99 protein-coding genes and 1 pseudogene (2 of these 100 cut by a window edge) are annotated in these 115,343 nt (G+C 62.4%); 47 read left to right on the top strand and 53 right to left on the bottom strand.

The genetic code is table 11. The features are described 5' to 3' along the window. The 8 genes in view from tssF to tagF (LB545_RS17750) are tightly spaced (at most 38 nt apart) and all read left to right on the top strand, a layout consistent with a single transcriptional unit that may run on beyond the window. On the top strand, nt 1-1,625 hold the 3' portion of the coding sequence (gene tssF, locus LB545_RS17785; RefSeq protein ID WP_224705556.1) for a type VI secretion system baseplate subunit TssF. Its footprint begins 250 nt before the window's first position; 1,625 of the gene's 1,875 nt are visible here — the last part of the coding sequence; the start codon falls outside the window, past its left edge; it ends in the stop codon at nt 1,623-1,625. After that, on the top strand, nt 1,589-2,656 hold the full coding sequence (tssG, locus tag LB545_RS17780; RefSeq protein WP_140515107.1) for a type VI secretion system baseplate subunit TssG: 1,068 nt from the start codon (nt 1,589-1,591) through the stop codon (nt 2,654-2,656). The genes tssF and tssG overlap by 37 nt, the downstream gene beginning before the upstream one ends. Next, nucleotides 2,653-4,125, top strand: coding sequence for a type VI secretion system-associated FHA domain protein TagH (gene tagH, locus LB545_RS17775; RefSeq protein ID WP_140515106.1), 1,473 nt, complete (start codon nt 2,653-2,655; stop codon nt 4,123-4,125). Before tssG ends, tagH (LB545_RS17775) begins: the two co-directional genes overlap by 4 nt. Nucleotides 4,126-4,128: 3 nt before the next feature. Next, nucleotides 4,129-4,581, top strand: coding sequence for a type VI secretion system lipoprotein TssJ (gene tssJ, locus LB545_RS17770; RefSeq protein ID WP_140498291.1), 453 nt, complete (start codon nt 4,129-4,131; stop codon nt 4,579-4,581). Between the two features lie 38 nt (nt 4,582-4,619). After that, nucleotides 4,620-5,954 (top strand): type VI secretion system baseplate subunit TssK, encoded by a 1,335-nt coding sequence (gene tssK, locus LB545_RS17765; protein ID WP_140524745.1) that lies wholly within the window; start codon nt 4,620-4,622, stop codon nt 5,952-5,954. Nucleotides 5,955-5,958: 4 nt separating this feature from the next. Next, nucleotides 5,959-7,281 (top strand): type IVB secretion system protein IcmH/DotU, encoded by a 1,323-nt coding sequence (gene icmH, locus LB545_RS17760; RefSeq protein ID WP_140623892.1) that lies wholly within the window; start codon nt 5,959-5,961, stop codon nt 7,279-7,281. 1 nt (nt 7,282) lies between these two features. Next, nucleotides 7,283-10,819, top strand: coding sequence for a type VI secretion system membrane subunit TssM (tssM, locus tag LB545_RS17755; protein WP_140632228.1), 3,537 nt, complete (start codon nt 7,283-7,285; stop codon nt 10,817-10,819). Then, on the top strand, nt 10,816-11,340 hold the full coding sequence (tagF, locus tag LB545_RS17750) for a type VI secretion system-associated protein TagF (protein WP_181165312.1): 525 nt from the start codon (nt 10,816-10,818) through the stop codon (nt 11,338-11,340). The genes tssM (LB545_RS17755) and tagF (LB545_RS17750) overlap by 4 nt, the downstream gene beginning before the upstream one ends. A 136-nt stretch (nt 11,341-11,476) precedes the next feature. Here tagF (LB545_RS17750) and LB545_RS17745 read toward each other — a convergent pair whose 3' ends face one another. The 10 genes from LB545_RS17745 to tssI all read right to left on the bottom strand — a co-directional run bounded on the left by LB545_RS17745 (nt 11,477) and on the right by tssI (nt 20,825). Beyond that, nucleotides 11,477-12,526: a hypothetical protein gene (locus tag LB545_RS17745; RefSeq protein ID WP_224705555.1), complete on the bottom strand. Its 1,050-nt coding sequence runs from the start codon at nt 12,524-12,526 to the stop codon at nt 11,477-11,479. After that, nucleotides 12,514-13,599: a DUF2169 domain-containing protein gene (locus LB545_RS17740; RefSeq protein WP_140557364.1), complete on the bottom strand. Its 1,086-nt coding sequence runs from the start codon at nt 13,597-13,599 to the stop codon at nt 12,514-12,516. Before LB545_RS17740 ends, LB545_RS17745 begins: the two co-directional genes overlap by 13 nt. A 3-nt stretch (nt 13,600-13,602) precedes the next feature. After that, nucleotides 13,603-14,094 (bottom strand): hypothetical protein, encoded by a 492-nt coding sequence (locus LB545_RS17735; protein WP_140557363.1) that lies wholly within the window; start codon nt 14,092-14,094, stop codon nt 13,603-13,605. 1 nt (nt 14,095) lies between these two features. Then, nucleotides 14,096-14,530 (bottom strand): hypothetical protein, encoded by a 435-nt coding sequence (locus LB545_RS17730; RefSeq protein WP_140557361.1) that lies wholly within the window; start codon nt 14,528-14,530, stop codon nt 14,096-14,098. Nucleotides 14,531-14,542: 12 nt separating this feature from the next. Then, the gene (locus tag LB545_RS17725) at nt 14,543-15,382 is read right to left on the bottom strand and encodes a DUF4150 domain-containing protein (RefSeq protein ID WP_210241328.1); all 840 of its coding nucleotides are present in this window, start codon (nt 15,380-15,382) and stop codon (nt 14,543-14,545) included. 15 nt (nt 15,383-15,397) lie between these two features. Next, nucleotides 15,398-15,919, bottom strand: coding sequence for a type VI secretion system-associated protein TagF (gene tagF, locus LB545_RS17720; protein ID WP_140557358.1), 522 nt, complete (start codon nt 15,917-15,919; stop codon nt 15,398-15,400). Further along, entirely contained in the window at nt 15,916-16,470 is a 555-nt protein-coding gene (locus LB545_RS17715) for an ImcF-related family protein (RefSeq protein WP_140557356.1), read from the bottom strand. The genes tagF (LB545_RS17720) and LB545_RS17715 overlap by 4 nt, the downstream gene beginning before the upstream one ends. A gap of 420 nt (nt 16,471-16,890) precedes the next feature. Continuing rightward, the gene (locus tag LB545_RS17705; RefSeq protein ID WP_140623904.1) at nt 16,891-18,054 is read right to left on the bottom strand and encodes a hypothetical protein; all 1,164 of its coding nucleotides are present in this window, start codon (nt 18,052-18,054) and stop codon (nt 16,891-16,893) included. A 10-nt stretch (nt 18,055-18,064) separates the two neighbouring features. Beyond that, nucleotides 18,065-18,490 (bottom strand): DUF6484 domain-containing protein, encoded by a 426-nt coding sequence (locus LB545_RS17700; protein ID WP_140557457.1) that lies wholly within the window; start codon nt 18,488-18,490, stop codon nt 18,065-18,067. Between the two features lie 7 nt (nt 18,491-18,497). Further along, a complete protein-coding gene (gene tssI, locus LB545_RS17695; protein WP_140818516.1) occupies nt 18,498-20,825 on the bottom strand; it encodes a type VI secretion system tip protein TssI/VgrG in 2,328 nt (775 codons plus the stop codon). 275 nt (nt 20,826-21,100) lie between these two features. On the opposite strand from tssI, the gene tagH (LB545_RS17690) reads away from it, so the two are divergent. The 7 genes from tagH (LB545_RS17690) (at nt 21,101) to LB545_RS17660 (ending at nt 33,769) form a co-directional block, all read left to right on the top strand. Further along, nucleotides 21,101-22,150, top strand: a complete 1,050-nt coding sequence (gene tagH, locus LB545_RS17690; protein ID WP_140685149.1) for a type VI secretion system-associated FHA domain protein TagH — start codon at nt 21,101-21,103, stop codon at nt 22,148-22,150. A 333-nt stretch (nt 22,151-22,483) separates the two neighbouring features. Beyond that, complete coding sequence (gene tssL, locus LB545_RS17685) at nt 22,484-23,989, top strand: type VI secretion system protein TssL, long form (RefSeq protein ID WP_140818512.1); 1,506 nt, start codon at nt 22,484-22,486, stop codon at nt 23,987-23,989. A gap of 22 nt (nt 23,990-24,011) precedes the next feature. Beyond that, nucleotides 24,012-27,566, top strand: coding sequence for a type VI secretion system membrane subunit TssM (gene tssM / locus LB545_RS17680; protein ID WP_224705554.1), 3,555 nt, complete (start codon nt 24,012-24,014; stop codon nt 27,564-27,566). 158 nt (nt 27,567-27,724) lie between these two features. Beyond that, nucleotides 27,725-28,504 (top strand): PP2C family protein-serine/threonine phosphatase, encoded by a 780-nt coding sequence (locus tag LB545_RS17675; protein ID WP_140498305.1) that lies wholly within the window; start codon nt 27,725-27,727, stop codon nt 28,502-28,504. Continuing rightward, the gene (locus tag LB545_RS17670) at nt 28,504-30,930 is read left to right on the top strand and encodes a serine/threonine-protein kinase (RefSeq protein WP_140498306.1); all 2,427 of its coding nucleotides are present in this window, start codon (nt 28,504-28,506) and stop codon (nt 30,928-30,930) included. Before LB545_RS17675 ends, LB545_RS17670 begins: the two co-directional genes overlap by 1 nt. A 104-nt stretch (nt 30,931-31,034) precedes the next feature. Continuing rightward, nucleotides 31,035-31,442, top strand: a complete 408-nt coding sequence (locus tag LB545_RS17665; RefSeq protein WP_181165311.1) for a DUF1036 domain-containing protein — start codon at nt 31,035-31,037, stop codon at nt 31,440-31,442. Further along, on the top strand, nt 31,439-33,769 hold the full coding sequence (locus LB545_RS17660; RefSeq protein ID WP_224705553.1) for a M23 family metallopeptidase: 2,331 nt from the start codon (nt 31,439-31,441) through the stop codon (nt 33,767-33,769). Before LB545_RS17665 ends, LB545_RS17660 begins: the two co-directional genes overlap by 4 nt. A 68-nt stretch (nt 33,770-33,837) precedes the next feature. On the opposite strand, the gene LB545_RS17655 is transcribed toward LB545_RS17660, so the two are convergent. Beyond that, nucleotides 33,838-34,371, bottom strand: a complete 534-nt coding sequence (locus LB545_RS17655; protein ID WP_140498307.1) for an OmpA family protein — start codon at nt 34,369-34,371, stop codon at nt 33,838-33,840. A 259-nt stretch (nt 34,372-34,630) separates the two neighbouring features. Here LB545_RS17655 and LB545_RS17650 point away from each other — a divergent pair, with 259 nt between their 5' ends. After that, the gene (locus tag LB545_RS17650) at nt 34,631-35,140 is read left to right on the top strand and encodes a DUF6931 family protein (RefSeq protein WP_224519101.1); all 510 of its coding nucleotides are present in this window, start codon (nt 34,631-34,633) and stop codon (nt 35,138-35,140) included. A 56-nt stretch (nt 35,141-35,196) separates the two neighbouring features. On the opposite strand, the gene LB545_RS17645 is transcribed toward LB545_RS17650, so the two are convergent. The 4 genes from LB545_RS17645 to LB545_RS17630 form a co-directional block, all read right to left on the bottom strand. After that, nucleotides 35,197-36,441, bottom strand: a complete 1,245-nt coding sequence (locus tag LB545_RS17645) for a caspase domain-containing protein (protein ID WP_140515089.1) — start codon at nt 36,439-36,441, stop codon at nt 35,197-35,199. Nucleotides 36,442-36,460: 19 nt separating this feature from the next. Then, the gene (locus LB545_RS17640) at nt 36,461-37,567 is read right to left on the bottom strand and encodes an OmpA family protein (protein ID WP_140515088.1); all 1,107 of its coding nucleotides are present in this window, start codon (nt 37,565-37,567) and stop codon (nt 36,461-36,463) included. Between the two features lie 246 nt (nt 37,568-37,813). Then, entirely contained in the window at nt 37,814-40,489 is a 2,676-nt protein-coding gene (locus LB545_RS17635; RefSeq protein WP_140623914.1) for an autotransporter, read from the bottom strand. Between the two features lie 235 nt (nt 40,490-40,724). Continuing rightward, complete coding sequence (locus LB545_RS17630) at nt 40,725-41,450, bottom strand: hypothetical protein (protein ID WP_140498312.1); 726 nt, start codon at nt 41,448-41,450, stop codon at nt 40,725-40,727. A gap of 190 nt (nt 41,451-41,640) precedes the next feature. Between LB545_RS17630 and LB545_RS17625 the strand changes: the two genes are divergently transcribed. Together LB545_RS17625 and LB545_RS17620 are read left to right on the top strand one after the other, a co-directional pair. Continuing rightward, nucleotides 41,641-43,095 (top strand): caspase domain-containing protein, encoded by a 1,455-nt coding sequence (locus LB545_RS17625; RefSeq protein WP_224705552.1) that lies wholly within the window; start codon nt 41,641-41,643, stop codon nt 43,093-43,095. An 823-nt stretch (nt 43,096-43,918) separates the two neighbouring features. Next, entirely contained in the window at nt 43,919-44,218 is a 300-nt protein-coding gene (locus tag LB545_RS17620; protein WP_140515085.1) for a DUF1236 domain-containing protein, read from the top strand. A gap of 167 nt (nt 44,219-44,385) precedes the next feature. Here LB545_RS17620 and LB545_RS17615 read toward each other — a convergent pair whose 3' ends face one another. The 8 genes from LB545_RS17615 to LB545_RS17580 form a co-directional block, all read right to left on the bottom strand. Further along, nucleotides 44,386-44,751, bottom strand: coding sequence for a hypothetical protein (locus tag LB545_RS17615; RefSeq protein ID WP_140524764.1), 366 nt, complete (start codon nt 44,749-44,751; stop codon nt 44,386-44,388). A gap of 416 nt (nt 44,752-45,167) precedes the next feature. Next, nucleotides 45,168-45,611 (bottom strand): transposase, encoded by a 444-nt coding sequence (locus LB545_RS17610; RefSeq protein WP_224681797.1) that lies wholly within the window; start codon nt 45,609-45,611, stop codon nt 45,168-45,170. An 88-nt stretch (nt 45,612-45,699) separates the two neighbouring features. Then, the gene (speB, locus tag LB545_RS17605) at nt 45,700-46,644 is read right to left on the bottom strand and encodes an agmatinase (RefSeq protein ID WP_140524765.1); all 945 of its coding nucleotides are present in this window, start codon (nt 46,642-46,644) and stop codon (nt 45,700-45,702) included. A 61-nt stretch (nt 46,645-46,705) separates the two neighbouring features. Then, on the bottom strand, nt 46,706-47,716 hold the full coding sequence (locus tag LB545_RS17600) for an agmatinase family protein (protein WP_140498318.1): 1,011 nt from the start codon (nt 47,714-47,716) through the stop codon (nt 46,706-46,708). A 41-nt stretch (nt 47,717-47,757) separates the two neighbouring features. Next, a complete protein-coding gene (locus LB545_RS17595) occupies nt 47,758-48,576 on the bottom strand; it encodes an amino acid ABC transporter ATP-binding protein (RefSeq protein ID WP_140498319.1) in 819 nt (272 codons plus the stop codon). A 30-nt stretch (nt 48,577-48,606) separates the two neighbouring features. Further along, entirely contained in the window at nt 48,607-49,257 is a 651-nt protein-coding gene (locus LB545_RS17590; RefSeq protein ID WP_140498320.1) for an amino acid ABC transporter permease, read from the bottom strand. A gap of 3 nt (nt 49,258-49,260) precedes the next feature. After that, nucleotides 49,261-49,908: an amino acid ABC transporter permease gene (locus tag LB545_RS17585; protein ID WP_140557324.1), complete on the bottom strand. Its 648-nt coding sequence runs from the start codon at nt 49,906-49,908 to the stop codon at nt 49,261-49,263. A gap of 110 nt (nt 49,909-50,018) precedes the next feature. Further along, nucleotides 50,019-50,873 carry a transporter substrate-binding domain-containing protein gene (locus LB545_RS17580; RefSeq protein WP_140581142.1) on the bottom strand — a complete coding sequence of 285 codons (855 nt, stop codon included), beginning with the start codon at nt 50,871-50,873 and terminating at the stop codon, nt 50,019-50,021. Between the two features lie 298 nt (nt 50,874-51,171). Here LB545_RS17580 and LB545_RS17575 point away from each other — a divergent pair, with 298 nt between their 5' ends. Further along, nucleotides 51,172-52,131 (top strand): LysR family transcriptional regulator, encoded by a 960-nt coding sequence (locus tag LB545_RS17575; RefSeq protein WP_224705551.1) that lies wholly within the window; start codon nt 51,172-51,174, stop codon nt 52,129-52,131. Between the two features lie 76 nt (nt 52,132-52,207). Here LB545_RS17575 and LB545_RS17570 read toward each other — a convergent pair whose 3' ends face one another. From LB545_RS17570 to LB545_RS17560, 3 genes and pseudogenes are all read right to left on the bottom strand, one after another. Further along, nucleotides 52,208-52,840, bottom strand: coding sequence for a DUF1989 domain-containing protein (locus LB545_RS17570; RefSeq protein WP_140498324.1), 633 nt, complete (start codon nt 52,838-52,840; stop codon nt 52,208-52,210). A 17-nt stretch (nt 52,841-52,857) separates the two neighbouring features. After that, nucleotides 52,858-53,826, bottom strand: coding sequence for an agmatinase (gene speB / locus LB545_RS17565; protein WP_140623922.1), 969 nt, complete (start codon nt 53,824-53,826; stop codon nt 52,858-52,860). Between the two features lie 258 nt (nt 53,827-54,084). Next, nucleotides 54,085-54,216, bottom strand: a pseudogene (locus LB545_RS17560) (tyrosine-type recombinase/integrase); the annotation flags it as partial. A 106-nt stretch (nt 54,217-54,322) separates the two neighbouring features. Here LB545_RS17560 and LB545_RS17555 point away from each other — a divergent pair. From LB545_RS17555 to LB545_RS17515, 9 genes are all read left to right on the top strand, one after another. Then, nucleotides 54,323-55,069, top strand: coding sequence for a FadR/GntR family transcriptional regulator (locus LB545_RS17555; protein WP_140498326.1), 747 nt, complete (start codon nt 54,323-54,325; stop codon nt 55,067-55,069). A 51-nt stretch (nt 55,070-55,120) separates the two neighbouring features. After that, nucleotides 55,121-56,104 carry a substrate-binding domain-containing protein gene (locus LB545_RS17550; RefSeq protein ID WP_140498327.1) on the top strand — a complete coding sequence of 328 codons (984 nt, stop codon included), beginning with the start codon at nt 55,121-55,123 and terminating at the stop codon, nt 56,102-56,104. Nucleotides 56,105-56,184: 80 nt separating this feature from the next. Next, the gene (locus tag LB545_RS17545) at nt 56,185-58,092 is read left to right on the top strand and encodes a sugar ABC transporter ATP-binding protein (RefSeq protein WP_140515078.1); all 1,908 of its coding nucleotides are present in this window, start codon (nt 56,185-56,187) and stop codon (nt 58,090-58,092) included. A 23-nt stretch (nt 58,093-58,115) separates the two neighbouring features. Further along, complete coding sequence (locus LB545_RS17540) at nt 58,116-59,054, top strand: ABC transporter permease (protein ID WP_224619126.1); 939 nt, start codon at nt 58,116-58,118, stop codon at nt 59,052-59,054. 15 nt (nt 59,055-59,069) lie between these two features. Further along, a complete protein-coding gene (locus LB545_RS17535) occupies nt 59,070-61,025 on the top strand; it encodes a hypothetical protein (RefSeq protein WP_224705550.1) in 1,956 nt (651 codons plus the stop codon). Between the two features lie 41 nt (nt 61,026-61,066). Then, complete coding sequence (denD, locus tag LB545_RS17530) at nt 61,067-62,053, top strand: D-erythronate dehydrogenase (protein WP_224705549.1); 987 nt, start codon at nt 61,067-61,069, stop codon at nt 62,051-62,053. Nucleotides 62,054-62,104: 51 nt separating this feature from the next. Next, on the top strand, nt 62,105-63,370 hold the full coding sequence (otnK, locus tag LB545_RS17525; RefSeq protein ID WP_140560425.1) for a 3-oxo-tetronate kinase: 1,266 nt from the start codon (nt 62,105-62,107) through the stop codon (nt 63,368-63,370). After that, nucleotides 63,367-64,020 carry a 3-oxo-tetronate 4-phosphate decarboxylase gene (otnC, locus tag LB545_RS17520; RefSeq protein WP_224705547.1) on the top strand — a complete coding sequence of 218 codons (654 nt, stop codon included), beginning with the start codon at nt 63,367-63,369 and terminating at the stop codon, nt 64,018-64,020. Before otnK ends, otnC begins: the two co-directional genes overlap by 4 nt. Further along, nucleotides 64,020-64,772: a hydroxypyruvate isomerase family protein gene (locus tag LB545_RS17515; RefSeq protein WP_318012546.1), complete on the top strand. Its 753-nt coding sequence runs from the start codon at nt 64,020-64,022 to the stop codon at nt 64,770-64,772. The genes otnC and LB545_RS17515 overlap by 1 nt, the downstream gene beginning before the upstream one ends. A gap of 401 nt (nt 64,773-65,173) precedes the next feature. Here LB545_RS17515 and guaA read toward each other — a convergent pair whose 3' ends face one another. The 4 genes from guaA to LB545_RS17495 all read right to left on the bottom strand — a co-directional run bounded on the left by guaA (nt 65,174) and on the right by LB545_RS17495 (nt 69,470). Then, entirely contained in the window at nt 65,174-66,736 is a 1,563-nt protein-coding gene (gene guaA, locus LB545_RS17510; protein ID WP_140498335.1) for a glutamine-hydrolyzing GMP synthase, read from the bottom strand. A 54-nt stretch (nt 66,737-66,790) separates the two neighbouring features. After that, nucleotides 66,791-67,459 (bottom strand): 5'-methylthioadenosine/S-adenosylhomocysteine nucleosidase, encoded by a 669-nt coding sequence (locus tag LB545_RS17505; RefSeq protein WP_224705545.1) that lies wholly within the window; start codon nt 67,457-67,459, stop codon nt 66,791-66,793. Between the two features lie 134 nt (nt 67,460-67,593). Continuing rightward, nucleotides 67,594-68,052: a PaaI family thioesterase gene (locus tag LB545_RS17500; RefSeq protein ID WP_027146613.1), complete on the bottom strand. Its 459-nt coding sequence runs from the start codon at nt 68,050-68,052 to the stop codon at nt 67,594-67,596. 128 nt (nt 68,053-68,180) lie between these two features. Further along, nucleotides 68,181-69,470, bottom strand: a complete 1,290-nt coding sequence (locus LB545_RS17495; protein WP_224705543.1) for an RsmB/NOP family class I SAM-dependent RNA methyltransferase — start codon at nt 69,468-69,470, stop codon at nt 68,181-68,183. Between the two features lie 318 nt (nt 69,471-69,788). On the opposite strand from LB545_RS17495, the gene LB545_RS17490 reads away from it, so the two are divergent. After that, nucleotides 69,789-70,466, top strand: a complete 678-nt coding sequence (locus tag LB545_RS17490) for an MIP family channel protein (protein ID WP_140498338.1) — start codon at nt 69,789-69,791, stop codon at nt 70,464-70,466. A gap of 78 nt (nt 70,467-70,544) precedes the next feature. Here the strand turns inward: LB545_RS17490 and katG are convergent, their stop codons facing one another. Continuing rightward, on the bottom strand, nt 70,545-72,743 hold the full coding sequence (katG, locus tag LB545_RS17485; RefSeq protein WP_140524776.1) for a catalase/peroxidase HPI: 2,199 nt from the start codon (nt 72,741-72,743) through the stop codon (nt 70,545-70,547). Nucleotides 72,744-72,868: 125 nt separating this feature from the next. Here katG and LB545_RS17480 point away from each other — a divergent pair, with 125 nt between their 5' ends. Continuing rightward, the gene (locus LB545_RS17480) at nt 72,869-73,777 is read left to right on the top strand and encodes a hydrogen peroxide-inducible genes activator (protein ID WP_140515065.1); all 909 of its coding nucleotides are present in this window, start codon (nt 72,869-72,871) and stop codon (nt 73,775-73,777) included. A 227-nt stretch (nt 73,778-74,004) separates the two neighbouring features. Here the strand turns inward: LB545_RS17480 and LB545_RS17475 are convergent, their stop codons facing one another. The 5 genes from LB545_RS17475 to LB545_RS17455 all read right to left on the bottom strand — a co-directional run bounded on the left by LB545_RS17475 (nt 74,005) and on the right by LB545_RS17455 (nt 79,332). Beyond that, the gene (locus LB545_RS17475; protein WP_140498341.1) at nt 74,005-74,688 is read right to left on the bottom strand and encodes an SGNH/GDSL hydrolase family protein; all 684 of its coding nucleotides are present in this window, start codon (nt 74,686-74,688) and stop codon (nt 74,005-74,007) included. An 88-nt stretch (nt 74,689-74,776) separates the two neighbouring features. Next, complete coding sequence (locus tag LB545_RS17470) at nt 74,777-75,730, bottom strand: ABC transporter permease (protein WP_140498342.1); 954 nt, start codon at nt 75,728-75,730, stop codon at nt 74,777-74,779. A 3-nt stretch (nt 75,731-75,733) separates the two neighbouring features. Then, complete coding sequence (locus tag LB545_RS17465) at nt 75,734-76,696, bottom strand: ABC transporter permease (protein WP_140498343.1); 963 nt, start codon at nt 76,694-76,696, stop codon at nt 75,734-75,736. Between the two features lie 9 nt (nt 76,697-76,705). After that, on the bottom strand, nt 76,706-78,217 hold the full coding sequence (locus LB545_RS17460; RefSeq protein WP_140498344.1) for a sugar ABC transporter ATP-binding protein: 1,512 nt from the start codon (nt 78,215-78,217) through the stop codon (nt 76,706-76,708). A 68-nt stretch (nt 78,218-78,285) separates the two neighbouring features. Then, a complete protein-coding gene (locus LB545_RS17455) occupies nt 78,286-79,332 on the bottom strand; it encodes a substrate-binding domain-containing protein (protein WP_411961462.1) in 1,047 nt (348 codons plus the stop codon). Between the two features lie 354 nt (nt 79,333-79,686). Here LB545_RS17455 and LB545_RS17450 point away from each other — a divergent pair, with 354 nt between their 5' ends. Both LB545_RS17450 and LB545_RS17445 read left to right on the top strand, forming a co-directional pair. Beyond that, a complete protein-coding gene (locus LB545_RS17450; protein ID WP_140498346.1) occupies nt 79,687-80,337 on the top strand; it encodes an SGNH/GDSL hydrolase family protein in 651 nt (216 codons plus the stop codon). Nucleotides 80,338-80,394: 57 nt separating this feature from the next. Then, the gene (locus tag LB545_RS17445; protein WP_140566492.1) at nt 80,395-81,489 is read left to right on the top strand and encodes an ROK family transcriptional regulator; all 1,095 of its coding nucleotides are present in this window, start codon (nt 80,395-80,397) and stop codon (nt 81,487-81,489) included. Here LB545_RS17445 and LB545_RS17440 read toward each other — a convergent pair. Continuing rightward, a complete protein-coding gene (locus tag LB545_RS17440; protein ID WP_224705541.1) occupies nt 81,483-82,352 on the bottom strand; it encodes a class I SAM-dependent methyltransferase in 870 nt (289 codons plus the stop codon). The two genes, LB545_RS17445 and LB545_RS17440, sit on opposite strands and share 7 nt — an antisense overlap. 208 nt (nt 82,353-82,560) lie before the next feature. On the opposite strand from LB545_RS17440, the gene LB545_RS17435 reads away from it, so the two are divergent. Continuing rightward, a complete protein-coding gene (locus tag LB545_RS17435; protein WP_224705540.1) occupies nt 82,561-84,105 on the top strand; it encodes an alpha/beta hydrolase in 1,545 nt (514 codons plus the stop codon). A gap of 160 nt (nt 84,106-84,265) precedes the next feature. Here LB545_RS17435 and LB545_RS17430 read toward each other — a convergent pair whose 3' ends face one another. Both LB545_RS17430 and LB545_RS17425 read right to left on the bottom strand, forming a co-directional pair. Next, nucleotides 84,266-84,793 (bottom strand): c-type cytochrome, encoded by a 528-nt coding sequence (locus tag LB545_RS17430; RefSeq protein WP_140498540.1) that lies wholly within the window; start codon nt 84,791-84,793, stop codon nt 84,266-84,268. 121 nt (nt 84,794-84,914) lie between these two features. After that, on the bottom strand, nt 84,915-86,039 hold the full coding sequence (locus LB545_RS17425) for an acetylserotonin O-methyltransferase (protein ID WP_224705539.1): 1,125 nt from the start codon (nt 86,037-86,039) through the stop codon (nt 84,915-84,917). Between the two features lie 599 nt (nt 86,040-86,638). On the opposite strand from LB545_RS17425, the gene LB545_RS17420 reads away from it, so the two are divergent. Next, complete coding sequence (locus LB545_RS17420; protein ID WP_140665599.1) at nt 86,639-88,075, top strand: PLP-dependent aminotransferase family protein; 1,437 nt, start codon at nt 86,639-86,641, stop codon at nt 88,073-88,075. A 12-nt stretch (nt 88,076-88,087) separates the two neighbouring features. On the opposite strand, the gene LB545_RS17415 is transcribed toward LB545_RS17420, so the two are convergent. Further along, entirely contained in the window at nt 88,088-89,041 is a 954-nt protein-coding gene (locus tag LB545_RS17415; RefSeq protein ID WP_224705538.1) for a DMT family transporter, read from the bottom strand. Nucleotides 89,042-89,301: 260 nt separating this feature from the next. Here LB545_RS17415 and LB545_RS17410 point away from each other — a divergent pair, with 260 nt between their 5' ends. The 3 genes from LB545_RS17410 to LB545_RS17400 all read left to right on the top strand — a co-directional run bounded on the left by LB545_RS17410 (nt 89,302) and on the right by LB545_RS17400 (nt 92,162). After that, nucleotides 89,302-90,258, top strand: coding sequence for an AraC family transcriptional regulator (locus LB545_RS17410; protein ID WP_140896265.1), 957 nt, complete (start codon nt 89,302-89,304; stop codon nt 90,256-90,258). A gap of 130 nt (nt 90,259-90,388) precedes the next feature. Beyond that, a complete protein-coding gene (locus LB545_RS17405) occupies nt 90,389-91,090 on the top strand; it encodes a nitroreductase family protein (protein WP_224619148.1) in 702 nt (233 codons plus the stop codon). Nucleotides 91,091-91,244: 154 nt separating this feature from the next. Next, the gene (locus tag LB545_RS17400; RefSeq protein ID WP_140498352.1) at nt 91,245-92,162 is read left to right on the top strand and encodes an NADP-dependent oxidoreductase; all 918 of its coding nucleotides are present in this window, start codon (nt 91,245-91,247) and stop codon (nt 92,160-92,162) included. A gap of 195 nt (nt 92,163-92,357) precedes the next feature. On the opposite strand, the gene LB545_RS17395 is transcribed toward LB545_RS17400, so the two are convergent. Beyond that, nucleotides 92,358-93,263 (bottom strand): LysR family transcriptional regulator, encoded by a 906-nt coding sequence (locus LB545_RS17395; protein WP_140498353.1) that lies wholly within the window; start codon nt 93,261-93,263, stop codon nt 92,358-92,360. A gap of 117 nt (nt 93,264-93,380) precedes the next feature. On the opposite strand from LB545_RS17395, the gene LB545_RS17390 reads away from it, so the two are divergent. The 5 genes from LB545_RS17390 (at nt 93,381) to LB545_RS17370 (ending at nt 95,830) form a co-directional block, all read left to right on the top strand. Continuing rightward, nucleotides 93,381-93,803, top strand: a complete 423-nt coding sequence (locus LB545_RS17390; protein WP_140524788.1) for a DoxX family protein — start codon at nt 93,381-93,383, stop codon at nt 93,801-93,803. Nucleotides 93,804-93,848: 45 nt separating this feature from the next. Next, on the top strand, nt 93,849-94,721 hold the full coding sequence (locus LB545_RS17385; RefSeq protein WP_224705537.1) for an NmrA family NAD(P)-binding protein: 873 nt from the start codon (nt 93,849-93,851) through the stop codon (nt 94,719-94,721). A gap of 136 nt (nt 94,722-94,857) precedes the next feature. Continuing rightward, on the top strand, nt 94,858-95,097 hold the full coding sequence (locus LB545_RS17380) for a hypothetical protein (protein WP_140672381.1): 240 nt from the start codon (nt 94,858-94,860) through the stop codon (nt 95,095-95,097). Nucleotides 95,098-95,273: 176 nt separating this feature from the next. Further along, complete coding sequence (locus tag LB545_RS17375; protein ID WP_224705536.1) at nt 95,274-95,543, top strand: TMEM175 family protein; 270 nt, start codon at nt 95,274-95,276, stop codon at nt 95,541-95,543. Further along, a complete protein-coding gene (locus tag LB545_RS17370; RefSeq protein WP_224705535.1) occupies nt 95,540-95,830 on the top strand; it encodes a hypothetical protein in 291 nt (96 codons plus the stop codon). The genes LB545_RS17375 and LB545_RS17370 overlap by 4 nt, the downstream gene beginning before the upstream one ends. A 55-nt stretch (nt 95,831-95,885) precedes the next feature. Here LB545_RS17370 and LB545_RS17365 read toward each other — a convergent pair whose 3' ends face one another. The 7 genes from LB545_RS17365 to hisS form a co-directional block, all read right to left on the bottom strand. Beyond that, nucleotides 95,886-96,341: a VOC family protein gene (locus LB545_RS17365; protein ID WP_140566480.1), complete on the bottom strand. Its 456-nt coding sequence runs from the start codon at nt 96,339-96,341 to the stop codon at nt 95,886-95,888. A gap of 21 nt (nt 96,342-96,362) precedes the next feature. Then, nucleotides 96,363-98,126, bottom strand: a complete 1,764-nt coding sequence (locus tag LB545_RS17360; RefSeq protein ID WP_140566477.1) for an MOSC and FAD-binding oxidoreductase domain-containing protein — start codon at nt 98,124-98,126, stop codon at nt 96,363-96,365. Nucleotides 98,127-98,155: 29 nt separating this feature from the next. Next, complete coding sequence (locus LB545_RS17355; RefSeq protein ID WP_224681817.1) at nt 98,156-98,971, bottom strand: DUF427 domain-containing protein; 816 nt, start codon at nt 98,969-98,971, stop codon at nt 98,156-98,158. A 432-nt stretch (nt 98,972-99,403) separates the two neighbouring features. Further along, entirely contained in the window at nt 99,404-101,176 is a 1,773-nt protein-coding gene (locus LB545_RS17350; RefSeq protein WP_140566471.1) for an AMP-binding protein, read from the bottom strand. Between the two features lie 246 nt (nt 101,177-101,422). Continuing rightward, nucleotides 101,423-102,121, bottom strand: a complete 699-nt coding sequence (gene hisG, locus LB545_RS17345; RefSeq protein ID WP_140566468.1) for an ATP phosphoribosyltransferase — start codon at nt 102,119-102,121, stop codon at nt 101,423-101,425. After that, nucleotides 102,118-103,239 carry an ATP phosphoribosyltransferase regulatory subunit gene (locus LB545_RS17340; RefSeq protein WP_140566465.1) on the bottom strand — a complete coding sequence of 374 codons (1,122 nt, stop codon included), beginning with the start codon at nt 103,237-103,239 and terminating at the stop codon, nt 102,118-102,120. Before LB545_RS17340 ends, hisG begins: the two co-directional genes overlap by 4 nt. A gap of 255 nt (nt 103,240-103,494) precedes the next feature. Then, nucleotides 103,495-104,997: a histidine--tRNA ligase gene (gene hisS, locus LB545_RS17335; RefSeq protein ID WP_140498362.1), complete on the bottom strand. Its 1,503-nt coding sequence runs from the start codon at nt 104,995-104,997 to the stop codon at nt 103,495-103,497. Between the two features lie 249 nt (nt 104,998-105,246). On the opposite strand from hisS, the gene LB545_RS17330 reads away from it, so the two are divergent. Next, entirely contained in the window at nt 105,247-105,492 is a 246-nt protein-coding gene (locus LB545_RS17330) for a hypothetical protein (protein WP_140498363.1), read from the top strand. A 2-nt stretch (nt 105,493-105,494) separates the two neighbouring features. Here the strand turns inward: LB545_RS17330 and LB545_RS17325 are convergent, their stop codons facing one another. Continuing rightward, nucleotides 105,495-106,133 carry a DNA-3-methyladenine glycosylase I gene (locus LB545_RS17325; protein ID WP_140498364.1) on the bottom strand — a complete coding sequence of 213 codons (639 nt, stop codon included), beginning with the start codon at nt 106,131-106,133 and terminating at the stop codon, nt 105,495-105,497. Nucleotides 106,134-106,347: 214 nt separating this feature from the next. On the opposite strand from LB545_RS17325, the gene LB545_RS17320 reads away from it, so the two are divergent. Continuing rightward, the gene (locus LB545_RS17320; protein WP_140498365.1) at nt 106,348-107,082 is read left to right on the top strand and encodes a L,D-transpeptidase; all 735 of its coding nucleotides are present in this window, start codon (nt 106,348-106,350) and stop codon (nt 107,080-107,082) included. 252 nt (nt 107,083-107,334) lie between these two features. Then, nucleotides 107,335-108,255 carry a bifunctional 5,10-methylenetetrahydrofolate dehydrogenase/5,10-methenyltetrahydrofolate cyclohydrolase gene (locus tag LB545_RS17315; RefSeq protein WP_140524795.1) on the top strand — a complete coding sequence of 307 codons (921 nt, stop codon included), beginning with the start codon at nt 107,335-107,337 and terminating at the stop codon, nt 108,253-108,255. Between the two features lie 14 nt (nt 108,256-108,269). On the opposite strand, the gene glcF is transcribed toward LB545_RS17315, so the two are convergent. The 4 genes from glcF to LB545_RS17295 all read right to left on the bottom strand — a co-directional run bounded on the left by glcF (nt 108,270) and on the right by LB545_RS17295 (nt 114,009). Beyond that, nucleotides 108,270-109,595 (bottom strand): glycolate oxidase subunit GlcF, encoded by a 1,326-nt coding sequence (glcF, locus tag LB545_RS17310; protein WP_140566456.1) that lies wholly within the window; start codon nt 109,593-109,595, stop codon nt 108,270-108,272. 11 nt (nt 109,596-109,606) lie between these two features. Further along, nucleotides 109,607-110,812 (bottom strand): glycolate oxidase subunit GlcE, encoded by a 1,206-nt coding sequence (gene glcE, locus LB545_RS17305; RefSeq protein ID WP_140524797.1) that lies wholly within the window; start codon nt 110,810-110,812, stop codon nt 109,607-109,609. Nucleotides 110,813-111,029: 217 nt separating this feature from the next. Beyond that, complete coding sequence (locus tag LB545_RS17300; RefSeq protein WP_224705534.1) at nt 111,030-112,526, bottom strand: FAD-linked oxidase C-terminal domain-containing protein; 1,497 nt, start codon at nt 112,524-112,526, stop codon at nt 111,030-111,032. A gap of 160 nt (nt 112,527-112,686) precedes the next feature. Continuing rightward, nucleotides 112,687-114,009 carry a DUF3422 family protein gene (locus tag LB545_RS17295; protein ID WP_224705533.1) on the bottom strand — a complete coding sequence of 441 codons (1,323 nt, stop codon included), beginning with the start codon at nt 114,007-114,009 and terminating at the stop codon, nt 112,687-112,689. A gap of 210 nt (nt 114,010-114,219) precedes the next feature. Between LB545_RS17295 and LB545_RS17290 the strand changes: the two genes are divergently transcribed. Together LB545_RS17290 and LB545_RS17285 are read left to right on the top strand one after the other, a co-directional pair. Continuing rightward, nucleotides 114,220-115,023 (top strand): FadR/GntR family transcriptional regulator, encoded by an 804-nt coding sequence (locus LB545_RS17290; RefSeq protein ID WP_140560401.1) that lies wholly within the window; start codon nt 114,220-114,222, stop codon nt 115,021-115,023. A gap of 25 nt (nt 115,024-115,048) precedes the next feature. Then, nucleotides 115,049-115,343 carry the beginning of an alpha-hydroxy acid oxidase gene (locus LB545_RS17285; protein WP_140498372.1) on the top strand. It continues 842 nt past the right edge of the window, so only the first 295 of its 1,137 coding nucleotides appear in the window; it begins with the start codon at nt 115,049-115,051; its stop codon lies beyond the right edge, outside the window.

Below are 115,343 nucleotides of genomic sequence, written 5' to 3'. Positions count from 1 at the left end.
TCACCCCGGCGCCGGCAACGGCGATGGTGGTGCTCAAACCAGGCCAGCAGGTCCAGACCATGCTCGACGGCCACGTCGTCAGGCGCAACACCCGGCTGGTTTCCAGCCTGCGGCCCGGCCTTTCGACGCGCTGCACTTTCTCGACCGCGCAAGAGACGACCCTGTGGCCGATAGCAATCACTTCGGTCAGCTATTTTCAGGACCGCAGCGCGTTGGCGGCGGCCGGGATGGCCACGGTCGGCGGTGTGCGCGGCGAGGCGGCGCTCCGCATCACGCTGGCCCCGACCGGAAAAGGCAAGCTCCACGAATTGACGCTCGACCGGCTCGATATTTATTTTGCCGGGCGAACCAAGGCGCCGCTGCTATTCGACGCGATCTTCGGCACTTGCTCAACCGTTGGCGCACGCGCTGAGGGCAAGACCAACCCGTTGTCGCCCTTGCCAGCGCCCGAAATGGTTGGCATCAGCGACGACGAAGCCTTGATGCCGCGTACCCGCCCGACATTCGAAGGATATCGCCTGCTGCGAGAATACTTCATAATGCCCGAGCGCTTCCACTATGTGCGGGTTTCGGGGCTACAGCCTGTGGTGCGTCGATGCGACGGTGGGCTTGAGATCGTCTTCCAATTCAGGCGTCCGGTGCCAGAGTTGGCCGATCTGACATCGGCCGACTTCGAACTTTTCGCAACGCCGATCATCAATCTTTTCGAACGTGAGTGCAACGTCGTCGAGATCGATGCGCGTAAGACACGCCAGGTTTTGCATGCAGACCGCACGCGGGCGCGCGACTTTGAAATCTATCGGATCATTCGTGTCGAGGACGCCGACACCGAAGGCAACGACGCCGAAATTCCGGAACTGTTCAGCCTGGGGCAGAACAGCGGCAGTGGGTGGGTCTACTCAACCGAGCGGCGCCCTCGGCGCGCGACCGAAGACGAACGGCGCGACGGTCTAACGCGCACGTCATACACCGGCGACGACGTTTTCCTGGCCGTGTCGCGACCGCTCGCAAGCCCGGCGTACCGACCTCTGAAGCGTCTCGACGTCGTAGCACTGTGCACCAATCGTGACCTGCCGATCCTCGATGACAATCCCACATTGACGCTTGAGGCCGGCGACCCGGTCGAAATCGTCAGGGTCCTTGGAGCCCTGCGTCCACCGCAGCCGGCGATCCCCGCAGCACTGCCCACAGGGGCCGAGGGTGAATCGCGCGCCGACGATCTCGCCTGGCGGCTGGTGGCACAGCTCATGCTCAACTTCCTCAGCCTTGCCAAGGAGGGCCGCGGCGTCGATCCGTTGCATGCGCTTCTCGATATCTATGCCGACCGAGGCGATCCCAGCCTTGCTCGCAATGTACATTCGATCATCCGCATCGACTCGCGGCCGGTCGTGGAGCGGCTTCAGATCGATGGGCCGATGTGCTTCGGACGCGGCACCGAGGTGACGTTGCATGTCGATGAATCCATCCTGGCTGGCCAAAGCACTTTGCTGCTTTCGGCCTTGCTGGCGCGGCTGTTCGCCCGATATGCCGGAATAAACGGTTTCGTGCGGACCCGCACGCGGCTGCTGCAGAAGCAGGAGGATGTGCCATGGCCGATGACGCCCGGCAATCGCTCCCTGATCTAGACAAGCCCAGCCCAAACCCCGCTGAAGGTCTGTCCGAAGGGTTCGACTTTTTCGAATTGCTGCGCCGTCTCGAACAGCAAAATGCCGTGTTCGGCCATTCCGGCCGTCCCGACCGTGAGCCGGCAAGGCTTGGCCAGCATGTGCGCCTCGCCTTCTCGGCCAGGGACCTGGTCCATTTCCGCGAAGCCGACAACGGCAAGCCGGCCCGGGTCACGATTGCAAATCTGGGTCTCTTGGGCCCCGAGGGTCCAATGCCGCTGCATCTGACGCGCTGGGTGCTCGACCGGCTGTCGCAGCGGTGGTTCGCCGGGGCCAACGCACAGCTGACCAGCGACACTACTTTCGTCGATTTCGTCAACATTCTGCAGCACCGCATGATCGCCCTTTACTATCGGGCGTGGGCGGATGCGAATCCGGCCGTTCAGGTTGAACGCGCGGTCGGTGGCCGGGTTCGCGCCATGCTTGCGGCCGTGGCCGGTATCGGACTTCCCGGCACCCGAAACATCGATCTCGACATGGTGAAGCTTCGCCAGGCGGCTTCGCTCGCCAGCCAGGTCGAGGGCCCGGAACGACTGACACTGTTCCTGGCGGAAGCCTTCAAGGTGCCGATAAAGATCAAGGAATTCGTCGCCGCCTGGACAATGATACCAGCAGGCCTCCAGACCCGCCTCGCAAAATCCTTTGCTGTGCTCGGTCGGGGGGCGACGATCGGCCCACGCGTTTTCACCCGCCAAAGCAGGATCGAACTGCGGGTCGGCCCTTTAAAGTATGATGATTTCAAGACATTCCTGCCGGGCAGCCAACGGCTCAAACTGTTCCAGCACGCGGTTCGCGACATGGTCGGAGAATCTCTCGATGTCGATCTGCGTATCGTGCTTGCGCGTGAAGCAGTGCCGCCGCCCCGTATTGGAGCGGTGCAGCTCGGCCGAACCGCCTGGCTTGCGCGACCCGCTGAAAGGGGGGATGCTGATGATATGCGGCTGCGCACTATCGTCGGATGGCGGCCGGAAATGGCGGGGGGCGCGGCATGAGTCTGCTGCTAACGCTAGAGCAAGGGCCACGCACCCAGGCGGTGCGGCAAACTCGCCTGGACGAAGGTGAGCTGGTGATCGGCCGCAGCGCCGATGCAGGCTGGCAGATCGATGATCCCGACATGTTCGTTTCACGCGCTCACTGCAAAATCTCTGGCGGGCGAGATGGATATTTCGTCACCGACACATCGAGCAGCGGTTTGTTCATAAACGATTCCGATAGCCCGCTTGGTCCAGGCAAGTCCGCACGCCTTCAAAGCGGCATGCGGCTCAGGCTGGGCGATTACGTCGTCTGTGTCGACCTGCAGATCGCGGCCGCTCAAGCGCCCGCAGTCATCCAGCCGGTACCAGAACGTCTGCCAGCGGCATCGCGGGCGCCGGTAAGCATCGGCCGCGATGACTTCTTTTCCGCCAAGGTCGAAGAAGCGCCGCAACGGCCTCGACCTGCTGATCTGCCGAACCCATTCGAGCAGCCGATCCCAGGGGCGTTCGAGCGCGCGTCCTCCGGCCAGCGCAACTCGCCTGCTTTCGACGACCCGTTCAGCCTCGATCCGGTTTCAACGCCGGTGTCGAAAAACGCCGCCGTTTATGTCGAGCAGGGCGGGGTGGGCAGCCGGGCGGATCCATTCAGCCTCGACCGGCCCCCCCCTCCCAGCCACGGAGCTGAATCCGCAGCGGGAAAGCTGTCCGACTTCAACGATGATTTTGGTTTCGGACCGGTCTCCTCGCCCAGTTCGACAAATAACTCGGCCTCGACCGGCCAGCGCGAGCGCATTGCCCAACGGCCACCATCCGCCAATCCCTGGGATATTCCCGCGCAACCGGCCGATGTCCTGCCTCCAGCGCGCATGGGTGCTGCTTCCAAACCTGCCCGCCCGCCGGCAAGCGCGCAGCCCGCCGAGATGGCGCTCCGCGCCGCCTTCTTGCGCGGCATGGGCGTCGAGGAAGCCGATTTCCCCGGGCGCGACAGCATCGTGGAAATGGAGAAGTTCGGCCGCGAATACCGGCTGATGATGGAAGGGCTGATGCAGCTTCTGCGCAAGCGGGCCGAGGAGAAAGGAAATGCTCGCGTCGCCCAGACAATGGTCGGTGCCTCCGAAGTCAATCCGCTCAAATTTCTGCCGTCGGTCGACGACGCCATCGTGACGCTGATCGCCGAGCGCAGCCCCGGATTTCTCGCCGGGGAGGCGGCCATCGCCGATGCAGTTCGCGATCTCGCGCAACATCACGTGCGCGCTTGGCGAGGCATACAGGCCGCTTTGCGACGGATGATCGATCGTTTCGATCCCGCAGCGATCGAGGACGAGCTGAAATCGAATTCGGCGATCGGCACCCTGCTTTCGGGCGGGCGCGGCGCCAAGCTGTGGGAGCTCTATCAAAAACGCCATCGCGAAATCGCCGAAAGCGCGGAAAAAAGCTTCCTTGGCGAAATCGGCACTGATTTTCGAGATGCATATGAGGAGGAGTAAGCCATGATCGACCGACGTGAATTGATGATTGCCCTGGGCGCGACCGGGCTGGTTGCAGCGTGCCAGAGCGGTCCGCCAAAGCCGTCGGTGATCACCGTCAACGTGACCGGCGGGGCCGGCATGAATCCGGGGCCAGGTGGCGGCGACCGGCCGGTGACGGTTCTCGTGATGCGGTTAAAAAGCACCGGCAAATTCAATTCCGCCGACTATTTTGCGCTGCAGGGGGATGCCGGCAGCGCACTCGCAGGAGATCTTATCGGTTCCGACCAGATCGCCGTCGGGCCCGGAAAATCCGCATCCAAGACCATCACTGTCGAGCCGGACGCGACGGCTCTGGGCTTCGTTGCACTGATCCGCGAACCTGGCGGCAGGAACTGGCGGACAACCAAGTCGGTGTCGCCGGGATCAAAGTTCACCATCAATGTCACGTTGGGCAGCGGCGGCATCTCCGCCTAGCAGCCAAGGTAAGGGAGCTCAATGCAGAGAGTAGCGGCATGAGCGATGCAAACAGGGTGCTATGGTCCGAAGGACTTTTCCTGCGAACCCAGCATTTCCAGCAGCAGGATCGTTTCTTCGAGGCGACGGTGCGCGGCGCGTTGCAGGCCGGACAACTGCATACGTTCGGCTTTCGACAGCTGACGCTGGACCAGGCATTGCTGGAATCCGGCCAGGTCGCGATCCTGTCGGCCCGGGGCATCTTCCCGGATGGGACACCTTTTTCCATTCCGGATTGGATGGACGCGCCGCGACCGCTGCCGGTCACCCCCGAGACGGGCGCAGGGCCGGTGCTGGTCGCCTTGCCGCTGGAGCCTCCCGGTGGTGTCGGCTTCGATCCGGCACACGCCGCCGCCTCTGGAGCGCGATATCACGGGCGGATCGTTTCGGTGCGCGACGCTGTCCAGGGCGGTTCGGATCCTGAAGAAATAGAAATCGCCCGTCCGCAGGCGCTGCTGCTTGCACCTGGCAAGTCGGTTGGTGGCTACACCGCCTTGCCGATAGCCGACCTCAACGGAGTTCGAGCCGATGGCGGCGTCTCTCTGGACGAGACCTTCCTGCCACCGGCACTGGTTACCGGCGCGGTGGCCTGGTATCGGCAATTGCTTCTGGAAGTTGTCACCGGCCTCGACCAGATCGCCGAGGCGCATGGCAAGATGGTCATGGGCGGGCCTGGGCGCAGCGTCGAAGATCTGTTGACGCTCAATCTCGCCAATGCGGCGCGTCCGCGTCTGGCTCACATGCTGGCGCAGGATGTCTTCCATCCGGCCGAGCTTTACCTGGAACTCGCCGGGCTCGCCGGTTCGATGGCAACTTACGGATCGAGCGCGCGGCGGCTGGGCGAGTTGCCCGCTTACGATCACATGGCGCCCGGCCCTGCCTATTCGGCGCTGGCGGACGCGCTGCGCTCGCTCATTCTCAGCCTTCGTTACATCGAGCCGAAATCGCGTGCGCTGCCTGTCATGCGGCACTCGACCAATGTCTGGAAAATTCGCATCGACAACCCAAAGCTGCTGGTGGCCAGCCGCATCGTCATCCGGGTCGGCTCGGAGCTGTCGGAGGATGCCCTGCGCAAGATCTTCGTCAATCAGGCGACCGTCGGCTCGGCCGACGAGTTCGAGGGCCTGTGGAAATCGCGCTTGCCGGGCATTCCGCTAAAGCCGCTTCATTCCCAGCCACGCGAAATCCCCTACGACGGCGATCGACTGTGCCTCGAATTGGATCAGAAAAGCGAACACTGGGCCTCGCTGCTCGACGCACCAGGCTTCGTCATCGGTGTTTCGGGCGTGTTGCCAAGCGAGCCGCAGGTGGACTGCTATTCGGTGAACAGGTGAGATCATGAGCCGCGATGATCCTTTCGGACTGTCGGAGGATCGCGAACGCACTCGCATACGATTGAGCGGCGCGCCGATGCCAAGGCCCATGGCGCCACTTTCGCCGGGCGCACTGGTAAAACGCTCTCGCACCCACCCGAACGCGCTTGTCAACGCCTTTGCGCCCTTGCTCGAGTTCGCTCCCGAGCTCGAAAGCGCAATGCCGCCAGACAATCCGGAAGTCTTGCGCACCCGTTTGCTCGAAGAACTGGTTCGGGCACGCGACACGGCTATGTCGACGGGGTCCTCGATGGAGCGAGCCGACCAGGCAGCTTGGGTGGTGGCTGCGTTGCTCGACGATCTGGCCCTGAACACGCCTTGGGGCGGGGCCAGTGCCTGGCCGCGGCAGCCGCTCGTCGTCATGCTGCGCGGCGATGTCGATGCCGGCACGCAATTCTTCACGCGACTCGACGAACTGGAACGACATCCTAACCGGGACCGAGAATTGCTCGAACTGCAGTACCATTGCCTGGCGCTCGGCTTCCGTGGCAAATATCGCGTGCCCGGCCGCTCAGGCGACCGCTCGCTCAATGCGGTTCGCGTGGCGGCGGCCCGCTTCCTGCGCAATGCCGACGCCGAAGGCGCGCCTTTAGCGCCAAACTGGAAAGGTGTCATCGCCTCCGACCAGCCGCAGCGCTTCATCGTGCCGATCTGGGTCATGGCGCTCGGTGCTGCGGTTGCAGCCGCGGCGATCCATATCGGGCTGTCGATGGGACTGAGCAGCCAGGCGGTCGAGCTTTCCGCACTTGTTCGTGCCCTGCCACCGCCTGCCCGCGGCGACATCACCCGCGCGTCGCCCAAAGTCGACGCCCCGCCACCGGAAAAAGTGGATTTTGCGCTGTTGCCGGAATTCCAGGCGGGGGCGCCGGCCGAGCTCAAATCTGCTCTCAGCGGCACGGAGAGCGTTTCACTGGCCAAGCTGATCATCCAGGCCTCCAACCCCGAACTATTCCAGTCATCGCGGCCACAATTGACCGATGGTTTCGAACCCTTGATCGGTTCGATCGCCAAGGTGATCCTCGCCAATCAGGAGCTGATCGGAAACATCACGGTGGTCGGCCATACTGACAGCGTTCCTTTGCAAAAGACCAACCCGCTGTCGACCAACCAGCGACTATCCGAGGCTCGCGCCCGGACGATTGCCGACATGCTGGTTCAAAACGGAGTGCCGCAGGATCGCGTCCATTCGGAGGGCCGGGCTGCCACCGATCCTGTGGCCAGCGACAGCACGCGCGAGGGGCGAGCCTTGAATCGCCGCGTCGAGGTGCTCGTCGAAAAGAGGCTGTGAGATGTTCATCCTGCGCTTCCTCTGGGCGGTCCTGACATCGCGCTGGCTGTGGACGCTGATCGGCCTGACGCTGCTATCCCTGGTTATCTGGATCTTCGGTCCGATCGTCAGGGTTGGTCCCTACGACCCCTTCGCCTCCGAAAATGTGCGCATCGTCATCATCGCGCTGCTGGTCATCTTCTGGCTGGTCTGGCTGATCGTTGCCCAGCGCCGGGCGATCCGCGCCAACCGCATGTTCGTCGCCGAGATTGCCGCGCCAGCGGTGGAAAAGCCGCTCAGCCCAGGCGAAGAGAACGTCGCCGCCGTGGGCGCCAAGTTCGCCGAGGTGATGACCGAACTGAGGCGCCGCAAGCTGGGCGGGCGCAAGTTCCTGCGCGAGATGCCTTGGTATGTGATCGTCGGGCCGCCGGCCACCGGCAAGACCACCGCCTTGCGGCAGTCCGGACTGAATTTTCCGATCGACCTCACAGACGACTTGCAGGGGGTCGGTGGCACGCGCAACTGCGACTGGTTCTTTTCCGAAAACGCGGTTCTAATCGACACCGCCGGCCGCTATGTCCAGCAGGAGAGCCAGCCGGATGTCGACGCGGCCGAATGGCTCGGTTTCCTCGACCTCTTGAAGAAACATCGCGGCCGCCGTGCGCTGAACGGCGTAATCGTCGCGCTTTCGATCGACGTCCTTTCGGAGGGCGACGAGGCCATCAAGGCGCACGGGCGCAAGATCCGCCGCCGGTTGGCCGAGCTCAACGACCGGCTTGAAATCCGCCTGCCGGTCTATCTGATGCTGACCAAGGCCGACCTGATCAAGGGCTTCGAGCCCTTCTTCGGCGGCCTGTCGACCGCCTCGCGCGAACAGGTGTGGGGGACGACGTTCGCGCTGGATGCGCGCGTGGATGGCAAGACCATCGAACGAGAAATCGCGACGCTGGCGACCGAACTCGAGCGGCGCCTGGTGACGCGCCTGGAGGACGAGGACAAACTCGCCGCCCGTGCCGAAATCTTCAGGTTTCCCGCCCAACTGACAAGCTTGTCCGAACCGATTCAGGTGCTGGTCGAAGCCATGTTCGGCGAAAGCCGGTATGAGGAGGCTGCCTGGCTGCGCGGCCTCTACCTGACATCGGCGACGCAGGAAGGGGCGCCTATCGACCGGCTGACCGCCGCGCTGTCTTCCTCCTTCGGTCTTCCACCGCGGCGCGCCCTGCCCGCATCTCGGGTCGAGAAACGCAGCTTCTTCCTGAAGAACCTCCTCACTGAAGTCATCTTCAAGGAAGCAGGCCTCGGTACATTTGACCCACTGGCGCAACGCCGCCGAGCCTGGATCTGGCGCGGCGCCGCTGCCGCATGCGCTGCGGCGGCGTTGCTGGCAGGCGGCCTGTTCACCTGGTCCTATTTTGACAACCGCCATGCGATCTCGGCGCAGGCAGGCCAGTTCGAAGCGCTGCAAACGCCGCTGACCTCCGCTGCCGCAACCCCGGCATCGGTGGAGCGGCCTGCCATGGACGGCGCGCTCGAGGCGATGGACGCGGTCGCAAATGCCCGGACAGCACCGCCGGGCGCTGCCCACGATCTGCTTGGCCCATCGGCCTCGGCGGAACTGGTCAGGGCACAGGCCGACACTTATGACCACGCCCTCCGCAACGTGCTCGAGCCCCGGATGGTGGCCCTGCTCGAGGCGACGATGTGGCGCCAGATCCGCGATCCCGACTTCATGCTCGGTGCGCTCAAGACCTATCGCATGATGACGGGCCTGTCGCAGATGGATCCAGACTACGCCCAGAACTGGTGGGTGAACAGTCTGCCCGAATTCGCGGCCGCGGCGCCATTTCCGACAGCCGACGCCGAAGAGCATCAGCTTGCCGCGATCCGCCGGATGACGGTCGACGAAAGCTATGTCGCGCCGGACCAGGCCCTGGTTGCCGAAGCTCTGAAAACGGTCTGCACGATTTCGTTGCCGGCGCGTGGCTACAAGCAGTTGTTGGCCGATCCGGCAGTGGCCGGGCTGAAGGAGTGGATACCGGCCAATTTCGCCGGCCCAAACGGCGGCAAGGTGTTTGCACGGCGTTCGGGCAAGACACTACGCGTCGGCATTTCGGGCGCTTTCACCTATTCCGGCTTTCACGACGTCATTCTCGACCGCATCGACGATGTCGCCGCCCAGGCGGCGCTCGATCGTGCGGTTTTCGCCGGCGGTTGCTCGGAAAATGCCGAGACATCCGTCTCGGCGCTGTCCGAGGATATTCTGAAGCTCTACTACGACGACTACATCGCGCAATGGGATAGCTTCCTGCGCGACATGAGGCTTGCACCATTGACCGATCTCAATGTCGCCGGCGAAAACCTGAAAGACCTCTCAAGTGCGGATTCAGCGCTGAAGCGGCTGCTTACGGCGGTCGTTCAGGAGACAGAACTGACCCGTTCCGACGAAGCGCCTGCCGACGACAAGGCGGCAGCCAAGGGCGCTTCGAAACTGCTCGGCAAGCTGGGCAAGCTGGGCAAACTGGCGACGTCGGGTGCGAAACTACTTCCCCGCGCCGGATCCGCCAGTGAGGTGGACCTGACCGGCAATCTGGTGGCCGAACATTTCAAACCGCTGAAGAGCACCATCGCAGAGGTCGACGGCCAGCCACCGGCGCTGGATGCTGCCGTTGTCGCACTGACCGCGCTTTCGAACGTCCTGCAAACGGTCACCGCGAACCCCAATCCACAGGACGCCATCAAGAAACAGGGGGGCCTTGCCGAACTGACGGGCGCGGTGGCAAGGCAGGCCCAGATCCTGCCCGATCCCATCAACAGCTGGTTGGGCGGGATAGCCGGCGACACCAGCAATTTGACTCAAAAGGCGGTCACTTCGGAACTCAACGCCATCTGGCGGGCCGACATACTGCCTTTCTGCCAAGCGGCGCTGAACAATCGCTATCCCTTCAGCGAAGCCAGTGCGGTCGACGTCAACGTGCACGATTTCGCCCGCCTGTTCGGGCCGGCCGGGCTGATCGACGGTTTCATCAACGACCACCTGATCAATTATGTCGACACGACCGGCGAGCCTTGGAAGTGGCGCGCCGATTTCGGCCTCGACCCTTCGGCGCTGGCGGCGTTCGAGCAGGCCAGGCACATCCGCGACGATCTTTTCCCCGGGGGTGCCGGACCGGTGATGAGCTTCACGCTCGAACCGAAGGATCTGTCTCCCAACCTCACGCGCGTCACGCTCAATCTCGATGGCCAGAGCCTCGTCTACTACAACAACGCAACGCGGCCGCAACCGATGACCTGGCCCGGCAAGGACGGCACCGGGGTCATTTCGCTCGCCTTCCAGCCGATCGACGGATCGCCCGAAATCATGCTCAACGAGACCGGCAGCTGGGCATGGCTGAGGATGTTGCGCAGCGGCCGATTCACCGGAACCTCGCTTTCGGATGTCTACAGTCTGCGCCTGGGCACGAAAGGCATGTACGCCGATTTCGAGCTCAAGGCCGCCAGCGTCGAAAACCCCTACAACCTCGAAATGTTCAAGAAGTTCACATGTCCCGCGCAGATATGAACGCGCCCGGCTTCTACGGCAAGATCCCGGCGACGGGGGATTTCGTCGCTTGGAACCTGCCGCGGACTTTTATCGACCGCTGGGACCGCTGGATGTCGATGGAATTGCTGGCGCGGCCGGATGAAGGTGAGTTGGACTCGCGTGTCTGGCGCTTTACCATGCAGCCCGGTATTTTTGGTGACCTGCCCTGCGCCGGCGCATGGCGCATGAGCGAGGACCGTGTCGGGCGCCGATACCCCTTTGCCATTGTGCGGCTTGGACCGCCACCGGAGCCTACCGCCAGATGGTTTGACGAAATCGCCGCCTGCCTTAACGGCGCTGTGGAAGGAAACTGGTCAACCACCAAGCTAGCAGAGACGCTGGCCTTGCTGAGAGAGACGAGCACGGGCGACGCTTCCGCCATAACGTTCTGGTGCGATGACTTCGACGTCATCGAGTTTAGCTTCGCTGATATCCACGACCTCGCCGACAACGCCTTGCCGAAGCTGCGCGCCACCAAGCCCGCAATCGAGGATGTCTGACGATGGGCTTTACTGCCTTCGCTGAGAGCATGGGCTTCTTTCATAGGGGAAGTGGTGGCAAGGGCATTGCGCCAGGCGACGTGACATCTGTCTCAGCCCTCTTCCGCCAACGGCGGCGCTCACGCCCCTTCCGGCCTCAACGCCGGCGCATTCCCGCGACCACGGCTGCCGTCCTCAGGCCTGTTTCGGACGCTATCTCGAGCATCGCTGCAGACCCCGGCGCATAGTTTTGTCGCATGCCGTCCGCCGCCAGCATCAACGCCAGCGCACCTGCCGCAGCACCAACCTCGCCGACGGTCATCGCCGGATACGCCGTCGGGGTCAATTCTCGCAGCGTGCGATAGAAGCGCGGGTGCACAACCAGTTGCTCGAGTGCGCGATGACGCTCGCCGTTGGAATTGCTGACGACAAAGGAAATGTCGGATTCCTTCGGCCCGTTGCTCGCAACCGCCGCGCGCAACGCGCTCAGCATGGCACGGCCCTGACTGAAACGGTCGGAGAGGACACTGTCTTCCTCGCGCGCGACGCCGATATTGACGACAGCGGGAGCAACTGCGCCATTACCCTCCGGCGCGCTAGTCAGCCTGACGAAGGCCGCCGCTTCGCCGGGGACCAGACCCTGAGCGCCGTCCGACGACTTCAGGCGCCTGCTTTGCCGCAGTCGGTCCAGGTCGACGTCGTTGAGGAAACTGTCGACCCCGCCCAGGATGATCTGTTCGACACCCGGCCTGCTGAACAAGTCTGACGCGCGTTCAAGCAGGCTGACACTGGCCGCCGCGCCGCCATCCACCGCGATCGACGCCGGATGGAAGCTGCCGCCGCAACCTAGCATCACGGCAGGCAGAAAATCGACAAACGGTACGGTCGCAAAAGCCGGATGGCTGCGAAAGCTCTCAGGCGGCGAAATGACGAGCGCCGTCGCCGCCGCCGCGAACGGCCCCGAACGGAGTGCTTCCATGATGGCCCGAACGGCCATGTTCACCAGCCACTCACCATCGGTTTTGCGCAGTTTCCAGGTCGTCGGTACGCGTGCGGCGATCTGGGTAGCGGGGAATGGCTCGACCACGATTTCATTGAATGCCGACAGGCCAGCGCGAATGGCCGCCAGTGTCTGGCGCGCGTTCAACCCGGCGGCCGTGACCGCGCCCGCGCCCGCGAGGTAGACCGGCGCCTTCACGGTTGCCATAACGGCCGGTCACGCAATGTCCCGTTGCCGCCATAGTGGCTGAAATACTGCTTGCGCTTGCGCTTCGCCGCGAGCAGCGCGGGCGTGACTTGGCCGAAAACGATTGCACGCAGCGCTGGCGCGTTGCGGCGGGTGAGGAGCGCGATGCGCGATTTCAGGGTGATGCGCCAGAGGTCCGGCTCGATGATGGCCGTGTCGGCCACAAACTCGCGCTCCTCGACCCGGTCGGCGAAGAGCAGGCGGATCGGCGCGATGACACGCGGCATCCGGAAATCCCAGCAGCCGGACGGCGTCAGACCGATGAGCCGCACGTCTTCGCCGCCGACGATGCGCGGCAGGTGCTGGTCGGGGGGCGTGCTCATGTGGTGCCGCAGATCGAAATCCTTGGGCGGTAAGGGCCACTGGTTGTCGATCCAGGCCTGGTCGTAGGTGCCCGCATATTGGAGGCGCTGCCGCCAATTCCTGCCAATCGGCCCGAAGCCTGCGGCCCTCGGCCGATCCTGCGGGCCGCGGAACATCTGGTCCGGATAGGTGATGTTGGGCGCATGTGTCCTGACGGACGGGTCGGCCGAGACAGCATGGCGAAAGCCGATGCCGACTGGGTTTTCGGCATCGGCTGCGGCGGTAGTCATGCCGCCAAAGGCGCGTTCATAAATGACCGGCATGGTTCGGAAAGGGTGCGGCTCACTGTAAGCGCCCGCGTCGTAGATGCGGTCCCCGATCACATGTAGCACCTTCTGCAGGCCGTTGACGCGAAAGCCGACCTGCATCTCATGCGCCGGCTTGCCCTTCGGCGAATAGGCGGTGCCGTTGACGACGATCTCGGAAGCCGGCTTTCGCGGGGCGATGTCGGCGTCATAACGGTTTGACGATAGGCCCGGCACGCCACGCGGCACATCTCCGAGGATCACGGGCAACTGAGCCGCCGCAATGTCCAGCCTGGCGTCCCGTTCTGGCGCCTCGAAGCTCGCCGAAAACATTGCGACGAGCACCTCCTGGCCGTCCGCGTCATGCTGGACATGGGTCATGGCGCTGAATGGTGTTCGGTTCTCGACCTCGACATCGAACGACATGGGTCACGTCCAGTTGCCGTTCTCGTCAAGACCGATCGGCCAGTACGGCATACACGTTATCAATTGCACATAATCCTCGTGCTTTTCCTCGACCAGCCATTGCAGCATCGCGACCTGCGGGGGTACGCGATCGGCCGCGGGCAACGAGCGGTTGACCTCGTCGAATTCGAGCCAGTAGTTGCGAAAGAACCAGACGACTTCGGGCGCCGATGCTGGACCGGCCAGACGCTTGTCGAATGCCAGGTCAACCGCCTCGTCGTGGTCATAACCCTCCTCAACCAAAGCCTGTACGTTGCCCTGCCACCAGTTGTCCGCAACCTTGTACGCAACCTCGAAGTTGGCGATGTACTCTGCGTACATTTCCCTGTGCTGCTCGGTCGCTTCGGCAATCGGCTTGGCTTTGCCCTGGTCCGGCACCTGGCCCGCGAGATCGTTGGGCGCGTTCAAAAGCTGCCTTACGCCTTTTTCGATGTTGTGGACGACCTTGAACGCCATGTCAGCAATACTCCCCGCCTGGAGACAGGCCGACCGGAACGAAGACGAGAAAGCTCATGATCTCAAAGAGATCAGGAGCCGCGGTCTTGAGGTCGTTGACCAGCAAATCGACCGGGAGCGCAAAGTCGACGTCATCTGAGTCGTCATCGGACCCCCAATCGCCCTCCTCCGGCGCAGCGTCCGGCTGCTTGTTTGTTTCGTTCTCGCGGTTCAGTTCGAGGATGCGCAGGTAATAGATCCGGACGACCTCAAGCACTCTGGGATGAGCAACGGGACCCATCGGCCATCGTTGTTCGAACGCGTTGAGGGATTTTGCGTCCTGCATTTTTTCAGGACCGCGCCCAGCGCGTTCCCTCCACCAGGTCATCACGGGCGGCACAATCTTGCGGAGATCGGCGACATATTCAGCCTGGAGATCGTCGTATCGCGCGTTCATCGATTGTGCCTCTCATCTCCTGCTCCTGGCTACCTTCGCCTTAACCTTCGAGCCCTGGCTCATGTAGTGCTCTTCACAATGCGGTCGGGCGAACTTCGCCTTGCGCATCATCTCCTTGAATTTTTCCACTCCGAGATGGCAGCCGCCCTTGTCCCATGCCTCGTTCAGCGGGGGCTGGTGGTCGTGGGTGCGATACTCCTTCTTTTCCCATGAGCCGTCCTCATTCTTGGTCCATTGCTTCTTGCTCTTCCTCCTCCCCCTCTTTTCCCGATGGAATGGGGCGGTGCCGGTTGCCCTCTTGCCCTTGCATTCCCAGCAAGGCTTGCCATTGACCGCGTCGCGCTGCTCGGCCGAGCGGCCCGGCCGGCAGGCCTGACTATAGGGTTTGTTCTTCGGGCAAGGCGTGTTGTACAGGTCACCCAACTCGGCCCTGAGCGTCGTTAATGCGCCAAGGGTCGTGCAATTCGGCGGAGTGCACATGGTGTTCTGCAGCACAGGATCGCCGTGCCGGCAAACGCCCTTGCCTTCTACCTTCACCGTGAACGACCACAATGTGAAACTGGCCTTGCCCTTGATCTTGTGCGTCACCACGCCCGCGCCGAGACCTGGCGTCGCCGGTTCATTGCCGGTGGACATCGAGCACTCGGAAACGTTTTCCAGTGCCGTCGGATTGCCGCCATCCGCTTTGACGCTCTTGCTTCCCTTGATCAGGTCCTTGGCGAACGCCATGTTGACATAAGGCACCGGAACCGGCCCCGCGGGTGGCGGGGGCGGCGTCAAGCAGACGTCACCCGGCGCGATCGCCTGGCCGTTGCTGCCCTTGTGGAACCACCCCATGTTTTCCGCGAACACCGTGCAGGGCATGCCTTAGGCCTCGGCTGGCGTGGACGCCTGACGCATGGCAATCAGACCATTGTCGGCGAGGTCGTAGATGTCGGCAAAAGCCAGTTCCCTCACTTCCCAGTCGTCCGTCCAGAAGGCTATGCGTTCCGGCGACGCGCCATAGCCCGGCGGCGGCAGTTCCACGATGCGCTGCTGTAGCCGCGACGGCGGCCAGAAATCGTCGACGCATCCCGCGATCAGCCGCGCCATTTCATCAAACCATCGGTCGGTAGCCTCCGGCGGTGGGCCGAGTCGAACGATCGCAAACGGATAGCGCCGGCCGGCCCTGTCTTCGCTCATGCGCCAGACGCCCGCATTTGGCTGGTCGCCAAAGATGCCCGCACGGACCGAGAAGCGCCATATGCGCGGATTGAGCTCGCCCGTATCGGGCCTGTCACGCAGTTCAATCGACATCCAGCGGTCCCAGCGGTCGGTGAGGACGCGCGGCAAATTCCAGGTGATAAAGTCACCTGTCGAGGGGATCTTGCCGAAAAAACCTGTCGTCATATCTGCGCCGGACAGGAGAACTTCTTGAACATTTGCAAATTGTAGGGGTAGTCGATACTTGACGCCTTGAGCGTCAAGTCCCCGTAATAGCCTACTGCCCCTACCCGCAGGCTGTAGACATCCGCGAGTGATGTCGCGGTGAACCGCGCCGTCCGCAGCATTCGCAGCCACGCCCAACTGCCCGTGTCGCTCACCATCATAACCGGCGAGCCGTCGACGGCCTTGTTGTCGCAAGCGGGCGCTGGTTCGTCATTGCAGCGCATCAGTTCGGTTTTGCACACGATTGCCGTCACCAACCACGTGAGGGCGGAGTCTGCGCTCAACAGATCCTTGAGGTTTTCCCTATGAGCCGAAAGGGCGGTCAACCGGGCCAGCTTGACGTCGGGCAGGAAACTGTCCCACTGCGCGTAATAGAGCTTCAGTATATCTTTCGACAACGCGGCGGCCGAGGTCTTGGCGTTGTCGAAACAGCCGCCGGCAAAGACCGCGTGATCCAGCGCCGCCAAATCCTCGGCTTCCGCAGCGCGCACCAATGGAAAAGAGTCGGTCATGTCCCCCAACACCGCCCAGAGGGCCTATATCATAACAATAATAACAAATTTTTGGCGCGAAAGGTGAATTATTGTTCCAGGAGGTGCCATCACTTGCTCCCCTGCATACCCGAGGAGGACCATCCTCTATGCGCCTGAACGAACAGCTATATTTTTGATCCCAGGCTTTGATGGTGCATCCTTAGTCAAAGGAAGCGCTATGGGCCACATTCTGCCTGGGAGCGCCTCGACGACAGAGGCGGCCTGTCGAGCGATACAGCACGGTCAAGAGAGGCTGAGGGCGCTGCCAAGCGCCACGGGATCAAGCAGAAGACCACCGGCAACGGCGCTACCGAAGGGGCGATGGCGCTGATGGTGGCGGCTGACGTTTTGTGAACGACTATGCCCTGGGGCCGACCGCTGAACTCGCGCGTTGTTCGTTCACATCCAGGCCGGGAACCGGCGCGTCCGGCGCCAATCGATTAGGGGTGTATCCGGATTGGCGAGTGCGGCGCGTATTGCGTCCAGCCGAAGCCTGCGCATCGAATGGAAGGTCTCGTGATTGCTCCCGCCGCGTCCCCCGTCCCACCACGCGGACACGCGATCGGCGACCGGAAGCGGGCTGGCGGTCAGGGATTCAAATTCCTTGCCGAGCGCGGCCGCGTCTGTCGTGAACAGGTCGGTATCATTGAGATCTACCTCGAACAGATCGCGCAACGCCAGCCCGGCGGCGAAGACAAGCTCTGGCTCACGCATCTTGGCGATCAGCCACGGCATGACCGACCGGTCGCCAAAGAGGCCGATTGCCGCTGTCGCAGTGGCGCGCAAGGCAGGCTGCTTCAGACGGTCCTGCAGCCAGCCCTTGCCGGCCTTCAGGGGCGTCGTCAAAAGGCGCATCTCGATCGCTGCAGGCGCGAGGGCCGGCTCTGCCAGTACGATCTGGTCAAGCACCGGGTGAGCCAAGCGCGCTTGACCAAGAAGGCAAGCCGCAAGTGCGGCGATCAGGCGTTCCTTCGACGTGTGGCCGTCGAGTCCGTCCAGCACCGTCAGAAGGACGTCGCGCCGCTTGAGCCCGCCGGCAAGCCGAAATGCACGCCTGCGAATATTCGAGTCCGGATCGCCCAGCAAATCGCCAAGGCGGGTACCGGGATCGACGCGATGATGCCAGAGTGCCGCGAGGCCGAGGCCGCGCAGCCGCGCATCGCGCGCGTCCAGCCATTCCGCCACGAACGAACTCAGATTTTCGCGCGGCGTACGCGCTATCGCGCCGGACAGGCCCGACGCGCCATCCTCGCCCAGCGTTCCCGCGGCGTCGACCACCGAGGTAACTGTTTCGGCCTCGCCCCAATGCAACGCCAGCACGCAGAGCACGAAAAGCTCGCCGGGCTCGGCGTAGTCGGCGAAATGCGCCTGAGCCGCCTCCCAGCCGGCCTTTCCGGAAGCCATTAGCCCTTCGAGATTTGCATTCAGGCGCTGGTCGATACGGCCGATATCGGTTTCGCCCAGGATCGGACCATCGATTTCACGTCGTCGACGGGACCAGAGGAAAGCCGCGTCGCTGGCGTGCTGGTCCACCATGGCAGCGATAGACGCGATCCGCTGCATCGTGAACGCCTCAGTTGAGATGGATGGCTCCGCCACGGATGCGGTTGGTGCCGCTTGCGTGGCTCGTCAGTTGGTTGCCGCGAATTGTGATGCGCCCATCCTTCTCTAGGATAATCGATGCCAGGCCGCAGCGCAGTTCTATCCGTTCTTCTCCGCTGATGACGACACGGTCGCCTTCGCGGACAACTGACAGTTTCCTCTCCTTGTGAGCTGGATCGACGATACGTCCGACGACCAGCGGCCGCATCGGGTCGCCACCTTCAAAAAGCAACGCCAGTTCCGACCCGATCGACGAAGTGTCCAGCTCGGTCAGACTGCGCGCCGCAATTGCTGTCTCACGTGGATTGCCAACGAAGACAACTAGCGGCGCCCCGTCTGCGAAACCAATCAGCAGGCCGATCACGACGCCGTCGATACGATCCAGCACTTGCATGATGATGCCCTCAATTGTTGTGGATGTTGCTTCCTTTGACGACCACGTCGCCACCGGCCTTAATGTTGATCTTGCCACTGCCCTTGATCGTAATGTCCTTGCCGTCGGCAACAATAGTACCGTCCTTTTTCATCGTGATCGACGCGTCGCCGCATTTGAGCGTGATGGAGTCGCCGGCTTCGATCACCAAATTCTTGCCCACCTTGATCAAACTGTCTTCGGCAATCTCGATACCGCTGCCCTTGCCGACCTTGAGGGCATGCGCTCCACCGATGTCAGTGGCATCATCTGCGCCGATCTTGGCTGCTCGTGCCTTGCCTATCTGGGAAGACTGTGCGCCGCCAACAGCGAAACTCTGGTCGGCGCCAACATTGACGCTCTGCGCCGCCGCGATGTCCCAGCTATCCGACGCGCCGATATCGTGGCTCTGCGCCGCGCCGACAGTGACCGACCGTGTAACACCGATGGTGTTCATCTGTGCCCCGCCGACAGAGCGGGTCTCCGCGGCGCCGACGGTGTCGAAACGCGCCGCCTTCACGGTAACGGTCTGGACAATCCCCACGGTCTGAGAATGATTGGCGTCGATGTTCTCCGTCGAGTTCGACACGATATGGATGGCCTCGTTGGCCATGACCGTCAGCGAACGGTTGGCGCCCACCGTTTCGGTATCGTTCGAGCCGATGTTGGTGGTCTGGTCGACGCCGATCTTGACCGTCTTGTTGTTGCCGACGTCCTCGTCGAGGTTGTGGCCGACGGAGTGTTTGGCGTCGTGGTCAATGCGGTCGGACTGATCGTGCTGGACCAGCTTTGTGCGGTCATGCTTGATCAGAAGGTTGTGATCCTTCTGCGCCTGGAAATTGACCAGTTCGGAGCCGGCCTTATCCTCGAACATCAGTTCGTTGTAGCCGCCACCGCCTTTGGAAGAATCCGACTTCCAGCCCGATTGTGTGGCGTTGCCAGGCAGGCCGTAGGGCGGCATCTGCGAGGCATTGTAGACCCGGCCGGTGATGATCGGCAGGTCCGGGTCGCCTTCGATGAAGTCGACGATGACCTCCTGGCCGATGCGCGGTATCTGGATGAACCCCCAGCCACTGCCGGCCCAACTCTGCGACACCCGTACGAAACAGGAACTGTTCTGGTCCTTCTTGCCGACGCGGTCCCAATGAAACTGGACCTTCACCCGCGCATATTTGTCGGTGAATATCTCCTCGCCGGATGGACCGACCACCGTCGCCGTCTGCGGGCCGCGCATGATCGGTCGTGGCGTGGTCCGCGGCGGGCGATAGGGCAAGGCTGTCGGCGCCACACCGAGGACCACTTTGAAACTCTCGCTTTCGACGTCGGCCTGGGCTCTATAGCCGGGGTCAAACAGCCTGTATTCGGCGCTGACCACCAGATATTCCTGGTTCTGGTCTTCGCGCGGAAAACCGTCCAGCTTGAACGTGCAGCCGGAATACAAGCCGCGCACGGTGCCGGCCGCGGCGATGCGCTGGTGCAAGGCCTGGATCTCCTCGCGCCGGATCGAAGCCAAGCTGTCGCCCCGGCTTACTTCGAGATGCGCGCCCGGCTGGCGGTAGTTCTCACCCGCGGACAATTTGTGACTGAACGGCTGGGCCGACTTGGCCATAAGGTCGGCGCCCGGCTTCTTGAAATCATAATCGGTGTGGGCATAGGCGCCTGGGCGCACCGAGCTGCCCGGTATCCATTCGGTGATGTATTCGACGTCGCGCCGGGAGCCCTGACCTTCAAAGTTATAGAGCACTTTCTCGTAGCCCGGCGCAGGCTTCAGCTTGCTCATCGCGTCAGCCAGGACAAGCGTATGCTTGCCGTCATCGTGCTCGAAGAAATAGAAGATACCTTCGTGCTCCAGCAGCCGCTGCACAAAGTCCAGATCGGTCTCGTCGTATTGCACGCAATATTCACGCGCCGGATAGGACCCTTGCAGGCGTAGATCGAATTCGGAGATGCCGTATTTCTTGAAGACATCCTTGACGATGTCGACGACGCTCTTGTTCTGGAAAATATAGCAATCTGTGGTGTTGCCGAGAAACCAGAGCCACGGCCTCATGACGGCCTCGTAGTAGGCTAGCCGGTCCTCCATGCGGGTGAGCCGAAACTCCGACACGATTCCACTGAGCCAGCGCTTTGGATCGGATTCACCTTCGATCGAGACAGGCCCGCCCAGCATCTTCAACGGGTCGATATCGGAGTCTGTGCTCACGAACCCGACCGTGTAGGCAAAGCAACGGCTGATCTCATCGCGTCCGACAAGATGCGTGAAGGTCAGCAAGTCGGAGCCAACCGGTGTGCGGACAACGGTGGCACGTTCATTCGGCATGGGTCGAGCCCCCTCCTGGACGCGGCCGCCAATGTGATGGATTTGAAGTTCCCGCTATATCAACGGTGTCATTAGCGGTGTTACGTTCAGGAACTTTCCAAATCCGCCACGCCAGGCCATGTTTAGCCTACCACATGTTTTCCCGCTGACCAAAGAGGACAGGCGGGCGACAGAATCTTATCCGTCGACTCGTCGGCTTGAAACGCCGCTGTCCTGTTTTGCCTGCAAGCTGCTAGAATGTTGGAGTATCGATCAACGATCGACGGCGATCTTGGATGTACATCAGTCTGCGGATCAACAATGTCGACGCCCTGCTCGCTGGCACCTCGACCAGCTACGTGGCGCGTGATAGCGGCTTCGAAATCGGGCGCGATGCTTGTGACTGGACCTTGCCCGACCCCGACAAGTTCATCTCGGGTCGGCACTGCGAGGTTCGATACGAGGCGGGCGCGTTCTGGCTGCACGACATCTCGCGCAACGGGACCTTCATCAATGGATCGAGCCAGCGCATGAGCGGCCCGCATCGGTTGGTCGATGGCGACCGGATGCTGATCGGCCGCTATGTCGTCTTGGTATCGGTCGAAGAAGAGCGCGCCACGGCAGACCACCCCAGCCGCGATTCGACACAGCGGGAAACGCCGGTCGCGACAGGCCGGCCGCTGGAATTCGGAGATGGGCCTTTCTTCGAGCCCGCGCAGCAACGGTCCGCACAGCGCATTTCCGCGCCGACATTCTCGTCGCCTGCCCTGCCCTCAACCAGGGATGAGGTGCTGCGGGAGATCGCGATCGCAGCCGGCATTTCGCCGGAATTGCTTCAATCGCGCGACCCCCATGAGGTTGCCGCCGAAATCGGCGCGGTCTTGCGGGACGTGGTCGAGGAGCTGACCCTGCTGCTGAAAGCACGCGCGGCCGCGAAAATGTTGGCCAAAAGCACACAGCGAACGATGATCAGCGCCGCCGACAACAATCCGATGAAGTTCGTTCCAGGAACCGACGACATCCTGGAAATCATGTTCGCCCGGCGCAGGACCGGCTATCTTGATGCCAGGCGCAGCATCGAAGATGCATTCCGCGATCTCAAGACTCACGAGTTTGCCACTTATACCGCGATGCAAACCGCGCTCTCCCGGCTGCTTGACGACCTGTCGCCCGAGGCGATCGGCAGGAAACTCCCGCCTACCTCGTTTACGAAGAAGAAGAGCCAAGCCTGGGACGTCTATGTCGCGACATGGCGGACCATGGAGGAGGCACATGAAAACGGCATGCTTGATATATTCCTGGCCTATTTCAGCGAGGCCTACGCCAAGGCCGGCAAGCAGAAATAGGAGGTCCCAGGAAGGCACGGCCCCGGGAAACGTATGGCCAAAAAGCATATGGCCAAAAATGCATGGCACGGCAGTCGGCGAAGAAAAGTCTCGCTGACGCCCGGCGTCCGGTTCCAATCGACGATTTCTGAGATTACGATCGCATAAGACAGTTCGCCAAGCGGGTAAGACTCATTGAGCTGAGGGTCTGCGGCAAATGTCATGTCACTGCGTGATAGCATCTTCTAGCCATTGCCACGGCCGGCAGCGGCTGCCTTTCCTTTACCTGGCCGGAAACCGTTCTGCGCCCATCTCACCCCATCGCCGGCGCCCCGCCTGCACGGACGATCTGCGATGAGTTCGAAGGACGACCCCTTCGGCCCGGCGGGCAAGACGGTCATTCGCGCAAATCCGCGGAGCAAGCAAAAATCGACGCTAATTCCCGAGCTGCCCGTCGCGGACAGAGGCCAGTCCTCTCCAATCAAGGATTCGACGGTGTTCGATCCAGGCGGCGGGCGGTCGCCAGGCTGGGCATCCGGAACCATGATTTATCAAGGTGGCCCCGGCGATGTTGGTGCGCCGACAGGCTCTGCTGGGACTGCGCCGAGGACAGGCATCGAGCAGGAAAGCCTATTCAACGCCGGGAGCGGCATCAAATACGCCGCGGCAAACCCCATTCTCGCCGCGGCGGCACCTTTGCTGATGCTGCTCGGACAGCTCAGGCTCTTGCCCGTTGAAAGACAGGCGGCGCCATTGGCGCAACATATCACCGAGGCGATTGAGAAATTCGACCGGATAGTTGAGAAGTCAGGCGTTGCCGAAGAGGATGCCCGGATTGCGAAATTCGCCCTCTGCGAAACCGCCGACGATCTCATCGGTAACCTGCCCTGGCCCAGGAATGACGCCTGGGCGCCACACGGGATGCTGCGGCAATTCTTTCACCTCGAGCCCACCGGCACCGGCTTCTACGAAGCGCTGAACAAGATCCTGGCCAGTCCCGAAAAACACTACGATCTGCTCGAACTGATGCATGCCTGCCTGTCGCTGGGTTTCGAAGGCCAGTATCGAGGCGTGACGCGACAAGACAACAATCTCGAACGCGTTCGTCGCGACGTTTACGAGACGCTTCGCTATTTCAGGCCGCGTTCCGGTGGAGACATCTCGCCGCATTGGCAGGGCCTAGCGGCGGCGATGGCGCAGTCCTCCGCCCCCCTGCCGCTTTGGGTCGTCGCGGCAGCGGCGACCGCGTTGCTGACAGCGACGTTCTTCGCGTTGCGGGTCTTCATCACCAATGAAGGTGAGGCGGTCGCGGGTGAATTGCTGGCGCTCGACCCATTAACACCAGTCGTCATAGAACGCGCCGGCGTGGCGCCGTTGGCTGAGCCGGCGAAAGTCACCCCACCAGCGGCCACCGCGCAGATTGATCGTATTCGTGCGGCATTGGCCAAGGATCTCGAAGGCGGCGGGCTGACCATCGGCACCAAGGGCGACTTCATCGTCGTGGAGATCAACAATCTCCTGCTGTTCCAGTCCGGCAGGGCCGAGGCGAGGCCGGAATTCCAGCCCATTGCCACCGACATCGCCGCGGCTCTGGAACACGAGCCTGGACCAATCCGGATCGTCGGCCACACGGACAATGTGAAACCACGAAAGTCGAGCGCGTTCAAATCCAACTTCGACCTTTCCGTCGCCCGGGCGAAGGCAGTCGAAGTGTTGATGGCAGTGAAATTCAGCGATCCCTCGCGACTGACGGTCGAGGGCAAGGGCGAGGACGAGCCAATCGCCGACAATGCGACACCGGATGGCCGCGCCAAGAACCGCCGTGTCGATGTGATGATCCCCAGGGAGGAAACACTGTGAGCACGGCCCGCTGGAACCACCCATGACGCGTTGGCTGTTGCGGATATTCAGCGTGATCGCGCTGGCCGGCTTCGCCGCGGCAGTGTGGTTTGGCGGGCCATTGATCCGCTTCGCCGACATCCGGCCGCTCGGACCTGGGTGGCTGCGCGCGACGATCATTGGTGTGATCCTCGCGCTGCTGGCGCTTTTTTACGCGCTGCGTTTCTGGAAAGCGAGGAAGGCGCAAAAAGCGCTCGAAGCCGTCGTTGCGCACAATGACGACTGCGATGACGATTCTCGGGTGCTCGAAGCGCGGATGAATGAGGCCGTGGCGGCGCTCAAACGGTCGAGCGGCAAGCGCAACTTTCTCTATGAGATCCCCTGGTACGTTGTCATCGGCCCGCCGGGTGCCGGCAAGACAACGGCTCTGGTCAATTCAGGCCTGAATTTTCCGCTTGCCGGTTCGGGGGACGCCCAACCGGTGGCCGGTGTTGGCGGAACACGTGCCTGCGACTGGTGGTTTACCGATCAGGCCGTGCTGATCGACACCGCAGGTCGTTATACGACGCAGGACTCCAATCCCGAGATTGACAAGAAGAGCTGGCTCGCATTCCTGTCACTGCTCAAGAGGTACCGCACCAGACAACCGATAAACGGCGTCATCCTGGCCATCAGCCTTGCCGATGTAATGAGCTTCGATGATCAGCAGCTTGATGCCCACATCGTCGAGATACGCAGCCGCCTGAGAGAAATTCACGAGACGCTGAAGATCCAGTTTCCCGTCTATCTGCTTTTCACCAAGGCCGATCTGGTTTCAGGGTTCACGGATTATTTCGGCGGTTTCGACGAGGCGCGCAGACGCAAGGTATGGGGCACGACATTCCAGACGGCGGAGCGCGATAGGAACATGGCCGCCGCGGCTCCTGCCGAACTCGATGGGCTGGCGGAACGACTCGCGGACGAGATGGCCGACCGCCTCCAGGAAGAGGCTGATCCGGTCACGCGCATCTCCATCTTCGGCTTTCCGGCTCAGTTCGGCGCGCTGAGGGGGCGCATAACCAGTTTTGTCGCCGGTCTATTCGACCCGTCCCGCAGCCAGGTGAACGCCAGCCTGCGTGGACTCTATTTTTCGTCAGGCACGCAAGAGGGAACGCCCATCGATCAGGTGCTGGGCGCAATCGGCCGCAATTTCGGGGGCAATTCCCGCCCGCATCTTTCCGGAACCGGCAAAAGCTTCTTTTTGCATGATCTGCTGACGGACGTCATTTTTGCCGAATCGGGATGGGTTTCGTATGACAAATCAGCTGCGAGGCGGGCGGCGGTGGCCAGATTTGGCGGCCTCGGTACGATAGCGCTGATCGCTGCTGCCGCACTCGGTACGCTCGCTCTGAGCTTCGCGGCCAACCGCTCGCTGATCGCGTCCGCAACTGTTGCCATGGGCCAATATCGCGCGACGGCGGAAACGCTGCTCAAGGCGGCCACGGTTACCGATGTCGACCTTGAAAACGTCATCGGCCCGCTCGACCAGTTGCGCGACCTGCCGGCCGGGTTCGAAGCCGCTGAGTTAGCGACACCGATCGGGGAGACGTTCGGCCTCAGTCAGCGGGAAAGACTTCTTTCCGCGTCCCGGACCGCTTATCGGAAAGGCCTGGAACGCATGTTGCGCTCGCGCCTGCTGATCCAGGCCGAGCGAACGATCCAAGCCAAGATGGGCGATCCCGCCGCACTCTACGAGCCGTTGAAAATCTACCTCATGCTTGGTGGCAAGGCGCCGAAGGTCGATGACGCGCTGATCGTTTCCTGGATGAAGCAGGATTGGGAACAGAACCGATACCCGGGCGAAAACAACCGCGAGGGACGAGCGCACCTCGAAAAGCACCTGCGCGCCATGCTCGCCTTGGACGACGCCTATGACCCCGTTTTCGAACTGAACCAGCCCCTTGTTGAAGCCGCACAACGCTCTCTCGAGCGCATGAGCCTTGCCGATCGAGCGACCGCTTTGATCAAGTCGGCGATCTACGCGGCGGCGCTGGATGACTTCTCCGTTTCCCAGCAAGGTGGTCCCGAAGCCCAACTGCTGTTCGAACGTATCGATGGCAGCGAGCTGGCGGACCTTCGTGTTCCCGGTCTCTACACCAGTTCCGGCTTCAACAGGTTCTACCTTGCCCAACTCTCGCGCATTGCGCAGATGCTCGTCGACGAGCAGTGGGTTCTCGGTGGTGGCGGAGAGCAAGGCGACATCGATCAGCAATTGCTCAGGCTCGGCCCCGAACTTCTCGATCGCTACGGTAAGGCGTTCGCCGTCGCGTGGAACAGCGTTCTCGACCAGTTGAAATTCAAGGCGATGCTGATAGACAAGCCGCACTATACCGCGCTTTCAGCCGCTGCCTCCCCCAATTCGCCGATAAAGCGGCTGTTTTCGGCGATCGCCAACGAGACGGCGCTGACACGGGACCCAGGTGACGGTCCTGGCGCCGAGACAGAATCCGCGGCTCAAAACCAGCAACGCAGCGCCGCAGAATTAGCCAAGGGCTTAGCCCGTATCGGCATACACATAGCCAACGGCAAATCGCAAATCCGCGCCGGCGCACAGCCCGCTGACGTACAGAACTTGAATCCGGGCGCGAACATTGAAGCGCGATTCAAATCATTCCAGGTCCTGGTGAACGGGCCCACCGGACATCGCCCGATCGACGCACTAACCCAGAACTTCAGCGACATCTATCAAAGCCTGCGACTGGCCACCGAAGTTCCTTCGCAGGTGGAGCGGCTCAACGGTAATCTGCAGCTACAGATTGCCACCCTTCGCGCCAATGTCTCGCGTCTGCCCAAGCAACTCGGCCGGATGGTCAACACGACGGCAGATGAGTTCGAAGGTAACGTCGCCGAAACCTCGGTGACAAACTTGAACCAGATACTCGACCAGACGGTCACAGCCCCCTGCGAGGCAGCGATCAACGGCCGTTACCCCTTCGACGGGAGCAGCACCGAGGATGTCGCCATGGCCGATTTCGCGAAGCTGTTCGCCCCAGGCGGACTGATGGACCGGTTCTTTGCACAAAATCTGGCCTCGCTGATCAACATGACCGGCCAGGACTGGCGTTGGAAACAGGATACGCGCTTTGGACGCAACTTGTCGAAATCGACCTTGAAGGACTTCCAGTTGGCTGCGGAAATCCGCATTGCCTTTTTTCCATCGGGCGCTTCAGTACCCTCCGTCAGCGTCACCTTTACACCCTTCTCGCTGCATGGCGATGCCGACATGGCCGTACTTGATGTCGATGGCCAGACCGTTCAGAGCAACCAGACCGGAAATGGGCCGAGCACGGTGACTTGGCCGACCGGTACGGCTACCCCATCCGCGAGCCTCAGCCTGACACCAGAAATGCCAGGGCGCCAGTCCGCCATCACGTTCGAAGGGCCGTGGGCTTTGACGCGGCTTCTGAGCAAGGCGGCTATCACGGGCAACGAGGGCAGCATGCAGGCCCGCTTCGTGATCGGCGGGCGCGACGTCACCTACACGATCCAGACAGGGTCCGGCACCAACCCCTTCCTGCTCCCTGCCCTTTCCGGGTTCACCTGTCCCAAGGCGTTCTGAGATTGAGATGATCCTGGGCAGTAAGCCGCAGAAGCGCAAAACCAGGCACACACATATTTTAGTTTTCGATACTCTAATGTTTGAGCCTGTGGCAAAGTGGCACGAACGCGCCCGAAGGTGCGCCGCGGAGGACGCTGGGTGAAGCGTTTGGTGGCAAATTGAACAATGTCGCCCTTCCCATTGAAAGCTTCGGCGTGAGCCACAGAGGCTGTGTGCGGGAGCTCAATGAAGACAACTACCTGGTCGAGCCCCAGGCTGGCCTGTGGTTGGTCGCCGACGGGATGGGTGGTCACGACGCCGGAGAAGTCGCTTCAGCCAGTATCGTCAATCATCTGGCAACGATCGGGATTGCCAGCTCCGCACCGGATCTTCGGGCGCGCTTCGAAGACAGGCTGAGCAGGGCTAATGCCGAGATCCGCCGCATATCCCAGTCTCGCGGGATAACAATCGGCTCAACTTTTGCCGCCCTGCTTGCCATAGACGGGCGGTTCGCCTGCCTCTGGGCTGGTGACAGCCGCGTGTATCTGATCCGCGAGGCCTCGATCTCGCAAATATCGAAGGACCATACTGAGGTTCAGGAACTCATCGATAAAGGCATGCTCACCGAAGCCGAAGCGCTCACCTGGCCGCGCCGCAATGTCATTACGCAGGCAGTCGGCGTCAGCGACGAGATTGTCATCGATTTCCAGCAAGGTGAAATCCTGCCGGGGGACATCTTTGTGCTGAGCACCGATGGCCTGACGGCGCATGTCACTGATGCTGAGATCAAGGCTGCGACAGTGTCCGCGACACCTCAGTCGGCGTGTGAAAACCTGCTGGAAACGGTTCTGGCGCGTGGCGGAACAGACAATGTGACCATCGTGCTTGTCAGGGTCGCGGGCGGATACGATAGCCAGTCGCCCCGTCCAGCTGCGTACAAAGCGCGGGGGCGGGGCTGATGAGCGCCGACGACAAGACGCGGATATCGCCAGGCGCGGCCAACACTGCCGTGGGCACGCAACTGAGCGGTATCTACGAACTTGACGAGCGGATCGCATTCGGGGGCATGGGCGAAGTCTACCGGGGCCACAACATCCAGACCGGCGACCACGTTGCGATCAAGATCGTTTTGCCGGAATTCGCGCGCGACCAAACGATCTTGTCCCTGTTTCGCAAAGAGGCAACTATCCTGAACCACCTGTCGCATGACGCGGTGGTGCGTTATCACGTCTTCACGATCGATCCGGGGATCGGTCGTCCCTACCTCGCCATGGAATTCGTCGATGGAGCGTCGTTGTTCGACATCATGCGACGTGGGGCAATGCCGACGGGAGAGGTACGAAAGCTGTGCCATCGCCTCGCTTCCGGTCTAAGCGCCGTGCACCAGGCCGGAGCAATACACCGCGACCTCTCGCCGGATAACATTATTCTGCCGGGGGACCGGGTTGACCGTGCGAAGATCATCGATTTCGGCATCGCACGCTCGGCGACGGTGGGCGGAGAGACCCTGATAGGCGGAAGGTTCGCGGGAAAGTACAACTATGTTTCGCCCGAACAACTCGGGCTCTACAGCGGCGACGTCAGAGAGCAGTCCGACATCTACAGCCTTGGGCTGGTATTGGTTGCCGCCTTGCGCGGCAAGCCGGTCGATATGAGCGGCTCGCAGTTCGAAGTCATCGAAAAGCGCCGGACCGTGCCTAATCTCTCCGATATCGATGACGATTTTCGCGGCATTGTCGAAGCCATGCTTCAACCGGATCCGCGAGACCGGCCCGTCAGCATGGCCGAAATCGCCAGGATGACACGTGACGACAACGAGGAGACAATCCCGCCGACTTCCCTCACACCCCGCGTTAGGCCGGGTTTGCCGCCGATAGGGCAAGCCGCTGCTCCAGCCAGCAAGAATGAGGTCGAGCGGCACGACGACGCAGACGCGACGGGTTCAGGTAGGCCGCGCTTCGTCCAGCATGTGCGGCCCGCGCATTTGTCTGGACCGCCGCGCCCGCCCCCCCTCGGCGCTGCACGTACGGCCATGGCCGAGGTGCCTGGCAAATCCACAAGGACCCGAACGATCGCGCTCTGTGCCTTGGCGGCGCTAGCCGTGGCCTCTGGAGGCGGCCTTTATCTGGGCGGCGTCATGACGCCCGCGACGCCGACTGTCGGCAAGACGTCGCTTTCCGCGGCAGAGCCAGCAAAGCCCACGCCCCAAACGTCACAGCCCGCCGCTACGCAGGATGTAGCGAACGCGCCCGAGCCGCCAAAGGTTGTTCCGCCGGCGCAGCCGGAAACGCAGGCCGGCACACCGCCCGCCGAGGATAAGCCACATGCTGTGGCAGCTCAAAGACTGCCGTCGGCCAAGCCCGTCGACATACCTCTACGAACCGAGGCGCCGCCGAAGCCAATCGCGACGAACGCGCCGCCGCCCGAAAGGGCATCGCCGGCAATCCAGCCCGACACGACGGCCAGCGATAGGCAAAAGCCGACTTCGCCCGCTACGACCGCTCCAACCCCGCCAGAAGCCGAAACGGTCCAAACTCCGCCGCCGGCTGAGACGGAGGTTGTCGAGACCAAAAAGCCCGAACCACGGGCCAGCCCGCCGGCCGCCCCAATCCCGGAACTGAAATCGAATGCAGGTCCAGCGGTGGATGCCAACGGCAACAGCCAGATTTCTGCATTGCCGACAGGCAAGCAGCCGAACCAACGCGTTGTAGCGTTGAACGTGCCCAAACCAGCGATCCCCCCGGCGGTCGACGATATCGCTCAACGCGTCGCCTGGGTTCGCGCCTTCGGCGGCGGCGACTGTTTCTATGCCGCCGTCACATCTGCTACCGACAAGGCCGCCGCAATCGAAGGATTTGGCACGGCCGTCCAGCCATTCGAACGCATGCTCGGCGATTTCCAGGCAAAATTCCATGTCGAGCCAGACATCAGCGTCCGCCTCATTGAGCCAAGCCAATGCGAGGTAACCAATTTTCTGCGCTTTCTGGGACAGACCGCGGCCGACCAGCCGCAGCTTGTTCTCGACCGAACATCCGTGCCGAACGGTACGCCGATTAGCGGTACATTGGTAACGCGCAGAGGACTCATCTCCAGCGTTCTGCTGATCGACCACAAAGGAATGGTGTTCAATCTCGACGACCGCATCGTCACCGGGTCGGACAAGGCGACCTTCAGGATCCCGATTGGTCTCGGCGCGGCCGATAAGGCTGCTGGAAAGTCCGTGCCGCAGATAATACTGGTGATCACGGGCCCTCGCGACATTCAGTCGGCTGCCTTCTCCGATCCCACGCCGGCTTCGGCGCTGTTGCCCAAAATCATCGAGGAAGTCGAGACCGACGGATCTCGGTTCTCAGCCACTGCCAAGTATTTCCGGCTCGGCGGATAGCGTGGGCCTAGCATGGAACGCCGCCGCTGGTGTTTGACCGCTTGGTCTGCCCTGCCCGAAAAGCAGCAGGTCCGGTTCCAGCCCTATCTGCCCCGAGGGCGCGCATGAAACTCGCGATTATTTTGGGCGCTCCCCTCGCCCTGCTGTTGTCCAGCCAAGCGCGAGCCGAGTTCACGGTCTGCAATCAGACACTCGATGTCGTCAATCTCGCCGTCGGCCAGAAGGTCGACAATGCGGACCAGACCGATGGATGGTGGACCATCGGCGCAAACCAATGCGTGAACGTTATCCGGGAGGAACTGACCAACCGCTACGTCTACATCTATGCAACTGACGTGTTTGGTCATGCCATCCTCGCCGGATTGACCGAAATGTGCATCGAACGGCGACGTTTCTCGATCCGCGGCAGTGACGAATGCTGGCAGCGCGGCCACATCACCGCCCGGTTTCTGGAAGTCGACACCCTCGAACAGGTGCGGTGGACCTTCTTCCTGACCGCAAGCAATCCGTGACACACCATATCGACACGAGCTTCAGACAGAAGAAGCAGGCGCGCGCCGCCCTTCGCAGGCGCACGCTATGGCGTAGATTGATGGTGGGTTTGACCTCGGCTGTGCTGCTTTGCGTGGCCGCCGGTTTTTACCTGACCGCGGACTATTGGTCATTCGGCGACGAAGACGAGGAGTTGCATGCGGTCGAGGGGGCGGACGATGTGCCGGCCGACGCATCCGTCTACGTGCCAGCGCTGATCGATCTGGCGGGGGACCCGATGTGGATCACCCTTGCGCCAGATGCCGGCGCCGCAACCAAAGGCCGAGTGGTCCCGCGTCCGGCAGAACTCGATCAGGCCGACGTTTCTCCCCAGCTCGAAGTCCTGTCAGACGTCATGCTGAGCGCCAGCGAAAAATTCATGACGACGATACCGTCGACGCAGGAGGATTTCGCATTCTTCCAAGCGCAACGAAAAACCGCTGCCGCGCCATCGGGCGATCTGGAGAACGATCTTCAACCCTCGCCTCCCGCCAGGGAACTTGAAGCGGCTTCCGGTCAGAAAGCCGACAGCGACGATCCCGAAGCCGGATGGGGTGAGACGATCGATGCAGGCGATGCAGCCCTGCCGGCATTCCAGAAGACCGAGATCGAGAACAACACGAGCGTCGTAGCCGTCACCAATGAGTACCAGCGATTCGCGGCGACCGAAGACACGTTCGTAAAGGTTCTCAATGATCGCAGTCTGGACAGCGTAGCGTTGGATGCGCACTTCTCCGCGCAGGATGCCAAGCTGGCAGGCGAGGCCCTGAGCGCGCTTTTCCACCGGGACGGCCTGGCAGCGGGTTACGTCGTTGCGATGCGAGGGTTCAGGCCGACGCGCGACACGAGCGCAATGTCCCTGATGCAGGTTTCGATCTACGCCAAGAACCTGTTCGTCGGCACGCTGACGCGCAACGGCGCGGGCGCCTTCGTGTCGGGTGTTGATCCCTGGGTTCGCGAAGATCTGTTCAACTATTCGGGCGCACAGGAAGAAGGTACGCATAAACGACAGTATCGTCTGCTCGACGCCGTCTATTCGACGGCAGCCCGCAACAATGTTCCAACCGGCGTGATCGGCGAGGCGATCATGTATCTTTCGAGAGGACAGGATCTGGACGCCTTTGCAAGCGAGGACCAGCGTCTGGTGATGATCTATTCACAGACGCCCAGGGGCAAGGACGAGGGCGCGGGACGGGTTCTGTATGTGGGCGTGCAGGGGAGCGAGAAAAGCCTCGACTGTTTTGTCTTCCAGCAAAGCGACGGCCAGTTTGCGTGTGTTACAGGTGACGATCAGGTACGCTCGCTGACAGTCACCAACGGCATGGTCACGCCGGTGAATGGCGTCATGACCTCCACCTTCGGACCACGAAAGCACCCCATTCTGGGGACCGTGCGCATCCATAAGGGCGTCGATTGGGCGGCACCCGTCGGCACGCCGATCGCAGCCGCCTTCGATGGCGAGATCACCTTCCAGGGCGATGGGGGAAGCTACGGCAATCTGGTCAAGATCTTGCACAAAAACGGCCGCGAGACGCGTTATGCGCACATGCAGAAATTTGCAATCGAAGCCGGCGTCGGCACCAAGGTCAAGGCAGGCGACGTCATCGGCTATATCGGCACCACCGGATTATCGACCGGCCCTCACCTGCATTTCGAGCTTTACCAAAACGGCGAGGCGATCGACCCCTTGGGCACGGTTACCGCGGTCGCATCGAACGATTCCGCGGTCGAAACGCTCACCGAGCGCATCGTTCACGTCGAAAGTGGCGGTAGTGCTCGCGCCAAGAATCCTAATTCTTCCGCGACGGGCGCCGGCCAGTTCATAACCAAGACCTGGATCAGGATGATGAATACCTACCGCCCGGAGCTTGCACGCACGCTGTCGACCGACGACCTACTCGCCCTGCGCTACGACGCCACGATCTCGCGAGAGATGGTGCGCAACCTGGCGCGCGAAGGCGAGGCCTACCTGCGCCAGCGCGGCCACCAAATCACGGCCGGCCGGCTCTATCTCTGTCATTTCCTTGGAATGGAAGGCGCGCATCAGGTTCTGTCGGCATCAGGTTCGGCGCAGCTGAGCGCTGTCCTGGGGTCGGCCGTCATCCAGGCCAACCCGTTCCTCACCGGCAAGACAGCCAGCTACGTGGTGGACTGGGCCGAAAGAAAAATGGGCCAGAAGCTGACTCATCTGGCAACCGACGCCGGGTCACAGACAACGACCACCGAAATCCGTCAGACGTCGCCGGAGTTCGAAAAATACAAACAGGCCATCACTGCTCTCATGGGCTCGATCCCAAATACGCTCTGAGCGTCAGGTCTGGCATGAGTTTCTTGCGCAGAAGGGTTCCCCCTCGGTTTGCCGCGCAGTTTCGACGGTTATTGCGTTTTTATCCGCATTTCCACGCGGCGGTTGGCAGGATCGTACGGGTTGGCGTTGCGAGGGTTCTTCTCGCCCATGCCGACGGCGTTGATGCGCGCGGCCTCGACACCGCTGGCCGTCAGGAAAGCTGCCACCGATTTCGCTCTTCGTTGTGACAGACCTTCGTTGTAGCGCAGCGTGCCCGTCGCATCGGTGTAGCCTTCGACGACGAAGTTGAACGTGCTCAGCCGGTTGTCTTTCAAAGCCTTGGCGAACTCTTCGAGCTCAGCGCGCGCGGTTGCGTCGAGTTGGGCCGAATCCAGCCCGAAATTGATCAGCATGTCGAGGTTGGATCTGCCTTCCTGCTGCCCATTGGTGTTGCTCTTGTTGCACTCCTCTTCGGAACCGACACAAATTCCTCGAGATTTGCCAAGATCGGCTGCGCCGGCAAAAAACTTCACGATGTCTTCTGATTTCCGAGCCGGATCGGCGGAAGCATGGTTCGAGAAAAACACGACCGCCAACACAAAGGCTGAACGACTCCACTGCATAGCGCTCCTCCTGTTTGAGTATCCGATTTTGATCGACCGCGAACATATCAAATTCCAGCGCAATTGTCTGTGGCCAAACGTTGGAGGTGCGATCATCGCGACTGTTTTGGCCGTGGCACGGCTTGAGACTTGACCCGCGCCGTGCCTGAGGCTTGAGTGGCCAAAGTTCCTCGATGAAAGCGCGGCGTTCATGGCCCATGGGCTCCGATTCAAAACGGCACGGGATCTTTTCGCAGCTTGTCCCGCTATCACCAGGGACATGCGCACTCCTCCGACCGAACAGCACTCGATCGCGTTTTGCCGCGACCTCCTCGCCGGGCGCATTCCTGAGGAAGCGATTACATTTTGCGCCTACCTGCTTCCCGAGCGGGCCGCAGTCTGGTGGGCCCACGAATGCCTAAGCCATCTGAGCGACCTCTTCGATGAGACCGATCACCGGTTGCTCGGTCTTGTCCGCGACTGGGTGAGCGAACCCGACAGCCCCCGCCATCGAACAGACGTCAGAGCCGCCGCGGCAAAATCGCCAACAACCCCGGTCGGCTGGATTATCCTAGCTGCGGGATCGCGTGAAGATCGGTCAGCCGTGGCCGCGATGCCGGCACTGGATTTGCAGCATTCTCCTGCTGCCTATGCAATCAATGCCGGAATTCTGGCCGGTCTGGCACGCGTGGCGCTCGTGGACCGTTTCTCGGTGCTGTCGGCGTTCGTCGAAATCGGTATCCAGATGGCCGAGATCGAGGCCCTCCACCAGTCAACGGATGCATCTTAGGGGCACTCGCCCACACGACCGGCACCCACAGAACTGGAGGACGCCCTCCGTCCCGCCTACTTGCAACCCCCTTGAGCCCATTTGGCGAGCGCCACCTTGAAGCGTGTCCCAAGCGGATGCTGCAAGCGCAGAACGGAGACATCGTTGGCGGCGAAATTCTTCGCCTGATCACACAGTCGGGTCTCGTTCCACTCATGGCAGCCGTCGCAGTGCTTGCCCTGCCATACCGAATTGTCGAGGCCCTCCACCGGACTGAAGCGTGGCTCGCCTTTTATGAGCTCCGCAATACTCTTCCCATCGATTTCGGGGTCGCCGAAATCGATCGGAACGTCGAAAAAGATCGGGTCGTCAGAGGCGAGTTTTGGGATTTTCTGACGGAGCACATTGAGTGCGAGTTGGGCGTCATTGGCGGAGCTCGACGGATTAGCAGTGGCATTGCGCGTATCCGAGTCGCCTTGCGGTCCGGGAACGCCCGCCTCACCGACGATCAGCGGTGCGTTGAGATCAACCTTGTGCAGGACGACCTCGGTGGTCAGCGAGACGTTGCTCCAGGGGCGCTGCTTGCTAGCGGTTGCCTTGAACACATCGGCGGTAACACGGTTCATCGCCTCAGTGATGGACACATTTGTCTCGCCAATGTGCGCAAGCAACGCCGAGGTGAACGGCGAATGTTTGCCGGATCCGTCGTAGGCGACCTGATTTGGACTGGTGGCGAACGCGACAAGCGTACCGGCACCGCCATTCTCGATCGAGATTTCCGCAAGGCCGCTTTTTGCTCCCCTGACGCCGGCGGTCTTTGCCAGCACCTCGGCTAGAGGATTGTCGCGACAGGCGTCGAGGAAAATAAGCCTTATGCTGGTCTCGCGAGACATCTGTCGCAGAACGAAATCGACAGGCACCGCCTCGAAGTCGAGCGAAGTCTCGTCCTCCAGGGCGGCATCGATCGGAAGAAGATAGTTGCTGCCTGAAACCTGCAAGCCATGGCCCGCATAGAAGAAAAGCGCGATGTCCGCCCCGCGCACCTGCTTTGCGAACTGCGCTATTGTCGTCTGGGTCTGCAACTTGGTCAGATCGAAGCCGGAAACGACTTCAAAACCAAGATCTTTCAGGCTTTCGGCGATGGCTTTGGCGTCGCGCACCGGATTGGCGAGTGCCGGGGCGTGCAGATATTGGGAGTTGCCAAGTACCAGCGCTGTACGGCGCTCGGCATCGGCTGCCGTCAAAGTGAAAAGCAGCGCAACTGCCGCGAGCCCGATTGCGCGCAGAAGGCTACTGCGACGGGCGATCAGATCGAAACCCACCGGGACAACAGATCCTTCCTCAGTTGACGAGCTTGGTGGCGGAAAACTCGATCCGCCGATTGAGCGCCTTGTTCTTCGGCGTGTCGTTGCCGGCGACTGGGCGTTCCTCGCCGTAGCCGGTCGCCGTAATCTGCGTGCGCGGAATGCCCGCTCCAACAATGGCGTCGGCCACTGCCTGGGCCCTGCGCTCCGATAAGCGCTTGTTCTCTGCAACCGGTCCATCGGCATCGGTGTGTCCGGAAACTTCGACCTTTAGGCCTGGGCATTTGCTGACGACACCGACGACCTCAGCGAGGAGCGGGCGGCTTTGGGCATCGAGCCGCGCGCTCGCGGGGCGAAAATAGATCGCCCCGGTACGGGACAGCACCGCAAACCTGTTGAGGCATTCCTCATCGTTGAAGTTGGTCTTCGTCGCATCGGTGGCGACGGGCCCGACCTCGGTGCTTGCCGCAACGGTCTGGGCGGGGGGCGGCTTGCTTCCGTCGGCCGTGAACACGAAATCGAACGACACCGATGCGGTAGGAACAATGTTGGTCACACTGGCCGCCTGTTGGAGTTTGTCGACATTGGGCAATAGACCGAAGTCTTCCACATGCACCGCGACAGGGGCCTCCGAGGCGACCGAGACCATGGTGTCGCTGACCATGGTCACCACGACATTGGCCTCAAGATCCTTGTCGACCCCATGCAGGTTGAGACGGAATGGAAGAACCGCCTTCATACGTCGCTTGGTGGCGAGGTCGGCAAATGCCGCCGGATCCACTTTCGCTGTCAGTTCGGCGGTTGGAAACTTGTAGGTCTCAAAGAAGAGGAACCGCATCCGGACATTGCGCAGGTCGACCCCGGTATCGACTGAGTTGAGGTCAAAGGAGACCTTGGCGTCGCCGGTCGAAGTGAGGCTGCCGGAAATATTCCTGATCTTGTTGGTTTCGACGATCGTGTTCTTCTTGACCGACTGATAGGTGAGGACCGAAGCGGTCGGATCGAGCGTCCAGTTTGTCTGCGCGTTCGCCGTTCCCAGTCCGGGCAAAAACAACACGAACAACGAAACGATCAAGCCAAGCGTCTTCGCGGCGACTCTGCTTCTTGACCGTGCTTTGCGCCAGACTCCGAGAACTTCGAACATGGCTCCCCCTGCCTACGACAACAGAACCCCGTATCGACATCACGACCATGCGGTGTCTCCAGAGAGCATAGAGCACTTGCTGCCAATTGGCGAGCATCCCGGTTGGTGTGTTTGGCCAGCCCGCGATCCCGGCATCACGATACCGCACCTTGCCTGAGTGCGGGGGATTCGAAGGTCCTGCTATTCCCATCCCAAAGACGTCAGGAACTCAGCGCGGGCGCGGATGATCCGCGGATCGAGGAACCGCTAGAAAGCTATCTTAAGTCCGAGCTTGGCGCCAATAGTGGAGCTATCCGAGGAGGCCTTACCACGGACTTCGCCGTTGACGGTCGTCAACTCCGAAACTTTCAGGTTGAACCCCGTCGATAGCGCCACGGAAAAATCCGCATCGTCGAAGGCGATCGTCCTGGTACCGATCTCGGTCGTGTTCTTGTAACCGAAACGCTGCTGCAATTCGCCACGCGCATAGGGGCTGAACACCATACCGTTGCTCAGCGTGTAATCGCCATAAATGCCAGGCTCGAACTTGATGGCGCCAAATGAAAGCCGGCTCTTGCCGAACTGATTGCCACCGCTGTCAGTGTAGGGATCGCCGCGGAATGAAACACCAAGCAGGCCGCCACGCAGATCGAAACGGGTGCGTTCGCCCAGCGCGAAGATGTGGCCGACAGATCCCGTGACCGCGTAGCCCTCGGTGTCATAGCTGCCGGTGGTGTCAAGCACCCCGTTCATCACGTCGCTTCGGCCGAAGAAACCGGAGGCCGAGACCAGCGCGTAATTGTAGTCCTTGCGCAACAGTGCGTAGCCGCCGAACAGTCCGGCCTTGTTGTTACCTTCCCCTATGGCATCAAATCCCTGGAAGGCTCCGAGATTGACGTCAGTCGAGGCGTAGCCGGCGAATACACCGATGTTCAGGCCATACTCATTGTCGAACTGGAAATGCTTGGCGGCATTGAAGTCCAGGCTGATGGCGGCCGAAAAATCATTGGCATCGAAGCTCGGGCCCGGGCCATTCAGGCCGCCGCCACTGATGTTATAGCCGTCATGCTCGGTATGAGCGAACTGGCCGGAAGCAAAGACCCCGAAGCTCGAAGAAACCGGTACCATTCCAGATCCGGATGCAGGCGAAAGGTGGAGGTCAGCATCGATCGCGTCGCGGTTTATGCCGTAGAGAGCGTCGAGTGCCACCTCGACCGCGCCCGCGTTGGTCGCGCTGGTCGGCGCCGCCGCAATGCCGAAACTGGCCGGCGTGGCACGCAGGAACAAGCCGCCATTCGGGCCGTTCACGATCTCATAGCTGAAAAGCGAACCCGGCGTGCCGGAAATACTTCCGAGACGGAAGGTGCCGGCAACCGGTCCGCTGGCCGAGACGATGATCGGGATATTGGTCACTTGGGCGAATTGGGGGGTGCCCAGCAGATTGACAATAATGGTGCTGGTGCCGGCAGCCGAAAACGCATTGGCAACGAGTTGATCCGACCGTAGCGTCTGTTGGTTGATGTCGAGGCTGATGGTGGCGCTGTTGAGGGCGAGGCCGCCGAGCATCAACACGTCGTCGGCGACACCGTCCATCATGTTGATCAGGGAATTTGTCGCGATGATCGAACCCGGCATAGTGACGTTGCCGTTGATGAACAGCGTTGAACCGTTACCGAGGTTGAGTTGGTTTATGCCCTGCGTGCCACCGCTGAAGCGAAGGGTCGAATGGTCGGCCGAAAAATTGTCGAAGCCGGCAAAGTTCTGGCTCTTGCCGCCGGCGGCAAGGTCGGTGTCGACGACTGTGCCGTTGGCGCCTGTACCGCTGAATAGCACCCCGTCGCTAAGGATGAGCGGCTCGACGGCGCCGATATGATCGATGGTTAGCGTGTTGGGTCCAAGGCCGGTAATGTCACCCTCGATCGTGCCACCCGACAAATGGACATGTTCGGCGTCGATGCCGCCCTTTATGTCGCCGCCGACGACCGAGACGCTGTCGAAGCCTAGGCCGCCGGTGATGTTGCCACCTGTCGTGGCGCCTATGGTTCCGCCGTTTATGTTGACGGTGTCGTCGCCGTCATTGCCGAATATGCTGCCGCCAATGGTGGCGTTGCCAGCGACCATTATCGTGTCGTTTCCGCCCGCTCCGTCGAGGTCGAGGTCGACCGCGGCACTGCCGCTGACGCTGACCCGGTCATTGCCAGCCCCGGCATCCAGGGCATCAACTGTGCCTCCCGCAATGATGATGGTGTCATTGCCATCGCCCCCGGAGAGAACGCCGGCGGTCGGCGCGCTGAAAAAAATTCCCTCCTCGGTAGTGAGCATGCCGATCGATAACAGGTCGTCACCTCTGCCGCCGGTCACATTGCCAACCTGTGTACCGTCGCCGAATATCACAGCGCTGTCGGCACCATCTCCAAGGTCAATGTCCTGAATACTGCCGGCCTGGATGACGACCAGGTCATCCCCGGCCCCGGTATTGAGATTGGCCGCGACGGTTGGGGCGTACGGAACCCCCAAGAAATCCCCATAGAACATCTCAAACCGGTCGTTGCCGCCGAGGAGTTCGATTGTACCGTCCGCCGGCTGCAAGGAGGTCGACCCTCCCGCAGGCAGGCCGCCTACACCGGGTGTTGTCGCCGCTTTATCGGTCAGGAGGCCGCCAAAAATTCTCACGACGTCGTCGCCATTGCCGTCGTAGTCGTTGACGATGACTTCCGACGAGTTCTCGAACCCGCTAAATCGGGTGGTGAATACGCCATCGACGTCCTGAAAATCCCCGGTCGTCGTGCAGTTCACGGTAACCGATGTCGCCTGGAAGGGAGTGCCGCCGCCGTTTGCAGTAGCGGAGCAGGCCGCCGCGCCAGAGACTTGGAACGTGGACGCCGCCGCTAAGGCGAGCAACGAGACTCCCGTCCATTGATAGGCCTCGCGCGACACTCTCATTCGACCCCACCTTACGAGAAATCGATACCGTCACAAATCAAGGCAATTAAATAGATCAACGATCCATCTCATGGGATCGTTGACTGCTTAACCGGCACTGTACGCGTCGCGTTGCTGGGCGGCAATGGTTTGGCGTTCGTTCTCAGGAGACTATAAGGCTATCTGTGGCGACAAGGACACTATCGTAAACTTAAATGAGCCTGTCAAAAGCAGTGGCCAAACTTCAAAGGCATCTTTAAAGATCAGAATAGGCCGCCGAAACAGTCAGATCTCCCGCATGTGCAATCTTGCGATGGTAGCTTGCCCATATTTCGCCACCACACTGCTCAACCCAGCGGTGACAGAACGAGAAATCGGTAGGGAGGTCCAGTTCCGGCGTCACAATCTTCGCAAATGGCGTCAGGAAATTCTCGAACTGAGCGGTGTACTTGCTCTTTCTGTAACGAGACCGGTCCACCGTCTCGGGTAACTTCTCGATTATGGCCGTCACGCAGTCGCGGGAGACCAGAAAGATGCCCGTGCCGCATGACGTTACCCGGACAAAGCCTTCTTGCTCTTGCCGAGGTTCGACGACGGTTCCGATGAACTCCAGGCTTTGCGCAAAGGCTTTGTCGAAGGGCAGTGTCGAGAGGGAATGGAGTTTGCGCAGATCGATCCGGCGCCGCGGATACAGGGTGCCGACGACTTGCTTGTCCAGCGCCAGCATCGCCGCGATAAGATCAGGTGAAAAGCCCATGTCACTGTCGATCATCAGAATGTGGCTGCAATCCGGTTTATTGTAGTAGAAATTCGTGAGCAGATAGTTCCGCGAAAATGGAATATCCGTGTACTCGATTTCCGACAACGTGAAGGCGTAGTTGGACAGGCTCTTATGAGTTAAGGCCGCGAACAGGCTGCGAACGAACACGCTTTTGTAGGCGGCTCCATAAACCGGCAGCGCAAGATTGATCTTGGTCGGCATCTTGTCCTCCACAGTCCAATGACTGATCGCATACAAATCCCTTTTCCCTATCTTTGACAGGATTCTTGGTATAAATTTTGGTGACCTTCGCCGGTATGAGGGCAGGCGCTTAGGCTGATTGTGGTTGCGTCGTGGTGCGTTGGGAAGTTGCTGGACCAAGATTGAGGCAGGCCGGAGCGAGCATGCTGATATGACCCACTGCAACAGACTTCTGTTTCGTGTCCCACTGTTTCTCATTTTTCTGCTTCTTGGCTCAGCTGGTGCTCGCGCCGCGGTCGAGCCGACCGCGGCGCCGCAGCCACGCAACCGGCTAGCGATCGTCATCGGGAATTCGAACTATCAAAGCAGCCGACTTGAGCATCTCCCCAATGCCGCAAATGATGCCGCAAAGCTCTCAGAGAGCTTGAAGCGGCTAAATTTTGAGGTCCTGACGGGCACCGATCTTTCGACCCAAGATTTTTCCAGAATCTTTCGAGAAGCTGATGCAAGGCTGCCTACCGTCAGCGCAGTTTTGATTATCTACGCCGGTCATGGCGTGCAGTTGACCGGCGAAAACTACCTGCTCCCGGTCGATACGCCCGATCCTGAAAGCCTGGAAAAACTCACCGCCACGGCCATCAAGCTGAATGATGTGATCGCGCGGTTCGCGCGCCGCGACCGCCAGACGTTCATATTCCTGGACGCGTGCCGCAACAATCCGCTCGGTGCCGGTGCCGGCAATGGTCTGGCGCAAGTTGAAGTCGGTGAAAACACGTTCGTTGCCTTTGCCACCCAGCCAGGCAATGTCACGGCCGATGGCGGCGGCGAAAACAGCCCGTTCACCATTGCGCTGCTGAAGAATCTCGAGATCCCCGGGCTCAGCATTTCGGATATGATGATCCGCGTCCGCAACGAAACCGAAGCGTTGACGGTTGGCCGTCAAGTGCCGTGGGATCAATCGAACCTGCGTGAGCAGTTCTATTTCACGGAGCAACAGGTACTCGATCCGGGACAGTTGAGCGCAAGCCTTTCACGCATCCTTGCGGACCCCGCGGCAAAGAAGAGATTGCAAGTCGAGCTTGCCTCCAATGACCTGCAGACCGCCGTGCTAATCGTCGGACAGACGTTGCGGTCGGTCGAGATTCCGGCACCGTCCGCCAGTTCACCGGAGCCGGTTGGCACACAGGTCGCCAATCTGTCTCCGACCGAAAGGGTTGAGGACGCTCGCCAAAGCGTCGTCTCCGGTCTCGAAACGCTCATTGTCGGCGCATCCATGGGCGAGGCGGACAAAGACAAGACAGCCGATCTTGCGCGCAACGTTCAGACCGAACTTCGTCGCTTGGGTTGCTACCGGATGCAGATTGATGGAGATTGGGGCACGGGTTCAATCCGTGCTCTCACCGACTACTACAAGAATACCAAGCAAGTCGCGGCGACGACGGAGCCGAGCGTCGGACTGCTGGGCGATCTCTTTTTGCGCTCAGGCAGAATCTGCAAGCAGCCGGTCATCGTGAAGGCCAAGCCGGCTAAGATAGCGTCGGACGCCGCCCCTTCACGAAACGGCTCCGTACGGACGACTGCGAAACGCTCGCAGGCCGCCCCGAGACGTCCCGCGCCTCCCCCACCGGACATCAGTGGCGGCATAGGCATTGGTGGTGTGTTTTAGCGAGCCGGTCAGCAATGGGCCGCGCTCGAGTTCCAGATCAGGTGCTGCAGCCCAACAAGATGATCAAGCGTCACGGTAACGAGCGCCACGCTGGAATTCGAGGCGAAAAGCTGCGCGGATGATGAAACTGTCCGACCCCGGCCCCCGAGACGGGCGATCATATGCTGGCGTAATTGTTCATTCATATTCGGTGGCTCAGTACAAGGTAGATAGCGGGGACTAACATCAACCAGCCCCCCATTCCCAACACTACCAAAATCGCCACGCGCTCGGTTCGCCTGACAAGGTCGGCAATGTTTTCCTCGTTCGTCAAAGAAACAGCGTCCAGTAGCGCAGGCGCATGATCATCGTTGTCATTTGCCGGTTGGTTTGCGTTGCCACTCTCATTGGTTCTCTGGATCGATGTCATTGTCTTTTGCTCACCAAACATACTGGAAATAGAGGGCCCGCCAGCCACCGAAGCGGCTTGCGGGCCCTATCAGCACAGGAAGGGACGTAGCTGTGCCGATCCACAACATGTCAGCCAAGGAATATGCCGATCACCAAAAATGTGACGGCTGCGGCGAAAGTTGGCGCGAGCAACCAACGCGCTTGGCCAATGCTTTTATCCATCTGCTTTCTCCTGATTTGGAGAAGCAACTAGCCTAGCCCTAAGCCGTTCCGCCTAGTCTCAAGAGATAAGACCATTGCGTTTTGTGATCGGCCTTTGGTCTGGTCAGGATTCCGACTGAAGCCTGATCGAGGAACGTTCGGCCTGCCGACGTGTTCAGTTGCCTGGCGCACAGAAGACTTGTGCTGTCGCCGGAACAACAGGAGAAAAACCATGAGGATCCCCCTTACCAGCACCGCTGCCGCGCTATTGCTTTTGGCCGGCGTCGGCGCAGTTGCGGCACAGGATGTTGTCATCACACCGGAACAGGACACCGTCGTGCGCAAATACGTGAAGAAGCAACCGCTGGCTTCCGTGAACCTTCTCGGACTTGAGCTGAATGTCGGCACGGCTCTGCCGGACACGGTCGAGCTCCATGAGGTCCCCAATGTCAAATACCGGTATGTGGTGATCGACAACCGCACGGTTTTGGTGGACCCGGGCACCCGCAAGATCGTCAAAGTCTACGACTGAGACCTAGAACGAACCCGACCTCCGCCATAGCTGGCGGCGGGTTGGGTATGTCAAATCGCCATTCGGACAGTTGAGATAAACTCCTGAAGTCGAGACGTCGCAACCCCCTCGTGGCGCGCCTGGTGGATCTCTAGAACACGCGCTCAACTCGACTTGGCACAAGGTACTTACTTCCTGGTGATCCAATCCAGCAAGCCAACTTCGACCTGATCGCACCCGGCGTATTCGAGTACCAGGGTCTTAGCCAGATCGCGCCATCGACATTTGGGCGCGTATGTTCCCAACACCAAATCTTTGAACACTGCCCGGAGAACATCGGCATCGAACGCTGAGATAGCGAAGGGAACCGGGTCTGCATCCTCCCAAGCTCGGGAGGTGTCATCGCCATGGCTTTGGCGCAGGCGTTTCAGAAGCTCGCGTGATGTCGCGAGCACGCGTCGGGAGTGATCAATATCGCGCGGAAATGCGGCGCGACGTGGCAGGAAGGTGGCTTCAATAGCCGCCCGCGCAATGTCTGTATGGGTATCGAGCATCGCTGCCTCCCTTAAGCAGTTATCGGGGCTGCACCTTCTTAGGTGCTGAGCTGCGAATCTCAGTCATCAGCCCTTGCTCTCGGAGCCGAGCTGTCTTCGCATCCCGTGCCGCCCGCTCGACCTCGATCGACTCGCGCGCAACATCCGAGGTGCGCTCTTTTCTCTCGTGCCTTTTTTGTCGGTGAACCGTTGCCTTCTCCGCATCGTCGCCCCGATCTGACGGTCCCGCGGTGTTGTCGCACAGAACGATTGTGGCCAGATGCGGGCGACCTGGGAGGTGTTTCACCTGCCGAGCCAGCAGCCGCTGCCGCTCGGGCTGCGACTGTTTTGCGAACCGTCTAAAAGGTTGGACATCATGGCCAAGCCAATCATCCACTTTGAAATAATAGGGCGTGATCCTGCGAACCTGCGCCGCTTTACGCGGAACTCTTCGGATGGGAATTCGAGATCGGCGGATCGGTCTCGCCGCTTGTTCCCGACGCAACTATGGCTTCCTTGCCCCGCCTCCGGGGCTCAATCGGTAGCAGGGGCGTTGGAGGCGGGAGAAATTTTGATCCGGATGTAGTCCCGCTTCTCGGACGTGGTGCGCTTTTCAGAGCCCCCTTTAGAAACTCAATTTCCAAGGCTTGCCGGCCTACCAGCCGCTCCAGCGCTGCGATCCGCGCCTCATAGGTCTGCATCGTGTCGGCCGCCGCCACGTCTTCGTCGAAGGAGCCGGCCTCGTATTTCTGAACCCAGATGCGGATCAGGTTACGCGGCAGTTCGTGCCGCTTGGCGAGACCATGCAGCGTCTCGCCGGACAGGAACTCCTGCACTACCTGACGTTTGAACTCGATGCTGTGCGTGCGATAAGCCACCATGGGCTTCCATCCTTCGAAAGCCCGGCTTCCAAGTCAATTCTGCTTGTTCATCCTGTCCGGTCCGAGGGGCGCACTCCACACATGGGTCTCATTTAGCCGGTATTTGCATCGTCATGACGCAGAGAAGCTCGAACAGGAGGGTGGCACCGGTTAGCGCGGTGACGCCCGAAGGATCGAGCGGCGGCGAGACTTCGACCAGATCGGCGCCGATGATGTCGACGCCGGCCAGCGCTCGGATCATCTTCTGGGCCTCGCGCGTCGTTATGCCGCCGATCTCCGGGGTGCCGGTGCCGGGGGCAAAAGACGGATCGAGCGCGTCGATGTCGAACGAGACGTAGGTCGGCGCGTCGCCGACGATCGAGCGCGCCTCGGCCATCACCGTGCCCACGCCGCGCTCCATGAATTCCTCGATGAAGATGATCCGGATGCCGGCCTCGCGGGCGAAATCGTAGTTTTCCACATCGGAGATCGCTCCTCGGATGCCGATCTGGACCATGCGCTTGGGATCGAGCAGGCCTTCCTCGACGGCACGGCGGAACGGGGTGCCGTGATTATAGCGGTTGCCGAAGAACTCGTCATAGGTATCGGAATGGGCATCGAAGTGAATGAGGCCGGCCGGTTCCTTGGCGATGCCGCGCAGGATGGGCAGCGTGATCAGATGATCGCCGCCGACGACCAGAGACCGGGCGCCGGAGTGGTGGACGTTTTCGAAGAAGGCGCTGATCGTGTCCAGCGAGCCGGGCAGGTCGAGCGGGTTTACAATCACGTCGCCGCAGTCGCCGGCACGCACCTGTTCGAAAGGCGAGACGCCCGTCACATGGTGGACGCGCCGCACCAGGCTGGATTGGTTGCGGATTTCGCGCGGTCCATGGCGCGCGCCCGGCCGGTTGGTGGTGCCGCCGTCGAAGGGGACGCCGATCAGCGCGATGTCGACCTGCTCGGGGGTAGCCATGGGCAGGCGCATGAAGGTTGAAGGGCCGGCAAAACGCGGAACGCTGCCGGAATCGAGTGGCTGGAAATTTGTAATGCTCATGGTCTTGTGTCCTGTTGGCGCATCGGGTCGCTTGACCGCGAGGCGCACTCCGAAGGTGGTGCTATTTCTGTTGGAAGTCGGACCTGTGGGCGTCGCGCCAGGCGTTCTGCTTGCCGGCGCGCTTGGCCGCGAGGCAGAACAGGGCCTCGGCCAGCAGCCGGCCGGCCAGGATGCTGGTGGTGCCGCTGGAAGCATCGAAATCCGGCGATACCTCCACGAGGTCGAACCCAGCAAAGCCGTCGCGGGCCACTATCCTTACGCCGCGAATGATCTCGCGCGAGGTAAGGCCGCCTGGTTCGGGGCTGTTGGTTGCCGGGGCAAAGGCTGGATCGACGCCGTCGATGTCGAGGCTGATATAGAGGCGCGCGCCGTCGGCACTGGCGATGGCGCGTGCGCGTTCGGCAACCGTTTCGATGCCGAGGCGCTCGACTTCCTCCATGGAAAACACAGTGATGCCGAGCTTGCGGTAAAGCGGGGTCCATTCGAGCAGGTTGCGGGGGCCGCGCGCGCCGATGACAACGATGCGGCGAGGGGCCACCTTGTCGAGTTCGGCAATGCGCAGCAGGGGCGAGGCGCGGGTGAGGCGGTCGCCGCCGAAGGATTCGCTGAGATCGAGATGGGTGTCAAAAACGATGAGCCCGACCGGGGTGTCGCCGGCATCGGAGACCGCGCGTACCGCCGGATAGCTGATGCCGTGATCGCCGCCGATGGTCAGCGGCACCGCCCCGTTGACCAACACCGCGGCAAGCCGCGCTTCGAGGCGGGCGTAGCTGGCGGCATTGTCGCCCGGCACTACATCGATGTCGCCGGCATCGGCGACGGTGATATGGGCCAGCATGTCGAGGTCCCAGTCGAAGCTGTAGCTGCCATAAAGAAGCGAGTATTTGCGGATTTCCTGCGGGGCGCGGCGGGTCGCGCCGCCGCGAAAGGTGGCGATGCCGTCATAGGGCATGCCCACCACCACAGCGTCGGCGGAAAGACCTGCCAGATCGCGCACATAGGGAAATGCCATGAAGGGTGGCACGTCGCCATACATGCGGGGAACACCTGCCGGGCTCAAACCTTCGCTCATGGTACGGTCCTCCGTCTTGTCGTGTCGATTGTGCCGCTGCCCTACTGGCCGGCGGTGGGCTCGCTCTGGAACAGCATGTTGCGCTGTCTCCAAGTGTCGAGGAATTCACGCAAGCGCGGGCTTTGCGGATCGTTGAAGAGTTTGGCGGGCGGGCCCTGCTCGATCACCTTGCCGCGGTCCATGAAGACGACACGGTCGGCGACCTGGGCGGCAAAGCCCATCTCGTGCGTCACCACCACCATGGTAATGCCCTCGACGGCCAGTTGCTTCATGGTGTCGAGAACCTCGCCAACGAGCTGGGGATCGAGCGCCGAGGTCGGTTCGTCGAACAGGATCACATGCGGCTCCATCGCGACCGCCCGGGCGATGCCGACGCGCTGCTGCTGGCCGCCGGAAAGCTGCGAGGGGTAGCGCTCGGCGAAATCCGCGAGGCCGACCTTGGCCAGCGCACGGCGCCCGCTTTCCTTCGCCTTGGCGGCGGGAGCGCGCTTGGAAAGACGCAATCCCAGCGTCACGTTATCCAGCACTGTCATATGCGGCCATAGGTTGAAGTGCTGGAACACCATGCCGACGTTGCGGCGCACGGAATCGATGTTCTGGTCGCTTTCTCGTACCAGTCCTTCGGCACCGCGCTTGTAGCCGAGCAACCGGCCCTCGATCTCGATCTCGCCGCTCGTATATTCCTCGAGGAAGCTCGCGCAACGCAGCAACGTGCTCTTGCCCGACCCCGAGGGTCCGATGATGCAGACGACCTCGGAGAGGTTGATGTCGAGCGAGATCCCGGACAGGGCCGCGAATGTGCCGAAATCCTTGGTCAGATTCCGGATTTTGATGACGGGTTCGGTGGTTTCAGTGGCCATCGTTTATTCCCAAATTGGTGGTTGAGCGGCCTAGAACCGCACCCGGCGCTCAACATATTTGCCGAGCTGCGCGACTGCCTCGACCAGCAGCCAGTACAGTAGGGCGGCGGCGAGATAAGGTTCGATGACCGCGTAGGTCTCGTTGACGAATTGCGTCGTGTTCTTGGTCAGCTCGGCAACGGTGATGATGGACAGCACCGCGGATTCCTTGATGAGGATGATGATCTGGTTGACCATCGGTGGCGTGATCATGACCAGCATCTGCGGCAGCTTGATATGGCGGATGATCTGCGTGCCTGAGAGCCCGGCCATGCGCGCCGCCTCGATCTGGCCTTTGGAGATCGACTGGAAACCGGAGCGGAAGATTTCGGCGAAATAGGCGGCACCATAGAAGCCGAGGCCGAAAACACCCACCGCTTCGGCACTCAGCCGGAGGCCTATGCTCGGGCCGCCATAATAGAGCACGAACAGCAGGATCAGGATCGGCAGGCCGCGCATGATCTCGATATAGGCACGAACGGCCCAGCGCAGTGGCGTGAACGGCGTGCTCTCGAGGCAGGCGAGCAACAGGCCGATCGCCAGTCCAAGGGCTGTGGCAAGTGCGCAGATCCAGGCCGTCGTCGCCAGGCCGGCCAGCATCAGCGGCCCGTATTGCACCCATAGGTCGAAGAATTGCGCCATGGCTCAGGCCCTCCGCGCCAGCCGTTGCTCGGCCATGCGGCCGATCAGCGACAGAAGGAAATTGATGACGATATAGATGACGGCGGCGGTGATGTAGATTTCGAACGGGCGATAGGTGGTCGCGACGATCTGCTGGCTTACCCGCATCAGTTCCGTCACCGCGATAACGGAGACCAGCGATGAGTTTTTCAGGATGCTGATGGTCTCATTGACCAGCGACGGGATGACGAGGCGCAATATCTGGGGCACGAGTATATGCTGGCGCCCCGCCCATTTGCGTATGCCTACCATGCGCGCCGCCTCCAGTTGCCCTGGTGGGATGGCCAAAAGTCCGCCGCGAAATATCTCGGCCTGGAAGGCGATCGTGTTCAGGGTCAGCGCGAGGATGGCCGCGAGGATGGGCGCTACATTGATGCCGATGAGCGGCAGCAGATAATAGATAATCAGCAACTGCACGAGGATGGGCGTGCCGCGCCACACGCTTTGATAGATGCGCGAAAAGTAGCGCAGCCACGTCTTCTTCGAGGTGACGCCGAAGCACAGGACGAGGCCGAGCGGCATGCCGAGGATGATGGCGACGCCCGACACCAGGATGGTCATGCCCGCGCCCCAGAGCATGATGGGCAGGTTGTTCTGGATGAGGGCGAACATTGCCAAGTCGTCAGACCTTATGGACTTGAGGCCAGGCTTGCAGCCTGTGCGTTGTTAGGCAGGCGAGGCTGGAAAGCCTCACCTTTATCCGGGCGTTGGATGCCGACTCGTCAGCTCTTGGGTTCGGGCAGAGCGTCCGTCGGCAGTTTCATGGTGAAGCCGAACCACTTTTCCTGAAGTTTGGCCATGGTTCCATCGGCGGCGAGCTTGCGGAACTGGTCATCGATGAAGTCGGCAAGCGCCTTGCTGTCGTCGTCCTTGCGGAAGGCCCAGCTGAAATAGGTCGGGTCCCCGAACGTTGTGCGGATGGTTTCGAAGACGTCGCCGCGCTGCGTCTGCAGGTAGAGCAGATTGGGCAGGGAATTCACGACGGCATCCGTGCGCCCGGCAGCGAGATCGGCATAGGCTTCATTGAAGTCGACATAGGTCTGGATGTTGGCGATCGGCGCTAGGCCTTTTGCCTTTAAATCCTCGGAAAAGGCCTCGGTGCCCTTGAGCTGTGCCGAGCCGGCCTGCGTGCCGACATTTTTGCCGCTCAGGTCTTCGGGCGTGTTCAAGGCGGTGTCGCCTTTGCGCTTGACGTAGGAGAACGACGCGTCGGCGATTGGCAGAGACAGCCTGTAGGTATCATAGCGCTGTTTGTTAACGGTGACGGACGTTATGATGGCATCGAACTTCTCCGTCTGCAAACCGGGCAGCAAGCCCTGGAACGGCAGGTCGAGCCGGTTCACCTTCACGTCCGGCAGCGCCTTCATGACTTCTTCGAAGAGGTCAACTCCGTAGCCTACGATCTTGCCGTTTTCGACATATTCGAACGGCGGGTAGCGGGCCTCGGACGCGATGGTGATTTCCCCCTTTGCCTTGATCCGATCCAGAAGATCGGAGGCGGTGGCAAAGCTCGCCACGGCGAGCGAGAGCGACGCGGCCAACAGCGTCGAAGTGCACAGTTTCAAAGCGGATCGCATAACTTCCTCCAGTTTCGTATGTTCCCGTTTATTATGGATTATTTGGAGTCCGAGGCTTCTGTACGCGCTCAGGAATCTCGCATGCGTGACGAGCCTTAAACCTCCAGGTCGTCAGCCGGCTGCAATGCCGGCCCGATTGTTTGCTTCCCCAGTGGCATGACGGCACGGCACCATCTGGTAGGGCAGCATGGCAGGATTGAATCTTTGATAAACATGGAAGGAATAGACTATACATCGAAGTTGGCGATGTAAGGCTGATACCCGACACCGTCTGAGAGGCTCAGGGAGGAGTGTCAGAATGCGTCTGTCGGTTGCCGACATTCGTGCGCTCAGGGTTTTCCGCTCGGTGGTCGAGCATGGCGGATTTACCGGAGCACAGCTTGCTTTGGCGATGAGCCAATCGACGATCAGTTTCCAAATCAACGCGTTGGAGGAACGGCTGGGGTTTTCGCTATGCCAACGCGGCAGGCGCGGCTTCGAACTAACCGATAGGGGCACCGCGGTCTATGAATATTCCCATTCGCTGACTTCAGCGCTGTCGGCGTTCGAGATGCAACTGGGCGAACTGCGCTCCAAGGCGACGGGTGTGCTGCGCGTCGGGATCGTCGATGCCACCGTTACCGATTCAGCCCTGGGCCTCGATGACGTCATTCATCAGTTCATCAAGAAAGCCAGCGAAGTCGATCTGCGCATCACCATCGGCTCGCCTGAACAGCTTATCGCGGAAACCGCCAAGGGCGGGATCGACTTCGCGATCTCCCCCCGCATCAAATTGCTGCCCGGCTATTCGCAGACCGAGTTCCATTATGAAATCAACTCGCTCTACTGCAGCGAGCGCCACCCGCTGTTTTCCCGCAAGCTGGTGACAAAGGCTGATGTGGAAGCATCGCAGATGGTGGTGCGCCCTTATGCCAACAAGTCGGAATTGCAGCATTTCCCCAACGCGCATGTCGGCGCCTATGCTTCGAATATCGAGGCGCAGGCAATGTATATCCTGAGCGGCCACTTCGTCGGCTATCTGCCGGATCACATGACCGTCACGTTTAGACAGAACAACCGGCTTAAGGCGCTGCTTATTCCTGAGGCGCAGATCCGCTCGCCCTTCGTCTTCATCGCGCCAAAGCACAAGAAAGCGTCGCTGTCGCAGAGGATTTTTTTTCAGGAACTGCGCAAAAGGGTGGGGAGTGCCGAAAAATCGGCCGGAAAAGGGCAAGCCGCCGACGCAAAAAACAAGATGCCCAAGGTACGCGGCATGTAAAAACTCCTTTATGCATTGATCCCGAAAAGCGGGAGCCGCTTTTTCGGGATCAATGGTCTGGATGCAGGGCTGCGCTTTAAAGGCGCGGCGCCTTGGCGTCGATCCGATAATGCGCTTCGGTTGGAACGCAGCCTTGACCGTTTACCGGAATGAGGTCCTGCGGGCAGGCTGAGAACGCGACGATCAAATCCATTTCCGCGCACATCGACACATAGGAGCCCGGTCCCGCCACCGGTGCCTCGAAGGTGACCGAACCGTCTTCGCCGACGGGAATGTTCATGAACAGGTTGAGCGGCGAAGGGGTTTCGGGTGGCGTCAGCCCGACCGCGCCGAGGGCCGTCGCCAGATTGTCGGTGCAGTTGTCATGGTGCCCGACATGGCCCAACTGCTGGTAGCGATAGCGGTCGCAGGCGGCGATCAGCGTATCGTGCACGCCACCCGACGTGTCCTGTATCAGGGTCAGCATCGGACGCCGCCTGTTGCTGCACAGCGTGTCGCCGTTCTTCGGGTTCACCTTGAGCATGGCTCCACGACTGTGCTCCATCGACATGAATTCCGCGATATCGTCGGCGCAGAAGGCCCAGGTGTCCACCACCTGGGTGCCGTGGGTGTTGATGACGGTGATCACCTGGCCTTGGGCAACGCGCGTCGCCACGCCCTTGCGGGCAGGAATGACGTGAACCTGACCGTTACTTGCGTTCGTTGGCATCGTTGAATTCCTTTCGTTCAGCGTCCGCGCGCTCCGTGTTCGACAAAGATATAGCCGAGAAAGTTCAGGAGTACCTGTGCTGCTAGAAAGCCGGTGATGCCCGAAGGGTCGTAAGCCGGGGCCACCTCGACGAGGTCGATGCCGACGACGTCGCCGCGCTTCACAAGGCCCCGGAGCATTTCCATTACTTCATAATACAGGAAGCCGCCATGGCTAGGCGTGCCAGTGCCCGGCGCAATCGACGGATCGAAACCGTCGATGTCGATCGTCACATAGTAACGTACGCCTTCCGGAATGGTCGCCAGAACACCTTCGACGCCGAGCTTGCGCGCCTGGCGGACGGAAAGGATCGTCGAGCCGCGTTGGCGCGCATCCTCGTAACCGTCGCGGGCGGTCGAGGAGACGTTGCGGATGCCGATCTGGCTGAGGCCGCTGACATGCGACTGTTCGGCCGCGCGGCGCATCGGATTGCCGTGTCCTTCGCGCACGCCATGACGCACGTCGACAAAGTCGAGATGCGCATCGATCTGCACAATGTGAATGGGGCCATGTTCGCTGAACGCCCTGACGCAGGGAATGTTGATGGCATGGTCGCCGCCCAGGACGACGGGCAGCGCTCCGCGTTCAAGAATCTTGCGGACCGCCATTTCCGTATTCGCGTGGCTGGCCACGGTATCGGTATGCACGATATCCGCGTCGCCTATATCAACCATCCGTACCTTGTCGAGCGGCAGATAGATTTGGTCGTCCTCATGGTCGTAAGCGCCGGCATGACCGAAGGAAAACAGCGTCGAGGCCTCGCGGATGGCGCGGGGGCCGAAACGTGCACCGGAGCGGTACTGGGTCCCCATGTCGAAGGGCACACCCAGCACGGCGACATCCGCGTCGATCTTGTCCCAATCAAGGCAGATCGGCCGTTTACCGAAGGTGCTAAGCCCAACGAAGGGGAGATCGAGCCGCCCACCCTCATACCCGTGTCCAGACATCGAGACTCTCCCTTTCGGATAACCCTCACGCCATCTGGCAGCGACCTTCGATATGAGCCGAAGCGCTTAAGCTGGAGTGAAGCACGACAGGCCTGCGGTCTGTCTGCCTCGTGGCTAGCATGGTCCTGCCACTCCTATCCATCACGAGTATCGGGCGTTCATATCGATTTATCCGGAAATTGGCCGTATTAGGGTTAGAACAAGAGCAGCCCGAAACCGATGGAAGGAAGACTCCCGCTCCGCCGGTGAGCGCTGTCGTTCGAGCTTGCTGTGCCCGAGCAGCACCTGGATGACGCTGATGTCGACATCCTGCTCAAGCAGGTGAGTGGCGAAGCTGTGCCGGAGAGTATGCGGGCTGAGAACGTTCTCACCGCTCCCAAAGCAATATCTCTTGTCAGCCGAGATTTGACGGCCGCGTCTCGCTATTGACGCACAGCTGAAGCAGGCCTACTGGTACATATACCGGACCACTAGACCTCTTCGGATGTAAGGACGGATGGACCTACGAGCGATTCTGACCGACGACGGGAGTGCGCTTGGCGGCGTGCCGAAGCATTCGATGAAGGACTTCGTCGTCCAGAAGATCGCGACATTCATTGCGACCGGCATTCTTGACGTGGGGGACCCGTTGCCAAGCGAGCGTGAACTTGCGGGCGCTTTGTCGGTAAGCCGCGAGACGGTGCGCGGTGCGATCCTAATCCTTTCCACAAAGGGCATCCTTTCCGTCGCCCAAGGCACGCGGACAGTGGTGGCCTCGACGGAAGTCGGGGAACTCGCGGTCCAATCGGCCCGCTATCGCGACATTTCCAGATACAGTCTTGACGACGTGCATGAGGCGCGGTTGCTGATCGAAGATCAGGTGGCGCGGGCCGCGGCTGTCCGGGTTGAAGCCGCGACGCTCGAGACCCTGCAAAAATCGATCGAGGCGCAGGAAGCGGCGATCGACGATCCCGTTCGCTTCCTCATTTGCGATCGCGAATTTCACACGGCCATCTATCGGGCGGGCGGCAATGCCGCGCTGGCGGATATCGCCGCCGATCTCTATTCCTACCTTCTCGACCATCGGCGGCGAGCAGTCGCCCAGCCTTCAAGCATCGCAACGAGCATCGCCGATCACCGTGCCATTCTTGCGGGACTTGAGGCGCGCGATTCCGAGGCGGCCGCAAGGGCCTTCGCGGTCCACGAAACACGCATCTACACCACGACCAAGCAGCTTTTAACGCAATCCGCTCGAAAGGGATAAGAATAGGGGCGGATTGCCGGGCAACCATGCAGCACAACAGGAGGAGTTCCCATGCTGACAAGACGCCTTTTTGCCACCGCAGCCCTCGCGGGCGTTGTCGCGCTGACCGGCATTGCCGGGACGGCGACCGCCGCTCTCGCCGAATCCAAGGAGTTGGTCTATCTGACTCCAGGCCTTGATCTTGCCTTCTGGCGATACCTCTCCAAGGGCATCGAGAATGTCGCAACCAAGGGAGGCTACACCTATCAGGCGCTGGATTCGGGCAACAATGCCCAGACCCAGCTTAAAAATGCCAAGGACGCGATCGCCCGCGGCGTCGCCGGGATCATCATCTCTCCGACAGACAGTTCAACCGCGCCGGCCGTGCTCGATCTCGCCAAGCAGGCAAACATTCCCGTGGTCATCGCCGACATCGGCACGGACAGCGGCGACTATGTGTCCTTCATCATCTCTGACAATTATCAGGGCGCGAACGGCGTCGGCAAAGCGCTGGCCGAGGCAATGAAGGCCGCCGGCAAGCAGGACGGCAGCGTGGGCATTGTCGGCATCAGCCAGGCCCGCCTCAACGGCCAGGCCCGCACCAAGGGCTTCAAGGACGCGATGACAGAGGCTGGCATCACCAAGGAAGCCGGGCTGCAGCAGATGCAGACCTACACCGCGGACGAAACCTTCAAGTTCACGCAGGATATGACGACCGCGAATCCGGACATGAAGGGCCTCTTCGTCCAGACCGACGGCCCGACGCTGGGCGCCTTGCAGGCAATCAAGGCGGCCCGCCTCACCGGCGACGTGCTGGTCGCCGGTTTCGACGGCGTGCCGGAATTCGTGCCGTTGCTGCAGTCGGGCGAACTGGTCGTTTCGGGCATGCAGCAGCCGTATCTGATGGGCCAGGAATCGGGACGCGCGATGGTCGACCATCTCGGCGGCAAGACTCCCGAAAAGAAAATCCTCGTGCCGATCAAGATCGTGACCAGCAAGAACATCGAGCAGGAGCTTCCAACCATCAAGGAAACGGTCTTCGCCAACGAGATGTAATCGGGGCCTGGCCGACATAGGCCGTCCGGGGGCACCCTCCCCCGGACGCTTTATTCGTACCACTTGGAGTGTGTCCTCGGATGGTAGACAGCAGCAAGATTCCCGAGCCGCTTCTCGTGGCTCGTGGCGTCACCCGCCTGTTTGGGAACGCCTACGCGCTCAGCAACGCGTCGATAGCGCTCTGCCGGTACGAGATCTGCGGATTGCTGGGCGCGAACGGCGCGGGAAAATCGACGCTGTCACGGATCGTTTGCGGACACCTGCCGCCTTCATCGGGCGAGATACTCTTCAAGGGTGCTCCCTTGACCGTCGGATCCGCGCGCGACGCGCTGCGTTCCGGCATTGCCCTCGTGGCACAGGAAACCAGTCTGGCGCCCGACATGAGCGTGCTGGAGAATATCTTCCTACCCAGCTACGCGATGCCGGGCCGTCTGTCTTTCAGCCAGTTGCGACACAGGGCGCAGACCATCCTGTCGGAACTTGGCCACGACCACGTACTGCCACTCGACATCGAGGTGCGCCGGCTCTCGGCAGCGCAACGCCAACTCGTCGAAATAGCCAAGGCGCTGGCCCTCAACGCCGATCTTGTCATCTTCGACGAGCCGACGGCCTCCCTCTCGCCGATCGAGGTTGACCGGCTGTTCGAGATTATGGGACGGCTGAAAAACAGCGGGAAGGCACTCGCCTTCGTGTCGCATCGGCTTGAGGAGGTCTTCGCAGTCACCGATCGCGTCACAATCCTGCGCGAGGGCAAGACCGTGGCCGAAAGCGTGCCTACGGCGGGGCTCACGCAGGCCGACGTCATCCGCCACATGGTGGGACGCGACATCGGAAATGTGTATCGAAAGGCCGTCTCGCGAGTGACCACTAACGAGCAGCCGGTGGCTCTGGAGGTAATTGGGCTCAAAGCCCCGCCTTTCGTGCGTGACGTCTCGTTCACGGTGCGCAGGGGTGAAATTCTCGGCCTCGGCGGGCTTGTCGGAGCTGGACGCTCGGAGAGCGCCGAAGCGATATTCGGACTGCGCCACCGCAGCCGCGGGCGCGTCCTTGTCGGCGGCAAGGAGATTGCCCCCAACAGCCCTATCGCGGCAATCCGCGCCGGTCTCGGAATGGTCGCCGAGGACCGGCGGGCCCAGAACATCGTGCCCGACATGACGGTCGGCGAAAATCTCTTCCTCGCCCAGATGGGCAAGCACAGGGGTTTCGGGCGAGGCCATTCGGCGCGCCGCAAGCAGGCCAGCGAGCTGATTTCGCGTCTCGACCTTCCGACCGACCGCATGGATGCAAACCTTCTGCACTTCTCCGGCGGCATGCAGCAGAAGATCATTATCGCGCGCTGGCTGCTGATCGAGCCCGAAGTGCTCATCCTCGACGAGCCTACGAAAGGCGTCGACATAGGGACACGCCAGGCAATCTACGAACTGCTGCGCGAGGTGGCCGAAAGGGGGATAGCCGTAGTCGTGATCTCCTCGGATTTCCAGGAATTACTGGGGATCTGCGAGCGGGTCGTCGTGGTGAGTGACGGCTATACCATCGCCGACCTGCCCGCCTCGCGACTGAGCGAAGAGAGCCTGACGCTGCTCGCCGCGCCCCGAAGCTCAGCCGAGCGCAACACGGCATTCCTGCGCGATCTTGTCGCCGGCCATGGCGGCACGGCATTTTGGGGATTGATCGACGACGACCGGTTCGTCTGCCTCGCGCTCGCCGAGGGTACGCCGGGTGCAACGATGGGACTCGCGGCCGGGCATGTCTATCTTGCGCAGGAGACGGCAATCCCCCTCGCGCTTGGAAGGCGTCAACCCGGCATCGTGACCGAGAATGACGGCCGCTCTACCTTGCTTGCACCACTGTCCAATCGCCGAGGGCACGATCTGGGATGGATCGGGCTCAGCCTGCCGGCCGGCTCCAGGCTGCCGGACGCCGGGGCCCTGTCGGCCCGGATCGCCGGCCTGTTCGATACACCTCAAGACGAAAAGATCGACGCATGAACGCGCCCACACGATCCTTTGCGATGCCCAGATTCGCCAGCACGCTTGAGTTCCGGATGCTCTGCCTCGCCATGGTGCTTGCGGTGATCCTGTCGTTCATCTCGCCGCACTTCTTCACCGAGCGGAACATGTTCAACATACTCGACCAATCGGTGGTGCTTGGCATAGTTGCCGTCGGCATGACCCTGGTGATCCTGACTGGCGGCATCGACCTTTCCGTCGGGTCGGTCGCGGGCGTGACCGGCATCATCCTCGCCCTACTCCTGAAGGAATTCCCCATTCCGGTGGCGATCGCGCTCGCCATAGGTTGCGGCGCCCTGATCGGGCTTTTCTCCGGCGTTCTCATCGCAGTGTTCGGCCTGGCGCCCTTCGTGGTGACGCTCGGGGTCATGGCGATGGGGCGCAGTCTCGCCTACATCGTGTCGGGACAGCGCTCGATTTCGGGACTGCCCATGGGGCTGCAGAATATCGTCTACACGAACCTGCTGGGCATCCCCGCCAACGTCATCTTCCTCATCGCGCTCTACCTCGCCACCTGGGCGTGGCTGACATATTCCAAGGGCGGGCGAACCATCTACGCGGTCGGCTCGAACATCGAAGCCGCCCGGGCGGCCGGCCTCAACACCCTCTTCTACTCGATCTTTCCCTACGTGGCGTCCGGTGCCCTTTCGGCGACGGCGATGACCTTTTCGCTGGCGCAGATCATGTCGGCTGACCCGATCGGGGGGAACCAGCTTGAACTCGACGCCATCGCGGCCGTGGTCATCGGTGGCGCGAGCCTCTACGGCGGACGAGGCACGATATTCGGCACGCTGATGGGGGTTCTGATCATGGTGATGATCCGCAATGGCCTCAACCTGCTCGGCGTCTCGCCGTTCTGGCAGGGGACCGCCATCGGCGCCATCATCATCCTCGCCTTGCTGGCCGAGCGCCTCATCACCTGGAAATCGCGCCGCGTTTGAGACCGGGAGAATCCTATGACACAGTCCGATCCTTCCCGCGCCGTCCGCCTCTACGGCACCGAAGAACTACCGGCAGAGGAGCGGCTACTGAGCGCCGGGCCCCTCAGCGTGCTTTTCGACGGCGCGAACCTGCGCGACTGCCGCATGCATGGCGAAGAGGTGATCCGCGCAATCTCGTTCGTGGTCCGCGACAAGGACTGGGCGACGCTCATTCCGAAGATCACCGACCTGGTCGTCGAAAAGGACGACGATCGCTTTCGTGTGGCCTATCGCGCAAGCGTTGCCAGCAAAGGCGAGACCTTCGGCTATGACGTGGGCATCGCTGGTACCGCGGCAGGCGTTCTGACCTATTCGGCTCGCGGAACCACGCCGACCGGGCTTCTCACGAACCGGACCGGCTTTGTCGTCCTGCATCCCATAGAGGGCATAAGCGGCGCGGCCGCCACGATCACGCACATAAGCGGCGAGAGGGTCGAGACACGGTTTCCTGTGGAGATCGATCCGGTGCAGCCGATGATGGATCTGCGTGAAATCTCGCACCGTACTCCCGGCGGGCTGGAGGTCAGCTGCCTTATGGAGGGCGACGCGTTCGAGATGGAGGACCAGCGGAACTGGACCGACGCCTCCTACAAGACCTATGTTCGTCCCCTCGCTCTGCCCTGGCCATACAGGATCGAGCCCGGCGAGGTCGTCGAACAGAAGATCACCCTGACCGTCAAGGGCTCTCCCAAGGGTCCGTTGCGTCAGGCGGGAGGCGTCGCCGCCCTGACGCTTGGCGAGGCGGAGGGCGCAATGCCCCCTCTCGGCATCGGGCTCCAGCCCGAGGATGCTTCGGCCGCATTGCGGCATCTCGACACGCTGCACCAGCTCGGCGTTGCCCATGTTATCTGCCATCACGATCCGCGGCGCGGCCATGATGCCGAAACGCTGGCGAGGCAAGTCGAGGTCGCCGTCGCAATGGGCGCTCAACCCTGGCTCGAAGCCGTGGTCGAGCACGTCGACGATGCTGGCGCCGCGGCGGAAATCGACTCCCTGGGCAAAATGGCCGCGAGACTCGATCATCGCTTCACGACGGTTCTGGTGTCGCCCGCACCCGATCTCAAATGCACGCTGCCCGGCAGCATCTGGCCGCCAGCGCCGGATGCGGCGAAGCTCTATGCGGCCGCGCGCGCGGCCTTCCCCGCATCTCGCATCGGCGGAGGCATGTTCAGCTTCTTCACCGAGCTCAACCGCAAACGTCCCCCGGCCGAGGCGATAGACCTCGTGACATTCACGACGGCGGCGATCTTTCATGCTGGTGACGACCGCTCCTTGATGGAGACGCTGGAATGCCTGCCGCATATTGCCAGGACCGTGCCGGCGATCGCCAAGGGCCGCCCATATTCCGTTGGGCCGTCCGCAATCGGGTTGCGCGACAATCCCTATGGTGAAGCGCCGGTCGCCAATCCCGCCAACATCCGGCAGGCGGTCAATTTCAATGATCCGCGCCAGCGGGGCGTCATGGGAGCGGCCTGGAACCTGGGCTACTTCGCCGCCTTCGCGGAAGGCGGCGCGGCGGCCATCGCGCTCGGCGCCGCGGTCGGCCCGTTCGGCGTCCTCTCCGTGCCGACGTCGTTTCCGCAGCCCTGGTTCGAAGGCAAGGGCGAGCTCTATCCTGTCTGGCACATCGTGCGAGGCCTGGCGAAGCTCAAAGGCTGCCCGCTCCGTCCGCCGCGATCGTCGGTCCCTGGCGCAGTGCGAGGGATCGCGGCGGTTACCGAAAAAGGCACCGAGCTGTGGTTATGCAACCCCTCGCCCAACGCGCTGGAGGTGCGCCTCCCCGAAGGCTTCGCGCGCGCTGCAATTCTTGACGCCTCATCTTTCGTCGCGGCATCGCGCCAACCGGATCTGCTCGATCGGCTGACGCATGACGGAACGCAAACCCTGTCGCTCGAAGCCTACGCAGTCGTGCGCGCGCTCAGGCAGGTCTGAAGCGGCATCACAAACCAGTCCCGGAAGAGAACGGAGCATCCATGCATATACTCATCATTGGCGCTGGTGGAATGATCGGCCGCAAACTCGCGGCCGAGCTTTCGCGGACAGCATCGCTTGGAGATCGAAAGATCGACCGGATGATGCTGGCGGACGTGACGAAGCCGCCGGTGCCAACCGGTGACATAGGTTTTGTCGAAGCCATTGCCGCCGATATTTCCGCTCCCGGCACAGCGCAGGATCTGGCCGCGCGCCGCGCGGATGTGATCTTCCATCTCGCTGCCATCGTGTCCGGCGAAGCGGAACGCGATTTCGAGAAGGGCTATCGCATCAATATGGACGGCACGCGCGCTCTTTTCGAGGCGATCCGGCTGGAAGGAACCCGGCGGAAATATATCCCCAGGCTGGTGTTCACCTCCTCGGTTGCTGTCTATGGCGCGCCTCTGCCCGATCCTATTCCCGACGACTACATCCTTGCCCCGCTGACCAGCTACGGCACCCAGAAGGCGATATCCGAGCTGTTGCTGGCCGACTACTCGCGCCGCGGCTTCCTCGACGGCGTCGGGATACGCCTGCCGACGATCGTCATTCGGCCCGGCATTCCCAACGCGGCAGCCTCGGGCTTCTTCTCCGGCATCCTGCGCGAGCCACTCGCCGGGCAGCGCTCCGTGCTGCCGGTGAAGGAGACCGTCAAGCATTGGCTGGCGAGCCCGCGCTCGGCGGTAGCCTTCCTCATCCATGCCGCGATGCTCGATACATCCGCGCTGGGTGCCCGGCGCACGCTGAACATGCCGGGTGTCGCGGCCACGGTCTCCGACCAGATTGCCGCGCTCCGCCGCGTGGCAGGGGCCGAAGCCGAGGCGTTGATAGACCGCACGCCGGACGAGGCGATCGAGGCAATCATTGCCGGCTGGCCGAAATCCTTCACGCCCAGGCTGGCCACCAGTCTGGGCTTTGTGGCCGAAAGCACGGTCGACGAACTGATCGCGGTTTACCTGGCGGACGACGCCCCTCGAACCACCCCTTGAGGCAGCGCACGATCGCGGGCATTTCGTGAAAGTTGAATGTGGGAAATTCCGATGCTTCTCGGTTGCATAGGCGATGATTTCACCGGGTCTTCCGACCTGGCCAACACGCTTGCCAAGGGGGGCATGCGCACGGTCCAGTACAACGGCGTTCCCAACACCGCCTCCGACCGCTCGGTTGACGCGGGCGTCGTTGCCCTGAAGACCAGAACGATATCCGCCTCGGAGGCGGTGAAGCAGTCGCTCGCGGCGTTGGAGTGGCTTCGACGCCAAGGCTGCCGCCAATATCTGTTCAAGTACTGCTCGACATTCGACTCGACGCCCGAAGGCAATATCGGTCCCGTGCTGGACGCTCTTGGCGACGCGTTGGGAGCGGCACGCGCGATCGTCTGTCCGGCGTTTCCCGCAACCGGCCGGTCGATCTACCAGGGGCATCTTTTCGTCAACGATCGGCTGTTGAGTGAATCCGGCATGGAGAAACATCCGCTTACGCCGATGACGGATCCCGATCTGCGGCGTTGGCTTGCGCGACAGACCGCGCGCGGGATCGGCCATGTCCCCTACGATGTCGTAGCGGGAGGCCCCCTCCCGATCAGGGATGCTCTGGAGGCGGCATCTGCCAGCGGCTCTCGCTACGTCGTGGTCGATGCCATTCTGGACAAGGATCTTGTCGCCATTGGCGAGGCTGCCGAAGCGGATATCCTGCTCAGCGGCGGTTCGGGAATCGCCCTTGGACTTCCGGCCAACTTTCGTCGGGCCGGGTTGATCGGCACGGCGGCCACGCATTGGATGGGAATACAGGGGCCGGCGGCCGCGCTTTGCGGTTCGTGCTCGACCATGAGCCGGCGCCAGATTGCCGAGCACCGGAAAAGCCATCCGACGCGCGTTGTGGAGGTGGATGCAGTCGTGGACGGCACGGCCAATCCTGTTGAATATGCCGAGTGGGCGATCGACCGCCAGCACCACGGCTTGCCACTGGTGTTCTCGTCGGCCGAGCCCGAAGCCGTCGCCGCCGCACAGAACCGCTACGGGAAGGAGCGCGTCGCGACGGCGGTTGAAGGTTTTTTCGGCGAACTGGCGCGTCAGCTTTCGGCGCGTGGCGTACGCCGGCTGGTTACGGCGGGCGGCGAGACATCGGGGGCCGTCGTATCGGCGCTCAACATTTCGTCATTCGAGATCGGACCCGAGATCGACCCCGGTGTTCCGGCGTTGAAGGCCCGTGACCCGGATATGGTGCTCGCCCTTAAATCGGGCAATTTCGGCTCGGCCGGGTTCTTCGAAAAGGCAGCCGACGTCCTTACGGGAGGCGTTCTACGATGAGCGATGAAACAAGACTCAGGGATCAGATGTGCAGCATCGCTGCGTCCATGTTCGCGCGGGGCCTCACTGCGGGAAGCTCGGGGAACATCTCCGCCCGCCTCGGCGACGGTCGGCTGCTCGTCACGCCGACAGGATCGTCCTTTGGCGCGCTCGACCCCGCCCGCCTGTCGCTCTTCGACGCCGAGGGACGGTTCCTGGACGGCGACAAGCCGACGAAGGAGATGCCGCTGCATCAGGCGTTCTACGAGACACGCGGCGCGCGCACCGGAGCGGTCGTCCATCTTCATTCGACCCATTCCGTCGCGGTTTCGCTTCTGCCCGACATCGATCCCGACAGCGTCTTCAAGCCGCTGACGGCCTATTCGATCATGCGGCTGGGAAAGGTGAAACTGCTGCCCTACATCCGGCCCGGCGACCCGGCGATGGGAGACGCCATGCGCGGACTCGCCGGGAAACGGTCGGCCGTATTGCTGGCCCACCACGGACCCGTCGTCGCCGGCAAGGATCTCGAAGCCGCCGCCTACGCGATGGAGGAACTTGAGGAAACGGCCAAGCTCACGCTTCTCACCCAGGGCTTGCGGCCCAAGATCCTCGCGGCTCCGCAAATTCGCGAGTTGGTGGAACACTTTGACGTGGAGTGGGACGACTGATGCAACTTTCGGCCAATCTGGGATTTCTCTTTCGTAACCTAGCGCTTCCGGATGCGATCCGCGCGGCCAAGCGGCGCGGTTTCGCGGCGGTCGAGATGCATTGGCCGTACGATACCGACGCATCGGTGGTCGCGGCGCTGCTCGCCGAAACCGGTCTTCCGCTGCTTGGCATCAACACGGCCCGGGGGGATGTCGGGGCGGGCGATTTCGGCCTCTCCGCGCTGCCGGGCCGTGAAACGGAAGCGCGCGCGGCGATCGACCAGGCGATTGAATGGGCAGCCGTAACAGGCTGTCGCAACATCCATGTGATGGCAGGAAAGGCAATCGGTGACGAAGCCTTCGCGACGTTCACCGGCAATTTGCGGTACGCTTCGAAGGCGGCGGCACGGCACCACATCGGCATATTGATCGAGCCTCTGAACCCGCGCGATGCGCCGGGCTATCTCCTCTCCGACCTTTCCACCGCACTGCGTGTGATCGATGCGACAGAAGGTGCGGTAAAGGTAATGTTCGACTGCTATCACATGCAGATCATTCAAGGCGATTTGCTTAACTCGGTAAGGCAATTTTCCGACAAGATCGGCCATATCCAATTCGCCGCCGTACCGGATCGTAGCGAGCCCGATCACGGCGAGGTGGACTATGGCTGGCTCCTGCGCGCAATCGCGGACGCCGGCTATGATGGCGCATTCGGCGCCGAATATCGCCCCACTACCGACTCGTTCGGATGGATGAAGCGTTTTGACCACTAGAGGCCTGAGTGCGCGTGCTTGGCGCGGCACGCTTTCGGCCCCGGCGGAGCCGATATCCACGCCAGACAGGAGACGCGAGAATACCCGATCGATAGCGGATCTGCCGCGTTCGGGATGACCTAGGCTAGAAAGCCGACCTTGCGTTCGAGGGGCCAATGCAACTGCCAGGGTCATATGCTGCTATGCTGCGATCAGGGACAAATGTCCCCTTTCAGAAGTTTGCAGTGCAAGTCTGTTGGACTGATATACGGCGCAAAGACGTCGTTCGCGTCATCAGCCGGGGTTGGCGATCTTCTCTGCGCACCGATTGTGGCTGATTGTCCCAGATAGGATTTATATTTGTTATCAGACAGTTACGTCGCGGATTGGCGTGTTTTCGGCGGCGTTTGAGTGGGCCTGAATCACTCCCACTCAATTGTTCCCGGCGGCTTCGACGTCACATCATAGACCACGCGGTTGATGCCGCGGACCTCGTTGATGATGCGGGTGGCGGCGGCGCCCAGGAAGGCCATGTCGTAGTGATAGAAATCTGCCGTCATGCCGTCGACCGAGGTGACGGCGCGCAGCGCGCAGACGAATTCGTAGGTGCGGCCGTCGCCCATGACGCCGACCGTCTGCACCGGCAAGAGCACGGCGAAGGCCTGCCAGATGGCGTCATAGAGGCCGGCCTTGCGGATCTCGTCGAGATAGATGGCGTCGGCTTCGCGCAGGATCTCCAGCTTCTCGCGCGTGATGCCGCCGGGGCAGCGTATGGCAAGACCCGGGCCCGGGAACGGGTGGCGGCCGATGAAACTCTCGGGCAGGCCGAGTTCCTTGCCGAGTGCGCGGACCTCGTCCTTGAACAGTTCGCGCAGCGGCTCGACCAGCTTCATGTTCATGCGCTCGGGCAGGCCGCCGACATTGTGGTGCGACTTGATCGTCACCGACGGGCCACCGGTGAAGGAGACGCTTTCGATGACGTCGGGATAGAGCGTGCCTTGCGCCAGGAAATCGGCGCCACCGAGTTTCTTGGCCTCTTCCTCGAACACCTCGATGAAGAGCCGGCCAATGGTCTTGCGTTTCTTCTCGGGATCCGCCTCGCCTTCGAGCGCACCGATGAAGCGATCCGACGCGTTCACCAGAATGAGCGGCAAATTGTAATGTTCACGGAACATCGAAACGACGCCGGCGGCCTCGTCTTTACGCATCAGGCCATGGTCGACGAGGATGCAAGTGAGTTGGTCACCGACGGCCTCGTGGATGAGCAGCGCGGCGACCGAGGAGTCGACCCCGCCCGAGAGCGCGCAGATGACCTTGCCCTTGCCGACCTGCTTGCGGATCGCCTCGACCGCGTGCTCGCGGTAGGCGCGCATCGTCCAGTCGCCCTCGATGCCGGCGATGTTGTGGACGAAATTCCTGAGCAGCCGGGCGCCGTCGGGCGTATGCACCACTTCCGGATGGAACATGATGCCATACATCTTGCGCTCGACATTGCCGAAGATGGCGAAGGGCGAGCCTTCCGACTTGCCGAACACCTCGAACCCCTTGGGCAAGGAGATGACGCGGTCGCCATGGCTCATCCACACCTGGTGACGCTGGCCGATTGCCCAGAGGCCCTCGAACAGCGGACTTTCCTTCTCGATCTCGACGAAGGCGCGGCCGAATTCGCGATGATTGGAGCTTTCGGCAACGCCGCCCATCTGCACGCACATGGCCATCTGGCCATAGCAGATGCCGAGCACCGGCACGCCGGCCTCGAAGACGATCTGCGGCGCCCGCGGACTGCCGATATCCGTGGTCGAGGCCGGACCGCCGGATAGGATCACGGCTTTTGGATTGATGCGCTTGAATGCCGCCTCGGCCGACTGGAACGGCACGATCTCGGAAAACACGCCGGCCTCGCGGATGCGGCGGGCAATGAGCTGGGTGAACTGGCTGCCGAAATCGACAATCAGGACGGTGTCGGGTTGATTGGCTGTTTTCATGGCGAGCGTTTAGAGAAAGAAACGAGTCGACGCAATGGGTTGCGAACCTGACTTTCAGACCGGTCCCGTCACGTCACCGGGAGATGCCGTCCGAAGCAAGCCCGAGCCGATCGCCTGTTCGAGGCGCATGACGGCATCCGCCAGCTTTTCGTCGATGACGTGCAGATATTCGGTCCAGTCGCCGACATGCCTGAGATCAGCCGCGCCGTCGGAAATGCCGCGCAGCCCAATCAGGGGCACCTCGAACAGTTGGCAGGCGCGCAGGCAGGCGAAGGTCTCCATGTCGACCATGTCGGCCGCGATGGCGTCAAAGGCCGCGCCGGTGATGATTGCGCCGCCCGTCGACAGCGTCGCCTCCTTTATGCCCGGGATGCGCAACGGCAGCGGCACCGTAACCGGCAAATCGAGAAATGGCGTCGCGCCTTTCTCGAAGCCGAGCGGCGAGGCGTCGATGTCGCGATAGCTGACCGAGATGGCCTGGTAAATCTCCGTCTGCTCCAAGGTCCGGCTGCCGGCGGAGCCGAGCGACACGACGAGGTCCGGCAGCGCATCTTGCGACTTCAGCCAGGACAATTCGGCGCCAAGCCGGACGGCTGCCTCGATCGGGCCGACACCGGTCATCAGCGGGGTAAACAGCCGCTGTAGATGCGGCCCGTATTCGGCCTGCACCGCCATGACGAAGAGGACGTTCTTGCCGGACAGGCGCGACACTTTGTCGGTCATGATGATTTACTCCTCCCTGTCCTGCAGTCTTCACCACCTGCTCGCCGGGACCCGCTGCCTCCGGCAGCTCCCGGCGTTCGTGGCCTTTCATCGTGCCACTGGCACGATGAATTCGCCTGCGGCGAACCGGCCATTCACCCAGCAATCCCGTCGCGGCCCACCATCGTCATCATGGTGCCGGTCATGGTGGCGATCAACTTGGCTTCGCCGTCGGCGGCGAAGGCATAGGCCTGGCCGTCGGCGACGATGATGGTGCGGCCAGGCTTGGTCACCGAGCCGCGGAACAGGAAGCGCTCGCCCCTGCCCGGCGCCAGCAGATTGACCTTGAACTCGATGGTCAGCACGCCGGAATTCTCCGGCATCAGCGAGAAGGCCGCATAGCCGCAAGCCGAGTCCAGCGCGGTCGAGATGACGCCGGCATGCAGGAAACCATGCTGCTGGGTGAGTGCGGCCGAATAGGGCATTTCGATTTCGATGATGCCGGGCGTCACCAGCGTCAATTCGGCGCCGATGGTCGCCATCGCCTGCTGGCGCGCGAAGGACGCCCTGACGCGGTCCTCATAGTCCGGAGCGGGTACGATCTTTGCTGCCATGGCCGTCGCTGCTTTCACCTTTGCCGGAAAAGCTTATTGCAGAGGCGTGAGCGGCAAGCAATCATCCAATGCTGCACTGCAGCAATTTGATCTCGAGAGCGGAAGCGCAAGTTTCGCTTCCGCTCCATTCAGGAAGCCCTACGCAGCGCGCAGATGTAGAAACCGTCGGTGCCGCTCAGCGCCGGCGACAGGCAGATACCGCCCAGCGCGCCGAGCCGCATCGCCGTTTCATGGCCGGGAAAACGGCTGTCCCAGAGCCGGCGATGGTCGACCGGGGCAAAACCGCCATTGCGCTGGCAAAACGCTGCGACCTGGTCGCCATTCTCCTCGTCGAACACCGAACAGGTGACGTAAACCAGCAGGCCACCCGGCTTGACGAAGCTGCTTGCGGTATCGAGGATCGCCATCTGCTCGCCCTTGCGGGCGTCGAGCTGCCTTTGCGTCAGCCGCCATTTGGCGTCCGGGCGCCGCCGCCAGGTGCCGCTGCCGGTGCAAGGCGCGTCGACCAGGACGAGGTCCACATGGCCAGTGAGCGGCGACAATTCCGCCGGCTTGGTGACGATCTGCACGTTGCGGTTTTCCGAGCGGCGGATGCGGTCGAAGATCGGCGCCAGCCGCGCCTTCTCAGCATCATGGGCGAAGACCTGACCCGTATTGCCCATCGCCGCCGACAGCGCCAGCGTCTTGCCGCCGGCGCCGGCGCAGAAATCGAGCACCTGCATTCCAGGCTCGGCGCCGGCAAGAGCGGCGGCGATTTGCGATCCCTCGTCCTGGACTTCGAACCAGCCCTTCTGGAAAGCCGGCTCGGCCTGCACGTTGGGATGCCGGCCGTCGCCGTGGATCGGCGGTATGCGAATGCCTTGGGGCGCGATTTGGGCTGGCTTGGCGCCGGTTTCGGCAAGTTCCGCCAGCACTTTGGCCCGATCGGCCTGCAAAGTGTTGACGCGGATGTCGAGCGGCGGGCGGGTGGCGAGCGCCGCGCCCTCCTCGACCCAGGCCTCACCGAACGCGCGTTGCAAAAGCGGCTCGCACCAATCCGGTATGTCGGCGCGCACCGCGGGCGGCGCGTCGGCAACCCGCCGCTCGTCGGTTGCCTGGAGTTCCGCGGGCGTCAGCAGCGGCGGCGCGAACTTGTCGCCGTCGAGCGCTTCGTTGAGCGAGCGCGCGGTCTGGCCCCATTCGAGCAGCAGGGCGCCGAAGCCGATGGCGCGCGGCGTGTCCTCGCCCAGCAGCCAGCCTGCCGAGCGCTTGCGGCGTAGCGCATCGTAGACGATGTTGCCGATCGCCGCACGATCGCCGCCGCCGGCGAAACGGTGCGACAGGCCCCAGTCCTTCAGCGCATCGGCCACCGGCCGGTGACGCCGGCCAATGTCTTCCAGCACTTCGATGGCCGCAGCCAGCCGTCCGCCTAGTCGCATTCTTCAGTCCACCAAATCGAGCGCATCATTTCGGTCTGCTCTTAGAGCCTTTCACGGTGAGATTGAACCCCGCCCCCTCTCGCGACGGCAGGCCGCCTGTTGGGATCGGCGAAAACCGCTCGAGCAGTAAATCTTCCGGTGCGGTCAACAGCAGTTCGTCAATAGATGCAAGCTCTCTAATGTTCTTAACTGGGGGCTGCAAGCACGGTAGGGATACGACAGCTCAGCTTTCCAAGTTTTTTGGTTGGGAATACTCTTACCACCATGATTCGCGGCGCGGAAAGCGTTTGACCGGCGGATCGTCACGAGGAGAGGGCAATGAAGACTTATCTGGCGGAAGTTCTAGGCACATTCCTGTTGGTGTTCATCGGCACCGCGTCGGTGGTGACGGGCGGCTTCGGCGGCGCGCTGCCGCTGGGACAAGAAGGCATCGGGCTGGCCTTCGGCATCGGCCTTATCGCGGCCGCTTACGCGATCGGCCCCATTTCGGGCGCGCATCTCAACCCGGCTGTGACACTCGGCGTGTTCCTTGCCGGCCGGTTGCCGGCCAAGGACGTCATCCCCTACTGGATCGCGCAGATCATCGGCGCCATCCTGGCATCGCTGGCGCTGTGGATCATCGTCTCCGGCCAGGCCGGGGGACACACTGGCGGCTTCGGCGCCAATGGCTGGGACGAGACGAAATGGGGCGTCTCTTCCGCGTTCCTGTGGGAGCTGATCGGCACCTTCACCTTCGTCACCGTGATCCTCGGCGTTACCGCGGAAAGGCATGCGACGGCCTTCGCCGGACTGGTCATTGGCCTGACGCTGGCGGGCATCCACTTCGCCATGATCCCGGTGACCGGCACATCGGTCAATCCGGCCCGTTCCATTGGCCCGGCGCTGTTCTCGGGCGGCGCCGCGATCAGCCAGCTCTGGCTGTTCATCGTCGCGCCGCTGATCGGCGGCGCCATTGCCGGCGTCGTCGCCAAGGCGCGCGTCTTCGAAAAGGACTGACTTCGGAAGCCTGGACAAGAAAAAGGCGCGGGGCCAAGCCCCGCGCCTTTTTCTTGGGTCGAGAAGTCCTTGCTCGGATCAGGCAGCGATGTCGAACCGGTCGGCGTTCATCACCTTGGTCCACGCCGCGACGAAATCCCTGGCGAATTTCTGCCCGGCATCCGCGGACCCGTACACCTCAGACAGCGCACGCAGCTGCGCATGCGAGCCGAAGATAAGGTCGGCGCGGGTACCGGTCCACCTGACCGCCTTGGTCTTGCGGTCGCGCGCTTCGTAGATCTCATCCGAACCGGCGGCCGGATCCCAGACCGTGTTCATGCTGAGCAGGTTGACGAAGAAGTCGTTCGTCAGCGTGCCCGGCCTGTCGGTGAACACGCCGTGCCTGGACTTGCCGGTATTGGCGCCGAGCACCCGCAGGCCGCCGACCAGCACCGTCATCTCCGGCGCGGTCAGCGTCAGCAACTGTGCCCGGTCGACCAGCATCGCCTCGATCGACATCGGCTGCGGCCCCCGGACATAGTTGCGGAAGCCGTCGACTTTCGGCTCAAGCGCGGCAAAGGAGGCGACGTCGGTCTGTTCCTGCGAGGCATCCATGCGGCCCGGCGTGAACGGCACCTTCACCTCGTTTCCACCATCCTTCGCCGCCTTCTCGATCGCGGCGACGCCGCCGAGCACGATCAGATCGGCCAGCGAGATCTTTTTCCCGCCGGTCTGTGCCGCGTTGAACGCCTTCTGGATGGATTCGAGCGTGGCAAGCACCTTGGCCAATTCAGCAGGTTGATTAACGTCCCAGTCCTTCTGCGGCGCCAGCCGGATGCGGGCGCCGTTGGCGCCGCCGCGCTTGTCGGAACCCCTGAACGTCGAGGCCGAAGCCCAGGCGGTCGAGACCAATTCGGAAACCGACAGGCCCGAGGCCAGGATCTTGGCCTTCAGCGATGCGATATCCTGTTCGCTGACCAGTTCATGGTCGACGGCCGGGATGGGATCCTGCCAGATCAGCTCTTCCTTCGGCACGAGCGGGCCAAGGTAGCGAACGACCGGGCCCATATCGCGATGGGTGAGCTTGAACCAGGCGCGGGCGAAGGCGTCGGCGAACTGATCCGGATTCTGGTGGAACCGCCGCGAGATCTTCTCGTAAGCCGGGTCAACCCGCAGCGCGAGGTCGGTGGTCAGCATGGCCGGCGCGCGGCGCTTGGAGGGATTATGCGCGTCCGGCACCGTGCCGGCACCGGCGCCGCCCTTAGGCGTCCACTGATGGGCGCCGGCCGGGCTTTTCGTCAATTCCCATTCGTAGTTGAACAGGTTGTCGAAGAAGTTGTTGCTCCATTTGGTCGGCGTCGTGGTCCAGGTGACCTCGAGCCCCGAAGTGATGGCATCGCCGGCAATGCCCGACGCGTGCTTGCTCGACCAGCCGAGGCCCTGCGCCTCGATGCCGGCGCCTTCCGGCTCGGCGCCAACCAGCGAGGCATCGCCGGCGCCGTGGGTTTTGCCGAAGGTGTGGCCGCCGGCGATCAGCGCCACTGTCTCCTCGTCATTCATCGCCATGCGGCCGAAGGTTTCCCTGATGTCGCGTGCCGAGGCAAGCGGATCGGGCTTGCCGTTCGGGCCTTCCGGATTGACGTAGATCAGGCCCATCTGCACGGCCCCGAGATGGCCGCGAAGCTCGCGGTCGCCGGAGTAGCGCTCGTCGTCGAGCCATTTGGTTTCCGATCCCCAATCGACGTCCTGCTCGGGTTCCCAGACGTCGGCGCGGCCGCCGGCGAAGCCGAAGGTCTTGAAGCCCATCGATTCCAGGGCGACATTGCCGGTGAGGATCAGCAGGTCGGCCCAGGAAATCTTGCGGCCATATTTCTGCTTGACCGGCCACAGCAGGCGGCGCGCCTTGTCGAGATTGGCGTTGTCAGGCCAGCTGTTGAGCGGTGCGAAACGCTGCTGGCCGGCGCCGGCGCCGCCGCGGCCGTCACCGATGCGGTAGGTGCCGGCGCTGTGCCAGGCCATGCGGATGAACAGCGGCCCGTAATGGCCGAAGTCGGCCGGCCACCAATCCTGCGAATCCGTCATGACATGGTGCAGGTCCTTGATCACCGCGTCGAGATCGAGGCTCGCGAACTCCTTGGCATAGTCGAAGTCCTCGCCCATCGGGTCGGAGAGGTTCGACTGCTGGTGGAGAACGCCGAGGTCCAGCTGGTTGGGCCACCAGTCACGGTTGGTCCTGGCACCGGGTCCATGCGCGACAGGGCATTTGCCCGCGCTGTTGTCGTCGGTTTTCGCGTCCATCTTGCACTCCAATTTTGCCGAGGGTTCCGGGCAGCCAGCGCCGCCATCCTGGAATGATTCCAGACTAGGCCAGCCTGCCGATAAAAACAAATTGCCTTTCCTGTTCCTTTCAATAGGATTTTCTTATGATAGGCCTAACCGTCCGCCAGATGCATTATTTCGACGCACTTGCGCAGACGCTGCATTTCGGGCGTGCGGCGAAACTTGCAGGCGTGAGCCAGCCGGCGCTGTCCTCGCAGATCGCGGAAATGGAGCAGCGGCTGAACTGCCGGCTGTTCGAACGCGGCGGCAAATCGGTGCGCATGACCGACGAGGCGGCAGCCCTTTTGCCGCGCATCGAACGCATCCTTTCCGACATACGCGAGGTCGAGACCATCGCCCGGCGTGGCCGCCCTGCCATGGGAGGGCGCTTCCGGCTGGGCATCATTCCGACCGTCGCGCCCTACCTTTTGCCGCGTGCGCTGCCCGAGCTGAAAATGCATTTCCCGGACTTGATGCTCGAACTGCGCGAGGCGGTGACCGCCTCGCTCGTCGAGGACATCGCGTCGCAAAAGCTCGATGCTTTCATCGCCGCGCTTCCGCTCGACCATCCCGGCCTGGTGACCGAGGCTTTGTTCCCCGACCGGTTTTTCCTGGCCGTGCCGTCAGGCGATCCGGCTTTCGCCTCGCCGCCGGTGCCGCCTGAAAGCCCGGCGCTGGAAAGGCTGATGCTGCTGGAGGAGGGCCATTGCCTGCGCGAACAGGCACTGGCTGTCTGCGGCAATGTGCGGCCGGTGGCGATGGCAAGCTACGGCGCCACCAGCCTGACCACGCTCTTGCAGATGGTGGCGCACGGGCTCGGCGTGACGCTGATCCCGGAAATGGCCACGGGACCTGCCGGCACTATCCCCGATCTCAAGATCGTGCCGTTCCAGGAACCCATGCCGCAGCGCACGATCTGCTTTGCCTGGCGGCGCAACAGCACCTTGCACAATGAGTGCAGGGAGCTGGCGAAGATCATACGAGGATTGGCGGCGGCGGTGCAGGCGGTGTGAAGGACGAGGAGCCCAAGCTTACTATCGGCCCAGGCAAACCTCGAATGTGCGCCTGTTGAACGGCTTGAGTGGATAGCTCGTCTTCATAAAAGCAAGTGGGTCAAGTGCCACGGAACGTGTTGGGCAGAATTACGGACCGGGCTCATCGTTGGGTCCATAATGGCATACAGGAAGAATGCGACACGCCTGCGAACCGGCCGTTGCGCAAGCCGGCGGGCGTCGCGACTTCAGGCGGCGGTGCTGGCGCGGCTTGGCTCAAGAATAGACTTGACCTTGTCGGCGACCGCGCGGCCGAGATCGGCGTTGTTGCCAGCGGTGAAATGGATGCCGTCGATACCGTCCGTGGTGACGAAATCGCCGGCATTCAGAAAGTCGATCTTCATGAAATCCGCCATCGCCTTGTACTGCCTGGCCAGCTCCCTGGATTTTTCGTGGCCGCCGCCGAACATGCCCTCGAACCAGGGATCGGGCATCGGGGTCAGCGGCGGCGGCGCGATGACCAGCGCCTTCGGAGCCGGATAAGGCGTGCCGATACCGCCGGCGCTCGTCAGGATCTGCCCGACCAGTTTCGCCATTCCGTTGGCGATCTCGTAGGGTGTCCGGCGAAAATAGGATTTCGTGTCATTGGTGCCCAGCATGACGATGACCAGATCCAGCGGCAGATGGCTGGCGATGGCAGAGGGCAGGTAATTGGCGCCGTTGAGGCGCGGGTCGTTGGGATCGTCGAGACAGGTCGTGCGCGCACTCAAACCTTCTTCGATGATGTGGTAGCCCGCTCCCAGCGCCGCCGCCATAACACCCGTCCAGCGCTGGTCATAGGGGTAGCGGTAGGTCGGCGACCCTTCCTTGACCGGAACCCAGCCCCAGGTCAGCGAGTCGCCGTAGCACATGATATTTTTTGGCGGTGACATCCATGTTTCTCCATCTGTTTGCAGTTGTCTGAACGTGCAGATCTATCGATCCAGCCCTAACGCCGGTGCCGGCTTGCCTTGTTTCGATTCAGGAGGTTCGCACGCGCACTCCGTAGAAGATCGCCGCACCGAGGATGATGACGCCCTGGGCGATGAGCTTGCCGGGTTCGTCGATGCCGAGCACCGTCATCACGACGAACAAAAGCGCGAAGCACAGCGAGCCGAAGAAAGGTCCCCAGACGCCGCCGTCGCCGCGACCGAAGGCGACGCCGCCAAGGATCGTCGCCGCGACTGCCAGGATCGGCAGGTCGAGACCGACGCGCACGCTGCCGACGGCGATTGAACCTGTCTGTACCAGGGCCGCGATCGCCGCGATCAGGCCGGCGAGCGTATGCGCCAGGATGACCGTGCGCTGGACCGGCACGCCGGAAAAATGGGCGGCTTCGGCATTCTCGCCGACAGAGGCCACGTAACGACCAAACACTGTCTGCGACAGAAGCAGCCACACCGCGGCGGTCAGCATGATCCAGAACAGCACCGGCGTCGGAACCGACAGGAACTTCGTGTTGTAGAGGTCGTTGAACAGTTTCGGCACATCGCCGGGTGGATTGCCGCTCGACAGGAACTGCACCAGTCCGACCAGGATGATGCTGACGGCCAGCGTGACTATGACGGCCGACACCCGCCGGATGCCGATCATGAAGCCGTTGAACAGGCCAATGACGAGGCCCGTGGCGAGCGCCAGTACGACGAAGAAGGGCAGCGACGCGCCCGGGAAACTGCCCGACGAGATGAAATAGTTGATCAGCAGGATGATGCCGCCGCCGGAGAGGTCGATCGACTTCACGCGCATGACGACGAGCTGCCCCAGCACGAGAATGCCGAGCGGAACGATCTGCCTGATGAAGATGCCCATGATGTTGAGGTTGAGCATGTTCGGCCGTGCGACCCACAGCGTGGCCAGAAGCACGAGGAAGACAAAGTAGGACGGCGGTATGCGAAGCAGACGCCGGGCGATCGGGTTTGCGAGAACGGCAGTCATCGCTCAGAGCCCCATCTTCTTGCGGGATTGCAGCCCGACCACGGCCAAGAGAATGCCGCCCTTGATCGCCGTCTGGACAAAGGGCGAGACGTTGGCGAGGTTCATGCCATTGGCCAGCAGTGCCATCACAAGCGCGCCGATCACCGTGCCGTGCAGGCTGCCGATTCCGCCTGAAAGCTGGGTGCCTCCAAGTGCCACGGCGGTGACCGTGTCGAGTTCGAAAAGCAACCCGACATTTGGATCACCCGACACGATGCGCCCGGCCAGGAAGACACCGGCAACGGCCGCGAAACAGGAGCAGACCACATAGGCGAGGATGATGTTGCGGCGATCGGAGACGCCGAAATTGCGGGCAGCGCTTTCGGCCCCCGACGCGATGCCGCCGCCGATCGCAAACAGATGCAGGCCGTATCGCGATCCGTAGAGCAGCTTCCAGGCCAACAGCATCACGACGATTCCCCAAAAGACCGGATAAGGAATACCGAGGAAACTGCCTGAGACGGCAGCAATGACGATCTCCGGAACGGTGCCGCCGGAGACGGGACGCAAGATGCGCGTGATGCCAAGGACAATGTACTGCGTCGATAGCGTGGCGATGATTGGATGGACGTTGAAACGGGTGATCGCCAGGCCGTTGATCAGCCCGATGAATGCGGCCAGCACGAAGACCGCCGGGATCAGCACGATCGCCGGCTGGTCGAGCGCCAGCACCGCCGTCGTGAAACTGATGACCGAGCCGACCGATAGATCGAGCCCGCCGACGAGCACGACGACGAGTTGTCCGGCCGCCGCGATGACCAGCGGCATCGCCTGCGCAACCAGGTTGAAAAGGTTTTCGGCCGTTGCGAACTGCGTCGTCTGAACCGACAGCCACAGCGAAATGAGCAAGGCAACCAACAATGGCAGAACCCATTGGCCCTGCCGTGTGTTCCGGCCACTCACGATGTTGGACAGGCTACGATACATGGAAGGCCCCTAGTGCCGGCGCGCCGAGCCGCCCGTCAGGGCCGCGTCGAGGATCTTGTGCTCCGTCGCCTGTGCTGCCGGCATTTCGGCCACGACTGTGTCGTGGTGGACGACATAGATGCGGTCGCACAGCCCGATCAGCTCGATCGTCTCGCGCGACAGCACCAGCACCGCGCCACCCTTGCGGGTGAAGTCGCGCAGCAGATGGTAGATCTCGGACTTGGCGCCGATGTCGACGCCACGGGTCGGCTCTTCCACCAGGAGAAGATCGAGATCCGCGGCGAGGTAGCGGCCGAGCAGTACTTTTTGCTGATTGCCGCCCGACAGCGAACCGACCGGAGCGGACGGCCCTGTCGCCTTTATGTTCATGACATCCATCATGCGGGCGATGACGCTTCGATAGGGCCGCGCCGGCGCAAGTTCGCGTCGCCTCGAATGCAATCCGATGGCGATGTTGTGGGCGATCGGCAAAGCGAGAAAGAGCCCCTCCTCCTTGCGGTCCTCGGGGACGAAACCGACCTTCAGCTGCTGCAAATGGCGAACGCCTGATGATGTCGGGAGCGGCATGTCGAGCGTTTTGCCGTTGATGGAAATCGTCCCGGCAAAAGGATGGTAGCGGCCGATGAGGGAGCGCAAGAAGCGCTGCTGGCCCTGTCCCTCAAGCCCGGCGAGGGCGACGATCTCGCCCTTGTGCAACGTCAGCGACAGAGGCTGCGATGTCTCGGTGATCCTGAGATTCTCGACGCGCAGGATTTCGCCGCCCCTGTCGCCCGTGCGATCTGGGAACAGGTCCTGGAGTTCGCGCCCGACCATCATGGCGATGAGTTCGTCTGCGGTGATCTCGGACACCGTTCTGGTGCCGACCAGTGCGCCGTCCTTCAGCACCGTCACAGTGTCGCACAGCTCGAAGATTTCCTCCATGCGATGCGAAATGTAGACGATTGCCTTTCCCCTATCGCGCAGGCGGCGGATATTGCGGTTGAGCACATCGACATCGGCCGCGTTGAGCGCCGCTGTCGGCTCGTCGAGAATAAGCACGCCGGCGTCGGCCTGGATGCAATGCGCGATCTCGACGAATTGCCGCTCGGCAATGGTCAGGTTGGAAACGAGTTGCGAGGAGTCTAGCGTGAGACCGAGTTCGCCGAGTGCCTTGGCGGTTCGGCTGTTCATCGCGGAATAGTCGATCGAGCCGAACCGGTTCGTCGGCTCCCGGCCGAGAAACATGTTCTCGGCGATCGACAGATTAGGCAGCAGCGAGTGTTCCTGGAAAACGGTCGAGATGCCGGCATCGAGCGCGGCGCGCGGTGACTTCAGATCGAGCTTTTCCCCATTCATGAAGATCCCGCCGGAATCGGGCTGATACACGCCCGCCAGGATCTTCATCAAGGTCGATTTTCCGGCGCCGTTCTCGCCCATCAGGGCGTGAACGCTGCCGGCCTTCAGATCGAGGGAAACGGAGTGGAGCGCCTTGCTTCCCCCGAATGCCTTCGAAATGTGCGACATCTCGATAAGATTGGCCACTAAACCCTCGCTTCACCACTGGAGGGGCCCGCGGGGACGCTTGTCCACTCCCCGCCGGCCACGGCGTGTCACTTCTTGCCGTAATATTCCTTGAGCTTGTCTTCGGGGAGTTCGCTCGGCCACCAGACATTGGCCGTCAGGTCGTCGCGATAGTATTTCGCGGCCTTGTCCTTGTCCCAGCCATCAGGGTTGTAGACATAGCGCTTGTAGAGTTGCTTGCCCTCGAGCAGGGCTACAGCGGCGCGCACGCCGGCAGCACCCTGGGCCGGGCTGTATTCCGGAGAGATCGACTTGAATCCATCCGTGATCCACTGGCCGAAATAGCCATTGTTGCCCTCGCCCGAAATCGGCGGGATCGGCGTGCCGAACTGCTTGAAGACATCGACGCAGGCGCGCGTCATGTCGGCGCCGGACGACCAGATGCCGTCGACCTGCGGATTGTTCAGATAGAGCGTCTCGCACAGCTTCTTGGCCTTGTCATACTGCCAGTCGCCATGCTCCTCGGCGATGATCTGCACATGTGTGCCCTTGAGCGATTCCAGTAGCCCATTGTAGCGGTTGGTGTCTTCCGGGTGGCCGGCAAGGCCGCGCAGGACCCAGATCTTGCCGTTGTCGCCAACGGTCTTCACCAGCCAGTCGCCCATTACCTTGCCGAAGTGCTCGGCTCCCCCTTGGATTTCGGTGGTGTAGGCATCGGAATCGATGCGGCCGGTGTGAAGGATGACGGGGATGCCGGCGGCGACCGCCTTGGCAATGCTGGCGTTGGCCGACGTGCTGGTCACCGGCTGAACGATGATCGCGTCGACATGCTGGGCGATCAGATCCTCGATATCGGCTACCTGCTTCTTCTGATCGAAGCCGGCATCGAGGAGGATGAACTTCGAGATGCGCTTGTCCTTTGCCGCGGCATTTTCCGCCTCATGCGCGACCTGCACGGTCCAGGTGTTGGCGTTGACGCCGAAGTCGCTCATTCCGATGACCCAAGGGGGATCCTTCTTGAATGCGCCGGCCTCGGTCATGCGCGTGTCGTCGGGGCGCGGCGCGACGCCGTCCATCAGCTTGACATCTTCCGCGTGCGCCAGGGACGTTACGGCAAGCGCTGATACAACGAGCATCCCCAGCCCGACGGTTTTCAGCAATCCTAACATTGAACTCCTCCTTGTGGTTGCTCCGGCCGTACGGACGCGCACGGGCCGCGAGACGCTCTCCCGATGCATGCTTGTCGTCGCGAACCGACCTATGCACGCAATTCTCCCGCCCCCGAACACATGTGTGTCGAGGCCCAATTTCGGCTGGACAATGATGACGGTCGAGAACTCCTCCGGGCACTTTAGAAGCATAGTGGGTTTGACCTGTCAATAGTTAGTCATGTTGAATGACTATTCCGTTGCTTGCCTTTCGCCACTCCGCTATTCATCATGAAGAGCGCTCGTCCTGCACCGGCGCGCGGTCAGTCCCGGCGGGAAATCATGCGATCAGTCTTGTGCTACGGCGACTCCAACACACACGGCCAGATCCCCGGCAAGGGGCCGCTCGAGCGCTATGGCCCGGCTGAGCGCTGGCCGGGGATACTGCGCGCTCAGCTAGGCCCCGACTGGTATGTCATCGAGGAAGGATTGAGCGGTCGAACCACCGTCCACGACGATCCGATCGAGGGGGCACACAAGAACGGTAGAACCTATCTCCGCCCCTGTCTGCAGAGCCATGCGACGCTCGATCTCGTCATCATCATGCTCGGCACCAATGACCTCAAGATCCGCTTCAACAAACCGCCGTCGGAAGTGGCTATGGGCATAGGCTGCCTTGTCTACGACATCAAGGAACTGGCGCCCGGTCCGGGCGGCACCACACCCGAAATCATGATCGTCGCACCGCCGCCGATGCAGGACGACGTCAAGGAGTGGAAGTCCATCTTCGCCGGCGCACCGGAGAAATCGCGGCTGCTGGCGCTCGAGTTCGAGGTGCTGGCGGATTCGCTCGAACTGCACTTTTTCGATGCCGGCTCGGTGGTGTCCTGCAGCGAAGCGGACGGATTTCACATCGATGCCGAAGCGCACAGACTGCTTGGCATCGCACTCGCCCGCGCGGTCGATGCGATCGGCTGGAGCCGCTCGACATGAGCAACCATACCGCCGCCCGGCAATGCGCTCTTACCAATGGGGCGACCCTTGCCTGACATGAGGTTTGCACCACCCAATCCCTTGCGCATCGCCGATCGTGCGAGCGGGCTGAACGCGTTGAGCGTGCGCAGCTACAATGAGCGTCTGGTGCTGTCGCTGCTGCTTCAGAACGAGGGCATATCGCGGATGGAAATCGGCGAGAAGACCGGTCTGTCGGCGCAGACGGCCTCGGTCATCGTCCGCTCCCTCGAACAGGAAGGGCTGGTCTCGCAGGGCGAGGCGCAGCGCGGCCGTGTCGGGCCCCCCACCATCCCGCTTTCACTCAACCCGGAAGGCGCCTACGCGGTCGGCGTCGGCTTCAGCCGGCGCAGGATCGACATCGCGCTCATCGACTTCATCGGCACCGTGCGCTTCCACACGCAGTTGCCCGCGGATGAAGCCAATCCGTTTCCGCAAAGCAGCGATTTGCTTGCGACGATCAGGCAAGCCATGACGAGCCTGCCGGTCGAGGCGCGCAGCCGGGTCGCGGGTATCGGGCTGGCCGTTCCCGATGAGGTCGACGCCATGGCTGCAACCGGCAACGGATCGAGCACGTCCCTGAAGGCTTTGCAAAGCGAGATCGAAGAGCAGATCAAGCTGCCGGTCTTCGTCCAGAACGACATCACCGCGGCGGCCGGCGGTGAGAGCATGTTCGGCGTCGCAAAGCCGCTGAACGACTATTTGTTCTTCTATCTCGGAGCTAGGCTGCAGAGCAGGCTCATCCTCAACCACCAGATCTATAAGGGAAACTCCAGTGCCAGCTTCGATCATGGCCTCATGCGCCTGGAAAGCGAACTGGCCATGCGCGGACGCTCGTCCGAAATCATCTGGAGCAGCAGCCCTGAGTGGCCTGATCTTGGAGAGGCCTACACCGAATGGCTGGGGGAATGCTCAAACCGCCTGAAAGCATCGATCTCGGCGCTGACCCAGTTTGTCGAGTTCAGGACGGTCCTCCTGTCCAGCTATGCGCCGCAGAAAATCGCCAAGGCCTTGTGCGCCGATATCGGCCGGGAATTTGCCGCTGTCCAAGCGTTGCCAGCGCGGGTGACCATCAGCCCGAAAGCCGTCGGCGCAGCCAGCCTGCCGTTCAGCTCGCGGTTTATGATTCAATGATCGGAACGCCGATAACAGAAGGGTTGCAAAGCCCCATCTGAGACGTGGATGCACCCGGTTTGAATGTCGGCTAACTCCGGTGCGAGAAGCTGTCCCTCACGCCATCTTCTGTGACCTCGCGCATCAGGAACGGGATGCCGACGACCGTCATCGGCAATTCCGCGCGGAAGCGGATGTGCGTGGGACCTCGTAATGCACGATCTGGCCTGGGGTGATGGCCCGTCACCCTGTCGGAGCACCGCGACGCCGGCGTAGTGGCTTCCCAATTGCCAGAAGGGCAGCGGGAACCGCCCGCGCTCCTCTTCAACGATGCGGAAGCCCGCCTCTCGGATCAAGTGCAGCGGTTGGCGGTTGAGATGACAGCCGCCGGCGATCTGTCCCCACGGCTTGTTCAGCCGCTCCTGCCATCTGCGGCCGCGCGGCCCCTCGGCCTGGCCGTGCTCGATGAAGATCAGCCGGCCCATAGGTTTCAATATGCGGCGGATCTCGGTCAGCGCCGCGTCAGGGTCGGGAATGGTGCAGAAGGCATAGGTGACGACGACCGTGTCGGCGAGGCCATCGATCAAGGGCAGCCTTTCGCCGCTGGCCCGGATGCAGTCGACGTCGAACGGCAGGGAACGGATCTTCGGTTCGGCCAGGCCAAGCATTGTGCCGTCGGGATCGATGCCGACCAGCCGCTCCACCCTGGCGGCGTCGTAATAGGGAAGGTTCAGGCCGGACCCGAAGCCGACTTCGACGACAATGCCCTGCGCCCGCGGGATCAGGCGCCTTCGCATGCGCGCGAACACGTTTGCCGAACAGCCGGCGTGGACGAGGTAGGGAGCAATGCAGCGTGCGTACCAGGAGAGACAGGATTGGCACATGTCTCAGCCTCCTTTCCCTGCGTTCTTGACGCCGATGGGAACGCCACCCCCGGCAATGGCCTCGGACGTGCAATGCTGGCTGAGAGTATTGACCGGTGACATTTCTCGCTCCAAGGAGTCTCCTGATCGGGCCCGATCGGCCCGACGTCGTGGGATGGATAGAAGGCCGGCGTCCCCTGAACGTCCCCGCTCGGCCGCGTACGGGTCGATGGAAAGATTGGAGTTCCGACTTCTGGGGTTTCCGGAGTTCCGTCTGAACGGGCAGCCGGTGGAGCTCGCCTTGCGCAAGGCGGCCGCGCTCCTCATCTATGTCGCCGAGGCCGGCGGGCCCGTGGCGCGCGAGGTCGCCGCCACGCTTCTGTGGCCCGAAACCGACGAAGAAGCCGCACGAGCACGCCTTCGGCGCACACTGCATAAAATTCGCATCGCGTTCGGCACGGAGGTCATCGCCGCCACGGGGGCATCCCTCAGCCTACACCCGGCGCTTTTCGTCGAGCTCGACTCCAAGATTTTCGAGCATGCCTGCAATGTCGGCCCGCTCGACGAGGCGGCCGACATCTATAAGGGCGACTATCTCGGCGGCTTCTCACTCCCGGATTGTCCGGAATTCGACGAATGGGTCTTTTTCAGGCGCGAGGCCTTGCGTAGCCGACTGGTGCAGACGCTGGAGCGTACCATCGAAGCGAAGATCGCCGGCGGCGAACCACGCAGCGGGGTGGTGCATGCGACGCGCCTGGCGGCACTCGACCCCTTGAGCGAAAGTGCGCACCGTCACCTGATCCGCGCCCACCTGGCGGCCGGGGACAGGGCGGCAGCCGAGCGCCAGGCCGAAAGCTGTGTCCGGCTGTTACGAGACGAACTCGGCGTAGCGCCGGACCCGGCCACGCTTGCCCTGGTGCGGGAGCCAACTCAAGGTGTCACTTTGGACGTGCCCAGGACGCGCTACGTCGAAGTAGACGGCATCCATCTCGCCTATCAGATCGTCGGCAGCGGACCGACGGACATCGTGCTTGTTCCCGGCTTCATTTCGCATGTCGAGCGTATCTGGGAAGACAGACGCTGCCGCGCCTGGATATCAGCGGTTTCGCGCTTGGGCCGCCTGATCCTGTTCGACCGGCGCGGCATGGGACTTTCCGACCGTGTCGGTGTCCGTGCCACAGTCGAAACGACAGCGCAGGATATTCTGGCAGTCATGAACGCGGCCGGCAGCAGCCGGGCCTTGCTCATCGGCGCCTCGGAAGGCGGGCCGGGTTGTGTCCGTTTCGCCATCGATCATCCGGATCGGCTCATCGGCCTTGTCCTGTGGGGCTCGCTCGCGAAAGGCAGCCGCGCGTCGGACTATCCCTTCGCCTTGACCGCCGCGCAATACGATCTGTGGAAGCAGCGGCTGATCGCCGGCTGGGGCGGCCCGGCGGAAATCGAGACCTTCGCCCCCAGCCTCTCCGGAGACCGCCAGGCGGAGACCTGGTGGGCGGGATTGCTCAGGGCAGCCTCCAGCCCCGGCGCGGTCGCGGGTCTGCTCGAAGCGCTGCGTGATACCGATGTCCGTTCCCTGCTCGCAAAAGTCTCGGCCCCGACGGTGGTCCTGCACCGGTCCGGCGACCGCGCCGTGCGCGTCGAGGCAGGGCGGCTCCTGGCCGCCGGGATCCCGGGCGCGCGGTTCATCGAGATCGCCGGTGACGACCACTGGTTTTGGGTCGGCGACCAACAGCCGCTGCTCGACAGCATCGGCGCGCTTGCACGAAGCAGTTGATGCGCGGATGCGGCATCTGCCGCCGTCAGTTCCGCGTGTGCAAATGGTTGTGGGGACTGGCCGCGAATGGCGAGGCCGGCGCGGATGCCATTTTGGCCATGCTCCGGGACGACGCCGGGCGGCGTCGAACACGACGTCCGGTGGAAGGCCGGTTTTCGGCCTATTTCGGTGCAGCGGCAGCGGTTCCGCCCGGCGGGATGATCCGCATCATGGATGTCGACACCGTGTCGCCAGGCTTGAACGGGCCCGGGACCTTGTTGCTTACCGGCTTCACGCTTTGCAGGAACGCCGCGATGGCCATGGCATCGTCCGCTGTGAGATGCGCAAAAGCAGGCCAGGGCATAATCGGCGCCAGGGTGCGGCCGTCCGGCCGCTGGCCAGTCTGGATCGCAGCGACGATCTGCTCCGGGGTCCAGCTGCCGATGCCGGTCTCCCTGTCGGGCGTGATGTTTCGACCGGGAAAGACACCGACGCCAGGTATCTCAAAGCCCACATCCGAGCCGCCAAGAAAGCGCGACATATCGGGTTTGCCGAAGAAGTAGCCGGGCGTGTGGCAGTCGTTGCAGCCGGCGATCGTGACCAGGTACTCGCCACGCGCGACCTGCGCGTCGTCGGCCACGGCGACGTATGATGGAAGGGCGACGACCGAGGCCGTGAGCAATGCGAGACGAACTGACGCTGGAAACATGGTTTTCTCCCTTGGTTGTTCTTGGCTTCTCCTATGACCTTTGTCGTGCTCCCGTCGGGGGCTGCCGTTACGCAGCCCGGCCAGCCGATTGCGGCGCACCTGATCCGCTCTACGTTGCGCCTTACGGTTTGCGGCCGATCACGGCGCCGTTCGCGGCGGGAGCATCGAACCAGACCGTCTCGACGTGCCTGAATCCGGCTTCCTCGAGCCACGCCGAATACTCGGCCGGGGTGTAGTTTCGTCCTTCCGTCTCGATCAGCATGTTGAGGCTCATCAGCGCGGCCGGCGCCGGGCCGGTCTTTTCATCATTGACGAGAAGCTCGCTGATGACGACCGCGCCGCCGCTTGGCAAAGCCTCGAAGGATCGGCGCAGCAGGGCGCGGTTCTTCGCCTCGTCCCAATCGTGCATGATCATCGACAGGAGATGCACGTCGTGATCCCCGGGAAGCTGTTCGAAGAAATTGCCGTCCGCGGTCTCGATGCGGTCGGTCAAGCCGGCCTCGGCGATCTTTCCCGCGGCGATCGCGGCGACATGCGGCAAGTCGAACACGGTCGCACGCAGCGCCCCATATTGTTTGCAAAGCTCGATGTCGTACGCGCCCGATCCGCCGCCGATGTCCAGGAGGCGGCGGAAATGACTGAGATCCACGGCTTCGCCGAGCTTGCGCGCGGTCATCGTGGAAAGCGAACGCATCGCCTCCCAGAAAAGCGCCAGCATCGTAGGATCCTCGCCCTCGAACATCGAGGATTGCACTGCCGGATCCCATGTGGTTGGCCGGTTCGTGCGCAGCGCCTCTGCAAGCCTTCCCCAGCCCGCATAGAGTCGCTTGTCGGCCATCTGCACGAAGCCGCCGAAGTAATACGGCTTACCCTTCACGAGATAAGTTTCGCTTAAGGGCGTGTTGCGATAGCGGCCGTCCGTTTTCTCCAGGAGCCCAAGTGCAGCGCAGCCGGTCAACAGCATCTCGGCCGGTCGTTGATGCAGGCCGAGCGCTTCCGCCAAACCGGCAACCGTGATGGCGGCGCCGCTCGCAAGGCGGCTGAAGAGGTCCAACTCGTGCGCGGCGGCCAGAGTCTTGAAGGCCCAGAAACCGGTCGAAAGCGCCATCAGTGGGACAGCGGAAGGAAGCTCTTGCTTGGTGACGATTGGTCGGTCGGCCGCGCGCAGCCCTGTCTCGCCCGGGATCGAACCGGGCTGGTGGGCAAGCGTTGTCGTGCGCGTAGCAGAGCGCTGATGGTTGGGCATGGCACTCTCCCCAAATGTTGACGATTGGTCCGCAGCTTCCGAGCCGCGCGGTGATCTCGACGGCGCGGGTTTCGAAAATGCCGCCGATCGAATGGTCCACCAGCACGCGGCGGCGGCCTTGTGCTCGCAAGGCCGCGCCGATGGGGCGCAATAGGGTCAGCCCTGGCGACCGGCGTAGGATCGGCCCCGTGGTCCGGCAGATCGATGGCATGGACCCGAATGTCCCTCAACAGCTCGGGGGACAAATCCGCGATTGCCCGACCTCTTGAGACGGATAATTGCCAAGTCTTGAGGGCCGCGACTGTGGTTTTCGGCACAGACCAAGGTAGTCGCACGCTCGACGGGTGATGGATTCGAGTCTCCGCTCGAGGCATTTCAGCCTCCCATAGCCAGCCATCCGCTTCTTCCCTTGCCGCCGAAGCAATGGTAAGGAGGCTAGAGGACCGATAGAAGTGCCAATTCATGGATTCTTGGCCAGTCCAATTCCAATTGGCATGACGACACTTGCAAGGCGCTGCCGCTAAGCCGGCAGGACGCAGGAGGACTGGTGGCAGGCTGAATTCCAGTGCCTGCGTCAGACCAATTCCAGTTGCTGAACAATGACCACCTTTCACATAAGCCTGGTCGGGCGCAAGAATCTCAGCGGCGAGATTTATCGTCAGATACGGCGCGCCGTTCTGGATCGACGGCTGCGGCCCGGCGACCCTCTGCCGCCTGGCCGCGAACTGGCGCGGACGCTTGCCGTGTCGCGTGCCACCGTGACCGTGGTTTATGAACGGCTCGCCGCGGAAGGGTTCGTGACATCCCGGCAGGGGTCTGGGACGTTCATCAGCGAATTGGTCGTGCCGGCCGGGCGAGAAAAGACCGGACGCCGATCTACCGGCGTGCTCCAGCCACGCCAGATCTGGGAGGCGATAGCCCCACCACCCGCATTCGAGCCGGTTCGGTTCGACTTTCACGCCGGGTTTTGCGATGCTTCGCTGTTTCCGCACGGGGCGTGGCGGCGGTCGGTGGTTTGGGCGCTGCGTTCGGGCGAAGCGACCGCCGGCACTTACGAGCATCCCGCCGGACATCACGATCTCAGGGTCGCAATCGCCAGGCACATAGGCATCTCCCGAGGGATCGGGGCGGCTGCGGACGACATCATTGTCACAAACGGTACGCAGCAGGCACTGGATGTCCTGGCCCGCGTCCTGCTGGCACCGGGCGATGCAATTGCCATTGAAGATCCGGGCTACGGTCCTCCGAGGCATTTGTTCAAGGCCTTGGGTATTCGTGTGGTCGGTGTACCGGTGGATTGCCAGGGCCTGGTCGTTGATGCGCTACCGCGCGGAGTCCGAGCCGTGTATGTCACGCCGTCTCATCAATTTCCGCTTTCGGTGACGATGACGCTGCCGCGCCGGCAGGCGCTGCTGGCCTGGGCCGAGCGAAATAACGCGGCCATCATCGAAGACGACTACGACAGCGAGTTCCGTTTCGGGGGCCGTCCCCTCGAGCCGTTGCAGACGCTCGACGCAAAAGGCCGGGTCATCTACGTCGGCTCCTTCTCGAAGACAATGCTGCCGACGCTTCGGCTGGGCTTCATATTGACGCCGCCATCGCTGCGAGCGGCCGTGCACAAAGCGAAATTCGTCAGCGACTGGCATTCATCGACCCCGGCGCAAGCAGCGCTCGCGCGCTTCATCGATGAGGGCGCCTTTGCGCGTCACATCCGTCGGGTGAACGCAATCTACCGGGAACGGCACCAGATCATCGCGAACGCCATCGCCAATGATTTTGCCGATCATCTCGAACTCATCCCATCGACAACGGGGCTCCATCTCACCGCTCTTGCCCGGAAAATGTCGGCGGACCAGATCGCCGAGGTCGCGCGCCGCGCAGCCGATCGGAGCGTCGCCGTCCAGATCCTGTCACGGTTCGCCGTGAACGCCATACCGCGAGCCGGCATCATGCTGGGGTATGGCGCCATTCCGACGCCCCGCATCGAAGAAGGGTTGCATTTGCTGCGCGCCTGTTTCGACAGTGAACCGTCCTGACCTTCGATTTATCTACGCCACGCGTGGTTGAGCTGGCCTGGGTTTGACCACGGTGGCGAGTACGATGCCGGTGACGATGAAGGCCGCGCCGACCAGATCGTAATCGTGCAAGCCCTCGCCGAGCAGCAGATAGGCTAACACAGCGACGAACACCGTCTGCAGGTAGAGCAGCATGCTCGCTCGGCTCGCGCCGAGCGTTTCCACGCTTTTGTTGTAGAGATAGTACATCAAGGCGCCGCCCGGACCTGCCAGATAGGCGAGCGCGAGAATGCTGTGGACGTCCATGGCGGAGCGTTCGTCGTTGAACAATTCCCACACATGGAACGGCAAGGCGACCAGCGCACCAGCGCCGAGCAGCAGCACGACCATCGGCAGGAGTTCGATGCCGAATTTGGCACGACGCAAAAGCACGGTGTACAGGCCCCAGCAGAACGCGCTGCCGACGATCCACAGCTCGCCGGCGTTGAACTTGAGTTGCAGCAGCGCCGTCAGGTTGCCGTGGGCAACGATGAAAATCATCCCGGCGAGCGCAACCAGCGCGCCTAGCGACTTCCACAGCCCGAGCGGCTCGCCAAGCACGAAACGGGCGAGCACCATCGTCATGACAGGCGACAGCGCCATGATGATGCCGGCCGTGGTGGCGTCGGTGTCGTTGAGGCCATGGTAGATCATACCTTGGCACAGGCTGAGGCCGATCGCCCCCACCGCGACGACCTCCACGACGCGCGTTCGCAACAGTCCGATCATCGCGTCGTGATGACGGTGCACGATCGGCAGCAGGATGGCGCAGGCAAGCGTCAGCCGCCAGAAGCAGAGGCCCCAGGGCGGCATTTCAGGCGCCACCCATTTGGCCGCGATATAGACGCCAGCCGAAAGCAGCCAGCACAGGACGGCGGCCGGATAGCCGGTCACGGAGGGCACGACCTTGGGTTGCGCGACGTGGTGCGCTATCGGCATTGCCTGCATGTCATGCCCTCCCCTTCGATGACGTCGGCCCGATGCGACAATATAGCCTGCGCGGTTGGGTCGTGCATCCGTTTTGAAAGGCGAAAGAAACTGCACTTGGCCGCGGCGCCTGATACAGGCCCCTGTTCCGATCGTGCGGCGCTCGGTGGCTCGCTCGCGATCCAGGCGCGAGCGTAGCCGGGTTTGGAAATGTGAGCGACAGATAGAACCAGTGCACAATTGCGATAAGATGTTTCACCATCTCCGGTTTTCGAGGTCCAATGTCTGAAGTGGACTGGCTCAGCCATCTCTTGCAAATCATCACCGTTACCGGCCAGCTCGAGGTCCGCTGCGCCTACGGTGCGCCGTGGCGCATTGCCTGGAGCAAGGCTGCCGCAAACGAAATTCCCTACCATGTCATCGTCAGGGGCCGGGCCATTTTGGAGGATCCGGACACGAGAGCAGCAAGGGAGCTGGTGAGTGGAGATATTGTGCTGCTGCCTCACGGCGCGGCGCATGTGCTGCACGACGGCAGCGGGCAAATACCAATCCCTACCCAGCAACGGCGGGGGGCTGCCGGATGGATGCTGAGCGAGAATGATGGCCAGGGCGAGCAACTGGATCTGCTGTGTGGGCGATTTTTTATCGCACCACCCCATGATCGGCTGGTCCGCAACTACCTGCCTGCGGATCTGGTGGCGCGGTCCAAGGACGGCGATGAAGAAAACGGCATCGGCTCCGCCTCCAGCCAACTGGCCGGCCTGGTGACGCTGATGCGAATGGAGTCCGCCGGAGACAGAGCCGGAGGACGCGCCATTCTCAACGCGCTTTCTTCGGCCCTGTTCACACTGGTACTGCGCGCGGCGAGCCAATCCGGGAAAGCCCCCGAAGGCTTGTTGGCCCTGGCCGGCAATCCCCGGCTTGCTCCAGCCATTTCCGCGATGTTCGCCGATGCGGCACGGCCCTGGAAACTGCCCGATCTGGCCGAATTGTGCGGGATGTCGCGCGCTACGTTCATGCGCCAGTTCCAGGACAAGCTGGGTCGCTCCGCGCTCGATTTGTTGACCGATCTCCGCATGAGCCTGGCCGCCAACGAGTTGAAGAAGCCGGCGATCAGCACCGAGGCCGTGGCCGAGACCGTCGGGTATCAATCCGTTTCGGCGTTCCGGCGTGTTTTCGCCGAAAGGACGGGGATGACGCCGGGGGAGTGGCGGCGACGGGCGCACAAGGGCGAGTAAGACGCGCGGTCCGGAATCGAGAAAGCGCAATTTGATCCTTTCGCGCATCACATTGAGCTAATTCAGCCTCGAAATAATCACTCTTCCCCGTAGATTAGGCTCCGCAATCACTTGATAAGGGAGCCATCCAATGAACTGCCTCGCCACCACGGGACCCGCAACCCGCGTAGCCGCCCAGATCTTCGCGCAAACCGGGAAGAGCGAAAACGCTTTCGCGACGAATGCCGTCATCGAAACGATCCTAAGCCGCAGCGCCGCCAAGTACTACGATCCCGCTGCCACCCTGAGCGACGACCAAATCCGCGACCTGGTGCGTATCGGCACGTCCGCGCCAACCTCCTTCCACCTGCAGAACTGGCGCTTCATCGCCGTACGCTCGCCGGAAGCCAAGGCACGGCTGCGCCCGATCGCCTGGAATCAGCCGGCGATCACCGATGCGGCCGTGACCTTCATCATCATCGGCAGGCTGGCCGATGCCAGCACCGTCCCAGCCCGCCTGGCGCCCGTGGTGGAGGCCGGCATCATGCCGGCGCACCTGGTGCCGGAATGGGAGATCCCCGCTCGCGGTTTGTATGACGATCAGCCGCGGCGCCAGCGCGACGAGGCGGTACGTTCCGCGACCTTTGGCACCGCGGCGATCATCTACACGGCCCGGTCGCTGGGCCTGGGTTCGACGCCGATGATCGGTTTCGACGCCGAGGCCGTGCACCGCGAGTTCGGCCTGGCCGAAGACGAAGTGCCGGTGATGCTGCTGACCGTCGGCCCGGAGCGAGCCGGCAACTGGCCGCAGAAGCCGCGCATGCCGGTGGCCGATGTCCTGGACTTTGCATAATCCCCAGCAACTCCAGATCTTACGGAGACAAGGATGGCAAGAACTGCCGCTCTCGTGGAAGGCGCCGCGCCAATGGCTGATTGCGTGAGAGATCGAAGACCTTCCACGCCCGTAAATTACCCCGAACCAACAAATGTCTGAGGAGACAATTCCCATGAAAGCGATCGTAGTGACGGACCAGGCTGCAGGAACGGCCGGGATGAAGGTGGTGCAGCGGCCCGAGCCGCAGGCGGCGATAAACGATGTCGTCGTCGAGATCCATGCGTCGGGGTTCGTCCCGACCGAGCTGACGTGGCCCTCGACCTGGACCGATCGCGTCGACGGCGACCGGACGCCATCGATCCCCGGGCACGAGCTGGCCGGGGTGGTCACCGCCCTGGGCTACGGTACGACGGGACTGTCGGTGGGCCAGCGGGTGTTCGGCCTCGCCGACTGGTATCGCGACGGCACCCTGGCGGAGTATATCGCTATCGAGGCCCGCAACCTCGCGCCATTGCCGGGCGATGTCGACTTCACGGTGGGCGCTAGCCTGCCGATCTCGGGCCTGACCGCGTGGCAGGGACTGTTTCAGCACGGCCGTCTTCAGGCGGGGCAGAGCGTCCTTGCGCATGGCGCGGCCGGCGCCGTCGGGTCGATGGTGACGCAGCTCGCACGAGAGGCCGGCGCCTACGTCATTGGCACCGGACGCTCTGCCGACCGCCAGAAGGCGCTCGACTTCGGCGCAAACGAATTCGTCGACCTCGAGAACGACGCCCTCGAAGACGTGCGCGGCGTCGATCTGGTGTTCGATGTCATCGGCGGCGACATCCAGAAGCGGTCCGCGGCGCTGATCCGAGCCGGAGGCACGATGGTGACTGTCGTCGGCCCGGCCGAGGCGAGGCCCGTGGATGGCCTGGCGGTCGACTTCGTCGTCGAAGCCGATCGTGCCCAGCTGAGCGAGATCGTCCAGCGGGTGCGGAACGGACGGCTGCGGACGAACATCGGCAAAGTCGCTCCTCTCGACGAGGCGATCGCCGCCTTCAACTCGACCGAGCGACGCGCGGGGAAAACGGTCATCCGCGTTCGCCCGTGAGGTCTTGGGGGAGAGAGGGACGGTTCCTCTCTCCCCGATTTCGTCCAGACGGGCGGCCCCGGATAGGTTGCGAGCAGCGATATCTCATGTCGGCCCCGCCGGTTTCGGTGTCGCATTCTGTTGGCCCGCCGGGCCGCCGACCGGCAGACATACCCAGAATGTTGATTTCGAGGCGGGACGAAGATGTTCGTCCCGCTATTCGAGATACGGCGCCAGTACATCTTCGATCCATTTCATGAATGCGCGGACGCGGCGCGACAGATTGCTGCGATGTGCTACGACGAAGGACACGGGGATCGCCCGGCGACGCAAATCGGGCATGATCTCCACCAGCGCTCCACTCTTCAAGTATTGGCCAATCCCCAGAAGCGGCGCTTGAATCAGGCCAAGGCCGGCGACGGCGGCAGCGTCGTAGGTCTGCGCGCTGTTGACGTGTAGCGCGCCTGGCAACTGACGCGTCGAGTAGCCGTCGCCGTCCGGATATTCCCATCCATGCGGTCTCGCGCCCAGCATCGTCGAAAAATGAATTGTCCGATGTTCCTGGCGCTGGAGGTCGTCCAGCGACCGAGGGACGCCATAGCGCGCCAGATAAGCGGGACTGGCGGCGTTGACCATGCGCAACAGGCCCAGCGGGCGGGCAATCAGCGTCTCGTCTCCGATGGGACCAAGTCGCAAGACGCAGTCAAACCCCTCTTGAACCAGATCGACTTGCCGGTCGGTACTCGACACCTCCAGCTCCAACTCGGGGTGAGCCGCCATGAACTCCGGCAAGGCCGGCACGATCGTCGTGCGCGCCACTTCGGTCGGAAGATCGACCCGTAAGCGCCCGCGAAGCGCCACGCGATCGCCGGCGAACATCGAGTGCAGATCATCGACTTCAGCCAGCAGATCGCGGGCACGGGCATGAAACGCGCGCCCGTCCTCCGTCAGGCGCACGCTGCGCGTGGTGCGGTGCAGGAGCCTGGCACCGACGTCTTCTTCCAGCTTCCGGACCGCCGTCGAGGCCCTCCCCTTCTGGATGCCCAGGCTATCGGCCGCGCGGGTGAAGCTGCCCATTTCCGCTACCGTTATGAAAATGAGGACGTGCTCGAGATTCTGCATTTTCGTACCTCTATTGTTTTTTATAAAGAGAACAGTTGGTTCATTTTCTCGGTGTTTATCACACTCAGGAGGCACAGTAAGTTTCGGATATGGGATCTCCCCATCGGAGAACGACAAGTGTCCGAAACCATGAACCCGCGTCAGGCAGCCGAAACCGTGACCTTGCATCGCGCCCTGTGGGCCGGCCGGATCATGAGCGCGTTTGTCGTTATCGCTCTGGTGGCAGACGGCACCATTCAGCTTTTCGCGCCGGCACAGATCGCGGGCATGTTGCAGGAAACCGGGTTCGCGATGGACCTGACCCGTGTCATGGGCCCGATCATACTCGCCTGCGCCATCCTCTACGCCATTCCGGCCACCGCCGTCCTCGGCGCGATCCTGGTAACGGGCTTTTTGGGCGGCGCCATCTGCGCCCACGTCCGCATTGGTGAGTTGGGATCGCCGCCGGAGATCATTTCCCTGCTTCTGGGCGCGCTGGCGTGGGGCGGCCTCTATCTGCGCGATCCCCGAGTCCGGGCCATTCTACCACTCATCCATTGAACCAACCGGGGCAGTGCCCTGTCCCCCGACATCAGGAGAAAACACATGTTTCTAGTCATGGGAATCACGGGAAAAGTTGGCGGCGCAACGGCAGAACATCTGTTGGCGCACCGCAAGGATGTACGCGCGCTCGTCCGCAATCGCGAGAAGGCTGCCAACTGGGCGAACAAGGGCGTGGAGCTGGTGGAGGGCGATTGGAATGATCCGGCAGCCATCGAGCAAGCGCTCGGAGGCGTCGAAGGCGCGTTCGTCATGTTGCCCCCTGTCTGGGCGCCCTCGCCCGATTACAAAGAAGCAAAGGGCATGATTGCAAACTATGTCGAGGCGCTCACCAAGGCAGCGCCGCCGCGAGTGGTTGCGCTTTCGTCGATGGGCGCGAACCGAACCAGCGGGCACGGGGTGATCACGGCCCTGTCGCTTCTGGAGCAAGGTCTTCGCGACCTGAAATCGCCAATCGCATTTGTGCGCGCCGGCGGGTTCTTCGAAAACTTCCTCTACGGCTTGCAGGTCGCCGAAGGCGGAACGCTACCGGTCTACTACAATCCGACAAACCGGAAATCGACCATGGTCGCGACAAACGACATAGGCGCGGAGGTCGCAACCCTTTTGACCGGGCCGGCGTGGTCGGGCCAGCGCGTCATCGAGGTTGGTTCGATGGTCACCGCCGATGACGTCGCGGGGCAGCTGGGTGAGGTCCTCAATCGCGACGTGAAAGCCTTTGCAATCCCGCGTGCAGGGTGGGCGGAAGCCTTCGAGCAATTCGGCATCCCGAAAGGCCACTCCGGACCTGCCCAAGAAATGTTCGAGGCCGTCAACGCGGGATGGATGGACCTCGGCGTCGCGAGTACGGAGCACGTAGCCGGTACGACGTCCGCACGCGATGTGTTCGAGGCTGCACAGAACGCCGCCAAGGCGTAAGTCCGGGAGAGACGGAGACTTCCCGCGTTAGACGCGGCGCGGGAAGTGCGCGGAGCGAGCGCCTCGGAAGCGGATGTGGCAGGCGAAAACAAGACGTGCCGGTTGGCGCGCTTACCGAGCGCCCGAACGTCTATGAATGGCAGGCGCGCTGATCGATCCGCTGCCGGTGCTCTATCATTCTTCGTCGAGCCCCCTCTATGAGGGGGCGGTGAAGGAGTGGGGGGCTGAGGCGGTGCCCTTCAAGCTTGAGGTCGGCGCAAGGCGAATGCGCGTTTGTTGGACGGCTGCTATGCGCCTCTTTCCCGCCATTCAGCAAACTTTCAAACGTTCCCGAAAGTGGTCGTTTTCGTCTGCGTTCATGGCGGCAGAGATGTGAGCCGGATCCGAGCGGATCATCGATCTTCATTGCCTTCCCGATTGGCGCTTGGTTTGAGTGGCACGGGAAGACGCTATCTCGCAAGACCCTGAATGCCGGAACTCCGAGCCGAGATAGGTAAGTCGACAGCCAATTGACGCAAATATCTTGCCCTGCGACTCTAGAAACGACTGAGCATGTTCTCTGATGGCGTATTCGCCGTTCTCATCACCGTGCTGGTGCTGGAGTTGAGACCACCCGGTCAGCCGACTTTCGTTGCGTTGCTATCCCTGTGGCCGACGTGGCTGAGTTACGCTGTGAGTTACATCTTCATCGCCATCGTCTGGGCCAATCACCACTACCTCATGCGCTACGCTCGCGAGACGACACCGCACTTCATGTGGTTCAATTTCGCGCATTTGTTTTCGATCTCACTGCTCCGCTATCCACTGCTTGGATGGCGGTGAGCGAACTCGAGCCGCAGCCCGTAGCCTTTTACGCATCCGCCTTCTCTCTGGTGAATGCAACCTACATCGGGCTGATCTGGGAGTTGCTCGATCGGCGAAGCAGCGTCAAGATTTCGCCCAAAGTACGCAGGCTCATGCGCGTCCGATCCTTTACGACCTTGGCCCTCTTCGGCGTGGCTGCAATGATTGCGCTGAAGTACCCCCTTGTGGGCTTGGGTCTCTGCATCTGCTGTCTGCTCGGCTATTTGAATCCCGAACCGCCAATGGCTGAAACGCGGCGAAACTGACAAAAGTAGGCCTAACTCCGCAGCGTTTTTGCGATTTCACAGCGCTGCTCGCGCATCACACATCAGGGTGTCCCCGTTCCTGCAGCACCCAAGTGTTGCCATCTGGATCCGAGAAGCCCGCGAAGCTGGCATAGTCTCGGTGGTTGGGGTCGAAACCTGGGGCGAACGCCCCACCCCAGCCGTCGATCGGAGCCTTGTGCTTGAGTTCGCTGACTGCGACTCCGCGTTCGAGCAACCGGCTTCGCGCAGTCTCAATATCCGTAACGACAAGATAGATGTTGCGAAGCGACCCTGCGGGCGCGTCCGTAACGCCTTTGCCGAATTGTATTGAGCAGTGGGAGCCAGGCGGCGTGAGCTGGACCACACGGAAGGTGGTGTTCGGCGCATAGTCGACATCGAGCGCAAAGCCGACCCGGTCCACATAAAACCGGAGCGCACGATCGATATCGCTTATCGGCAGTGTGACAACCTCAAGCGATAATATTCCGAACGCGGCTGTGCCAGACTTCATAGTCCGTCCCCTTCGATTAGCTTACAAATCGATGACTAGATCACGGGTCGGTTGCGAGCAGCAAATGAGAAGGTTGCCGTCGGCCGGCCTTTCAAGCGGTTCAGGCTCATAGGCGATCGCGCCTGATATCAACCCACTTTCGCAGTTGTGACAAACACCGGTTCGGCATGACCACCGGGAGGGAACGTCACAGGCCTCTGCCAGCTCCAGAATGCTCCGGTACACTGAAGGGTTCCAATGGGCGGCTACACCACTTCGAGCGAAGGAGACCAGCGGACCGGCATCGGTGTCGCCTTCCGGCAGATGTGGCGCGCGCCGCTCGCTGGCAACAACACCGGGGTTCAGCGGCTCGCTCCCGTTGAAGATCTCGATACGAACGCGATCCGGGGCGACGCCCGATGCGGCTAGCGCCTCTTTCATGTCTGCCATGAAGTCGACAGGTCCGCAGAGATAGACGTCCGCGTCCTGCGGGATACTGACACTATTGAAGACCAATGGTGATAGGTGGCCGGTTGCATCAAAATCGACGCCGAGTCTGTCGACCGGGTCTGGCCTGCTATAGCAGACATAACTGCGACCATGGGGGAGACTGGCCATCAGACGGCGGACTTCGGCTGCAAAAGGATGGTGCCGTCTGTCGCGAGCCGCGTATAGCCAGAGGACCTGCCGCGTGTCCCGGGCTGCCGCCAGCGCGTATAGTATTGCCAGAAGAGGTGTCGCGCCGATGCCTGCGCTGAGCAGTACCACGGGGCTCTGCCCAGGCTGCAATATAAAGCTTCCGCGCGGCGAGCTTACGTCGACAAGATCGCCTATCCGCACATGATCCCGCAGAAAAAGGCCGGCCGTCCCGTGCGGTTCGATCTTGACGCTGATTCTGTAGCGCTCTTCCGAGAGTGGGCCCGAGAGCGAGTAGCTGCGAAATAGCGCAGCACTGGAACGGGTCGGGCGAAGGCGCAGCACGATATATTGACCAGGTAGAGCGGGCGGGAGCGGCTTTCCATCGGGATGCCGCATCGACAGAGAGACGACGTCCACGGACTCCTGCTCTAGATCAGCCACCGCGAGCGGCTGAAATCCGGGAGCAGCAGGGTGTAACGCGGCTGGCGGAGCGAGCCCGGCATTGCCGCTCTCTACGCCGGTCGATTGGCTGCGCAGCAAAGCCTCAAAAGAACCCCGCCATCCTGGCGAAAGCGCTTTGATCCGCGCCGCGCGCTCCAATTCGACGCGGGGATGTTCCGGTGAATAAAGCAGTGCATTCAGCTCAGCGACGGTTACCCGTTCATTCGCTTCGCCCACCTTGAGGATTTCGTCGCCCGCTCCTACCTCGCCTTCTTGCAGAACTCGGAAGTAGAATCCTGGCCGGCCGCTGGAAGTCAGCAATGCCGGCATTCGGGGCTCGTCCATGCGGATGCCAACCCGGTAGCATGTGACGCGAGGTTGAGTGACCTCGAAAAGCGCGCCTCCAATACGAAATCGATCTCCGATGCAAACTGCATCGTCTGGCAAGCCCTCGACCGTGAAGTTTTCGCCGAACTGACCATAGACGAAGTCGGTTCTGTTCAGGTGCTTCTGCCAGTAGCGATATGATGCGATTTGATAGACGAAGACGGCCCGCTGCTCGCCCCCGTGCCCAGCGAGGTCGCCCTGACCGTCGCCGTCCAAATTCAATCGGCCAACGCGACAACGTCCGGCTACCGGGTTTTTGAAAATGCCGGTGTATACTGTGCGGTCATTCCAAGAGATGTTGCGCGGAAGCCCCACGTTCACGGACAATAGTCGCGCCATGCTCCGCTCCGTTTAATCGCGACCGGTAGCTAGCCCCCGGCAATCATTTCGGGGCCTCCACCAGGTGCCCGCTCCAACTCGGCCACATCGAGATTTCGATCAGGACCGTGAGGGACGACCGTCTGGCCAGGCTCGAGATGAAGCTGAACGTCGTCGAGGAAGACCGAAACTATGTCCGGCTCAAACGACACAAGGTTGGCAATGCGGCGGACTTCGGGATAGGCGTCGGTGTAGGACCATGCCGCCTGACGAGCGTCGCCAATAGAATAATAGCTGCAGAGCCCTTTGTAGGGACAGAACGTCTGAAGCTTTACCGCTGTGAGGGAGGACTCGTGGATGTCATCACGAGGGACATACCAGCGTGGAGCGAACCCGGATTCGTACAGGCCCAATGGATGCCTGGTATCCGCAACGACGCGGTCGTTGTAGCGGACCACGAGGTGACGAGAACTCTGTCGAATATCTATGCGATGGTATGGGTCGGCAGCATGACCCAGGATTCGTTCGTCTTCTTCATAGAAGGCATCCATGGCGCGCCATGCGAACGCCAATCGTCCCTGGAGTTCTGTTGCATGGGCAGGGAGGTTCGTGTGTTGCCACGCTCCTCTGGCGGCCACGTGTTGCTCGCCTACCCGGACAGTGTACCATGAAGTAGACCCAAGATCAGGATGTTGGGTGATCTGCTCTGTCCGCTCCAACACATGTGCTGAAATGTCGGACTCCGGAAAATAAGCTACCGGGTAGCGGGCGGGTTCAAACAGTAGGAGAACGTCCTCGCTTTCGGCAACCCAAACCCCGCCAAACAATACGCGCATGCGCCGGCGCAGCCGTTCCACATATAACATTCTTTTGGGCAACGCTTCGGGGACGAGAAACCGACCGATGGCTCCCGTCGAGAGAGGACCTTGTTGCCAAGACAGTCCCACTGCTCAGTTCCCGATATCGCGGCAGAGCCGCAAATAGCTATTTGCAACGTAAGTCCGAGAAATTGGTTCCACCACCGATCGCAAACTTCCAGAGCGGCTCGCGCGCTCGGAAATTCGCACCCACTTCGCGGAAGACGGCTAGGCGACTGCAAGCCGGCTGAGGGACGGCCGTTCGCACGCTATATGGGTCGATCAAATCGGCGCGGCGCAGCAGCAATCGGCTATTCAACCACCCCAGCGATTGTCCACTTTGGCAGGCGTATTGCCTATAACCTGCCAGTCCGCTTTCGGCCCCGAAATGCGACATTCACACTCGTCTCGGCAACCGCACCTTCCTGCCCCGCGCTCGCCTCACGCAGTCTTCTGCGTCACCAGCCCCAGTTCCTCGACCATCGCCTGGCGCATCAGGAATTTCTGCGGCTTGCCGGTCACCGTCATCGGCAATTCCGTGCGGAAGCGGATGTGGCGCGGGACCTTGTAGTGGGCGATCTGGCCGGCGCAGAAGGCCTTGATCTCCTGTTCGGTGGCGATCTGGCCGGGCTTAAGCACAATCCAGGCGCAGAGCTCCTCGCCATATTTGGCGTCGGGAACGCCGAACACCTGCACCTCCCTCACCTTGGGGTGTCGATAGAGGAACTCCTCGACCTCGCGCGGATAGACGTTCTCCCCGCCGCGGATGACCATGTCCTTAACCCGGCCGACGATGTTGCAATAGCCCTCGGCATCGATCGTGGCGAGGTCGCCCGTATGCATCCAGCCGTCCGCATCGATCGCCTCGCGGGTCTTGTCCTCGTCGTCCCAATAGCCCTTCATCACGGAATAGCCGCGTGTGCAGAGTTCGCCCGGCGCACCGACGGCAACGGTTGCGCCATCGGCATCGACGGCCTTGACCTCGACATGGGGATGAACGCGCCCGACAGTCGAGACGCGTTTTTCCAAGGGGTCGTCGACGCTGCTCTGGAAGGAGACCGGGCTGGTCTCGGTCATGCCGTAGGCGATGGTCACTTCGGACATATGCATCAGCGACACCACCTTCTTCATCACCTCGATCGGGCATGGCGAGCCGGCCATGATGCCGGTGCGCAGGCTGGACAGGTCGAAGGCGGCGAAATCGGGATGGTCGAGCAGGCCGACGAACATGGTCGGCACGCCGTAGAGGCCGGTGCAGCGTTCCTGCGCCACGGCGTTCAGTGTCGCGCCGGCATCGAAGCCCTCGCCGGGAAAGACCATGGTCGCGCCCTTGGTGACGCAGCCCATCGTACCCATCGACATGCCGAAACAATGGTAGAGCGGCACGGGAATGCAAAGCCGGTCGTCGACCGTCAACCTGATGGCCGAGGTGACGAAATTGCCGTTGTTGAGGATGTTGTTGTGGGTCAGCGTCGCGCCCTTGGGCGCGCCCGTGGTTCCGCTGGTGAACTGGATGTTGATGGCGTCCTCCGGCTTCAGCCCTTCGGAGATGCGGTCGAGGCTGTCATGCTCGTCGCGCCCCGCCATCGCCAGCACATCGGCGAAATTGAACATGCCGGGCGAGTTCTCCTCGCCCATGCGGATGACGATCCGGAGCGCCGGCAGTTTCTGTGCCCTGAGCTTGCCGGGCGTGGCCGTCGCGATCTCCGGCGCCAGCGTCTCGATCATGCCGAGATAATCCGAGGTCTTGAAGCTGGCCGCGGTGACCAGAGCCTTGCAGCCGACCTTGTTCAGCGCATAGTCCAGCTCGGTGAGCCGGTAGGCCGGGTTGATGTTGACCAGGATCAGGCCGATGCGGGCGGTGGCGAATTGCGTCACCAGCCATTCCCAGCGGTTGGGCGACCAGATGCCGACGCGATCTCCCTTTTCGAGGCCCAGCGCCAGGAAACCGGCGGCCAGCGCATCCACCGTGTCGGACAGCTCGCTCCAGGTGAAGCGCTTGTCCTGGCCGACGAAGACGGCGGCATCGAGCGTGCCGTATTTGCCGGCCGTGTCGGAGAACAGTGCGGGAATGGTCTTGTTGAGCAGCGGCACGCCACGCTCGCCCGAGACGTGCGCCTTGCCGTCGACGGGCGCGACAAAGACGCTGCCGGCGCGCGCCCCGCGTCCGCGCAAACTGGTGGCGTTCTTCAGCTCGTCGAGATTGACCGGCATCGCTCTCTCCTCCCAGAACATCCGAGCCTATCAGCCTGCCGGGACGGTGGAAATCCCGCCGAAGGTAGGGCCAAGCTTCGAAGGCGGACCGCGCCGCCTTCCACGGTCATAAGAATGGCAGGGTCGTGAGAATGGCGCAGAACGAAAAACCCCGCCTCGAAGGGCGGGGGGCGCAAATCATCACCATAGCGGTATTTGTAGCATAGTGGCCGGCACAAAGCAAGAACAAAATTTGTCCGCCGCCAGCTATCCCTTCACCGAGGCCATGCTGGCCGCTATGTCGCGCAGCATCGTCTCGTCGGCCGTGGAACGCGTCTTTCGCGATGCGACAAGACACGCCTTCGACCGCAGCACGACGCCGTCGACCAGCACCTTGAGATGGTTGGCGCGCAGCGTCGAGCCGGTGGTGGTGATGTCGACGATGACATCGGCAAGGCCGGCCGCCGGCGCGCCCTCGGTGGCGCCCAGGCTCTCGACGATGCGATAGACCTGGATACCGTGCTTCTGCGAGAAGAATTGCTGGGTCAGCCGCCAGTATTTGGTGGCGATCCTGAGCCGCCTTCCGTGACGCTGGCGGAAATCGGCGGCGACATCATCGAGGTCGGCCATGGTCTCGACGTCGAGCCAGATGTCGGGCACGGCCACCACGACATCGGCATGGCCGAAGCCGAGACGGGCGACGATTTCGGCGCGCGCCTCCCAGTCGGCGAGGTTCTCGCGCACGAGGTCCTCGCCGGTGATGCCGAGATCGACGGCACCTTGCCCGATCTCGCCCGATATTTCGGAGGCGGACAGGAAAACGACCTCGACATTGTCCATGCCTTCGACGCGGGCGTGATATTTGCGCTCGTCACCGGGCAGGCTGATGGCGAGGCCGGCTTTCGCCAGCACCTCCAGCGCCTGCTCCTTCAACCGGCCCTTGGACGGGATCGCCAGCGTGATCATGGCGCGTGCTCCCGCAATGCCTCGATGCGGTCGAGCCAGACCGAGAAGCCGACGCCGGGGATCGGCGTCTTGGCGCCGAGCAGCGTCAGCAGCCGGTCGTAGCGGCCGCCGCCGGCCAGCGGCCTTTCACCATCTTGCGCCGCGATCTCGAAGACGAGGCCGGTGTAATAATCGAGCGGGCGGCCGAAGGCGGCGTCATAGCGGATCTTTTGCGCCGGCAGGCCGTTCGCCTCGACGGCCTTGGCGCGCGCCGCGAATTTTTCCAGCGCGGCCCCGAGCGATAGCCCGGCGGCACCGGCAAAACTCTCGAGCGCCTGGGCCGCGCCGTCGAGCGGCACGTCGATCGCCAGAAAGGTCTTCAGCGCCGCGAAGGCTTCGTTGGACAGCCGCACGCTGCGCAGCTCGGCCTTTTCGATCAGCCGCCGCGCGATATCGGCCGGCGCGCGTCCGGCCGAAGCCGACAGGCCGGCCTGTTCCATGCCGCCGGCTATATGCGCGGAGAGACCGTCCAGATCGCCGTCGAGCACGAGTGCCGCGACCGGGCCGGAGAGCTGGCTGTTGCGCGGCGGATTGGCGAGATCGGCAAGGGCTGCCTCCAGCATCGTCGCCGAGCCGAAGGCGCGGGCGAGCCGCATGCGCCAGCCGCGCGGCAGGCCGAGAGCCGCCAGCACCGCCTCGAAGATGGCCTGGTCGCCGAGCGTGATCGAGAGCGGCTGGCCCGGCAGCGCCAGCGACAGCAGTGCATGCGCGTCGGCCACCGAACGGGCATCGGCAGCGGCCGTGTCGCGGTCGCCGAGATCCTCGATGCCGGCCTGGAAGAACTCGTTGCCGCCTTCGCGGCGCTGGCGGAACACTTCGCCCAGATAGGAGTAGCGACGCGGCGTACCGGCCTGGCTGGCGATATGATCGAGGCAGACGGGAATGGTGAATTCCGGCCGCAGGCAGAGCGTCTGCCCGGTCTCGCTTTCGGTCAGGAAAATGCGGCGGCGCAAATCCTCGCCGGCCATATCGAGAAACGGATCGGCCGGCTGCAGCACGGCGACCTCCACCGCATGCGTGTCGCGGGTCGCGAAGAGGCCGGCGATGTCGGCCGCGATGGCGGGATAGCGGGAGGTCAATTTGCAAACCTCAGCGCTGTACGACCCTCTGGTCCCAAACCGGAGACGCCAATGATCCAGGTCAAGGCTGGTGCTCTACGGCGCCCCCCTCTGCCCTGCCGGGCATCTCCCCCTCTAGGGGGGAGATTGGCTGCTTCGCAGCTGGTGCCCTTCTTGGAATCCTGAAAATTGGCGAAAGCCATGGTGACAGCCGATCTCCCCCCTTGAGGGGGAGATGTCCGGCAGGACAGAGGGGGGCGCCGTAGAACGCGGCCTCTATTTGCCACGCGCCCTCTCCTCAGCCTGCGCCGCCAGGATCTTTCTCACCTGCGCCACCAGCTCGCTTTCCGCCACCGTGACCTGCGCCGGGCGGGCGGCACGCCATTCGGCGTTATCGGTGATCTCGGCCGACAGGCGCGCGCCTTCGATCAGGTCCTTGATCTGCAATTCGCCCTTGGCGCGCTCGTCGCCGCCCTGGATGATCGCGACCGGGCAGCCGCGACGGTCGGCATATTTGAGCTGCGCCTTCATGCCGGCGCCGCCGAGATACATTTCGGAGCGGATGCCGGCGGCACGCAGCTCGCCCACCATCTTCTGGTAGCGGCCGAGGCTTTCGGTATCCCTGTCCATCACCAGCACGACGACCGGCGCGATCACATCGGCGCTGTCGAGCTTGCCGAGGTTCTTCAGCGCCGTCATCAGCCTGGAAACGCCGATGGAGAAGCCGGTCGCAGGCACCGGCTCGCCGCGGAAGCGCGACACCAGCCCGTCATAGCGCCCGCCGCCGCCGACCGAACCGAAGCGCACGATCTGGCCATCCTCGTTGGGAATCTCGGCCAAGAGCTCGGCTTCGAAGACCGGGCCGGTGTAATATTCGAGGCCGCGGACGACGGAGCGGTCCATAGCGACGCGATCTTCGCCGTATCCCGCCGCCCTGACCAGGGCCTCGATGGTCGCGAGCTCGCCAACGCCCTCCTGGTAGACGGCGTTCCCACTGACGCTGGCATCCTGGCCGGCCTGCGCATTTCGAGCGGTCGCCTGAAGAACCGCCTCGGCTTGCGTATCATTCAGCCCGGCGCCTTTGGCGAAGTCGCCCTCGCCTTCCTTGCCGCCGTCCCAGCGCCCTGGTCCCAAGAGAAGCCGCACGCCTTCCGGCCCGAGCTTGTCCAGCTTGTCGATCGCCCGCAGCACGGTCAGCCGACGACTCGTATTCCCTTCACCTCCGAGGCCGATCGCCTCGAGCACGCCGTCCAGCACCTTGCGGTTGTTGACGCGGATGACGTAGTCGCCGCGCTTGATGCCGAGCGCTTCCATCACATCGGCCATCATCATCGCCATCTCGGCGTCGGCCGCGACGCCCGGCGTGCCGATCGTGTCGGCGTCGAACTGCATGAACTGGCGGAAGCGGCCGGGACCGGGCTTCTCGTTGCGGAACACCCAGCCGGAACGGTAGCTGCGATAGGGTTTTGGCAGGCGCTCGAAATTCTCGGCGACGAAACGCGCCGTCGGCGCGGTCAGGTCGTAGCGCAGCGACAGCCACTGGTCGTCATCGTCCTGGAAGGAGAACACGCCTTCGTTCGGCCGGTCCTGGTCGGGCAGGAATTTTCCGAGCGCATCGGTGTATTCGATCAGCGGCTGGTCGGCGGGTTCGAAACCGTAGAGTTCGTAGACCGAGCGGATGGTCGCCATCATCTTCTCGACGGCGCGGATATCTTCGGCGCTGCGGTCGGCAAAACCGCGCGGCAGCCGCGCTTTCGTCTTTTCCGATTTGTCGGCCATGGATTCGCCCGGTGTTCCGTGTTGCTGAAAACTCAACAGCGTTGCGATTTTCGCAACGGGCGTGTCCTAACCGAACAGGTCCTACCGGGCAAGGCCGGTGGCAGGCGCTGTCTCCATGCATGCGAGAAGGCACGCGGGCGTTCGCCGAAACAAAAACGCACCGAAAATGAAACAATCCCGCCATCGGCGCGGCATCGTGCCGACATAATCGAGGCCGATACAGCGCACCGCAATGGAGGGGTTCGGGACATGATGAGCGCGGTGGAATTTCACGACAACAGGGATGCGGGCGACATGCCGGCACGCCTGCGCGCCGCAGATGTCCAAGCTCCCAGCATGATCGGCCAGCCGGCCGGACCGTTCGAGGTACACGCCGATACCGGACCTTCCCTGCGCGACGCATTGGTGACCGGCCTGCTGGTGATCTATCCAACCGTCGCCACCGTGGTCGCGATCGTCGCCGACCTGTTCCTGGGAAGTGCCAACGGCGCCTGAGGCTATTTCGGCCGTTTGAAAGCCTTCCGTTCTTTCTCGACCTCTTTGCGGCACACACACCCCTCGAGATGATCGTTGACCAGGCCCATCGCCTGCATGAAGGCGTAGACCGTGGTCGGGCCGACGAAGGTCCAGCCGCGCTTCTTCAGATCCTTGGAAATGCGGATCGAGACCGCCGTGGTCGGATTGGCGCGCAGATGGGCGAGGTCGACCACCTGCGGCCGTTCCTCCCTGCCGGGTTCGAACTTCCAGAACCAGGCAGCGAGCGAGCCGAATTCATCGGCCATTTCGCGGGCGCGTTTGGCGTTGTTGATGGTCGAGACGATCTTGCCGCGATGGCGGATGATGCCGGCATCGCCGAGCAGGCGCTCGACGTCCTTGTCGGTGAAGGCGGCGACTTTGTCGAAATCGAATCCGGCGAAAGCGGCGCGAAAATTCTCGCGCTTGCGCAGGATGGTCAGCCAGGACAGGCCCGACTGGAAGCCTTCGAGACAGATCTTCTCGAACAGCCGGCGGTCGTCCGCCACCGGGCGGCCCCATTCATGGTCATGGTAATGCAGGTAGTCGGGCAGATTGCCGTGCCAGAAGCAGCGCGCGACACCGTCGGGTCCGGCGAGAAGGCCGGTTCTTTCCTTGTCCATGGCGAGAATTCCATTCGTTAACGCGCTGGTTGCGCTGCTTTACCTTGGCTTTACCAGATTCCTGAACGCGGCGGTAACCACACCAAAAGGTTTACCGACAGTTCCGCATTTTACACATTCCGATTCATGTTTCGGTTGCTGTTCCCGCGCCAATGATCGCTGAACCGGGAGGTGGTTTCCACCCGGTTTGTCAGACGATCAAGGTGCTTTCCCGATGAAGAGAGTTTTGTTTTCCGTGCTCGGCGCCGTGGCTGCGTTTGCCGCAGGCGTCACACCTTCCACGGCCGGAGACCGCTATGCCGACAGACCGCCGGTGATGGTGAGCCCCGACCTTTCCGCCCCCTGGGTGCTGCAGCTTGGCCAAGCGCCGGGGATCGTGCGGCAGAACCGGCAGGTCGCGCAGCAGCCGCGCCCGCGTTATGCGCAGCCCGACCGCGTGCAAACGGCGGCCGTGCAGGCCCCGGCCAAGCGCATGGTCGCGCGCCCGCAGATCAATCCGATCTACCTGCCGCAGGAAGTCGCCTATGACGGCTCCCAGAAGCCGGGCACCATCGTCATCGATACGACCCAGAACTTCCTCTATCTGGTCGAAAAGAACGGCAAGGCGCGGCGCTATGGCGTCGGCACCGGCAAGCCGGGCTTCGAATGGTCGGGCACGCACAAGATCACCAACAAGCGGGTCTGGCCGGACTGGCGCCCGCCGGCCGCGATGATCAAGCGCGAGGCCGCCAAGGGGCGTTACCTGCCAACCTACCTGGCCGGGGGCATGGAGAACCCGCTCGGCGCGCGCGCGCTCTATCTCGGTAGTACGGAATATCGCATCCACGGCACCAACCAGCCCTGGACGATCGGCGGCGCCGTGTCGTCGGGCTGCATCCGCATGCGCAACGAGGATGTCGTCGACCTTTATGAACGGGTCGATGTCGGAACCACTGTCGAGGTGATATAATAGTTGCTGCGAATCACCCGATCCGGAAGCGCAGCGCTTCCCGGGATCGGAAGGAATAACGGGGGACGGGCCGTATGGGGATGCGGCCGGTCAGAAAGGGCGGCACGGGAAACCGTGCTGCCCTTTCCGTTTCGGACGAAGCACTGCCGCGCCCGCACGTCGCGCAAAAGGCATGACGGTTCGCATTCGTGCTGCCATTGCCGCTGTTCTTTTGCTATGGCAAGGCAACGCTCAGGTCAGAAGAGTCCGATCATGTCACTGTCCGACGACAGCCGCTATCTCAAGGGCGGCCCGGTTGCCCGGCGCATCATCGCCTCCGTGCGCGAGGATGCGGCGATCGCAAGGGCCGAAGGGTTCCCGCCCAAACTGGTGTCGATCACCGTCGGCGATACGGCGGCGGTGGATGTCTATGTACGAAACCAGCGCGCCAAGGCAGAGCTGGCGGACATCGATTTCGACGAACGGCGCTTTCCCGCCACCATCACCGCGGGCGAACTGGAAGCGGCGATCCACGGCCTGAACGCCGATCCGCGCGTTACCGGCATCATCATCCAGCGGCCGGTGCCGGCACATATCCCGATCAGGACGTTGCAGGCGGCGGTGCATCCGCTGAAGGACGTCGAAGGCATGCATCCGGCCTCGATCGGCAACATCGTCTACAACCAGCTCGATCTGGCGCCCTGCACGGCGGCCGCCTCGGTCGAGTTGCTCAAGGAAACCGGCCTCGACCTCAAGGGCCTGGAAGTGGTGATGGTCGGCCACTCCGAGATCGTCGGCAAGCCGATCGCCTTCCTGTTGATGAGCGAAGGCGCGACGGTCACGGTCTGTCACCACATGACGCGCTCGGTCGCCGCGCACGCGCGCCGCGCCGATGCGCTGTTCGTCGCCGTCGGCAAGCCGCGCCTGATCAAGGCCGACATGGTAAAGCCGGGTGCGGCCGTCATCGATATCGGCATCAATTCCGAGACGCTGCCGGACGGTTCCACCCGTATCGTCGGCGACGTCGACACCGACAGCGTGAAGGACGTGGCCTCCTGGATCACGCCGGTGCCGGGCGGCGTCGGCCCGATCACCGTTGCGATCCTGCTGCGCAACACGATGGTGGCGCTCAGCCGCCAGCGCGCGCTCTACGAGGCGACCTACGGCACGATCGACAGGCTGGCGGCCGAATAACGCCGGGGCGGCCCCTACTCAGCGGCGATCAGGCCGGGTTCGGCGACACCTTCCGGCCTCGGCCCGCCATAGGCCCAGTCGAGCAGCTTGATCGTATGCACCACCGGCAGCTTCGCGGCAGACGCGATCTGCGTTATGCAGCCGATATTGCCGGTGGCGACGACCGAAGCGCCGGTAGCCTCGATGTTTTTCACCTTGCGGTCGCGCAGCCTGGCCGAAATATCCGGCTGCAGAATGTTGTATGTGCCGGCCGAACCGCAGCACAAATGCCCTTCGCGCGGCTCGCGAACGATGAAACCGGCTTTGGCCAGCAATTCCCTAGGCTGGCGGGTGATCTTCTGGCCGTGCTGCATCGAACAGGCCGAATGATAGGCGACGACCGTGCCCGGCTTGCGCACCGGTTCGGGCAGGTCGATGGCGGTCAGGTATTCGGTAATGTCCTTGGCCAGCGCGGAGACACGTGCAGCCTTTTCGGCGTAGGCCGCATCAAGCCGCAGCATGAAACCGTAATCCTTGATGGTCGTGCCGCAGCCCGACGCGGTGATGATGATGGCATCGATCCCGCCTTGTTCAATCGCGCGGGTCCAGGCATCGACATTTTGCCTTGCAGAAGCAAGGGCGGCTTGCTCGCGGCCCATGTGATGGACGAGCGCGCCGCAACAGCCCTCGCCCGGCGGCACCACGACCTCGACGCCAAGCCGCGTCAGCAGTGAAATGGTCGTGTCGTTGATGGCGGGATCGAGCACCGATTGCGCGCAACCGGTGAGGATGGCGACGCGGCCCCTCTTCGCCCCCTGCCCGGTATGGGTGCCCGGCGAAGCCATCGGCGATGCTCCCGGGATCGATTCCGGCGCGAGCTTGAGCATTGCGCCAAGCGGCTTCAATGCCGGGATCTTCTCGAACAGGCCGATGAACGGCTTGCCCAGTTTCGCCAATTTGAGCGCGGCGCGAAAACGCGGGGGATAGGGCAGGACGAAGGCCAGCATGGCGCGGGTCAGGCGATCGAGCAGCGGCCGCCTATAGGTCTGCTGGATATGGGCGCGGGCATGGTCGACCAGATGCATGTAGTTGACGCCAGACGGGCAGGTGGTCATGCAGGCGAGGCAGGAAAGGCAGCGATCGATATGGGTGACGATCTCTTTGTCGGCCGGGCGGCCGTTTTCCAGCATGTCCTTGATCAGGTAGATGCGCCCGCGCGGTGAATCGAGCTCGTTGCCCAGCGTCACATAGGTTGGACAGGTGGCGGTGCAGAAGCCGCAATGCACGCATTTGCGCAGAATCTTTTCCGACTCGGCGACATGCGGGTCGGCAAGCTGTGCGGGCGAGAAATTGGTCTGCATCTCTTGATGTCCTAGGCCATGCGGCCGGGATTGAGGATGTTCTTGGGGTCGAATTCGTGCTTCAGCCGCTGGCTGAGCGCTGCCAGTGAGGGAGCCTGCGGCTCGAACACCGGCAGGGCGGCGCGGTGCGAAGGAGCCGCGCGCACCAATGTCGCATGGCCGCCGCCATGTTTTCTCAGAAGTCCGCGCAGCAGCGTCGCTTCCGGGTCACCCTCCTCCATGCGCAGCCACACCAGTCCGCCCTGCCAGTCATAGAAGGCGCTGACGGCGGCCTGCATGCGCAGCGTCAAAACCATCTGGTGCGCCTGGGCAGGCGCCATCGATACGCGCCAGAGCGGTTTGTCGTTGTTGTCCACGAAAGGCCTGCAATCGCGCACGTCACGCCACAGGGCAGCTGACGCTTCGCTGCAAATCTCCTCCAGTGGTCCGGCATTTCCGAGCAACGCCTTCAGCGCGGCGATGCGATAGGCGACGGAGGGGCCAAAACCCTCCACCCGAAGCAGCGTGGCCGCATCATTGCCGAGCGCACCTGCGGCAACCCGTGCGGCAATCCGCTCCGGAAGGTGCGCGGCGCTCGATACTTCAGCACTGGAGCCGAGCGCCAGGGCCATGGCCGCGGCGGCCGCATCGTCGAGCAGGCCGCGGATGGCGAGCGTAACCTCGGTCTCGGCCGACGGCAGCACCTTGAAGGTGACGTCGGTGAACACGGCCAGCGTGCCCCAACTGTTGGCCATCAGCTTGGACAAGTCATAACCGGTGACGTTCTTCACCACGCGGCCCCCGGATTTGAAGGCCTCGCCGCGCCCGGAAACCACATGGATGCCCAGGATGTGATCGCGCGCCGCCCCCGCTTTCAGCCGGCGCGGGCCGGAGAGGTTCGCTGCAAGCGCACCACCAAGCGTGCCCTTGCCCGGCTCGCCGCCGAGCAGCGGGCCGTAGTCCATCGGCTCGAAAGCGAGTTGCTGGCCGTTTTGCGCCAGCAGCGTCTCGATTTCGGCCAGCGGCGTGCCGGCCTTTGCGGACAGCACCAGTTCGGCTGGTTCATAGAGCGTGACCCCGGCGAGCCTCGACAGGTCGAGCGTGTGCTCCGTCTGCAGCGGACGGCCGATGCCGCGCTTGGAGCCGTGACCGAGGATTTCGAGCGGCGAGCCTTCCGCCGCCGCCCAGGCGACGGTGGAGAGGACTTCGGAAGGGGTGATGGGAGTGAAGGTGGTCATGGCGCCGATGCGCAATATGCGGGAATGCCGCGTTCCTTCGCGCCCCCCTCTGTCCTGCCGGACATCTCCCCCTCAAGGGTGGAGATTGGATGCCGCGCCGGGTCTCGCCAATCTCCAGCGTTGGCGGAAGGGCGAAGCGACGAAGCTGCCAATCTCCCCCCGTGAGGGGGAGATGTCCGGCAGGACAGAGGGGGGCGTTCAGGCGCTGACATAACCCTCAAAACCTCGGAATGTCCGGAAACGCCATCTGTCCGCGATGCACATGCATGCGCCCCAGCTCCGCGCAGCGGCGCAGTTGCGGGAACACCTTTCCCGGGTTGAGCAGATGATTGGGATCGAAGGCGCATTTGACCCGCATCTGCTGGTCGAGGTCGATCTGGTTGAACATTTCCGGCATCAGGTCGCGTTTCTCGACGCCCACCCCATGCTCGCCGGTCAAGACGCCGCCGACCTTGACGCACAGCCGCAATATGTCGGCGCCGAAACTCTCGGCCTTGTCGAGTTCGCCCGGCACGTTGGCGTCATAGAGGATCAGCGGGTGCAGATTGCCGTCGCCGGCATGGAAGACATTGGCGACGCCGAGCCCGTATTTTTCGGAGAGCTCGCGCATGCCGGCCAGCACGCGCGGCAGTTCCTTGCGCGGGATGGTGCCGTCCATGCAATAATAGTCGGGCGAGATACGGCCGACCGCGGGGAAGGCAGCCTTGCGCCCTGCCCAGAAGCTCAATCGCTCCTGCTCCGACTGCGAAATGCGGCAGGTGGTCGAACCGTTGCGGATGGCGATCGCCTCGACCGCGGTGATGAGATGATCGACCTCGACGCCCGGCCCGTCGAGCTCGACGATCAGCAGAGCTTCGACATCCAGGGGATATCCGGCATGGACGAAATCCTCCGCCGCATGAATCGCCGGACGGTCCATCATCTCCATGCCGCCGGGAATGATGCCGGCGCCGATAATGTCGGCGACGCATTGGCCACCCTGCTCGCTGGTCGGGAAGCCGATCAGCAGCGCACGTGCCGTCTCCGGCCTCTTCAAAATGCGCACGATGACTTCGGTGACGACGCCCAGCAGGCCTTCGGAGCCGGTCATGACGCCGAGCAGGTCGTAGCCTTCCGCGTCCAGATGCCTGCCGCCGAGCCGCACCACCTCGCCGCTCATCAGCACCATCTCGATGCCGAGCACATTGTTGGCGGTCAGGCCGTATTTGAGGCAGTGCACGCCGCCGGAATTTTCGGCGACATTGCCGCCGATCGAGCAGGCGATCTGGGAAGATGGGTCGGGGGCGTAGTAAAAACCCTCCTGCTCGACGGCGGTGGTGATGCCGAGATTGGTGACGCCCGGCTGGGCGACGACGATGCGATTGGGGAAATCGATCTCGATAATGCGGTTGAAGCGGCTCATGACCAGGAGCACCGCGTCCTCCAGCGGCAGCGCGCCGCCCGACAGCGAGGTGCCGGAGCCGCGCGGCACGACGCGGATGTTGCGGTCATTGCAGTATTTCAGCACGCGCGAAACCTGTGCCACCGTTTCGGGAAGCACCACGACCAATGGCAATTGCCGGTAGGCGGTCAGGCCATCGCTCTCGAAGGCGCGCATTTCGTTGGCCGCGTCGACCACACCCTCGCCCGGCACGATAATGCGCATGTCGGCGACGATCTCGCCGCGCCGGCGCATCGTGGCGTCGTCTGGCTTGGGCATGGCAAGGCCGGACATCGGCAGCCTCATCTCGCGTGACTGGTCAAAATCTTTTACCAGTGAAGGGCGTCGGTTGCAAACCCCGCTTTGACCGAGAGCGGACACGGACGCAACGGACGCCTTCCGTAGCGGCAATCTGCCGCTGGCGCGCTTTACCCTGTGGGAAGTAAAGGCGCGCCTACTCGCCCGGATGTTTCGTCGGCTCGGAATGCATGCGCCGCACCCGCCGCACGCCCCACCAGACCAGCAGGATGGCGAGCGGCACGCACGCCGCCGTGACCACTTCGGGCGCGAAGGCATGGCCGAAGATCGAGGCGCCCTTGGCGACATAGCCGACGAGGCCGACGACATAGTAGGAAACGGCCGCGACCGACAGGCCTTCGACGGTCTGCTGCAGGCGCAGTTGCAACCGGGCGCGATTGTTCATCGAGGCGAGCAGGTCGCGGTTCTGCTTCTCGACCTCGACATCGACCCAGGTGCGCAGCAGCGTGGTGGCGCGCGTCAGCTTGCGCGACAGGTTGGCCTGACGCTCCTCGACCGAACGGCAGGTGCGCATGGCAGGCGCCATGCGCCGCCGCAGGAACCCCGCCCAGGTGTCATATCCCTGTACGGGTTCTTCCTCGAGCGCTTCCAGCCTTTCGCCGACGATGCCGTCATAGGCACGGCTGGCGCCGAAGCGGTAGAGGCTCGACGCCGCGTCGGCTTCCAACTCAGCCGCGAGTTCGGTCAGGTCGGCAAGCAATTTCTGGCTGTCGCGGGTCTCGGCGAGTTTCATCTCCAGCGTGATCTGGGCCAGCCTGTCCTCGATACGGCGGGCGCGACCGGACAAGGCCAGCGCCAACGGCAGGCCGAGCATGGCGAGCGTGCGGTAGGTCTCGATGTCGATCAGCCGCTGCGACAAGGCGCCGGTACTGGCCGGCGTCAGGGCGCGGTCAAGGATCAGCATACGGGTCAGGCCGTCGCCATCCTGGCGGAAATCGGTGACGATTGCTGCATTGCCGCGTTCGACCAGCGAATAGCAGAGGCTGGTCGGATCGAAGCCGGCGATCGACCGCTCGCCCGCCTGCGTCCATTTGCGGATCTCGAGCCGGATGCCTGAAATAACGGTTCCGGGTGGAGAAAATCCGTTGCCGAACGGCGAATCCTCCTGGCCCTTGCCGCCTTCGGCAAGCGGCCCTTCCCACAGATAGGTGGAGAATTCGGTATGCCGCTCCCAGCGCAACGAGCCCTGGCCCCATCTCATGGCGTGATGGCGGGCCTGACGGTCGGGCGCGGCTATGCCGAGCCGGCGCGACAGCTCGGAAAGCACCGAATGATCGACGCCGGCGCCACCCTCGGTCATGAAGGCAAGCTGGATCAGCACACGCGGCTTCTCGACCAGCGGGTGCGGACGGGCATGGACTTCGCCCAGCGCGCCGGGCCGTCCCTCATGCGCCGGAAAGCCGAGCACGCTGCCCTTGGCGCGCGGCTGAAATTCGAGATTGGACGGGTCGTGCGACACGGCTTGTTCCCCGGGTTTCTTTGAACCCTCTTGCAGTTGCGTCCTCTAGAGCCAATAGGCTCCTGACGCAAACAGCAAAGTTTAGCCGAAGACGATATGGGCGCGAGCGGGGAAGCCGACACGCTTCGACCAATTGGATAAATAATTTGACCAGTTGGCGACGCTGGCTTTATCTTGCGTGACACCGGTTCAACACTCCCAGGCATGCCGTTGAGCGACATTTTTTCCAGGATCGAGCACTCGCGAACCGCCGACGAGGTGGTGCAGCAGATCGAAAGCCTCGTCCTCGAAGGCGTGCTGCGCACCGGCGACCGGCTGCCTGGCGAGCGCGAGCTGGCACGCCAGTTCGATGTGTCCCGGCCGATCCTGCGCGACGCGCTGAAGGCGCTCGAGGGACGCGGCCTTTTGACGACGCGGCCGGGCGGCGGCACATATGTAGCCGACATCATCGGCCAGCTGTTCACCAAGCCGGTGGCGGACCTGATCTCGACGCATCGCAAGGCGGTGGCCGATTACCTGGAATATCGCCGCGAGGTGGAGGGGATCGCCGCCGAATATGCGGCGCGGCGCGCCACGCCGGAGGACCTGGCCCTGCTCGACCGCATCATGGCACGCATGGACGAAGCGCACCGCACCGGGGATTTCGACGACGAAGCCGAGATCGACGTCGAATTCCATCATGCGATCTGCGAATGCGCGCACAACATCCTGCTCCTGCATACGCTGCGCTCCTGCTACAGGCTGCTGTCGGAAGGCGTGTTCCAGAACCGGTTGCTGGTGTTCACCGTGCCCGGCGCGCGCGATGCGCTGCTGGCCCAGCACCGGGCGATCCACATCGCGGTCAAGGCCGGCGACCCGGCCGGCGCGCGGCAGGCGGCGATGGACCACATGATCTATGTCGAGCGGTCGATGGCGCAAGCCGAGCGCAGCGGCGACTGGCAGCGCGTATCGCGGCTCAGGCTCAGGCAACGCTCTGAAGCCGGCGGTGCCGAACCGGCGCGCAAACGCTCCTGAACGATATCGATCAAGCGGGGACACGATGAGCGACATTCTCACCATTGCCGACCTCAAGGACCTGGCGCGACGGCGCGTGCCCAGGATGTTCTTCGAGTATGCCGATTCCGGCGCATGGACCGAGAGCACCTACCGGGCCAACGAGGACGACTTCCAGAAAATCAAGTTCCGCCAGCGCGTGCTGGTCGACATGAGCAACCGCTCACTGGAATCGACCATGATCGGCGAGAAGGTGGCCATGCCGGTGGCGCTGGCCCCAACCGGCCTGACCGGCATGCAGCATGCCGACGGCGAGATGCTGGCGGCGCAGGCGGCCGAGG

Origin of the sequence: Mesorhizobium sp. BR1-1-6, assembly GCF_020165355.1 — a bacterium.
In the GTDB taxonomy this organism is placed as follows: domain Bacteria; phylum Pseudomonadota; class Alphaproteobacteria; order Rhizobiales; family Rhizobiaceae; genus Mesorhizobium.
This window is presented reverse-complemented; position numbering and strand designations above follow the sequence as displayed.

What these genes read in the sequence shown, in the direction of transcription:
- tssG (WP_140515107.1), top strand. Translation starts at nt 1,589, where the DNA reads ATGGCCGATGACGCCCGGCAATCGCTCCCTGATCTAGACAAGCCCAGC.
- tagH (WP_140515106.1), top strand. Translation starts at nt 2,653, where the DNA reads ATGAGTCTGCTGCTAACGCTAGAGCAAGGGCCACGCACCCAGGCGGTG.
- tssJ (WP_140498291.1), top strand. Translation starts at nt 4,129, where the DNA reads ATGATCGACCGACGTGAATTGATGATTGCCCTGGGCGCGACCGGGCTG.
- tssK (WP_140524745.1), top strand. Translation starts at nt 4,620, where the DNA reads ATGAGCGATGCAAACAGGGTGCTATGGTCCGAAGGACTTTTCCTGCGA.
- icmH (WP_140623892.1), top strand. Translation starts at nt 5,959, where the DNA reads ATGAGCCGCGATGATCCTTTCGGACTGTCGGAGGATCGCGAACGCACT.
- tssM (WP_140632228.1), top strand. Translation starts at nt 7,283, where the DNA reads ATGTTCATCCTGCGCTTCCTCTGGGCGGTCCTGACATCGCGCTGGCTG.
- tagF (WP_181165312.1), top strand. Translation starts at nt 10,816, where the DNA reads ATGAACGCGCCCGGCTTCTACGGCAAGATCCCGGCGACGGGGGATTTC.
- LB545_RS17745 (WP_224705555.1), bottom strand. Translation starts at nt 12,526, where the DNA reads ATGGCAACCGTGAAGGCGCCGGTCTACCTCGCGGGCGCGGGCGCGGTC.
- LB545_RS17740 (WP_140557364.1), bottom strand. Translation starts at nt 13,599, where the DNA reads ATGTCGTTCGATGTCGAGGTCGAGAACCGAACACCATTCAGCGCCATG.
- LB545_RS17735 (WP_140557363.1), bottom strand. Translation starts at nt 14,094, where the DNA reads ATGGCGTTCAAGGTCGTCCACAACATCGAAAAAGGCGTAAGGCAGCTT.
- LB545_RS17730 (WP_140557361.1), bottom strand. Translation starts at nt 14,530, where the DNA reads ATGAACGCGCGATACGACGATCTCCAGGCTGAATATGTCGCCGATCTC.
- tagF (WP_140557358.1), bottom strand. Translation starts at nt 15,919, where the DNA reads ATGACGACAGGTTTTTTCGGCAAGATCCCCTCGACAGGTGACTTTATC.
- LB545_RS17715 (WP_140557356.1), bottom strand. Translation starts at nt 16,470, where the DNA reads ATGACCGACTCTTTTCCATTGGTGCGCGCTGCGGAAGCCGAGGATTTG.
- LB545_RS17705 (WP_140623904.1), bottom strand. Translation starts at nt 18,054, where the DNA reads ATGCAGCGGATCGCGTCTATCGCTGCCATGGTGGACCAGCACGCCAGC.
- tssI (WP_140818516.1), bottom strand. Translation starts at nt 20,825, where the DNA reads ATGCCGAATGAACGTGCCACCGTTGTCCGCACACCGGTTGGCTCCGAC.
- tagH (WP_140685149.1), top strand. Translation starts at nt 21,101, where the DNA reads ATGTACATCAGTCTGCGGATCAACAATGTCGACGCCCTGCTCGCTGGC.
- tssL (WP_140818512.1), top strand. Translation starts at nt 22,484, where the DNA reads ATGAGTTCGAAGGACGACCCCTTCGGCCCGGCGGGCAAGACGGTCATT.
- tssM (WP_224705554.1), top strand. Translation starts at nt 24,012, where the DNA reads ATGACGCGTTGGCTGTTGCGGATATTCAGCGTGATCGCGCTGGCCGGC.
- LB545_RS17670 (WP_140498306.1), top strand. Translation starts at nt 28,504, where the DNA reads ATGAGCGCCGACGACAAGACGCGGATATCGCCAGGCGCGGCCAACACT.
- LB545_RS17665 (WP_181165311.1), top strand. Translation starts at nt 31,035, where the DNA reads ATGAAACTCGCGATTATTTTGGGCGCTCCCCTCGCCCTGCTGTTGTCC.
- LB545_RS17655 (WP_140498307.1), bottom strand. Translation starts at nt 34,371, where the DNA reads ATGCAGTGGAGTCGTTCAGCCTTTGTGTTGGCGGTCGTGTTTTTCTCG.
- LB545_RS17650 (WP_224519101.1), top strand. Translation starts at nt 34,631, where the DNA reads ATGCGCACTCCTCCGACCGAACAGCACTCGATCGCGTTTTGCCGCGAC.
- LB545_RS17640 (WP_140515088.1), bottom strand. Translation starts at nt 37,567, where the DNA reads ATGTTCGAAGTTCTCGGAGTCTGGCGCAAAGCACGGTCAAGAAGCAGA.
- LB545_RS17635 (WP_140623914.1), bottom strand. Translation starts at nt 40,489, where the DNA reads ATGAGAGTGTCGCGCGAGGCCTATCAATGGACGGGAGTCTCGTTGCTC.
- LB545_RS17630 (WP_140498312.1), bottom strand. Translation starts at nt 41,450, where the DNA reads ATGCCGACCAAGATCAATCTTGCGCTGCCGGTTTATGGAGCCGCCTAC.
- LB545_RS17625 (WP_224705552.1), top strand. Translation starts at nt 41,641, where the DNA reads ATGACCCACTGCAACAGACTTCTGTTTCGTGTCCCACTGTTTCTCATT.
- LB545_RS17620 (WP_140515085.1), top strand. Translation starts at nt 43,919, where the DNA reads ATGAGGATCCCCCTTACCAGCACCGCTGCCGCGCTATTGCTTTTGGCC.
- LB545_RS17615 (WP_140524764.1), bottom strand. Translation starts at nt 44,751, where the DNA reads ATGCTCGATACCCATACAGACATTGCGCGGGCGGCTATTGAAGCCACC.
- LB545_RS17610 (WP_224681797.1), bottom strand. Translation starts at nt 45,611, where the DNA reads ATGGTGGCTTATCGCACGCACAGCATCGAGTTCAAACGTCAGGTAGTG.
- speB (WP_140524765.1), bottom strand. Translation starts at nt 46,644, where the DNA reads ATGAGCATTACAAATTTCCAGCCACTCGATTCCGGCAGCGTTCCGCGT.
- LB545_RS17600 (WP_140498318.1), bottom strand. Translation starts at nt 47,716, where the DNA reads ATGAGCGAAGGTTTGAGCCCGGCAGGTGTTCCCCGCATGTATGGCGAC.
- LB545_RS17595 (WP_140498319.1), bottom strand. Translation starts at nt 48,576, where the DNA reads ATGGCCACTGAAACCACCGAACCCGTCATCAAAATCCGGAATCTGACC.
- LB545_RS17590 (WP_140498320.1), bottom strand. Translation starts at nt 49,257, where the DNA reads ATGGCGCAATTCTTCGACCTATGGGTGCAATACGGGCCGCTGATGCTG.
- LB545_RS17585 (WP_140557324.1), bottom strand. Translation starts at nt 49,908, where the DNA reads ATGTTCGCCCTCATCCAGAACAACCTGCCCATCATGCTCTGGGGCGCG.
- LB545_RS17580 (WP_140581142.1), bottom strand. Translation starts at nt 50,873, where the DNA reads ATGCGATCCGCTTTGAAACTGTGCACTTCGACGCTGTTGGCCGCGTCG.
- LB545_RS17575 (WP_224705551.1), top strand. Translation starts at nt 51,172, where the DNA reads ATGCGTCTGTCGGTTGCCGACATTCGTGCGCTCAGGGTTTTCCGCTCG.
- LB545_RS17570 (WP_140498324.1), bottom strand. Translation starts at nt 52,840, where the DNA reads ATGCCAACGAACGCAAGTAACGGTCAGGTTCACGTCATTCCTGCCCGC.
- speB (WP_140623922.1), bottom strand. Translation starts at nt 53,826, where the DNA reads ATGTCTGGACACGGGTATGAGGGTGGGCGGCTCGATCTCCCCTTCGTT.
- LB545_RS17555 (WP_140498326.1), top strand. Translation starts at nt 54,323, where the DNA reads ATGGACCTACGAGCGATTCTGACCGACGACGGGAGTGCGCTTGGCGGC.
- LB545_RS17550 (WP_140498327.1), top strand. Translation starts at nt 55,121, where the DNA reads ATGCTGACAAGACGCCTTTTTGCCACCGCAGCCCTCGCGGGCGTTGTC.
- LB545_RS17545 (WP_140515078.1), top strand. Translation starts at nt 56,185, where the DNA reads ATGGTAGACAGCAGCAAGATTCCCGAGCCGCTTCTCGTGGCTCGTGGC.
- LB545_RS17540 (WP_224619126.1), top strand. Translation starts at nt 58,116, where the DNA reads ATGCCCAGATTCGCCAGCACGCTTGAGTTCCGGATGCTCTGCCTCGCC.
- LB545_RS17535 (WP_224705550.1), top strand. Translation starts at nt 59,070, where the DNA reads ATGACACAGTCCGATCCTTCCCGCGCCGTCCGCCTCTACGGCACCGAA.
- denD (WP_224705549.1), top strand. Translation starts at nt 61,067, where the DNA reads ATGCATATACTCATCATTGGCGCTGGTGGAATGATCGGCCGCAAACTC.
- otnK (WP_140560425.1), top strand. Translation starts at nt 62,105, where the DNA reads ATGCTTCTCGGTTGCATAGGCGATGATTTCACCGGGTCTTCCGACCTG.
- otnC (WP_224705547.1), top strand. Translation starts at nt 63,367, where the DNA reads ATGAGCGATGAAACAAGACTCAGGGATCAGATGTGCAGCATCGCTGCG.
- LB545_RS17515 (WP_318012546.1), top strand. Translation starts at nt 64,020, where the DNA reads ATGCAACTTTCGGCCAATCTGGGATTTCTCTTTCGTAACCTAGCGCTT.
- guaA (WP_140498335.1), bottom strand. Translation starts at nt 66,736, where the DNA reads ATGAAAACAGCCAATCAACCCGACACCGTCCTGATTGTCGATTTCGGC.
- LB545_RS17505 (WP_224705545.1), bottom strand. Translation starts at nt 67,459, where the DNA reads ATGACCGACAAAGTGTCGCGCCTGTCCGGCAAGAACGTCCTCTTCGTC.
- LB545_RS17500 (WP_027146613.1), bottom strand. Translation starts at nt 68,052, where the DNA reads ATGGCAGCAAAGATCGTACCCGCTCCGGACTATGAGGACCGCGTCAGG.
- LB545_RS17495 (WP_224705543.1), bottom strand. Translation starts at nt 69,470, where the DNA reads ATGCGACTAGGCGGACGGCTGGCTGCGGCCATCGAAGTGCTGGAAGAC.
- LB545_RS17490 (WP_140498338.1), top strand. Translation starts at nt 69,789, where the DNA reads ATGAAGACTTATCTGGCGGAAGTTCTAGGCACATTCCTGTTGGTGTTC.
- katG (WP_140524776.1), bottom strand. Translation starts at nt 72,743, where the DNA reads ATGGACGCGAAAACCGACGACAACAGCGCGGGCAAATGCCCTGTCGCG.
- LB545_RS17480 (WP_140515065.1), top strand. Translation starts at nt 72,869, where the DNA reads ATGATAGGCCTAACCGTCCGCCAGATGCATTATTTCGACGCACTTGCG.
- LB545_RS17475 (WP_140498341.1), bottom strand. Translation starts at nt 74,688, where the DNA reads ATGTCACCGCCAAAAAATATCATGTGCTACGGCGACTCGCTGACCTGG.
- LB545_RS17470 (WP_140498342.1), bottom strand. Translation starts at nt 75,730, where the DNA reads ATGACTGCCGTTCTCGCAAACCCGATCGCCCGGCGTCTGCTTCGCATA.
- LB545_RS17465 (WP_140498343.1), bottom strand. Translation starts at nt 76,696, where the DNA reads ATGTATCGTAGCCTGTCCAACATCGTGAGTGGCCGGAACACACGGCAG.
- LB545_RS17455 (WP_411961462.1), bottom strand. Translation starts at nt 79,332, where the DNA reads ATGCTCGTTGTATCAGCGCTTGCCGTAACGTCCCTGGCGCACGCGGAA.
- LB545_RS17450 (WP_140498346.1), top strand. Translation starts at nt 79,687, where the DNA reads ATGCGATCAGTCTTGTGCTACGGCGACTCCAACACACACGGCCAGATC.
- LB545_RS17445 (WP_140566492.1), top strand. Translation starts at nt 80,395, where the DNA reads ATGAGGTTTGCACCACCCAATCCCTTGCGCATCGCCGATCGTGCGAGC.
- LB545_RS17440 (WP_224705541.1), bottom strand. Translation starts at nt 82,352, where the DNA reads ATGTGCCAATCCTGTCTCTCCTGGTACGCACGCTGCATTGCTCCCTAC.
- LB545_RS17435 (WP_224705540.1), top strand. Translation starts at nt 82,561, where the DNA reads ATGGAAAGATTGGAGTTCCGACTTCTGGGGTTTCCGGAGTTCCGTCTG.
- LB545_RS17430 (WP_140498540.1), bottom strand. Translation starts at nt 84,793, where the DNA reads ATGTTTCCAGCGTCAGTTCGTCTCGCATTGCTCACGGCCTCGGTCGTC.
- LB545_RS17425 (WP_224705539.1), bottom strand. Translation starts at nt 86,039, where the DNA reads ATGCCCAACCATCAGCGCTCTGCTACGCGCACGACAACGCTTGCCCAC.
- LB545_RS17420 (WP_140665599.1), top strand. Translation starts at nt 86,639, where the DNA reads ATGACCACCTTTCACATAAGCCTGGTCGGGCGCAAGAATCTCAGCGGC.
- LB545_RS17415 (WP_224705538.1), bottom strand. Translation starts at nt 89,041, where the DNA reads ATGCAGGCAATGCCGATAGCGCACCACGTCGCGCAACCCAAGGTCGTG.
- LB545_RS17410 (WP_140896265.1), top strand. Translation starts at nt 89,302, where the DNA reads ATGTCTGAAGTGGACTGGCTCAGCCATCTCTTGCAAATCATCACCGTT.
- LB545_RS17405 (WP_224619148.1), top strand. Translation starts at nt 90,389, where the DNA reads ATGAACTGCCTCGCCACCACGGGACCCGCAACCCGCGTAGCCGCCCAG.
- LB545_RS17400 (WP_140498352.1), top strand. Translation starts at nt 91,245, where the DNA reads ATGAAAGCGATCGTAGTGACGGACCAGGCTGCAGGAACGGCCGGGATG.
- LB545_RS17395 (WP_140498353.1), bottom strand. Translation starts at nt 93,263, where the DNA reads ATGCAGAATCTCGAGCACGTCCTCATTTTCATAACGGTAGCGGAAATG.
- LB545_RS17385 (WP_224705537.1), top strand. Translation starts at nt 93,849, where the DNA reads ATGTTTCTAGTCATGGGAATCACGGGAAAAGTTGGCGGCGCAACGGCA.
- LB545_RS17380 (WP_140672381.1), top strand. Translation starts at nt 94,858, where the DNA reads ATGGCAGGCGCGCTGATCGATCCGCTGCCGGTGCTCTATCATTCTTCG.
- LB545_RS17375 (WP_224705536.1), top strand. Translation starts at nt 95,274, where the DNA reads ATGTTCTCTGATGGCGTATTCGCCGTTCTCATCACCGTGCTGGTGCTG.
- LB545_RS17365 (WP_140566480.1), bottom strand. Translation starts at nt 96,341, where the DNA reads ATGAAGTCTGGCACAGCCGCGTTCGGAATATTATCGCTTGAGGTTGTC.
- LB545_RS17360 (WP_140566477.1), bottom strand. Translation starts at nt 98,126, where the DNA reads ATGGCGCGACTATTGTCCGTGAACGTGGGGCTTCCGCGCAACATCTCT.
- LB545_RS17355 (WP_224681817.1), bottom strand. Translation starts at nt 98,971, where the DNA reads ATGTTATATGTGGAACGGCTGCGCCGGCGCATGCGCGTATTGTTTGGC.
- LB545_RS17350 (WP_140566471.1), bottom strand. Translation starts at nt 101,176, where the DNA reads ATGCCGGTCAATCTCGACGAGCTGAAGAACGCCACCAGTTTGCGCGGA.
- hisG (WP_140566468.1), bottom strand. Translation starts at nt 102,121, where the DNA reads ATGATCACGCTGGCGATCCCGTCCAAGGGCCGGTTGAAGGAGCAGGCG.
- hisS (WP_140498362.1), bottom strand. Translation starts at nt 104,997, where the DNA reads ATGGCCGACAAATCGGAAAAGACGAAAGCGCGGCTGCCGCGCGGTTTT.
- LB545_RS17330 (WP_140498363.1), top strand. Translation starts at nt 105,247, where the DNA reads ATGATGAGCGCGGTGGAATTTCACGACAACAGGGATGCGGGCGACATG.
- LB545_RS17325 (WP_140498364.1), bottom strand. Translation starts at nt 106,133, where the DNA reads ATGGACAAGGAAAGAACCGGCCTTCTCGCCGGACCCGACGGTGTCGCG.
- LB545_RS17320 (WP_140498365.1), top strand. Translation starts at nt 106,348, where the DNA reads ATGAAGAGAGTTTTGTTTTCCGTGCTCGGCGCCGTGGCTGCGTTTGCC.
- LB545_RS17315 (WP_140524795.1), top strand. Translation starts at nt 107,335, where the DNA reads ATGTCACTGTCCGACGACAGCCGCTATCTCAAGGGCGGCCCGGTTGCC.
- glcF (WP_140566456.1), bottom strand. Translation starts at nt 109,595, where the DNA reads ATGCAGACCAATTTCTCGCCCGCACAGCTTGCCGACCCGCATGTCGCC.
- glcE (WP_140524797.1), bottom strand. Translation starts at nt 110,812, where the DNA reads ATGACCACCTTCACTCCCATCACCCCTTCCGAAGTCCTCTCCACCGTC.
- LB545_RS17300 (WP_224705534.1), bottom strand. Translation starts at nt 112,526, where the DNA reads ATGTCCGGCCTTGCCATGCCCAAGCCAGACGACGCCACGATGCGCCGG.